The organism is Priestia koreensis (assembly GCF_001274935.1).
Classification (GTDB): Bacteria; Bacillota; Bacilli; order Bacillales; family Bacillaceae_H; genus Bacillus_AG; species Bacillus_AG koreensis.
In genome coordinates this window covers 56,065-169,109 of sequence record NZ_LILC01000013.1, presented here as the reverse complement: position 1 = coordinate 169,109, position 113,045 = coordinate 56,065, and the positions used below count along the sequence as shown (strand labels likewise).

Here is a 113,045-nt window from a genome sequence, read left to right as displayed (position 1 = left end):
AACGAAACGATCAGGTAAATTGCTTGTGAAAAGCAATTTACCTTTTTGTGTTTTCATCTTCATGAAAATGGTAGAAATATGGTACGATACTAGAAAGCGCAACATCTTAGGAGGTGGAGGGAATGGTAGCAAGAAATTGTGTACCTGATACTCAAACAACTCATGCAAAGCCTATACGAAAAGGCGATACTTTGCATGGGGTGAATCTTAACGAATTTATCGCCCAATACATGTAACGTCTCATTTCTACTAGGCTTTGCCCCTTATTTCATTCGCAATACAAAATAAGGAGCTGGCAGAAATGAAACATGTAAAAGCAGCTACGGTGCTGCCTGAGGAGTTAATTTTAGAAATTCAACAATATATTCAAGGTGAGACCATTTATATTCCAAAGCTAGAAAAAGTACGGGAGAAATGGGGGTCTCGTTCAGGTGAACGTCAGCGGATCGACGAACGGAACGAGGCGATTAGAGAAGCCTTTCAAAATGGAGAGAAAATTTCTCGGTTGGCAGATGACTATTTTCTTTCCGTTGAAACCATCAAAAAAATTGTTTATACGAAGACGTAGTCATCGAGGCAGGGAGAAATCTCTGCCTCTTCGTGTTAGGTACTCTTCTTTTATAAAATGTTCTCGGTATATACGAAATAAAACAAGCGGGATAAAATAAAAATGAAAAGAACGTCAGGGAGTGAAGCATATGGACCCATTTATCCGCAGTGATCAATTTCATTTTATAAAAAGACAAGCACAGATCTTAATTAACGGTCACAGTAGCGTGAATGATCGAAACGTATTACAGGCATTGAAGGGGTTATCTAGTGACAAAACGTACGGACAATTCGAAGAGCTTACAGATGAACAGAGAGCGTTATTAGAGCCGATTGCATCAGTACATGACAAGACGAGCGCGGAGCTGTTTTTAGAACATATAAAAGCGTTTGTGATTCCATTTAAAACGGTGACCCAAGATCAGATAAAACGACTTTTTCCCAAGGTGAAAAAACTAAAAGTACCTTCCTTACATGAAACGGATTTAAGAGAATTAACGTATTTGAGCTGGGAAGACAAGGGAACAAATCGAAAATACATCGTAACGGAGCGAAACGGAAAACTAAGCGGCGTTTACGGAACGTTTACACCGATTCACCAAAAGGGAATTTGCGCGATTTGCAACGGCCTTGAAGAAGTAGGAATGTTCCTTTCTGAAACAAAGGGAGCTGTACAGGGAACGTTTACGAAACGAGGCAATTATATATGCCAGGATGCTGATATTTGTAATCAGAACCTCGTGGATTACACAGAACTTCATGATTTTATCGATCATATTCAAAAAAAGTAGTGCTCATTCGAACGGATGAGCTTTTTCTTTTTTCCCCTTCTCTCCTCGCGTGCTAGAATAAAAGCAATAGATAGAGAGGAGATTCACCATGAAGAATGTCTTAATCGTTGATGATGAACCAAAAATTCGAGAAGTCGTTTCATCTTATTTGCAAAAAGAAGGGTTTCAAACGCTAGAAGCAGAAACAGGAAAAGAGGCAATTAGCAAAAGTAATCAAGCAGACTTTATTATTTTAGACCTCATGTTACCTGATCTTTCAGGAGAAAACGTTTGTCAGACGATTCGACGTCAGTCTTCTGTTCCGATTCTCATGCTAACGGCCAAAGTAATGGAAAATGAGCGTATTGAGGGTCTAACGGTCGGAGCGGATGATTATATGATAAAGCCTTTTAGTCCAAGGGAATTGGTAATGCGCGTTAAAACGATTTTACGCCGTTCAACTGAAGGCGATCTTCTAGCAGAAACATTGTCATATGAGGGTGGGCTTACGATACATACAGGGAAAAAAGAAGCGTATATTGAAAAGGAACGAGCAGGGCTTACGCCAAACGAGTATAAGCTCCTTGTATTCATGGCACGAAATCCGGAACGGACATTTTCACGAGATGAATTAATCGAGAGAGTGCTTGGAATAGATTTTGAAGGTGACAGCCGAACGATTGATCAGCACATTAAAAATTTACGTCATAAAATTGAGCAAAATCCAAAAGAGCCCGTATATATTTTAACAACGTATGGAATCGGCTATCGATTTTCTGGAGGGAAGATAGGTTGAGCGGCCTACACCTACGTATGACAAAATATTTTGTCATAAGCGCTTTTTGTATCCTTTTTCTTGCAAGTGCAATTATTGCTACCGAGATTCATTACCACCTTGCTATGTTTCAAAATGAATCCGCTCACAGTCAAGCAACGAATCCTCTTAGCCATCATTTAGAGAGAGCGCTGCTATCATCGCTTCTCTATACGGTCATCGGGGTGTTTCTTCTTGTGATGATCGTCAGCTACTTTGTCGCGAAAAAAATGTCTACTCCTCTCGTTCGAATGAGATATGCGGCTGAGGAGATGGCGAATGGAAATTGGGAAGTTCGAACGGACATGAAGGGACATGACGAAGTCAGTGAGTTAGGGAAATCACTCAACCAACTAGCAGAGCAGCTTCAAGCACAAGAATCGGTAAGGAAACAAATGACGTCTGATATCGCCCATGAACTGCGAACGCCGCTTTCAACTCTTAAAAGTCACATGGAGGCATTTGAAGATGGGGTGTGGGAGCCTACTACTGAAAGACTCCGTTCTTGTACAGAAGAAATCAATCGTTTGATTCATCTGATTGAAGACTTTGACCGGCTGAACGATGTGGAGGCGCCACAATTCACGTTGAAGAAGGAGTACGTTGATATAAGCGGTATTATGATGCAGGCTATAGAAGCCGTTCAGGCTGCTGCTATTCAAAAAAATATCAAGATCCAAACGAAACTACATCCGTGTTTCCTAGCAGCTGATCGCGAACGAATGATTCAAGTGTTATTAAATATCCTTACCAATGCTCTGGCCTATACGCCAAGAGGTGGAGAAATAGAAGTGGCAGTAGAAGAAAAAAGTGGGTATGCTCTGCTTTCCATCCGAGATAACGGAGAAGGCATGAGCAAAGAAGGTGTTCAGCGGGCATTTGAGCGCTTGTATCGCGATGATCCGTCTAGAAACCGGCGCTCAGGTGGAAGTGGACTTGGTCTTTCTATCGTAAAGCGTTTAGTAAAAGCACATAGCGGAGAGGTATGGATTGAAAGCAGGAAGGGTGAAGGAACGGCTGTTTTTATCACTCTCCCCCTCGGTAAATGTTAAAACGGAAAGGAAGAATGCGAAATGGATTCTGTCGAGTTCGTTCATAGCTACAAACACGATCAAGCGCTAAGAGATAGTTTTAATGCATTGGCCACAAAAACGTTTGGACTCAATTTTGAAGCCTACTATCAGCACGGCTACTGGTCTGAACGATACAATCCGTATTCATTGGTCAATGAAAGTGGAGAAATAGTTGCGAATGTTTCAGTGAACATGCTAAGTCTTCTTATACATAATAAAGAAACACAAGCGATTCAAATCGGCACAGTCATGACAGATGAACGATATCGGTACAAAGGCTATTCAACTTGGCTCATGAAAAAAGTGATGGAAGATTTTGCTCATGTGGACGTTATGTATTTGTATGCAAATCAAAGCGTATTAGACTTTTATCCGAAGTTTGGCTTCCTTCCGAAACAAGAAACGCTGTATACGTATCCTGTTGTAAAAAGAGAGGTCGAATCGAGTGCGCCTAAAAAACTAAGCGGTCACAGTACAGCAGATCGGTATTTTATTTACCAAAAAGCGCAAAACCGCTCAGCTATTTCAACATGCTTCAGCACCGTTTATGCAGCTGAACTAGTCATGTTTTATTGTCTCTACGTTTTTCCAGATCACCTCTATTACGTAGAGAAAGAGAACGCCATTGTCATTGCACAGCATGAAGGGGCTGTGTTACATCTGTTTGATGTGATTTCAGAACAGAAAGTTGATCTAGAAACGGTAATTCATAGCCTAGTATTAGAGAATACGACCAAGGTTATTTTGCATTTTACACCAAGTGATGATCTAGCCTGTGAAAAGGAAGTATACGAAGATTCAAACGTTCTATTTGTCCGTCAAGAGGGTGAACTATTTCCCAAGGAATTCAAGCACCCAATGACATCACAGGCCTAACGAATAAATTATTTTATGCCCCTATCCATTTCTTTTAACGAATAGTAAAATAATGGTAAAGGAGTGAGGGGTATGCTTTTTCGTTATTTTATCGGAAGCTCTATTTGCTTTCTCGCATTTGTATTTTTGTTGCAGGTATCGAGTTTGTTTGATTTTACTATTATAGTGATCTATTCTCTACCAATGGTTTATTTGACGACATTTCTTACAGCTTCTATTTACGTTTTGGTCAGGGATTATGTGAAGCAGTGGAACTACGTGTGGCACTGCACTCTTTTTGGTATCGTGTTTTCTGTTCTCTTCGGGCGCTTTTTCTTTGAACATCCACTCAAATATTGGTTTGTCGAGCCGATTGCTTATTATATTATTATGGCGGCGGTGGTTTTCTCACTAGGAAAGTATATACCGTATCGAAAGGCCTTGATCCCCGTTTTGTTTCTACCTTTGGTAATCGGAATAGGGACAGTTCTTTCACAAATGTTTGTAGGATAAAATAGGAGGATGTATGGATACTTTTTACGATGAGTTTGAACATTCAGAATGTAAGAACGTAGATCAATTCAAAAAGCATCACACGAGAGAAGCTGTTCGAGCAGCGATCTTGCACAACGGTCAAATCTTAATGGTTCATTCAACGTTTGGAGATTATAAATTTCCTGGCGGTGGGCGCGATGAAGGGGAAGAGAAGGAAGAGGCACTGCGCAGAGAAATGGAGGAAGAGACGGGATACAATGATTGCCGTATTCAACGCTATGTGGGAACGATCATTGAGCGAAATCCCGATGATTATGCAGTGGATGCGCTATTTGAAATGACCTCTCATTATTATTTGTGTGAATTGTTGACAGAAAAGATGGGGTCTCAACAATTGGATGACTATGAGGCAGAGCAAGGATATACGCCTAAATGGGTCACGTTAGACGAAGCGATTGAGCAAAACGAACGTCTACAGACTCAACATGACTGGATAAAACGAGAAACGTTCGTTTTAAAGAAGCTAAAAGAAGCGTTTCCTCACTATTAAACAAAGAGCCTCGCAGTTATACGAGGCTCTTTGTGTCTGTTTTCTTATGCGACTTCATGTCCTAGTGAACTTGTCCAAATGTCAAACCACTGTTCGCGCGTTAAGTTAATATTTAATGCTTCTACAGCACTCTTCACGCGCTCAATTTTACCTGAGCCAACGATTGGCATAATGTTCGCTGGGTGACGAAGCAACCATGCATACATGACTTGATCGATGCTCGCGGCACCAACTTCACCGGCGATTTTTTCAAGCGTTTGACGAACGCGTGTAGATTTTTCGTCATCACCGCTGAAAATACGACCACCAGCAAGAGGAGACCATGCCATTGGTGCAATGCGTTTTTCTAAGCACTTATCAATTGATCCGTTGTGGAATTCTTCTAAGTGCGTAACCGAAATTTCAATTTGGTTTGTCACAAGCGGCTCATCTAAATAAGAGCTCAGCATATCAAACTGTGAAGGAAGGAAGTTGGACACGCCAAAGTGTTTTACTTTTCCTTCTTGTTTCAGCTGGCGAAACGCTTCTGCTACTTCAGCAGGGTCCATTAATGGATCAGGACGGTGAATTAAAAGAACGTCAATGTTGTCCACACCTAATTTTTTAAGTGAGTTTTCTGCTGACCAAATAATATGTTTTTTACTTGTATCGTAATGTTTAATTCCATGCTCTGGACGTTGATCAGAAAGTAATTTAATATCACATTTCGTCACAAGCTCCATTTTCTCACGAAGCTCTGGTTTAAGCGCTAATGCTTTTCCAAATAGCTCCTCACATGAATAATCACCGTAAATATCTGCATTATCAAACGTCGTAATTCCTAGCTCTAGGCACTGTTCAAGTAGTGCTAGCGTCTCTTGATCAGATTGTTTCCAATCCGCTAGACGCCATAGACCGTGAATAATTCGTGAAAATTGCAAATCCTCTTTTAATTGTACGCGTTCCATTGTTCATTCCTCCTTAGACTTTACAACCGTTTGTGTTCGAATCATAATAGATGTAGTCATTTACTAATGAATCATCATACGAACGTTTCCAACGACTAGTATAGTATAAGTAGATCGCGATGAAAATAACTGAAAATTTTTTAAGCTAGTTACCAAAACGTAACTGGCCCCTATGTAGGAGGAAAAAGCGTGGCTGCTGATCTAAATCATTACCCTATTTTAACCGTAGAAGAGGAGCAGGATATTTCTTGCTCAGTTGAAGAAGTCATCAATGTATTAGGAGGGAAATGGTCCTTTCATGTATTAAAAGAATTATTCGATGGAACGAGACGATTCGGAGAAATTCGCAAATCCATTAAAGGAATTAGCCCGAAAGCGCTCACAGATACGCTTCGCCACTTTGAGGAGAATGGGATTGTTGAAAGAGAAATTCACGCAACGGTTCCTGTAACGGTAGAGTATTCGTTAACGGATAAAGGTGCTTCGCTGAATTTGGTTCTTAGAGAGATGAAAATATGGGGATCAAAATGGAGCGTAAAATAAAAACAAAATTTATGGTTTTAATTCCAAAAAGGCGGGAAAGAAACTACTAGCATACTGAAACACTCCGCACACACTTGACCCCCCTCACTTGTTGCGGATCACCTTCCTGTCGTACCTGGTGCATGATGAGCACCGGGTACTTTTTTTTTGCTTTCACAATTACTTCACAAAACGTTAACAATGATTAAACAGTTTGAAGTTGCAAATGGGTTTTATATCCCTTATATTTATCACAGGTGACCAATCGGTCGATAAATACGACCAACCGATCGGTCGGAAAAATAAAATGTAGGTACAGAGGAGGACAAAATGAATTTTTTAACACGCTTTAGTTTAAAAAATGCGGTGGCCGTGTTTATCATTTCATTTTTACTCATATTAGGTGGTTTATATTCCTTTTCAAAACTGAAGGTGGATTTACTTCCGAATATTGAGTTTCCACAGTTATCTGTAGAAGTGACATATCCTGGTGCTTCTCCAGAAGATATTAATGAACAGGTGACTTCGAAATTAGAGGACAAATTTAAGGGAATTGAAGGCGTTAAGAAAGTCCAGAGCTCATCCTATGAGAGTGTGGCGATTATTAATTTAGAATTCCCATTCAATACAGACATGGATGAGGTTGAACAACAGGTTAATAGCAACATTGATGATTCATCCTTGCCTGATCAAGTAAAGGCGAAAGTAAACCGATTCTCATTTGGTGCGCTGCCTATTTACAACATTTCGCTATTTGCTAAAGGTGATACAGATCTTCAAAAGGTGATTGAAGATGACTTAACACCAGAACTAAATAAAATTGAAGGTATTAATAGCGTTTCAACGGGTGGATTAAAAGAGCAAATGCTTCAAATCACCGTTGATAAAGACAAAGCAGCAAAAGCTGGGCTATCTTTAAACGATATTAAAGATCAGCTAAAAAGCAAAGACTTATCATTCCCAGCGGGGAAAGTTCAAGAAACAGAAACAGAAATTCCAATTCGTGTACAAGAGAAAGTAGACGAAGTGGCGAAGCTCAAGGAATTAACGTTTAAATCAGCTGTTATTCCAAACGCACCGCCAGTGAAACTTTCTGATATTGCTAAAATTGAGGAAGTAAGTGATCAATCACAATTGACTCGCTACAACGAAAAAGATTCCTTCTCAATGGCAATCACGAAAAAACAAGATGCTAACAGTGTGCAAGTAGCAGACGAAGTAGTGAAAGTATTAAACAAGTACGATAACAAACTGGATTACAAAATTGGGTTTGATTCTGCACAGGGGATTAAAGACTCTGTTGAAACATTAGTACGTGAAGGATTGCTTGGTGCAGTCTTCGCATCACTTGCGGTACTACTGTTCTTACGTAACATCCGCGCAACGATTATTGCGATTATTTCGATTCCACTTTCATTGCTTGTGTCATCGATCTTCTTGCAACAGCTTGATATCTCACTAAACATTATGACGCTCGGAGGGATGGCGGTTGCGGTCGGACGCGTTGTAGATGACAGTATCGTAGTAATTGAGAACATCTTTAGACGCGTTCGTCGTGCCGAAACAACCATTAATAATGAGATTGTCCTAGAGTCAACAAAAGAAATTTTGAAGGCCATTACGTCCTCAACGATTACAACCGTTGTTGTATTCTTACCGCTTGGATTCGTTGGTGGAATTACGAGTGAGTTCTTCCTACCGTTTGCCCTAACGATTGTATTCTCGCTTATTACATCGTTACTTGTAGCGGTAACCATTGTTCCAATTTTAGCGAAGTTCTCATTTAAGAAAGTGCCTGCTGAAGAAAAAGAAGGCGCACTACAACGAGGTTATGCCAAAGTAATCAAATGGTCATTAGGTCACAAGTGGATCGTTCTATTAGTCTCTATTCTTCTCCTAGTTGGATCATTTGCGTTTGTTCCAAAGCTTGGATTCACGTTTATTCCAAATGAAGAACAAAAAACGCTTGTGGCATCCGTTGAGCTACCTGGTTCAACACCGCTAGAAAAAACAAACAACGTGTCTCTTAAACTAGAAGAGATGTTTGGAAAAGAAAAAAATATTAAAGAAGTAACAGCAGACGTTGGTGGCCGTAACTTCATGACGGGCTTACAGCGCCAAAATCAAGCAAACTATTTCATTACGTTAAAAGACAACGTCGATACTGGTAAGTACGTGGAACAATTACAGAAGAAAATGGACGACATCGCATCCGCAGAGTCCAAAAAAGCGCTTGTAGGCGTTCAGGAACAATCTTCTGGTGGACCACCTACAAACGATAACGTCGATATTAATCTGTATTCTTCTAACTTAGATTCTCTTCAAAAAGCATCGAAAAAAGTAGAAGATTACATGAATGAAAACAAAGAATTGAAAAATATCTCCAATAACTTCTCAGATAAACAGCGCCAGGTGGTTATTGATATTGATCCACAAAAAGCGGATCAGTACGGCGTATCAGGCATGCAGATTCTTGGTACGATTGCCGATCAAACACAGCCTGCAGATGTAGGGAAATTAACATTAGACGGAAAAGAACGTCAAGTACAGCTTTCATACAGCAAAGACGTAACGTCTGTTGATCAGCTGAAAGATACGCAGCTATTTACAGCAAAAGGTCCAATTCCTATAAGTGAAGTAGCGGATATCCAAGAAAAGGATACGTTTACCGCGATTCAAAAATTAGATGGAAAAGTATTTGCTCAAGTATCTGCTCAAGTAACAACGGATAACGTTCGTCAAACAACCAATGATGTTGTTGAAGGCGTAAAAAAATTAGATCTACCAAAAGATGTATCACTTGAAGGTGGTGGCGGTAGTGAAGAAACCGTTAATACGTTCAAAGACCTTGGTCTTGCGATGATTGTCGCTATTGGTCTTGTATACATCACAATGTTAATTACGTTCGGTAAAGCACGTATACCGTTTATTATCTTATCATCACTCGTTTTCGTACCGATCGGGGCACTGCTATTCCTAGTGATCGTTGGAGAGCCATTATCGATTAGCGTTATGATTGGATTCCTGATGCTAATAGGAATTGTAACAACGAATGCTATTGTATTAGTAGACCGCGTTAGTCAAAACCGTGAAGAAAAAGGCATGACCATTGACGATGCGTTAATTGAAGCTGGTAAAACTCGCTTACGTCCAATTTTAATGACGGCTTTTGCGACGATTACTGCGCTTATTCCATTAGCACTTTCTACGTCATCTGGTACGCTTATTTCCAAAGGATTAGCGATTACGGTTATTGGTGGATTAATATCCTCAACGATTCTAACCTTGATTATTATTCCGGTTATGTACGAAATTTTCTTCCGCAGACAAGTGAAGAAAGAACGTCGTATGTTAAAACGACAATAATGTAAACTATGAACGAGGAGCTGACTTAAAAGGCATACGATCTTTTGGGTTGGCTCCTTTCTCTCTAAAGAATTGAGGTGTAACCATGAGCCGGAAAATCCAAATTTTAGAGGAGGCCATGAAGCTGTTTGCTGAAAAAGGCTATCACGCCGCAAGCATGCAAGAAATTGCGGAACGCAGCGGGATTGCAAAAGCCTCCATCTATAATTATTTTAAATCGAAAGAGGAAATGGCGATTTCCATCTTTCGCTATCACTACGAAGTATTATTTAAGAAAATATCTGAAATTGGCGAAGATGAAGACTTAACGCCTCGTGAGCGTTTCATTCGACAACTAACGGTCCAACTTCAGGAATTTAATCGACACAAGCATTTTGTTCGTATGAGAATGGGAGAACAGGCGCTTCGAGTAAATGAAGAGCTCAGCAAAGTTGTCGCAAATATCCGCTCTGAAACGATGAAGTGGTACTGTAGCCAGCTTTTAGAGATATACGGTGAGTCTCACAAGCAGTACGTGCTGGACTGTGCGACAATGCTGAACGGAATGATGAAGGAATACCTATTTTACATTTTTATGGATGATAAAAAGCTCTCTTTAGAGCGTATTCCATCTTTTATGCTAGACCGGTTAGACTCCGTTATGCATGGATTTAAAGAAGAGGACGAGCCACTTTTAAGCTTTGAGCTAATGAAAAGTTTTTTTGAAGAGGAGCAAAAGCCTCCTACACCGTTTCATCAGATGCTTCAAATAGTCGCAGACTTTGAACAATTTCTCGTCAATCAACCCGACTATAGTGAGGGAATTGAACGAGTGTACGTTTCCCTTCGTGCTCTAAGGGAGGAGCTTCAGAAAAAAGAACCGAAAAAAGTTATTATCGAAGCGCTTGTAAGCTTATTATCTAGCTATGATGTAAAAGGAATCCAAACGTATATACAATTACTTCACAAGCAGATTTCCACCTTATAATCACTGAAAATAGCCGAAAAGGGCTATTTTTTTTACCCTCGCGTTTCTTTTTTAATATTTTTCATACATTCGACTTAATTTTTATTAACTTTCCAAAAAAAATGACGAAAAAAAAGGAGTAAGGTCTATTTTTGTGGAAATAGTTTCTAGGTCTTACGGATAAAAAATGGTAAAAAGGAACAGGGAAAGGAAGTTACATATGAAAAAGAGAACGGCAGGAGTTCTTCCCGTTGTTTTTGCTTTAATGCTTGGAACATTCTCCAATCTAACTGTTAAAGCCGAAACAACGTTTGTGGATGTCCCAAACAACCATCGAGCAGCAAAAGAAGTGAATTTTTTAGCTGAAGGGGGCATTTTGAATACGTCAAGTAACCGTTTGAACCCTGATGAAACCATCACGAGAGCAGAAGCAGTGTCTATTATTGGCAGAGCAACACAGCTTGACGGCACACAGCGTCAAACAAAATTTTCTGACGTGCAGGCAAGTGCAAAGGAAGCAGGTTATATCCAGTCGGCATATGAGAAGCACTATCTGAGCGGCTATGCAGACGGAACGTTTAAGCCGGAGCAGAAGGTATCACGTGGTGAAATGGCGCTGCTCATTTCACGTGCGTTTAATTACGGCGCAACAAATACCGGAAGTGCAAACCAAGCGTTGCTTTCAAAAAAGATCTCCACAGGACTTGGCAACGGCCAGTTTGGTGGAAATGAGCTAATTAAGCGTGCTGACTATGCGGTCTTTATTGCCCGCGCCATTAATTCATCATTCCGATCAGGATACACAAAAGCATTCCCGCAGCAGGGGAAAGTAACGGCAAGTGCCTTAACCGTTCGTACAGGTCCTTCCACTCAGTACGGGAAAATTGCGTCTGTCGGAAACGGAAAAATGCTCAAAATCGATCATTTCGTTGGAACGTGGGCAGAAGTAGTTGATGATAAAAATTCATTTTTTGGTTTCGTGTCATCTTCTTATTTAGCGATCACACCGACAAACGGCGGAGGAGCAACGGATACGAATCAGCCTGATCCGAATCCGACAACGCCTACGACTCCTAGCCCTGTGTTAAATCCACTGGCGAATAAAAAAATCATTATTGATCCAGGTCATGGTGGAAAAGATACGGGAGCAATTGGAAATGGGATGAATGAAAAAGACATCGTGTTAGATGTTGGACTAAAGGTACAGCAAGTGCTTAATCGCATGTCTGTTCCAAGCTATTTAACGAGAAGCACGAATGTGTTTATTGAGCTAAAAGATCGACCGATCATTGCGAAGCAGCAAAAGGGAGATATTTTTGTCAGCATTCACATTAACTCCAGTGCAAAACCCGAGTCAGGAACTGGGATTGAAACGCATTACTATGCAGGGGCAACAAATCCGTATAATGCCCAAAGCAAGCTGCTTGCACAGTGTATTCAAAAGCGCTTAGTAGAAGAGTGGAAATTAGCTGATCGTGGAATACATCCGACGAATTTGTATGTAAATAAATACAATTCAATGCCTGCCGTATTAGCAGAGCTTGGCTTTATTAACAATTCAACGGATGCGGCGAAGCTAAAGTCTGACTACTGGCGTCAAAAAGACGCAGAAGCGATCGTACTTGGCATTCTAGACTACTACAAAGCAAATAAAATTGACGTATCTTCTTTATATCCACTTGTTCGTCAATAACGTAAAAACCTGAGATGATTCCATCTCGGGTTTTTTATTGTGTTAAATAATCAGAAAATAAAAATATTTTTTAATTCATCGTTGACAGGTAGGAATTGTGGGTTTAAGATAGAGAAAAGATAAAACAGAGCGAAAAGGAATATTTTTCAAGGGAGATGAAAGCATGACGACTTACTCAATTATTCAAGGTGCTGAGCCAATTTTTATAAATGGTAATGAAACGGGTGTTTTAGTGATTCATGGATTTATGGGCACACCACAAAGCGTTGAGTTTCTAGCGCAGTCGTTCGGAGAGAAGGGATATACGGTATATGCACCGCGGCTAAGCGGTCACGGGACGCATTACAAAGATTTAGAGACGTATTCGTTCCAAGATTGGATCGGGGATGTTACACAGGCGTATCGTCATTTGAAAAAGCAGTGCGCACGCGTATTTGTCGTCGGGCAATCCATGGGCGGAGCGCTTACGTCTTATTTGGCAAGTAAGTTTTCATCTATTTCAGGAATTATGCTTATTAATCCGGCCATTTCTTCTATTCCATGCATGGAGGGATATACAACGGAGACGTGCGAGCGCTATATACTGGAAGGGGCACCTGATATTAAAAAACCAGACGTTTATGAAATTACGTACGATTATGCGCCTACCGCTTCTATTAAACAATTATTCTCCTTAATGAAGTTTGTGAGGTCTTCATTATCGCAGATTACGTGTCCAGTCATTTCATTTGCATCCCTTGAGGATCACGTTGTTCCTGCGACAAATACGGATTATCTGCTTGAACAAACGCGCGCCGTCCAAAAAACGAAAGTAACGCTTCGCAATTCGTACCACGTGGCATCAATGGACTATGAAAAAGAATTGATTGCTGCGCGATGTATAAGCTTTATTCGTACCATATGTCGAAGTGAAGCGCTTGTCTTCCCAACATCGATCGCCCAGTAATGAATCTTACGAGAGGGCTTACCTCTTAAAAAGGAGTTCCATTCATGGGTAAAATTTTTCAGGAAGCCGTTGAAATGAGCCGGAAATGCCTCATTCAAAAACTTTTATTTTTAGGAGTATACCGACCAGATGATCCACTCATCTACTCCCAAACGCTCAGTGACTTGGAGCGTGATTACAAAATTGCCTTAGAAAAAAAAGGATCTACAAACCAACCTATCTTATAGACAGTTACAGATCAGAAAGAGATTTGAAGACTGCTCATCTAACGTGCAGTCTTTTTTTCTATAAAAACAACTAACATTGGGGGAATTCGAATGAGACGAAGACAGACAAAATGGCTGAAATTTGCTTCTATTATGGCTCTAAGCACGGTGTTACTATCTGCATGTGGAAGCAGTGAGTCCTCGTCAGGTTCTAAAAATGATTCTAAAAAACCTGTGGAGCTATTAAACGTTTCCTATGATCCAACGCGAGAATTATACCAAGACTTCAATAAAGAATTTACTGAATATTGGAAAAATAAAACTGATCAGACCGTAACGGTGAAGCAATCTCACGGTGGGTCAGGAAGTCAGGGGAGAGCTGTAATCGACGGCTTACAGGCAGACGTGGTCACCTTAGCGCTTGCGTATGACATCGATGAAATTGCGAAAACGCGTCACATTCTCCCTGAGAATTGGCAAACGAAATTAAAAGATAATTCGACGCCGTACACATCTACAATTGTTTTTTTAGTACGAAAAGGGAATCCAAAAGGAATTAAAGATTGGGACGATTTAACGAAAAAAGGCGTCTCAGTCATCACACCAAATCCAAAAACGTCAGGGGGAGCTAGATGGAACTATTTAGCTGCTTGGGCGTATGCAGATAAACAAGACGGAGGCAAGGAGAAAGAAACAAAAGCCTTTATGAAAAAGCTCTATCAAAATGTAGAAGTATTGGATTCAGGTGCTCGTGGTGCTACCACTACTTTCGTAGAGCGTGGTATCGGAGATGTATTAATTGCATGGGAGAATGAAGCACTGCTCACTCAACAAGAGCTTGGAAAAGATAAGTTTGATATCGTTGTTCCATCCCTCAGCATTCTAGCGGAACCTCCCGTTGCGGTTGTAGACAAAAATGCCGAGAAAAAAGGAACGAAAAAAGTAGCAAATGCTTATTTAAACTATCTCTATACAGAGAAAGGGCAAGAAATTGCGGCAAAGCATTTTTATCGCCCGCGAAACGAGAAAGTCCTTGCCAAATATAGTGATGTATTCCCGAAAGTTGATCTCGTTACGGTAGATAAAGAATTTGGAGGTTGGAAAAAGGCGCAGGCGAAACATTTTGATGATGGTGGCACGTTCGATGACATTTATCAACCGAAATAAGCTTACACAAAATAGGAGGAAGGGAGAAAGGATGCTTTCTTTCCTTTCTTTTCTACATAACGAGGTGACGATATGAAACAAACGCAGCCAAAGGTTTATAAATTACCGGGATTTGGCCTTTCAATGGGATATACGGTTTTATATATTAGTCTCATTGTCATTTTGCCTCTTACGATGGTGTTTTATCACACTGCCCAAATGGGATGGACGGATTTTTGGCAAGTTGTGAGCAATCCAAGAGTAGTAGCTTCCTATCGATTGAGCTTCGGAACAGCGTTTATTGGTGCCTGTATAAACGCTATATTCGGCGTTCTGATTGCATGGGTTCTCGTACGCTATTCGTTTCCAGGAAAGAAATTAATTGATGGATTAGTTGATTTGCCTTTTGCTCTTCCTACGGCAGTGGCAGGTATTACGCTCACAACCCTTTATTCACCGCACGGCTGGCTAGGACAGCTATTCGGATTTAAAATTGCTTTTACGCCTATCGGAATTGTCATTGCGCTTACCTTTATTGGGCTTCCATTTGTCGTACGTACGGTTCAGCCTATTTTAGAAGGGCTCGAACAAGAAGTAGAAGAAGCATCACAAAGCTTGGGCGCAACCAATTTCCAAACGTTTGCAAGGGTCATATTTCCTCCTCTTATACCAGCCATCTTAACCGGGTTCTCGCTTGCCTTCGCACGCGCAATTGGTGAGTACGGATCCGTTGTTTTTATTGCGGGGAATATGCCGATGAAAACAGAAATTACGCCGCTAATCATTATGACAAAGCTTGAGCAGTATGATTACACAGGGGCTACCGCTATTGCGACCGTTATGCTGCTTATTTCATTTCTGCTTTTATTAGTCATTAATCTTATTCAGCGCTGGACGCACAAACGTTACGGAGGTGCAGCATAGTGGCAGGTCACGTACCTTTATCTCATACGACAAATACAGCAACAATAAAAACAAAGAAAAAAGCAAATCCTGTGCAATGGCTGCTTATTACGATCGCCTTATTATTCTTGGCACTGTTTCTTATTGTGCCACTTGTAGCCATCTTCACAAAAGCACTGGAAAAAGGCTGGGGAGTATATCTAGAAGCGATTACGAACCCTGATGCGCTTTCTGCCATTAAGTTGACACTCCTAGTAGCATTAATTTCAATTCCGCTCAACGCCTTGTTTGGAATTGCAGCAGCATGGGCGATTACAAAATTTCAGTTCAAAGGGAAAAATATCTTACTGACGCTTATTGACCTTCCAGTAGCCATTTCGCCTGTTATTGCGGGATTAATTTTCGTTCTTCTATTCGGTGCACAAGGTCTTTTTGGCGAATACCTCCTAGATCATAACATTCAAATTATATTCGCTGTGCCAGGCATCTTACTTGCGACGTTATTCGTCACATTTCCATTTGTGGCGCGTGAACTAATTCCACTTATGCAAGCACAGGGAACGTCTGAAGAAGAAGCGTCTACCATTTTAGGAGCAAGTGGATGGAGAACGTTTTGGCATGTGACGCTTCCTAATATTAAATGGGGATTGCTGTATGGATTAATTTTAGCAAATGCGCGTGCTATTGGAGAATTTGGGGCCGTATCGGTTGTATCTGGTCATATTCGTGGAGAAACAAACACGATGCCACTTCATATTGAAGTCCTCTACAATGAGTATCAGTTTTCAGCAGCTTTTGCCGTTGCCTCGCTCATGTCGATCATCGCCATCTTGACTCTGATCGCTAAAAATATAATCGAATGGAAAACAAAACGAGTTGTTGCTTATGACGAAGGGGAGAGCGAAAGATGAGTATTCAAATACGAAACATTTCAAAAAACTTCGGATCTTTCAAAGCGTTACAAAATATAGACTTAACGATTAAAAGGGGTGAATTGGTTGCATTATTAGGTCCGTCAGGTTCAGGGAAAACATCGCTTCTTCGAATTATCGCAGGTCTAGAATCAGCAGATGAGGGCACGATTTTATTTGATGACCGCCCAACCCACTCATTAGACGCGAACGAACGGCAAGTGGGGTTTGTATTTCAGCACTATGCCTTGTTCCGTCATATGACTGTATTTGATAATGTCGCGTACGGATTAAAGGTTCGACCACGAAACGTCCGTCCCTCAAAAGCAGAAATAAAAGCAAAAGTTGAAGAGCTCTTATCGCTTGTTAAGCTTGATCATTTGGCTAGCCGCTATCCAGATCAATTATCCGGCGGCCAAAAGCAGCGGGTTGCGCTTGCACGAGCGCTTGCGGTCGAGCCAAAGGTTCTTCTATTGGATGAACCGTTTGGTGCATTGGATGCGAAGGTGCGAAAGGAGCTTCGTAGATGGCTTCGTAAGCTTCATGATGACTTTCATATTACGAGTATTTTTGTGACCCACGATCAAGAGGAAGCATTAGACGTAGCAGATCGAATTGTAGTGATGAATGAGGGGGCGATTGAGCAAATTGGTTCTCCAGAAGAAGTGTATGATCATCCACAAACACCATTCGTCTACAACTTTTTAGGAAACGTAAACCTCTTTCACGGACGTTTGGAAAAGGGACGACTTCATCACGGGTCTATCCAAACCACTCTGTCAGATAATCACCTTGAAACGTCCGGAGATGCGACTGGATATGTGCGACCTCACGATTTAAAAATCACCCGCAATAACGAACATACAGAGCGAATTTTAGCACGTGTCTTTCATGTTCATGCGATTGGTTCAGTCGTGCGAGTGGAGTTAAATCGCCTAGACAATAATGAATTTTTAGAAGCAGAACTAACAAAGAATGAAGCAAGGGAATTGAACCTATCAGTTGGAGAAGAGGTGTATGTTCTTCCAAAACAATTAAAAGTGTTTGTACCAGAAGACTTTTCGATTTAATGATGCGGTCTTCTTCTGCATAAAGGAATCTTTACTAGATTCCTTTTTTTGTATACGAAGGAAGAATGTTAAAAGAAGAAATAGTTGAAATGATCAATACGTGGATTGTACAGTAGAGAAATCGGGAAAAGAATCGTAGGAGGTTTCCCATGAAAAAATTCATTCCGATTCTCGCCTTGATCAGCTTGTGGTCCATCGCTTGGATAACAGCCGATCGATATCATATAACGATAAATGATGTTCAACATTGGATTCGCCATCAGCACGATTACGCATATCTATTGTTCGTCCTCGCGTTCTCATTTCGAATTTTATTATTTATTCCTAGCTCCCTATTTATTATTATGGGAGGAATGCTGTTTTCTCCTGTTGAAACGATTATTATGACCATCATCAGTATGGGCATTACAGAAAGCATCATTTATCTACTTGGCAACCATTACGCAAGAACAGAAGTGTTTGTACGTTTAAAGCGCAAGTACCCCAAGCTTTTTCAAAAACTGAAGGGGAAACATTGGCCGTTATTTTTTATTATGTCGAGCCCGGGAGCGCCGACTGATGCAGCCTGTTTTCTAGCTGCTTCTCTTCAAATGCGATATCCCTCGTACATTTTAATGGTTGGTCTTGCAAGCATACCGATGGCCACCCTGTACTATTACTTTGGTCGCTTGCTGTTAAAGTTTCCGCTCGTTACATTTTCTGCTTCGGCGCTTGTTTTTCTTTTCGTGGTCTTTTTTCTTTGGATCAGACGAAGAGTGGCTCAGCAGCGGACGCTTTTGCATCACTCCAAATAAAATAGCCGAATCCCCATAGGTGAGGGGACTACGGCTATTTAGTATGTATCCACTAGAAAGAATTTCGTTAATTCAAGGCTTTGGCTCTTTTAAAAGGAAGTTGAAATAAGGAAGTAATTTGTGAGCGAGGCTTGGTAAAACCAATTTTGATTCCTTGCTTTTTAAGTTTTTGAACAAATTCCTGTTTGTGAGTTTTGTGTGAGGAAGAAGCCATCTGTATCGCCTCCTATAGGATATTGATATACGCTCATGGCTACGAGGTATGCTTTAATGATAGCGTACTCATTCACAATATACAACATCTAAAAACAAACGTTCGTAAAAACGTCAAAATTAAAAAATGGGCTCAATAAATGTAAAAAAAGAGCATTTCATTTTGCTTTTCAATACCCCTTCACGTATAATAAAAGACACTTAAAAATTCATAATCTAGTTTAGCGGAGGAATATATGACAATATTAGTCATTGGAATCGCGATGGTGTTGCTGGTTATTGCGCTATTTTATCAGCGCTATGTTCCCGTTCAGGGAGTAAGAAAAGTAGACAGCGTGGACTGCGAGCAATCTGGAATTTCGCTCGTAGATGTTCGTCATTTTAACGAAATAACAAAGCAACCTTGTCCTTCTGCCATTCATATACCACTCGCCTATTTAGAACGTCATCACAGTGACATACCTTTACGTGAAGTAGTGGTTATTGTGAACGACCGAATCTCTCGTAATTTGAGCGTGAGACGCTTGAAAAAGTTAGGCTTTGACGTTCGTGGCTACATGTGCACGTGTGAGTAGTAGGTGAAGACAGAAAATCATTTTGAGTAAAAGAAGGGATAGAAAATGAAGTATACCGATCAAACAAAAAATCGTCTAAAACGTGCAGAAGGTCAGGTGCGAGGCGTTCTGCGCATGATGGAAGAACAAAAAGATTGCAAAGATGTTGTAACACAGCTTTCTGCGATCCGAAGTGCCGTTGATCGCACGATTGCTCAAATCGTCGCAACCAACTTAGAGCACTGCATTACAGAAGCTCAAGAAGAGGGCGGAGACACCTCAAAAGTGGTAGAAGAAGCGATTTCCCTATTGATTAAAAGTCGTTAAAAAGCGAGCAGAAACGATCCTGCTCGCTTTTTTTATGCTTTCTGTGCATGAGCAACAAGTTCGATATGTGAAAGGTGATGTCGCCCATGCCAGGAGTATAAGCCAAGATTTGTATACAATGGCTGTGGATCTGCGTATTCCGGATGATTCATTGTGCGGTGAAAGTCCGTTTCATCCATCTCTTTGATTAAGGCATACCAGCGTTCATGAATCCCTTCAACCATTTTCAGAGATGCTTCGATAGGAAGACTACAATCAGAAAGAGTTGCCCATTTTTTCTCATCATATGTTTTAATGAGTGGAAAATCTTCTGTTAGAGCTAGCTTAAAACGAATAAACGCGTTCATATGAGAATCAGCTACGTGATGAACGACTTGACGAACGGTCCATCCGTTTTTACGGTAAGGAGTATCAAGCTGATTGGTAGATAGCTGATGCGTAATCTGTTTTAAAAGGCGCGGAAAGCTTCGGATATCCTCTATCCACTGTTTTACTTCCTCTAAACTATATGAGCTTGGCTTTACGAATGGACCAATCGGATACTGTGCATTCATCTTTTTTCCTCCTTACATAATAAAGAACTAATAATCCTCTTGCTGATCCTGAATAGTTGGATTTAATCTACCGTTTTTTCCGAAAGAAGGTTGTTTCACCGTTTTCCATACATGATAAGCAAGCGCACCAAACATTGCTCCTGCTGTGTTCAATAACACATCTGAACTGTCAGGACTTCTTCTTATGCCTAGCTGCCACACCATATCCACAGCCGTTTCAACTAATTGTATAACTTCAATGACAAAAGAAAGAAAAAAGCCATACATAATCGTTCTCTTTGTGCTATTGACCCATGAAAAATAGCGCATGACAAAGGCAAAGGGAGAAAGCATGAGCAAATTGCCGACAATTTGAAATGTAGCGTTTGGATTATTCCTTACAATGTCGAGAATACCCCTTATCGGATGAACGTTCACCGTTTGTACGATAAAGGAGAGATTCGACCAGTCAGATGAATGAAGATCGGGAAAGGCAACCACTTCCACTGTGATATGAAAAAGAAAACAAAAATAAATTGAAAAACATGTCGCTATCGTCCAGTCCAGCATGGTTGATAAAGTGGTTCGTTTCAGTAGCAACACCATAAACCCTGTCAAAACAGAAATGCTCGCAAAAACTTGGAGACAAAAAAAGAGATCTCCCCAGTAAACCAACAGCTGTCTTCCATAAAAGAAAAAAGGAATGAGTAACAAAAGATATTTCTTCATTATAAACTCCTGCATGTGTTCATTCTTCTCTATCCATTATAGTCAATAGTTCCTGATGAAAGAAATAATTTTTGATTTTTCTCACTATAACAAAAATTTTTAGTTAAACCAAGCACAACGAATAAAAAAGGCTTTAATTGGAGATACTGTATAGAAAAATATAGCGATTAAAGAAAGAGGAGGAAAATTGATGAGGTATCATCGTCCAGATTGTGAAGAGTGTCTTGACCGTGGTTATTATGTCGATTCAAGCAAATCACTGCTTTTTTGTCAGTGTGATGAAGCGTACAAGAAAAAGCACATGCTTACATTTGAAGAGCTAACAGCAGAAGACGATCTTGAGATTTTTCTTGAGTGGTGTGAGCAGCGTTACGGCATGTCGACAGAGGATTTTCGCGCGTTTTATGAAGGGACAGCAGAAGAGGAGTTAGAGCATTTTACGATGCATGCGTGGTATAACCTTTCTTCTTATAAATTAGCATAATTAAATTACTTGTCATCTGAAACATAAAAAAGCGTAGAGGTCATTCCCTCTACGCTTTTTTATGATCAGTCATATACATGAATGAACGGCTCGTCTTCATTCGGATCAAATAAAATGAAACTGCGAATTTTATCAAGCGCCGTAATTTTCACTTCGATAATGGAGTGATTTGGTAGCGCGCCCTCTGTTAGCATATTCGCTACAAATTGACTTAACGAAATGATTTCGGTTTTACTCATAGACGCAACCGGAATTTCGACGGAGAGCTTTTGAAGATTTTTATCTACGAATAGCCCTTTTGCTACAACAGGCATGGTGCGACTTTTTCCGTAGTATTTGTTGAGCTCATCTTGAAATAACCCGATTTGACCCGCTACTTCCTTTTGGTCCTTATCAGCAGCAGTAGAAGGGAAGAGATAATATTTACGATTCAAATCATCCCAGCCGCCTAATTTGTCTCCGCTGCCTTTAATATAGTTGGATGAAACGAATTGTCCTGGTAAAATATCACCCTTATTTGATTCTTGGAACAGCGTAAAGTAGATTGGTAGATCTTTCGTATCCTTCTTTTTACGAAGCTGATCCACGATTTTTTGTGCTACTTTTTTGCCGTATTCCTGTGCTTTTTGTGTACTTAATTTTTTAGAACCATTGTAAATCAGGCCCTGAGAATCGGTTGTTTTAAAATAATACGTTGAGTGAAGAACGAGACCAAGTGACATTCCCGCCACATTTCCGTCCTTGTCTAAGTAATCTTGTTCCAGAACATAGGCCAAATACTTTGGATTATCTTCCTCCGCTTTTAGCTTGTCATCCACACTTGCATCCTTCTTTGTTTTGATCGGTGGATTTAGCCCTTTATCTGTTGTAGATGAACGCTTTAACCAATCATCAAGTTCATCATTGTCAATCAATTGACCTTCTTGATATATGTAGTCATCCGTATCGTATTCGTCCTGTGACAATTCCATTAAGCCTAATTCTACTTCATCAATATCAAGCTTTGAATGAAGATAAGAAGTAATTTGGCCTCTGTTTACGCCCTCTTTAAATGGCGTAGCAGAAGGATAGTACTGAACAGGAGACGAGATTTTTGTAATAGGAGTTGATTTTTGTTCTTTTTTGCCCTTATCGGAGTGATTCGGAAGCAAAGAACAGCCCGCAAGCATAAATGTAATCGACGTCGCGGCTAAAAATTTCGAATATGTTTTCAATCTTTACACCTCAGTTTTTTCTAATGCCAATCAAGCCTTATTATACTATAAACGATTATTAGAACAAGGGGAAGAAGTAGTGAAATTATGCGGTTTCTTCTTACTTATCTAATGTGAACCAGTTTCATTATACAAAAGGTTGAGAAGAAGAACAATTTTAATCCCATTTGAATAGGAAAGAGCAGATAAATGGAAAAAAACACTAAAAAAGAAAGGGATTATCTTGTATAATAGAAAGATAATCCGTTAAAGAGGTGAAAACATGTAGGTCGTGATCAATCTTTCAAGCATATCGACAACTTCATAAGATGAAAGGTGAGATCATGATGAATAAATCGTTTTTTACTCTCGTTTTAGGGCAGTCGTGCGCCAATTTAGCGGATGTTTGGTACGTTGTTGCACTCGTTACGTTTATTTACAATCAAACGGGGAGCGCGACAGCGACAGCGCTTATTCCGTTTCTTGTGAATATCGCCATGTTTGCAGGGGGCATTTTTGCACCTGCTTTGATAGATCGCGTGTCGCTTAAACAAGGACTTGCATGGTCACAGTTAGGGAAGACATTATTATTAGTAGGGTTAATTGGATTTATTCACATCTTTACGGGACCCGTTTGGGTAATTTTACTGCTTATGATGTGCATCTCCTTGCTCGATAGCATTGCAAATCCCATTCGAAATACCTGTGTACCTATTTTGGTAGGTGATGAGCAGCTTCGTAGAGCGAATAGCTTAATTGCAAGTATTGATCAGATGGTTCGTCTTGGCGCTTGGCCTTTGGGCGGCATTTTAATTGCTGCATTTCACTCTACGACGCTTCTTTTCATTTGTCTCTTTTTTTATACGCTGGCAACGGTTTTTATGTTTGTATTAAACGTCGAAACGCCAACACGTTCGCGCCTAGAGGCTCCTCCTATGCTTACGTCCATTCGAGAAGGATGGCAGTTAACCTTTAAAAGTAGTGTTTTAAAGGGCTTAACGTGGGTTTCCTTTTTAGAAGGATTAGCGACAGGGGTCTGGATTGCTGCTATTTTATACGTGTATGTGGAGCAACAGCTTCATCTTTCTCAAGCGTGGTGGGGCTATATTAACGCAGTCTTTTTCGGCGGAATGATCATTGGCTCGCTCCTATCCGCCAAGTATTCATCGAGCTTTCAACCAGCACATTACGGCATGATTATTTTTTACAGCTCTTTGTTTCTCGCGCTCATGACGGTTGGTTTTGGTCATACTACCGTTGGATGGATCGCACTCCTCTTATCAGGTTTGTACGGAGTAGGGGAACAAATGAAAGTGATCATTATTCAAACAACTCTTCAAAAATCAGCATCTCTAGACGCGTTGCCGAAAATTTTTTCCGTTCAAAACGTCATTGCGACCGTTTCTTTCGGGGCATCAACCTTGCTACTAAGCGCTATTACGGACTATTTTGGTGTGATAAGAGCATTTGATGTTTCAGCGCTCTTGTTATGCTGTAGCGCATTCGCGATTTTTAGAGTTCGTCACCATTTTACCTCTAGTGGGGCGACCAAGTACGAAACAACGATTTCATAAGTCAATGAAGCGGCTAGCTTATAGCCGCTTTTCATTTGCAAGAAAGGAGAACAGTATTCATGAACAGAATTGAGCGTATTTCTCTTACTATCTGGCGTATTCAGTCCTTTATCAGTTTTTTGATTGCGATTGCGATCGGAATAGGGGCGTGGGCATTGTTTCATTATCACGTTATCCATTATTGGCATCCGCTCCTAAAGATTAGTTGGTATGGGTATCTTATTGTCATCAGTTTGTACTGGCTACTAAAAAATGCCGTGCTGCTACCGCTTCGTTATCGTCATGCACGCTATGAATTTGATAAATCCACTATTTTACTAGTAAACGGAGGGTGGAGTGTAGAAGAGGTGTTGATTCCAACGATTAACGTTCAGCATGTCAACATTCAACAAGGTGTACTAGCACGTAAAAAACATGTTTGCGCCATTGTCCTTTATACAGCAGGTAGCCTTCATCGATTTGAATATATTTCAAAAGAAAACGCTGAAGAAATAAAGAGAATCGTAATGAACGTCGTGAAGAAAAAGGAAGTGATGCAAGATGAAGATGAGAAACCACTGGATTGAATTCGTCTATCAAAACGTCCAAACGATCCGCAATTTCTTTGTGCCGTTTGTGGGCGTGACGATTTTTAATCCAACCTCCCTACAGTGGCCTGTTATTGTCGGAATCTTTGCCGTTTTAACCGTGCTTTGGTCTTTTGTATCATGGTTCAACCATACGTTTTCACTCACAGAAAATAGCATTGTGATCGAACGAGGTGTGCTATCAAAATCTGTGAATACCATTCCGCTTGAGAGCGTTCGGTCTGTGCATACAAGTGATTCATTAATAAAGCGGTGGCTAAAAATCGAAAACGTTAAGGTTGAGACCATTGGAGGAGATGAGGTTCTGTTCGTATTGAAACATGCGGTGGTACAACGTCTAGAGAAAGAAATTTTCAAGCAACCACTTTCAACAAAACCATCAAACAACACGTGGCGATTAGGAATTAAAAACCTCGTCATCTTATCACTCGATGTCCGTATTCTTCTACCTGCTATCTCATTTGGTTTTTGGCTGTTTGGGAAAGCAACGGATTGGCTTAAAGACGACCTTCCAAAAGGAAGTTTTTTAAAGAGCGATGCAAAAAACGTGTTGCACCTATCGTTCTGGCTAGAACATGGATGGGTAATTTTTCTAAGTGCTGTAGGACTGTTGCTTTTGATTTGGGTGGCTAGCGGCATTCGAACGTTTTTGAAGTATGGTCGTTATGTACTTTCGCGTGAGTCAGAGGAGCTCATCGTTTCATACGGGGTGTTAAATCGAAAAACGTACCGAATTCCCGTTCACTATATTCGGTCGATCGTGCTAGAAGAGCCGCTTCGTTTTCTGATGACGGGATCAGTGCGCGTAAAAGTAGAAAATGTTGGAATAGGATCAGGTGAAGAAGCAACGATTGAGCTTTTTCCTATTGTTCAAAAACAAAGATTACAAACCTATTTAAACGCTTATTTGCCCGAGTTCACGTATGAAAAGCCACGCACAAAGTCACCGACACAAGGCTATATTCTGTATGCACTTCATAACTTATTTAGTGGATTTTCTCTTTTTATTTATGTGCTCCTTGGTTTTCTTATCTATTACACATCACTTTCAATCTACAGCTATGCAGGATGGTTGATCATAGTGTGGCTTCACTCTTATATACAGTGGAAAAACAATGCAGTGGGGTATAAGCAGAAGGGTTTTATAACCGTTCAGCGATGGAGAAGAGGTAAAAGAGAAACAACCGTGTTTCTCTCGCACTATTTGCAGTCAGTAAAGTGCATTCAAACAGGGATTGATAGGGCGTGTCGTGTTCAAACGTATACGCTATACGTCTATTCAGAGGCTTTAATTGAAGAGTACACCATTCGCCATATTGAAATGTCACTGAAGCAAAATTTCTACAAAATTTTACAAAAAAAAGGTTTAAAATTTCACTATTAGGGTTTTATTTTAAGAAATAACTTGCTATAGTGTACATAACAAGCGAAACGGTTAACTACGGTAATCACTTAATGATTGAGTATAAGTGCCGCTGCCCTGACAAAGGGGACAATTTTTTTTGAACAGCGGCAACTTTCGATCTAGCTTCCCAACTCCATTACAAACTTTGCAAATTTCAACGATTTTCAAGATGACACCTCCAGTTTTTTAGACATCACGTATTTACATTTTTTCATTTCTCATTTGTTTTATTCATTTTTACATAGCAGAATTTTTGGCGAGATAAAAATTCTAAATATTCAATCTATTATATTCGTATTCTGTGCTAATGGCCTTTATCTTTTTACATATAGATAAAGAAAATTAACTATGAGGGGGATGTTGGATGAAGTTATCAACAAAGATTATTATTGCCCTGCTTCTAGGGGCAGTAGTAGGGCTTGTTCTAAACATTGCTTCACCAGACGTTTTTGAAAAAGTAAACACTTTTTTATTTACACCGCTAGGAAAAATCTTTTTAGGACTTATTAATATGCTAGTGGTCCCAATTGTGTTTTTCTCCATTACACTTGGAACAGCTGGACTTGGCGATCCTAAGAAGTTAGGACGTATCGGTGCTAAAACCATCTCATACTTTTTGGTCACGACAACAGTAGCCATCGTTATCGGTTTGGTATTAGCTTTTGCTCTGCAACCAGGAAACGTAGGGGAATTTGATAAAACAGGGGCAACATTCGATGCGAAGGAAGCACCTCCAATCAGCGAAACGCTTCTTAACATTATTCCAACGAATCCAATACGAGCAATGGTAGAAGGAAACATGCTTCAAATTATCGTTTTCTCCATCTTCGTTGGTCTTGGTCTTGCGATCTTAAACAATAAAACAAAGGCCGTGTACAATGTGATTGAACAAGGAAACGAACTCATGATGTACCTTGTGAACCTTGTCATGAAATTCGCGCCATACGGGACGTTTGGATTAATCGCAACAGCGGTAGGAAGTCAAGGAATTGATGCAATTAAAGCGATGGGTCTATATATGATTGTCGTGCTAGCAGGCCTTCTAATCCACACGGCGCTTACATATGGATCAACAATTATGCTCCTAGCCAAGCGAAGCCCAATTGAATTCTTTAAAGGATTTGCACCTGCTATGGCAGTCGCTTTTAGTACATCAAGTAGTAACGCGACGCTTCCGGTCTCAATGTCAACGGCACAAAAGAATTTGCGTGTGCCAGAATCCATTAGTAGCTTCGTTCAGCCGTTAGGCGCAACAATTAATATGGATGGGACAGCGATTATGCAAGGGGTAGCAACAATCTTTATCGCCCAAGTATACGATATTAATCTCTCATTTATTCAAATCATCACCGTGGTTCTAACGGCAGTTTTAGCAAGTATTGGGACAGCTGGAGTACCAGGAGTAGGGCTCATTATGCTTGCGATGGTCTTAAACTCTGTTAATCTTCCGGTAGAAGGAATTGCTCTCATTATCGGGATCGATCGCCTTCTTGACATGACGCGTACAGCCGTTAACATTACGGGTGACGCAGCATGTGCGGTCATCGTTGCAGAATCAGAAAAGAAACGCGCAGAAAAATTATCTTCTGCATCATAAAAGGGAAAGAGGATGGGGCCTTTGGCTCCATCCTCTTTTTAAAATCGTCCAGTCATTTGGAAGAATAAAATAAGGCCTCCTAACCCCCACACATACACAGCAAACAGCTTTAAAGAATGATTTTTTAAATACCCAATCATCCATTTTACCGCCACATAGCCAAAAAGAGCAGAGGAAAGGGTACCTACAAACAGTGAAAAAAGAGAAATCGATTCGACTTTACCGCCCATCACATCGCTCAGCTGTAAAATCATCGCGCCAACGATCGCAGGTGTGGAAAGAAGAAAAGAGAAATAGGCCGCCGTTTCACGATCAAGCTTTCTGATAAGCGCTGCCACAATCGTAAGTCCAGAACGTGAAATAGCTGGAAAAATGGCCGCTGCTTGAAACGTTCCAATAACAAACGCATCTGTATAGGTAATGTCATCCATTTTTTTTCGTCCGTTTTTGATGGAATCTGCGAACCATAAAAATAGGCCCGTCACTAAAAACTCCCATCCTATCGTAACCCCCGTCTTCGATATGGTTTCAAAGTAATCTTTAAAAAGTAAGCCTACCACTACTGCAGGGATCGTTCCGACAATAAGGAGAAAGGTTAGTTTGCTAAACGGTTTTTTAATCATATGTACGAATTCGTCTTTGTAAAAAACAAATACGGCTAGTACCGTTCCGATATGAAGCATCGTATCGAGAAATAAGCCTGCCTCGTCTAATCCAAATAAATGCCTACCTAAATAGAGATGACCTGTACTGCTAATCGGTAAAAACTCCGTAAGACCTTGAATAATACCTAAAATAAGTGATTCAAACCACGACATACACACACCCTCCGTTCCGTAGACAACCTCTTTTTAACTATATGAATGCTGTCCCGAAATAGTACGTAATCGTGACATTAGGAGAGATTTTAAGAAAACATCAAAACCGTTGGTAAAATCATCAAAAAAGGGGGAACATATAAGCAAGAAGAGGGGTGGATGATACATGTGGCTCCCACGACCAATTTCAGGGATGATTCGACTGAAATTATGTTTAAATCAGCAGACGTGTGTCAGGAAGGGAGAGCATAATGAGGAAGTTAATTGTATTTGCGCTTATTTTATCTGCGATTCGCTACCTTTATATCAGTACAGCTGGATTAAGGGAAGCAGCGCCTATGATGCTGCTGCGATATGAGTGGAGCAACGAAGCCTACTATGCTGGGTTGACGTTCGGTTTGCTTTTACTTGGCTCTGCGATTGGTTATCTGGTGAACAATCCGTTTTTCAAGCATTTAACGATTGGTCTATTAATTGTAGAAGCGGTTTATTTATTCGTAACGGCTATTATCCTTTTCTTAAATGGTGAACCGGTGATGGGGTTTTCACTGTTGACAAATGGGGTCATCAATATTCTCGTAATCGGATTTATGCGCTATGCCGAGAAAAAATAAAACAGCACTCTGCATTTGTACGGAGTGCTGATTAATACGCGAGGAATGTTTAAAGGTATTCACTCATGAAGGTAATCATATCTAGGCTGGATGAATGGTTTGAGGGAGTTTTGGGAAAGTGGTGTTTTGGAATGAACCAGTGTCCTCCTACTTGAATGCAATCTGCATATGCATGGTGTTCACAAAGCTCCACTACTTCCTGGTGATGCAGGTTTAATAATGCTCCTACTTCCTGTGTGCTATAGTACAGTGCATTTCCTGGCATTTAATCACCCCTTTTGTCGAAAAAATGGATCTTTATTCCACTATATCATGAGATCAGACAAAAGTAGATAGGAGAAAAGCACTTAAATTTGAATAATCAAACTATTGGAACGAATTAGTGATAAAAAAATAGCGAGAATTTCTAGAGAGAACGTGATAAAGTTAGGAGTCGGTGAACATCTTCCTGAATGCTTTTTCACCGCAAACGGAATTTGCAGGAATACGACTAGTAAAATAGAAGGAATTGCACGCTAATTTTTGTAGAATTGGTGTATAAACTTTCTATTATTATACTTATTTTGTATACTAGTGTAGATGAATGTTTAAAAGGGTAGGAGACGTAGTACATGAAAAAGACGAACAAAGCAAAAAAGAAGAAAAAAACACACATTCCTCTTCGAATGAATTTACTGTTTTTTGTCGTATTTTTACTTTTTTCTGTTCTCATTTTGAGACTAGGATTTGTTCAAATTGTAAGTGGTGAAAACTACAAACGTGAAGTCGAAAAAACGGAGGACGTAACGGTAGACAACCCCGTACCACGTGGGAAAATCATTGATCGATACAACCGAGTTGTAGTGGATAATGAGCCGCTCAATTCTGTTACATACACACGTTTGAGCACAACTAAAGCACAAGACAAGCTAGAAGTGGCTGAAAAGTTGTCAAAAATGATCAAATTCAGCGACAAAGATCTTAAAAAAGTGACAGAACGTGACAAAAAAGATTTCTGGATTTTGAAGCATCCAGAAGAAGCTCAAAAGAAAGTATCGGCAGTAGAAATAAAAAAATTATCCAACGCTGAAGTCTATAAGCTGCAGCTTGAGCGCGTGACAGATAAAGAAATTAAAAGCGTCGAAAAAGATCTACCGCTTATTTTAATTTATAGCCGCATGAACGCTGGCTATGCGATGACACAGCAGAGTGTTAAAAACCAAAACGTGTCTAATTCTGAATACGCAGTGGTGAGTGAACACCTTGATGAACTTCCTGGTGTTGAAACGACGACGTATTGGCAACGTAAAAACTTATATGGTCAAACACTACGTTCTATTTTAGGAGACGTGACGAGCCCATCAGAAGGTTTGCCAAGAGAACAGCTTGATTATTTCCTTTCACATGGATATAGCCGGAATGACCAAGTAGGAAAAAGTTATATTGAGCAGCAATATGAAAGCATGTTGATTGGTCAAAAAGCAAAAGTGAAAAACGTTACCGATAAATCTGGACAGGTGAAGGAAACGAAAACCGTCTTTGACGGTGAGCGTGGACATGACATCGTACTAACCGTTGATATCCAACTTCAAAAGGTGTTAGATGATGTTGTAACACAAAAGCTTATCGAATATAAAACAGCCAAAGCAGGAACACAATATCTTGACCGTGCGTTTATCGTCTTAATGGACCCCAATACAGGAGACATTTTAGCGATGGTCGGGAAGAAGTACAATAAGAAAACGGGGAAAATTGATGACTATGCGCTAGGGAATATTAACTCGGCGTACGAGATGGGATCTGCCGTTAAGGGGGCTACGTCCCTTGCAGGATTAGACTCTGGTGCGATTAGCCAGTACACACGTTTCCCAGATACAGCGCTGAAGTTCAGAGGAACGCCGCCTAAAAAATCTTCTCATTCACCGTACTCAGCACCAAATGTACGAGAAGCATTAGAAGTATCGTCAAACGTATTTATGTGGAGAACGGTCATTGCGATCGGAAACGGCCACTACGGATACGATCAGCCGCTTCATATTGATTCAAACATTTTATCGACGATGCGCAATTATTACAGTCAATTCGGTTTAGGGGTTAAAACAGGAATTGATCTGCCAAATGAAACAATCGGTTACCGAGCAAACAAACCACCTCTTGGTAACGTAATTGATATTGGGATTGGTCAGCTTGACACGTATACACCGCTTCAAATGGCACAGTATATTTCGACAATTGCCAACAATGGCTATCGTATGCAGCCGCACATCGTGAAGGAAATTCGCACGCCAAGCGATAATCCTGATGAACAAGGTGAGCTTGTGTACGCAAGTCAACCAACAGTGCTGAACCGTATTGTTATGTCACAGAAAAATATTGACGTAATAAAAGAAGGGATGCGCCGAGTTGTTGTTGGAACACACGGAACATCAGCTAAATATTACACAGGTCAATACAGCCGTTACAGCGGTCTTCGTAACATCGTTGCGGCGAAAACAGGTACAGCTGAGACATTCGTTTATGGAACGGGAAAAGCGAATCCTCCTGAAGTACGTAACTCAACGTACGTAGGATTTGCACCATACAACAACCCGCAAATCGCGTTTGCAGCCGTAGCACCAGCAGCTTATACGCCTGGTTATGACAACGGACTAAGTAAAGAAATTGCCAATGAGGCACTCTATCAATACTTCAAGCTACGCTCAGAAGGTCAGCAAAAGCTTGAGGATGCAAATTCAAATCCAGGCAATGAGCTCGATTCAAAGCCTGACCCAGCTGGCACGACTAGTACGGATACAGCAGGTAATTAATTCAAAAGCATGAAGCCTCTCGCTTCATGCTTTTTTTTTGTAAAAAGTAATCATAAGACCACTCCTGCGCCGATACCCTGTGATAAAGGTGTTTTAAGGGGGAGAACAATGGTTACGTTACGCTATTTTACAAAAAGTGATTTTCAGCAGTTGATCAAATGGGTTTACACTGAAGAGGTATTGTTACAGATTGCCGGTGGAGCGTTTACGTACCCACTTACGCCAAGACAGCTAAAGGCATACATAAAAGGCGCAAACGAAGAAGGGAGCTCCTCTTATATCTTTACCGCACTGGAAAATGGAACGGGACGTGTGATAGGACATATCGCGATCGGAAGAATCGATTATGAAAACGGTTCAGGAAGAATCGCAAAAGTTCTCATCGGAAATCCAGATGGTCGAAAACAAGGCCTCGGTACAAGCATGGTAGAAGAGGTGCTGAAATTTGGCTTTGAACAACTTGGACTTCATCGCATATCACTAGGCGTTTTTCACTCCAACATCACTGCGCTACGCGTGTATGAGAGAATTGGTTTTCGACAAGAAGGGGTGCTACGTGATATAAAGAAAGTAGGAGAGAATTATTGGAGTTTAATTGAAATGAGTATGCTTGAGCATGAATGGCGAGAACGAGCGAATTTAATTGAGACAAAGGGGATAATAAGATGACAATATCAATGGCTCACATGAAGGAATTAAGAACGCAGGAAGAGTTTCTACGCGCGTACCCAATTATGAGACAGCTTCGCACCGAGCTATCAGAAGGTGAGTATCTAGGTCTCTTAAAAAACATGGTAACAGAAGGCTACCAGCTTTTAGCTCTTTGGCTAGAAGACGAGATTGTGGCACTTGCTGGCTGCAAAATTCAAACGAATTTTTACTATGGGAAACATGTATACGTCTTTGATCTAATCACGGATGAAGCAAGTCGTTCCAAAACCTATGGAAAACAGCTTCTTGAGTCAGTAGAGCAATGGGCACGAGCTGAAGGCTGTACAAACATAGCACTTGCATCAGCTACTCACCGCGTAGGGGCGCATCGTTTTTATGAAGAAAAGATGCATTTCACAAAACCAAGCTATGAATTTGTGAAGAAGCTGTAACTTTTAGTATGATAGATAGCATGTATAAAAAGGAGGTGAACGTATGGGAAGTATGTATTTTGCTCTTGCAGTAGTTATTGCCGTTTTAGGGCTTACGTTTATTTATAAAAGAACCTATGAAAAAATCGGGGTCATTGTCCAGGAAAATAGTAAGGATATACATAAAAAGATTTCCAAAGCACAAAACATCATGTTTCTTCAAAGTGCGGTATTTGAGATCATTCCAATTTTATTAATCGTGATTGGATTTATTGATTTACCATCTGAAACTCTTTCGCCCAAAACAGTCGTCACGTTACTTATCTCTATTGGTGGCTGGGTTGTTGGAGTAATGGCAGCTAGACGTATGAAAAAAGTAGCACAGGAGCGTTTACCAAACGGAGTCGGTCAGCTACTATCAGGCCTGCTTTTAATTCAAATCATGACCATGAGCGCTTTTCCAGTCATTTCGATTATCTGTCACCTGCTGATCTTTAATCGCGCATAAAAATGCATCTTTTGTGATTGGAAAATATATGGTATACTAAAAGTAATATTTAAACGAGAGGAATGATGGGTGGACGATGATTAACTAATCTTATTTTTTATCAATTGAAATTAAATATTTCAACTTGTACAAAAGATAGGATTAGTCTGCCCATTTTTCAATGTTCGGTATTTCATATAATGCACGCGCTACGACTCGTAGCTTTTTTCCGCATGCATTGTATAAGACTAGTCCTTCCAATTGACTTTGGGAGGATTTTTTTATTCTCCCTTTAATGGAAAGGGACGTGTTCGTATGAAAGAACTACTAAAACTGCAGCAACTTAGCTATGAAATAAATGATCTTGTCATTTTTGAAAAAGCAAACGCCACCGTTCAGCAGGGAGACGTGATTGGACTGATTGGTAAAAACGGAGCTGGGAAGTCAACATTATTACAGCTTCTGCTTGGGACGATTCGTCCATCCGGTGGGGAAATACACGATTTTCACACAGCATTTACGATGGAAATGATCCAGCAAGAGACAGAGTCACATCCAGAACAGGAAAAAAATGTTCTAGAAGCAAAACTACTAGAGATGTGGAGGGTACCATCTAATCCATTTGAACAACTAAGCGGTGGTGAAAAATTGAAATCACGTCTCGCTAGAGGATTTTCGAAAGAAGCCGATCTTCTGCTGTTAGATGAGCCGACAAATCACCTTGATCAAGAAAGTATGGAAATGCTCGCTGCTTATCTAACATCATACCCGGGAACGATCATCGTTGTTTCTCATGATCGCCTGTTTTTAGATAAAGTCACAACAAAGATTTGGTCCATTGAGCAAAAAAAGCTCATTGAACATAGAGGAAACTACTCGAGCTATATGGAAGCGCGAAAACAAAGGCGACTGAGTCAGCAACGAGAATATGAGAAGCAGCAAAAGATGGTTGAGCGCATTGAGACCCAACTAGATCAGCTCTCATCCTGGTCTGAGAAAGCCCACAGTCAGTCGACGAAAAAAGAAGGTTTTAAGGAATATCATAGGGTAAAGGCGAAACGAACAGACTCTCAAATTAAATCAAAACAGAAGCGACTTCAAAAAGAATTAGATCGAATTGATGCAAAGCCCGTTGAAGAAGAGTATGACGTTCATTTTTCGATGACAGCCAATCAAAAGGTTGGAAAACGCTTTTTAGAAGTGAAAAACTTAACGAAATCGTATGGAGAACGAATCCTATTTCAAGATGCTTATTTTACGATTCAGCACGGCGAAAAAATAGCGCTAACAGGACCCAATGGAGCAGGGAAAACGACCTTATTAAATATACTATTAGGAAGAGAAGAAGCAGTGGGAGACGTATGGATTTCTCCTTCTGCTCAGGTTGGATACTTAACACAGGAAGTATTTGATCTCCCACTTCATCAAACGCCTGAGGAGCTGTTTTACCGAGACAACTTTGCGGACAGAGGGAAAGTTCAAAACTTGATGAAGCATTTAGGCTTCATCCCTTCACAGTGGAAGGAGCCGATTGAGTTGATGAGTATGGGGGAGCGTATTAAATGTAAGTTGATGATGTACATTCTAGAGGAAAGAGACGTACTTGTATTAGACGAACCGACCAACCACTTAGATCTGCCGTCGCGTGAGCAGCTCGAGGAAACGCTCGCTCATTACAAGGGTACGCTCGTAATTGTCTCACATGATGGGTATTTCATTGAAAAAACGACTACGGAGAAGCTTGTCATTGCTGATCAGCGAATCTACAAAGTCACTGACCGGCTTCCAACCGCTCAGCGTGAGGATAAAGAAGAGTTAACACTAAAGCTTGAGACCGAGCGTCAAGAAGTGTTAGGAAAGCTAAGCTTCATTAGCATGAATGATCCGCTATACAAAGATCTTGATCGCAAGTTTAACGAGCTAACAAAAGACATTCAAGAACTTAAAAACCAAAATCGTTTCGCTTAGAAACAAAGCCACGGCATAAGTAAGAGCCGTGGCTTTTCTGTATTATAAACGATCATCTCGCCATTCATTTCGTAAAATGGAATAAAGCTTTAAATCCTGATGCTGCTCTTTCACATAAAGCGCTCTTCGTATCGTACCTTCGTAAGACATTCCTGCCTTCTCCATGACACGTGCAGACGCCACGTTATCAACCATACAGCGCGCTTGAATTCGCTCTAGTTCCATATTGTGAAAACCAAAGTCGATGAGAGCTTCGGCGGCTTCACTTGTGTAGCCCTTGTTCCAAAAACTACGCCCGATGGTATAGCCGATTTCAGCGGTATAGTGCTGTGGCTGCCAGGCAACAAAATCGATGGTACCTATAAAATCATCCGTTTCTTTTACAACCATTCCCCAAGGCGCAATATCATGCTTGCGATACTGTTCAATTACAAATTGAACAAATGCCTGAGTGGCACCGATTGTCGTATGAACAGGCCAGGTCACATACCTTGCGACTTCAGGGTCAGATGCATACGCATAGATCGCTTTTGTATCCTTTGCTTTGACTTTGCGTAGCAGTAGACGTTCTGTTTCAATTGTTGGTAGATCTCGGTATATATCTGCGATTTTCATTATTCCACTCCCCATCTACCTCCTAGTATACCAAAGGGCGAAGGAGAGAAGTTGAAAAATTCTGTTTGTTAGGTCAATTCTTTTCGATACACCATGTACGAATGGACAGTTGGAACAATGACCAGTATGACAATAATAGGAATGATGATCCAATTAAGAAGGGAAGCGGGTAAAAATACAAGTAGAAAAAAGATAACTCCAGATACAAAATAGAGCTTTGAGGTGAAACGGTGAGTCTTACGCCAAACGCTATCATTGCTCAATGCCCACGGTGTACGAATGCCCACGAAAAAGTTCGGTCGTACTTTCGGCATAAAGTTTCCAATGACTAAAAAGATAATTCCCAGAACAATGGGTGCAATACGAGTCATAGGAATATCATAACCCGCATTCCATAGTACGACAAAGATATTTACGCCTGACAGAACGAGCATAATGACACTCGTCATAATCCCATAGCTAGATGAAAAGGCTTTGTAATTATTCTTTTTTGGATCCATTCGCGGGGCAAAAATAAGCAGCACATATAGTAGAACCAAAATGCCATTTAGCATCAGAAAAGTAGAGAGCTTTGAGCTATAACCATTTACTTCTCCAGATCCAATTGACCAATGATTAGCCATTTGAGCCGGCAATGTACTGTAAAAAAATACCCAAACGCCCAAACTTGCGATAATCGCCAACAGCGGTAAGATGTGTTTTTTCATGAGTAAGTCTCCCTTAATCATTTTTTTTCGCGAAGCCAAGAGCCCAGCTCATAATATCTTGAAAAACGGTGGTGTTGAGTGAATACAACACATATTGCCCTTGTTTTTCATCATGAACGAGGTCCGCCTGCTTTAAAATCTTCAAATGCTGAGAAATACTTGGTTTAGACATGTTGAAATGATCGGATATTTCCCCAGCAGTCAAATCCTTTTCTTTTAGAAGGTCAAGAATTTTTCTTCTAGTCGGATCAGAGAGGGCTTTAAAGGTATCATTCACCACATGACCTCCTTAATTAGTTATTTAAGTAATTACTTAATTAATTAAATTATATGTCAAACAGTAAAGGTTGGCAAGTGACGAATGCCTAAAAATGGAACAAAATGCAAATAAGCGAAATTACCCCCTCATCCAAATAGCCAGGTAACTTCGCTTATTGTTAGTAATACGTGCAACTGTTTCTCTTTACTTACTTCCTTTTGCATGATGCGCGCGCTCCACTTTAATCGTAAAGTATGTCACGAGAAAAGCTGTGACAGCAGCGAGCAAAGAGAAAAGGGTTTTTACCTTCTTCAAGGTCAACCCTCCTTTTCATCGTTCATAGTCTATATTTGGAATAAAAACTGTCCTTACTGATCATACCCTATTTCCCTTATTTTTTGAAATACTTTGTAGAGGAAGAAGATGAAGTAACTTTTTTCTGAATAATCGTACAATTTTGTTTTAAAATGTGCTATGCTATTAAACAACTTTATTTTTTTGAGGTGAACATGATGGAAATTACAGTGACTTCATACAATCAAGGGTGGCCGTTACTTTTTCAATCTGAACAAGAGCAACTAGATCAACTTTTAAAAGATGTACATCCCACAATCGAGCATATCGGCAGCACGTCTATTCCCGGACTGTTAGCCAAACCTATTATTGATATGATGATTGGCTTAAAGCGCCCTGAAGAAATGGAGCTTGCAACAGAAGCATTGGTGCAGGCTGGATACATTTACGTTGAATCATTCAATGCTATTATTCCCGAACGACGCTTTTTTATCGCTTTAAAAGACGGGGTGTTTCGTGAGGATTATCCAAACATTATCACAAAAGACCCAGACATCCATATTCCAAGCCATACACACCGATTCGCTCACATTCATTTGACTCTCATGGACTCGCCATTTTGGACGGATCATCTTGCATTCCGAAATTATTTGCGAACGAATGAGGAAGCACGACATGATTACGCTGCTTTGAAGGAAGAGCTCTCAGCAAAACAGTGGAAGAACGGAAATGAATATGCAAAAGCGAAAGGCGCTTTTATTGCAGATATTATTCAAAAAGCCAAAAGTGCCGAAAGCATGACGCCACATGTCAGCTGATTACAATCGCCGTTTAGGCGTATATGCCATTTGTGAAAAGGATGGAAAACTACTGGTCGTTGATAAACGAACAGGACCGTATAGAGGACGAATTGATCTTCCTGGTGGCGGAGTTGAATCATTTGAAACGATTGAAGAAGCGTTAAAGAGAGAAATTCGAGAAGAAACAGGACTGAATGTCATTGAATCTGTGCGACTTGGAATGAGCGATTTCTTACTTCCATTTTCGGCGGAGGAAACGGGTTATCACATGGCCATTATGTACCATCTTTTATCTTGGGAGGGGAGTGTAACACCGGTTGCCAACCAATTTTCTGGTCAGGATGCTGATGGTGCAAGGTGGGTGCACCCTGATGATATCAAAGTAGAAACAGCTTCTCCTCTTGTAATTGAAGCGATGAAGTGGCTTAAAACCGGGTCTCTTACAGATCATACGACCGTTTTTGATCATTGGACAATTCATTCAAAAACAACTCAGCACGATACGTTTTAACGAAAAGCGCAAACGGCTCTTTAACGCCTGAGCACTTTTTTTGTTGGGATTTTATTCGATGAAAAAACTTGTCTCTTGTTGCAGGTACAATGCTTAGCGAATATATAGGTAAGGATTGCATCCAACAGCAACAAATATTCAAACGGGCAATAACGTCTGCTGCACAAATGCTTGTAGGCCTTTCTGAAAAGCTCCAACTTATGCTTATAAAATTCAAATTGTAAACACAACAAAGGACAGCCGACAGGCTGTCCTTCTTATTCTTTCTCCCATTTGTTCAGTATTACGGCGTTTGCCGCATTTCCAACAACGTTCAGCATCGTACGGAATCCTTCTGTAATCCGGTCTACGCCGGCTACTAATGCAATCCCTTCGAGTGGTAAATGAGCGGCTGTTAGGACCGTTGTCATCATGATAATACCAGCACCGGGAACACCTGCTGTACTGAATGAAACCAAAATGGCACTAATAAAGATTGCTCCGATGACTGCAGGTGATAAATCTACATGAAATAGCTGAGCAACGAAGATCGCATTAAATCCTTGTAGGATACCCGCTCCGTCGCGTTTTAGTGCCGTTCCGAATGGAATCGCGAACCCAGCAATGTCTGATTTTAAGCCATATCCTTGCTTGGCATTGTCAAGCGCTACTGGAAGAGCCGCATTTGAGCTTGCTGTTCCGAAAGCGATGCTAAAAGCGGGCCAGAAGCTTTTGAAAAAGCGAGATGGTGATTCCTTGATGAACAAGATGATTAATGCATAAATCAACATCATCACTAAGATCGCAACTAAAAGACCAATAATGTAAAGTGCCAGCTTTTTTACTAAATCAAAACCTTGTGTGGCAATGACAGAACTAATTAATGCAAATACGCCTATTGGCGCCACGCGTAGAATAACACCAATGATTTTTTCTAAAATTGCATGTAAGCTTTCTGAAAAAGCGATGAACGGCTTCGCCTTATCACCGACCAAGCGAATGCCGATGATGATTAGAACGGCTGAAATAATCACCTGTAGCAAATTCGCTTCTGCAAATGCTTGAAACGGGTTAGTCGGTATAATTGATACGAGCCAATCGATTAAATTTTGTCCTTTTTCTGTCTTAGGCGCTTCTAATCCGCCTGCTCCACTTACACCTTGTCCTGGCTTCAAGACAAAAGCAGTAAGTAGGCCGATCGCAAGTGATACGGCACTAGTGACGATGTACAGCAGAAGCAGCTTTGTCGTATAAGAACCAACTTTGCTTGAATCACGTAGCCCTGTAAAACCGATGAGTAATGACGTGAACACAAGAGGTACGACAACAAATTGGATGAGATGTAAAAATGCCTGCCCAATAGGCGTTAAAATATATTTGTCTAAAAACCCAACGTGACCAGGGAGGAAACCGTTCAACAAGGCACCCACAATGATCCCTAAAATAAGCCCTAACGTAATTTTAGTGGAAAGTTTCATCATCTTTCTCCTTTTAATTCATAGTATATCGATAAGAATTGTATTATTACTAACAAGGGTTTATCATACAATAGTATTCAAAAAAAATCCACTATTCTTTTTATGGTTTAGCTTGCCCGATAAAAGGGAAGATAACAGGTGCAGTCAGGATCTTTTTGCCAGTTTTAAAAGGGAATTCGCCTTTTTTTATCGAATACATAGGTGTAGGAATAGAAGCAAAATGACTGTTGTAACAGGGGGATATAAAAGTTTGACAGGGTAAATCAACATGTGTAATATAACGAAGGATAATATGAAAACAATAGCGCTCAATCCGAATAGGAGCGGGGGAACCACGACAAGTACTTCATGTACTAGGGGTGAATTCTAGGCATAGCGAGGCATTTCAGCAGAAATTATCTTCGCCTTTTTCCATGCCGCCATTTTTGCATGTTCATACAAAAATGAAGAAAGGGCGACTCTCACTAGCCCTAACCCGACAGCTAACCTCGTCAGCGTAATGAGAGAATCGGTGAACACGCCATTCATTCATTGCAAACAACCAATCAAAAACCGTTCGTTCAGATGGTTTTTGGATAGACTAAGAAGGATCGAGACAAAAGGAGACTGGGAAACAATGAATGTTGCATTTTTTTTAATTCCAAAAATTGAAGTCGTAACCGTAAACATTCATTCATCAATGCGTCAAGCGCTTGAAAAAATGGAGTATCATCGTTATGCAGCGGTTCCACTTATTGATAATGAGGGGAAATACGTTGGAACATTGACTGAAGGGGACATTTTATGGAAAATCAAATCCCTTGAAAATTTTAATATGTTCGAGCTTGAAGATATTCCAATTTCAGATGTGGCGCGCAGACAAGATAACAAACCTATTTCAATTAATGATGAAATGACAAGTATTATTTCACAGGCAGCAGAACAAAACTTTGTGCCGGTTGTCGATGATAACGGTGTATTTATCGGGATTATCCGTCGACGTGAAATTATCGAACTATACGCAAGTGAGCTATTACAAAAACAAAATGGATAACGAATAGATTGCACAATATTTTCCAATGTGCTATGATCAGAGAAATTACGATCGAACCGCGATGAGGAAGAGGAGTAATCATTTAGTCGAGACTACAGAGAGCTGGTGGGTAGTGTGAACCAGCGTCGAGCGAATGATGAATGGGCTTCTGAGCAGCAAACCGAACCTTTGTAGTAGGCTTTGCCGTGAACGTCCACACGTTACAATGGATACCGTATCATGTCGTACGGGTGATAAGTGATTTTAAAGCGCGCTTTAAAATAATAAGGGTGGTACCACGGTCCATTCGTCCCTTTTCGTAGGGACGGATGGGCTTTTTTGTGTTTTCAAACTAACTCCTCCGTCCAGAAGTAGATCGTAATTATTGACCAAGAGAGAGGAAGAGAAACATGAAAACAGTTTTTTCAGGCATTCAGCCGAGTGGAGTTATTACGATCGGCAATTATTTAGGCGCAATGAAGCAGTTTGTTCCCTTACAGGAAGATCATGAAAGTTATTTTTGTATTGTCAACCAACATGCGATTACCGTTCCACAGCCACCGACGGAGCTACGAACGAATACACGTCGCTTAGCGGCTTTATATTTAGCAGTCGGACTCGACCCGGAAAAGGCGACCATTTTTATTCAATCTGAAGTACCCGAGCACGCAAGACTTGGATGGATTGTCCAATGCTTAGCTCATATGGGAGAACTCGAGCGAATGACTCAATACAAAGAAAAGTCCCAATCACGGACAGAAGCTATTCCAGCAGGACTTCTTGCTTATCCAACGTTGATGGCAGCTGATATTTTATTATACGGAGCAACGGTGATTCCTGTAGGTGACGACCAATCTCAGCACATCGAGCTCACACGTTTGTTAGCACGACGATTTAATCATCTTTACGGAGACTTATTTACCCTTCCAGAAGGATATAACTCTCCGTTTACTGCTCGCATTCGCTCGTTACAAGATCCTGAAAAGAAAATGAGCAAATCCGACCCGAACCCTCAGAGCTATATCTCGGTCTTAGACACGCCGGAAATCATTCGAAAAAAGGTAAAACGAGCCCAAACCGATTCAGAGGGAATGATTCACTTTGATATGGAGAAAAAACCAGGGGTATCAAATCTCCTTAGTTTGTACAGTGCCTTTAAGAGAATTTCTCTTCAGGAGGCAGAGACCCATTTTAATGGCAGGGGATACGGCGCCTTAAAAGAAGAGGTAGCGGATGCCATTATTGAGGACCTTTCACCAATTCAAGAGAGATTTCAGGATATTTATGCGTCCAACGAACTTGACGATATTTTGACTCAGGGGGCGAAAAAGGCTTCAGCGAAAGCTCGTATCGTGCTTGAGGAAGTCGAGAAACGAATTGGCTTTACCCGCTGAATTTAAGTGGTCAGTATGCGAAAGTTCCCTCATATATATAGGACAGGAAGCGCTGCATTTAGTATAAGGGGGAGCGATAGCATGCAAAAATTAAATCTGAAACAAGCGGCGAAAATGGCGGCCAAACGACAGCACGACGTTCCATATGAATTATTTTCAGCTATGTCAAAGCGTGGCATTTCGCTTACAAATAAAGTAGCAGTGGATATGGGATGCGGAAGCGGAGCATTGACGAGAGAGCTCTCAAACCGAGGAGCGCTCGCCATCGGCATTGATTCAGCAAGAAGTGCCCTAGAAGAGGCAAAATCATTTCCATCTTCTGAGCGCATTCAATATATACAAGCGAGCGCAGAGAAAACAGGTCTTCAAACGTCGAGTATCGATGTAATTACGATCATGAGAGCATGGCAGGAGTTCAATCGCTCAAGAGCGATTAAGGAAATCAACCGAATTTTAACTTCACGTGGCTACGTCATCATTATGGACGGTGGGTTTTTGCCGCGTGATCCGCTAATTAAAGAAACGTTTCACCTCATTCAGCCATATATGCCAACGAATCTATTTCGAAAAGAGCTGTCAAAAAACGAATTAAAATCAGCAACCGATTTGCTTCCTATCGAGTGGTACAAAGAGTGGCAGGAGAGTGGTCTTCACGTCATTGATACAAGTCGAATCGAATACAGCGTTTCTTACTCAACGGAAGAGTGGTGCGGTCGGGTATACTCGTTATCATGGCTTCAACACCTGCCTGAAGCGATTCGCGATCAGCTGTTAGAAGAGCTTTATCTTACACTTCATACACAGGACCCACACGCTAATCACCGCGTTCTGCATGGATGTAACATGGTGATTTTGCAAAAAAGTTCGTGATGAAGAGGATTCTAGCAATTAGCAACGAATCATTTCAAAAGTAAATCTGTAGAGATGAGGGACACATGTTGCTAAAATTCTTTGACTATAACTGGCAAGTACGAGACGAGTGGTTTGACTGGTGCAAGCAACTTGATGAAGAAGAATTGTTCAAGAAGCGAAGTGGAGGCGTAGGCAGCATTTTATATACGCTGTTTCATATCGTTGACGTTGAATATAGTTGGATTCGTGGTATTGGGCAAAAAGAAGACGTGTTGCTTGAATTTGAATCACATCGCTCAATTCAGCAGATTAAGCATTTTTCTGATCGCTGTCGAGAGGAAATAACCGAATTTCTTTTGAACTGGGACGGTAATAAAGAAAAAATGGTGACCGTTCCATGGGATGATACTCCTTATATGGTTGAAGATATTATTCAACATGTGATTGCCCACGAAATTCATCATACTGGTCAGCTATCCGTGTGGGCACGAGAATTACATTTGGAACCAGTCAGCGCCAATGTAGTTGGACGTTCATTTCAATCCTTTAAAAAAGAAGGGTCTCGCCGGTGAGACCCTTCTTTTTTATGTTAATTAGGGCTACCAGGTGGAAGGTACGGAGGGGGAATCCGTAACCACCCGCGCTTTTTCATTAAATTTTTTAAAGGAGCCGCAAATTTCATTAAATGTACTTGAATATCAAAAAACATAATACCTACATCGCTCCGCACGGTTTTAGACATAGCCTGGGCACAATAAATAATAGAAGCAGCAACTTTAACAGAAATTAAATTAGCAAGCTCGTCGTCTGTCAGCTTGGCTCCTTCAGGTATACTGTTTGCTCTTGAGACGGGTTTATTTGCATTCACAAGAGGTAACGGAACTCCTTCATGCAACAAAAACTCTTCAATCATCTTTGTATCTTTTCGACTCGTTTCAAGCGCTTGCTCGAGTACATGAATCAAATCTTGATCAGTCGTGCAATTAATTCCGACTTGATAGAGGGAGTGTGCTTCATGAAACGCGGTGTATGATGTCCATAAATCCATCACCTCTCCAACATGCAGAGGTGGCTTCGGTTCTTCATCTATAAAATTTTTTAGAAGTGATGCGAGTGCTTCAATTCCTTTTGTCATTCGTTACCTCACCCTAGCTTTCTGACGTTTTTTCTCATTATCTCCAGTACAAGTAGAAGTATTCAGGGACTTCTTAAGGAGAAGTTTCTTGTTTGAAGAAAGAAGGTGTTGGCAAAGCTTTTAATAGGTTTTGTTTAGATAGGAGGAGTTTGTAAACATGACAGAAGAACCTAAAAATCATCTTGAGCCTTATTGGAGAGCAGAGATTGACCTTCCACGCTACGAAGCGCTAAAAGAAGACATAGCGGTGGACGTATGTATTGTAGGAGGGGGCATAGCAGGGATTACGACAGCCTACTTATTGAGCAAAGAGGGAGTGAAGGTTGCTTTATTAGAAGCTGACCGAATTGTGAACGGAACGACTGGTCATACGACGGCAAAAGTGACCGCCCAGCACGGGTTAATCTATGACGAACTGATTGAGCATATTGGAGAAGAAAAAACAAAGCTTTATTACGAAATCAATAATGAAGCCAAAAACTTTATTGCTTCTGAAAGCAAGAAGCTTGGCCTTGACTGTGATTTTGTAAGTGAAGCTGCCTGTATTTATGCGACAACCGATTCTTATATGAAGAAGATTGAGAACGAATATGAAGCTTACCAACGTTTAAATATCCCAAGCCTTTTTATCGATGATATTCCGCTACCTTTTGATATTAAAGGCGCCGTTGTGATGAAGGATCAAGCGCAATTTCACCCGGTAAAGTACATCACGAAGTTAGCAGAAGAAATTGTGAAAAATGGTGGGCAGCTATTTGAAGGTACGGTAGCTATTGACGTGGAGAATGAGGAACAGACAAAAGTCGTGACGAAGAATGGACCAAAAGTAACGTGTACATATGTCGTAGCGTGCTCTCACTTTCCGTTTTTTGACGGCAATGGGTTTTACTTTACAAGAATGTATGCAGAGCGTTCCTACGTATTAGCAGTAAAACCTAAAATTGTCTATCCCGGCGGCATGTATTATAGCGCCGAGACACCGACACGCTCTCTTCGATATACGCCTTATCAAGGAGATAAGCTCATTTTAGTGAGTGGTGAAGGACATAAAACAGGACAAGGATCTTCAACGAGCGCTCACTATAAAGCGCTTGAGGAATTTAGCCAACAAACGATTGGCGTTGAAAGCATTCCTTTTCGATGGTCAGCACAGGATCTGATTACGTTAGATAAGGTCCCGTACGTAGGACCGATCACAGATGATAAGCGAAACATTTTAGTTGCGACAGGGTTTCGAAAGTGGGGCATGACAAACGGCACAGCCGCGGCATTTTTGCTGAGAGATATCATCCTGAAACGAGATAATCCGTGCAAAGAAGTCTACAACCCATCCCGTTTCTCCATCGATCCAAGCCTTAAAATGTTTTTCAAAAACAATTTAGACGTAGCAGGTCACCTTTTAGCTGGTAAGCTTCAAAGGCCTGATAAAAAAGCAGAGCACTTGAAAAAGGATGAGGGAGCCGTTGTCTCCGTGAATGGAAAACGCTGCGGGGCCTATCGTGACAAAGAGGGGACGCTCCATTTTGTTGATACAACGTGTACACATCTCGGCTGTGAAGTGGAATGGAATGATGGGGATCGTACTTGGGATTGCCCTTGCCACGGTTCGCGTTTCTCTACTAGTGGAGATGTGATCGAAGGACCAGCGAAAAAACCCCTGGGAAAAATCGACTAAAGATGATTTCTGGAAAAAGATGAAACCAAACGTTTTTTTACCCATATAATACAGCATCACATCAAAAGCAATATGTCTAAACCGCATATTGCTTTTTAGTTTACGTAGGGGATAAGGAGAGAGTATATGAACAGGTGTATGAACCTAATTCTATCCGTCACATTCATAGTAGCACTTTGTAGCGGCTGTATGGATTATAAGTCCATCACAACGATTGACAGCGTTAAGGAGTCCTTCCTTCCTTCATATATTGGAACAAATAGTGACGAGATTTCAAACGTAAGCGCACTAATCAAACAGCTGCCTGGAGGGGAAACGTTTAAAAAGATCAATGTACAGGGTGAGTACGTCCGTATTACGTATGGATACAGCCAAGGGGCTATTCCCGATGGGCAAATTGATAACTATTGGTTTGGAAAACCGTCGACATTGTCTGAAACATTTTTATATAATGCCATTTATGAAGCGATTCTCATTCCCAATGCAAAAGCCTATGAGGTTATAGTGGATAATCGTAGGTTTGAGGTGTCCAAAGAAGAGATGCAGGCGTGGCTTCAGCAACATTTCCCAGACTTCCCAGAGAACCTTTACAACGGAAAAGAGGTTAACCACTTTTTAATGAAACATCAGCAAGACATTCAACAGCTCGTTCAAACACCGTCGGTACGAAAAGCGTTCTTTTCTCGCCATCCAATCACAAAATTTTAACAAAAAAACACGCCCTCACTGTTAAATGACAGAAAGCGTGTTTCAACTTATATACAAAACCTTCGGCAATCTATTGTGCTCGCTGTGTTTGCCTTAATGCATATTGAATTCCTTTATTCAAATTGGCAAAGGTTAACACATTTAGCGTTACGCCTAAATTTACGAGGGTTTGTGCGATTTCGGGACGAATGCCAACGATAATGCACGTAGACCCTAGCATATTAGCAGCTTGGGTAGCCTGCATTAAGTAATTTGAAACGTACGTATCAACTACTGGCACACCTGTAATATCAATCAAGACGTATTCACTGCGTGTTGAAATGATGCCGTTAAGCAGATTTTCCTTAATGGTTTCTGCGCGCTCACTATCAATTACGCCAATTAGCGGAAGAACGCAAATTTTTTCAAACACAGGGATAATTGGCGCCGTCAGCTCTTGAACCGTTTGTTTTTGCTCTTCAAAACGTGTCCGCCAGCTTTCTGAACAATCATTAACAAGGTGCATTAAAATAGGATCAAACCAGCCGTCGATTTCTTCATAGAATGTCATAATGTTCTCACGTGGAATGTCCTGTTTTAACATCATATACAGCGCGCTGCGCCTAAATTGTTGAAAAGCAGCCGTCAAATAATTGAGCGACCATTCTTTTGTAAACAGCTTGTTATAAAAAGCGCGTAGCTCAGAAAAATCTTCTGTTTCGTACTCTTTAAGGCTGTTTATGATCAATGAAAATGCTTCTTCATTCAAAGAATGATTGCCTTTAAATTCTTCTATATGAGGATCTGTAATAGAGTTAAGATGCTCCTTCCAATCGCTGTACAGTGAATCTTTATTCGCTTCTAACAAGCTCACAATGGATGCGTTCACATTTGCTGCCTCCTCCCCAAATAATCATTATTAGTGTTCCCTTGCACGTAAGGTTGTAAACAGGCCGACTCTACGTTATTTGTTTAACGAGAAGATAAATGGCTAACTCTAAGGAAATTATCTACCCAAAAAAGCATATAACGCTGCTTAACTTATGGAAGAGGATCTGGCTAATAATTTTATGTATTAATGAGAAGAAGCCCGCTGTGTTGTTGATGAAGTGGGCTTCTTCATTATAATATTAAGAACGACGGGATCTACGAGAACGACCAGATCTGCCACGAGAGCGGCGGGATCTGCGAGAACGACCAGATCTGCCACGAGAACGACGGGATCTGCGAGAACGACGGGATCTGCCTCCAGAACGACGGGATCTACGGGAACGACCAGATCTGCCTCCAGAACGGCGGGATCTACGAGAACGACCAGATCTACCTCCAGAACGGCGGGATCTACGAGAGCGACCAGATCTACCTCTGGACAAAGGACCAGGGCACATAGAAACAGGTTCTTGGTATAAAAATTCTTCCATTCCGTTTTCAATCATTGCTTCTACAGCTAAGGAAAGGTCTTGTTCAGTGTAAGTTTGCATAGTATACATACCTCCTTAAAAGAAAGCTACGCTACATCCTTTCAGATGCAACACTATATTCTATGCATCTAGCAATCTAGTGGGAAGGAAAAATACGCATTTTAGGCGAAAAAAGAGCACACATTTTAAATGAATTCATTCATTTAAGAATATAATGGAAATATATAAAAGAAGGAGGATGAGAGTTAATGTACCAAAGACCAAAAGAAAGTGAGTATAGCCCGTTTTACCATACGTATGTAAAGCACGTTCCAGAAGGAGACATTGTACCTCTCTTGAAAGATCAGCTACAGCACACAATTAAACTAGTAAAAAACCTTACAGACGAGCAAGCGCATTTTCGCTATAGAGAAGATAAGTGGTCAATAAAAGAAGTAATTGGTCATATGATTGATACGGAACGCATTATGAGTTATCGGCTTCTTTGCATCGCACGAGGAGATCAAGCGTCCCTTCCAGGGTTTGATGAACAGAGCTACGCGAAACATGCTAATTTTAATGAACAAGAAATCGGAGTGCTAATCCAACAGTTTGAGCAGCTTCGTCAGTCTACTATTTACTTACTGAAAAGCCTTGCAGATCACGTATGGAAAATGGAAGGAACGGTTAGTGATCATCCAATCACAGTGCAAGCACTAGCTGCTATTATTTCCGGACACGAACTGCACCATCGACATATTCTCATTGAACGCTACGGATTAAACGGATAAAGAATAAGGAAGGAAACGAAAAAGCCGAACGAAGGAAATAGCTCCTTTGTTCGGCTTTTTCATTAAAATCTAGTATTTTTCTAGATTATGAAACGACTTTCTTTTCTTCGTGTACGTGTGTAATGGCAGCAGATTTTGTTACTAAGCTGACGATCACCAGCACAACAATATTAATGACAAGGGCAACAACCCCGACATTTAAATCCTTCACTACTTGTGGAAGGGAAGGGAACATCGTAGCGATGGTCGAGCTAGAAATTGTGACATATGCTACGAATGCAATACCTGCTAAAATACCAGAAGCGGCACCATATACCGTTACAAATGGTTTTTTCGCAAGGCTTAATACAAGAGCAGGGAAGAGCTGCGTCACAATGCTATAGCCCATTAAGAGAAGTGCACCGATCGTATCTCCGCCTTGAAGCGTAAAGAATACAGCAATTAGCGCAACAACTGGAACGGTCGCCTTGGCAGTGAACGTAACCTGTTTATCTGTTACAGACGGGGCAAGCGTTTTGTACATATTTTTTGCGGCAAGCGTTGCGGCACCCATTAAAAGCATTGATCCAGGAACTAACGCTGTTAACAGTCCAGCGCCACCAATGACCCCAATAAACCAAGGATCAAATGTCTGAAGCGCAAGACGGAACAATGATAAATCCGCATCTGCACCTTCAAGACCAGGAACTTTTAAAATGGCAGCGAATCCTGCAAAGAAAACAAACAGTAGAACGAGAGAATATAACGGCATAATCGTCGCATTTTTTCTAAATACCTTTGCATTTTTTGCTGAGAAAGAAGAGGCAAAAGTATGCGGCCACATGTAAAATCCGAGCGCCGTTAACACAATGGTGGAAATAAACCAGGAAATGCTCATGCCCGTTTTCGGAAGGGCGATAAATCCAGGTTTGGCTGCCTCGATTTGCTGAAACATCTCCTTAAAGCTTCCATAGTAATGAATAGGTAAATAAATTCCTAAAAATAGAACGATGCCAAGGATTAATACATCCTTCAGTGCCGCTGTCCAAGCAGATCCGTGAATACCTGAGATCATCACGTACACCGTAATAGTAGCAGCACCAATCCAGACGGAAACCGTTGGAGAAATACGGCCATAAGATGCTTCCGATACAATAATTCCAAGTCCTTTAAGCTGTAGAACGAGATAAGGAATGATTGCGACAATCCCAACGACTGCTACCATGAATCCGAGCGCATTGCTTTTGTATTTGGCAGCAAAGAAGTCTGGCTGTGAAACGAGCGAATGTTCTTTCGCGTACTTCCAAATTGCCGGAAGTAAGAAATAAGAAATGACATAGGCTAGCGCACCGTACGCTAAAATATAGAAGGTAGGGCCACCTTTTCCGTATGCCCAGCCGCTTCCTCCTAAAAACGTAAACGTTGTATAAATTTCACCAGCCATTAAAAGGAATACGAATACCGATCCAAAGCCACGTCCACCAACTGACCACTGCTCAAGATCCATGTCTTTTCCTTTTTGTGCACGAATACCTAAAAATAGTGATAGAAGTAAAAATGCTGCTAAGATGATTAATGCTATCATGAGTCCATTTCCTCCTTATTTTTAGGGTCAAGTACATATAGAACCGTCATGCAGACAGAAGTGAGCAAAACGGCGATTAAAATATAAAACAGTAAAAACGGCATTCCGAGAACATAAGGCTCGACGCTATTAGCGAAAACGGGACCTACTACTAATAACAGAATGGGAATGAGGCCAATTAGGCGAACTTTATTCATGTTAAACAACCTCCTCTTTTAAAAGATCAATAGCGGCTTGTACAAATAAATTCTTTCCGATGGACAGTGCTGCTTCGTCAATAGTGAAGCGAGGGTGGTGATGTGGGTAAGTACTTTCCTCTGTTTCATTACGTACGCCGACAAAGAAGAAGCAACCAGGCGCATGTTCAAGATATGCAGAGAAGTCCTCACCGGCCATAGTTGGCTGTGTACGAACGACGCGCTCTTCACCGAACAATTCTTTTGCCGTATGTTCAATTTTCGCCGTAACCGAATCCGTGTTAACAACAGGACGATAGCCGTATTCAAATTCAAACGAATAGGTCGCTCCGTGTGCACCCGTAATTCCTTTTACAATTTGCTCGATGCGATTAGCCGTATCCTCGCGAAGTTCATGCTGCATGCTGCGGACTGTACCAGCGATTGTGGCGCTATCTGGAATGACGTTGTCAGCTGTACCAGCATGAAACTGTGTAACGGATACGACAAGAGGGCTGAAAGGGTCCGTTGTCCGCGCGACGATATGCTGAAGATTTGCAACAACTTGAGCCCCGATCGCGATGCTATCAACGGTTTCATTTGGCATACCGCCGTGTCCGCCTTTACCTGAAATGGTAATACGGAATACGTCTGGTGAAGCCATCGCACCACCATACACAATGCCGATTTTCCCAACTTCAAGCGGAGACCAAAGGTGAGCACCAATCACATAATCCACGCCTTCCATGACGCCAGCATCAATCATTTCCTGCGCCCCACCTGGGAACACTTCCTCTGCGTGCTGAAAGAAGAAGCGCACTTCGCCTTGAATAGAGTCACGGCGATCTGATAGCTCTTTGGCCGTTCCTAGCAAAATCGCTGTATGACCATCATGTCCACACGCATGCATCACGCCAGGATTCTGAGAGACGAATGAAAACGAATTTTCCTCTTGAATCGCAAGAGCGTCCATATCTGCGCGAATCGCAAGCACTTTACCAGGCTTCGTCCCAACTAATCTAGCCATCACGCTATACTTCGTTGGACGCGTCACATCTAAATTCGGAATTTGTGTAAGCGTGTCGTAAATAAACTGTGACGTTTTTTCCTCATGAAAGGAGAGTTCTGGATTCATATGTAGATGTCGTCTCCATTCTACAAGCTGTTCCTGTGATACAATCTGTTTTTGGGTCGTTTCCATACTTGTCATCCTTTCAATTTGTTTTTCGATCGGCAAAGGTGAGTGTAAGATTTATGTCACTCACCAAAAGAACGCTTGATGCAATATGTACTAAAAACTCATAATTTATGTGAAATTATACAATATTAAGACTATTTAATCAATATCGTTTAGTAGATAAATGTTTTAGTGGAAAAATAGTTTAAACCACAAAAAAGCCCTCCAAGGTGAGAGGGCTTTAAAAACATGCTCGTACTGCAGAAGATGAGGTTGTTCACCTCGATACATGTCTGTTCCGTTTTGGCTAATCTGTTGAAAGGACAGCTTTGTAAGCATTTTTTGTGCGCGTGTATTTGTTGCATTCGTTTCTGCACAAAGACAGCGAATGGCCAGCTGTTCCTTGGCATAGGGAAGGAGGGCCTGTACTGCTTTTACGCCCCAACCGTTCGCCACACAGAATTCCACGTCTTTTCTCCATTTTAAAATAGAAGGAAAATCGTCCATTGTAATGGGTCTCAGCATCAGATTTTCCATGTTAACGGTCCTTGGCGAACAATTCAGGATCTAATTTCTGTAAAGAGGACGGTATATTTTGAAGGAACGGATATTGAGCCGTTGCATCTAATAATAATGCGATAACGCTACTAATCATTACATAACCTTCTCTCGATGTTGTTTACTTCGTGTGATAAAGCTTTAAGAATCGTTCAATGATGGGGCGCTCAGGAGGACTAATCTCTGATGGAAGCTCGTCAAGGGAGAAAAACCTCAAATCCTTTACTTCAACCGGATCAGGATTCAACTCTCCCTCATAGTCCCGGCAAATGTACGTAGAGACTACGTTATACACTTGATCGCCGTTTGGATACTCATAATAAAACTCTTTCCCTGAAAACGTGTGGAAGAGGGTAAGCTCATTCACTACAAGCCCTGTCTCCTCATAAACCTCCCGCTTTGCTGCTTCCTCAAGTGTTTCATCAATTTCCAATGATCCACCTGAGAGTGCCCAGCAGTTATTGTCTGTTCGAAGCTGTAGCAAAAGACGATTCTCTGAATCTAGTAAAATGACGTTCGCCGCAACCATGAGTAGAGGACGACTTCCAACTACCTTTCGAAGATCCATTATGTAGCCGATGTTGATCACCTTTTCTGTATAGAAGTATATAGAATAAACCTCAAGATAAGTTTAACTAATTTGGGAATAAGAGTAAAATATTTTGAGGTTTGTAGCGTTCAAATAACAACAAAAAAGACGCATGCCATCATGCGTCTTTACACTATTAATCTATAAATCCACCGTCTGAATGAATAATTTGTCCGGTAATCCATCTAGCGTCGTCACTCACTAAAAATCCAACAAGTCGGGCTGCATCGTCAGGCGTACCGATTCGGCCCGTTGGAAACTTTGGCTGTAAAAAGTTCTTGATTTCCTGAGTCATCCACCCAGAATCGGTCGGACCTGGGTCAACGGCGTTTACCGTAATATGATAAGGAGCGAGCTCTAGCGCAAGGGTTTTCGTGAAAGCTGAAATGGCTCCTTTTGTTGTCACATATGCGAGATTTCCAAGCTCCGGACTTTTATCCTGACCGGAAACGAAGTTCACAATTCGCCCGAATCCAACCGTCTCAATCCGCTTGGCAAATTCTGCTGAAAGAACGGTAGGACCCGTAATATTCACGGCACAGTGCTTTGCGATAATGTCAGTTGTAAGTTCCTTGTAGCTTACTTCCTCACAATGTGTAGCGTTGTTAATAAGAATGTTCGGCGTGCCGAGCGTATGCTCAACTTCATCTAGAAGAAGAGTAGGGGCATTTGTAGTCGACAAATCAATTTCCATGCTCCCGACACGAATGCCATATTGCGATAGTTCCTTCGTAAAGATCTCGGCCCAGTCATGCTGAACATCTTCATAACCAGTTTGAACATCGTAGTGGGGAAGATACGTAAAGAAAATATGAATTCCCTTTCTTGCAAGTTCCCGGCACAGTGCCGCACCAATTCCGTTCGGCCTGCTGGCCCCCGTAACAATCGCTATTTTAGATAAATGATTCATGAATTTATTCCTCCTTCAATAATGAAGGAACGCTTTTGGCAACAAAAGAGATGTAAAACTAAAAAAAGCCATATACACATCGGTATCGGCTTTGCTTCTCACTTCTATGCGAGACGAAAAAGCACACCATGCGTTCCTTTGAATGAACATGATTAAGACACACGTCTCCCTTGGCCTAGCAGCACAGAAAAAAAGGCGTGTACTGTTTCAACTCATTACAAAGTGATCCACATCGTTTTGCTTCAATCTCCTTTCGGTACATCTCTTTGTGATTATTATAAGAGCGTTCTCATTTTTTGACAAGAGACTTGGAATGAAGAGACAAAAAAATATTGAGTCTTCAAGACTCAATATTTTCCCTAAATAACCTTTCAATCTCTTGTTCAACTCCACCAAGCTTCTCCAACGTTTCACCAACCATCCGCCAATCTTCATAAGAGGCATACGTATAGCACTCACCGAAGATCTCAGCCTGTGCTTTTTTTAGCGAAGAAAAAGTAGGAGAGGATTGTTGAAAAAACTGAGAAAAATCAAGTGCTCGTCGTGCTCCGACAGGGAAGGCGAAGTGTCTGAGGTGCTCTTTTTCAGCCATGGATACGAGGTCTCTCTGCATATCTGTTGCTTTTTGATAAATAATTGCACTACCTGATTGATACTCGTTTTGATGACGACGATATATTTTTTCATAAAAAGATAGAAGGCGCTGAGCGAGCACTCCATCAGACGCATTTTCCATTCGTTTCGGTGACGTCCAATAGCGATAAGCACCGCTGCTCCACTCAATGCTTTTGGCTCTCCACGCATTTTCTAGCTGTGCAATAGGAAACCAAACGTACGGATAGCCGGCAGGATCGTGAAGGAGAAGGCGATCACCTTCTATTTTGATAGCGAGTACATAGTGATCACACCCATGAAGAAAGGGGTGATTGGGCAAATAGGTCAGCATGCCCATATCAAGAGGACCTAAGAGAGCGGGTCCGTTTTTTAATGCTTCAGTTAGTTCGTCAATGGGCATAGACGCATCGTTTCCTTTAACGTTCTCCGTAACTTGAAATCCTAAATGATGAAAAGCATGATTTAACGCTTGATCTGGACTACTCATAGCTTGATCAAAATGAAGAAGGTCATGCCGTACCAAGCTCGCACCAAGTGAGAATCCGCTTGCCACCTCGAGAAGAGAAGGAGATACGGTTTCGCCAATAGAAGCTAAAAGCATAGACCCTCCGTTTGCATAGCAATAAGCGCCGTTTCCTTGATAATTCGTCATTTGACAGGGATCCAAATTTCAGAGTACAGATTAGGACTCGTTGGATCTTCATCCGTATACACTTCAAGTTCTGGTGTACCAGCATGGCGGTAGCTGTTTGATGGGAACCATTCCTGAATAATTTTCTTCCACGTATTTTGCATCGCATCAGGCATTGGTCCACGCACCTCAAAGATGGCCCATTTGGATGCCGGGATTTCGAGAGATTCAAACGAATTTGGTGCTTCGCCCTCATGAGCAGTAGCGATCCAATAATCCATGAGAGGGGAGTCTTCCTTCGTGTCGCAAACGCCAAGTACGCCCTTTACCACCCCATCATTTAACTGAAATAACGTTGCATCCGTTTTATTTCCATTCACTTCATTCCAAAAGGCTGGAATTCCACTTAGGTTTTCTCCATTTTTCACTGAAAACGGACGACGTAATCCAACAACTTGAAAGCTTTCTTTTTCCACGATTTTATAATTCATCGGTTCGGCTCCTTTTATGCTTACTTGAATCGTTAAGCGATTATATGATTTTAAGTTTCTAGCATTTTTTCTTGCTTCACTTGGTTTAATGCCGTGCTGCTTTTTAAAGGCTTTTGAGAACGATTCGGGCGTATCGTACCCATACTTAAGCGCAAGGTCAATGATTTTGATATCGCTTCCTGTTAAGTCCTCTGCGGCAAGGGTTAAGCGTCGCCTTCTCATATATTCTCCAACCGAGATATCGGTAAGAAGAGAAAATGTGCGCTGAAAGTGGAAAGCAGAAGAGTGGGCTTCTCTTGCAATTTCCTCTATCGACACCTCCTCAAGTAAATGGCCTTCCATGTATGCAATTGCTCGTTGTATTCCTTCAACCCATCCCATATTTCTCCACCTCTTAAACGTATCTTAGCAATTTTTTCTATGTATGATCGGTCATTTTCTGCTCTCTTTAGACCGCTTTACGAAAACTTTTCAATTAAAAATTGGATGATCCCAATGACAACAAGAGAAACCGCAATGCATTCAATGATTTTCAATAGCAATTTCATCGTAAATCCTCCTTTAGAAAGTATCTTCTAGCATTATATCAAAAATTTGGAATTATATAGGATAGAAACTGTAAAGACAAAAAAACGCTTGGAATCCTATCCAAGCGTTTTTAAGAGGGTGGCCGCAGTCTTACTGGTCAACGCCGTCTTTAAAGTTTTTGTCCCAATATTTATCACCTTGATGCTCGAAGTCTTGTGTGGTTTTCACAAGAACATCAATAATCGTACGCTTTGTTTCATTCACAAAATCAAGATAGAGCTTTTCCGTTTTTCCGTCCGGATTAATACCTGCTAACGCATTGGAAGCCGTTAGTAAACGATGCTCTTCAACTTTATGATCTAATTCTTCAAAAATGTGCTGTGCAAATTTAGCAATATCCTGATGCTCTTTTTTCACACGACTTTGTAGTTCTTCTAATGTTTTGTTCATCGTCTGTTCTCCTGTTCCTTGTGTCTTAAAAACCCATCCCCATTAGTTTATCATAATGCTGGGTTTTTAAGAAAATATACCCTGTTTTTCATGGTGATGAAACGATGCTTTGACGCCTCTGCTCTAAAAAACGTCATTATCCGATGATATCGACACAAAAAGACATTTTTTCTAATAACGAGAAAAAAAGAAGGGTTTACTTCTGTTTACAGAGAATCAGTTTATCTTACTTAAAAATGGAGGGACCAAAATGATGAGTCATTTTTCAGACTACTACGCAGTGATTTTCACCTCTACTCGCACGCCCATGCAAAAAGGATACGAGGAAATGGCGATTAAAATGGTGGAACTTGCGGAGCAGCAAAAAGGCTTTTTAGGGATTGAAAGTGCACAGGATTCCTCGCTTGGCATTACCATATCCTATTGGGAATCATTAGAAGATATTAATCAATGGAGAAATCATGCAGCTCACAAAGTGGCACAAGAAAAAGGGAAAAGTGAATGGTACGAATCGTTTTCACTACGCGTATGTAAGATAGAGCGTGAACATCATTTTAAGAGAGAGAGGCTAGAGTAGATATGACAACGAAAAGCAAAGGCTTGTTGCTAGAGCATGCTGAGATTGATTGTTTAACATCGCGCCTAACAGTGATGGAACAACTCCCAGGAAACCCGATGAATGTGGAGATAAAGCACTTTGGACGTGCAACTGCTTTTTCTGTTCAAAACATTCCAGGTCCAAGCTTTAATACCGTAAAAGGTTTACAAGACGGGGATGAATCGTATGTAGAAGATATTCTTGCTTTTTATAAAGAAAAGGGGATACCCGTTCGCTTTGAACTAACGCCTGCACATGTCTCGTCTAATTTATTGACCTATTTGGCTAAAAAAGGCTTTTATCAGCATGATTTTCATACCTCTTTTTATAAGCCGCTCATAAAAGAAGAAGCACAAATGAATGCGTCTGTTTCCGTTCGAGAATTAAGAGAAGATGAATTTTCTCTCTTTGGTGAATTGTATACAAAAGGCTTTTCTATGCCGCCTTTTTTAGCAAGTGGGGTAGCTTCAAACAATCAAATCCTATTTGGAAAAGAAGGATGGTCGTTTTATGTTGCGGAGATAAACGGGAAACCAGCTGGAATTGGCGTCTTATTTTTAAAAGATGGAATGGCGACGATGGCTGCTGCTGCAACAATTCCTGAACAGCGTAGAAAAGGCGTGCAAACAGCCTTACTACAAAAGCGATTAGTAGAAGCACTTAATCAAGAGTGTTACTTAGCCGTTAGCCAAGCAAGGTTTGGTTCAGTAAGTCATGCCAATATGGAACGGATCGGTTTTCAGATTGGGTATACGAAAACGATTTGGATTCAAGAGTAATACATAATAAATATGAGTCTACACAAGCGATTTGATCGAGGTTTACCCTGCTCCTAAATGGGCTACATACATAGTAAACACATTTCGAGTAGAAGACACGCATCATGAACAGTCACCGTACTACTCTTAGGAGGAATTCTGATGGAGCAATACAAGCTTGAAATGGTAGACGGAAAAGACGAAGAGATGAAGGTTAAAAACGACCCCGAACACTTAGATAAGAAGCGATTAGTAAACCAGCCCGAGAGTGATCTGACGGTCGATCATATTCCAGAAGAGGAATTGAAGCTTGACATAAAGGGCGAAAGGAACAAAAAAAGCACGCGCGATGAGTCAATCAGTGACTAAGTACGGGAAAGAGTGCTCTCTGGCACTCTTTTTTTCTGTTTACAGTGCGCTTCTTTTTCGCTACAATGATCAAAACATAAGAAGGGATGACAGCAATGAGTATTGTGACAATCAACACAAGTGAACAACTAAAGGATGCCTTCTCCATTCGCAAAGCCGTCTTTATTGACGAACAGCACGTACCAGAAGCGGAAGAGTTTGATGGATTTGATCAGCTTGATGGCTCATGTGACCACATTTTAGTGTACTATGATCGCCAACCGGTAGGAACAGGCCGTGTACGCATGATCGGTGATGTAGGAAAGCTTGAACGTATTTGCATATTAGAGCCTTATCGCAAATTCGGTTTAGGAAAAGGCATTATTGTGGCGTTAGAGGAGCTAGCGAAAAGAAGACAAGCAAACTCTGTGAAACTGCACGGACAAACGCAGGCAGAAGGCTTTTACCACAAGCTTGGCTATGAAACCGTATCAGAGCCGTTCATTGAAGCGGATATTCCACACGTTTGTATGACCAAGAACTTTATTTAATACATAGAAGAAACAAAAAGCTTCAGAATCATTTGAAGCTTTTTGTTTCTTTTTTTGTCACGATTTTTAACCCGTCATGCGATACATTGACCGTAAAAGTTGGTAAAATAGAATCATACTTTCGGTTCGGAAAGAAAGAGGAAAGATGATAGACTCGATGTATTAGGAGCGTGTAATTATGAAACGAATCGTAATTATAGGAGGAGGCATTACAGGCCTTACGACTATGTACGACTTACAACGATTAAAAAATCAGCAAAATCTTGATATAGAAATTGTATTAGTTGAAAAAAATGACCATTTAGGTGGGAAAATTCACACCGTAGAGCAAGACGACTTTTTGATGGAAACCGGGGCAGACTCCATTGTCACACGAAATGAGAGCGTTGCGCCGCTTGTAAACGATCTAGAACTAGAGGACGAAGTCGTCTACAATGCGACAGGGTCTTCTTACCTTTATTCACACGGAGCACTGCACAAAATTCCAGAGGATACGATTTTCGGTATTCCAACGAATGTAGACTCTCTTTTTAGCAGCACGCTCGTTTCGCAGGAAGGAAAGGAGAGAGCGCTGCAAGATTTAGAATCAGAAAACAGTGCGTTCACGGTTGATAGTCCAATTGGCCCATTTTTAAAAACGTTTCTCGGCGATGAGCTTGTTGAAAACCAAATTGCCCCCGTCTTATCAGGCGTGTACTCTGGTGATTTGGATAAGCTAACCCTTGCGACGACGCTTCCTTACTTAGTCGACTATAAAAATCGATATGGCAGCATCATTAAAGGGCTCGGGGCAAACAAAGAGCGCTTTCAAAAGTCTGGAAACAAAAAGTTCCTCTCCTTTCGAAATGGTCTATCAACGATTATTGATCGACTAGAAGAAAAGGTCAGCGAGTCGACAATTTTAAAAGGAACAACGACAACCTCTATTCAAAAGATGGATGAAAAATATATGATTTCATTCGATAATCACGAAGAATTGGAAGCAGATTATGTGGTGCTTGCAACGCCCCATGATGTCGCCCAAGCTATTATAAAGGATAGTACACTTGATCAACATTTCAATCAGATGAAAAACTCGTCGCTGACAAGCGTCTACATTGGCTTTGACGTACCAGATGAGGAACTTCCTGCGAACGGAACGGGTTTTATCGTATCAAATGGGAGCGATCTTTCTTGTAATGCATGTACATGGTCCAGTAGAAAGTGGACGCATACGTCTAAAAAGCGACGCTTGCTTGTGCGCTTGTTTTATAAAAGTACCAATCCTGCCTACGAGCGCTTAATTAAGTTGCCAAAAGAAGCGTTTATTGAAGAAGCGCTGAGCGACGTGAAGAGAAGTCTCGGAATTGAAACAAGTCCAGCTTCAGTTGAAGTGACATATTGGAACAATCTCATGCCGAACTATACGCTTGATCATAAGCAAGCTCTTCAATCGCTGACGGAGGAGATGAAGAAGCGTTTTCCAAATATCCTGTTAGCCGGCTGTTCCTATTACGGCGTAGGAATTGGAGCATGTATTCAAAATGGTCGCGACACGGCAAAAGACATTCATGATTCGTTAACACGTTTATAGAAGAAATTGCCCCGTTCTTTTAAAGAATGGGGGTCTTTTATGTAAAAAAGGCTACGCACCAATGTAGCAGGAAGTAAAATTTTAGTAGCTAAATAATATGAAAAAACATAATTTGTCCCGAACGTAAATAATTTTAAGAAATCAAAACAAAAAACGAAACTTTTCGACTACTTCATTCGTATACATTTTTAACCAGTTTTTTTGATAGGGAGGAGTAGTCATCATGGGGAAATTTTTTCTTGTCATTCTTATTGTCTTATTAAGCGCTACAATTTTATGCTTTGCATTTAATATTCAGCCAGCAGGCTACGTGGTTGGCTTTTTCTTCATAAGTATTGCAATGGGCGTTAGCCGCGTCTATTCAGCCAGTGATGAACGACAGAAGCCGTCTAATCTATAAGTAGAGAAAAACAAGCGGTGCGCACCGCTTGTTTTTTTGTGCGCCATTCCTTCATAAAAATAGATTCTTTACCATCATTTTGAAACCTTCTATAGAACTAAATCGTATTACCTAGTAGTAACCCAAGAAAAGGAGATTTCCATGAAGAAAAAGAAACAAAAGCAAAGCGCCTCCTCAATTTTAATTAGTTTAGTCCTTGGAGGAGTTTTAGGGTTTGTTGGAGTTTTATTGTTAATAAATACAAATGATGAGTGGATAATGAGCTTACCCCTTTGGAGTATACTAGTCTTTTTTGTGCTCTCTTATTATGTTCAAATTTTAATTCATGAGCTAGGTCATTTACTAGCAGGTCTTACTCAGCGCTTCCACTTCCACTCATTAAACGTAGCTGGATTGACCGTTGATCGAGAAGGAGAGCAGTTCAAATTTAGCTGGAATCGTGCACAGGGCTTAGGTGGCTTTTGCATTATGCTTCCGACTGAGAAAAAGTCATCGGAAATGAACTTTGGTATCTTTTTATCTGGAGGAATTGTCATGAATGGGCTTTCGGCACTTCTAGGAGCCTATCTACTTCTCGCTACATCCATTACGCAATCTGCGCCTTATTTTTCTTTATTTCTTTTAATGAACACGATTTTTGGTGCCTTTTCTGCCGTCACGAATTTGCTTCCTTTTCGAGCAGGCGGATTCAAGTCTGATGGTGCAAATCTTTTAAGTCTGATTCGTAAATCGCCAAAAGACAAAGCAGAAATTCAGATTGTAATGATGACGTACGAAGTGAGCGGTGGTGTAAATCCACTAGCGATGGATGAGGAAGTATTTACGGAAAGCGGATATTTTTTGGATCATGACGTGTACGGAATGACGCTGAATAATTACCGCATGTTTCGTGCCTATGTTAATAGTGATCTAGAGCGTGCTGGGAATTACGCAAAGAGAATAGAAGAAAACCTTCACGGCTACCCAAGCGTATTTCGTTATAAAATGGTTTATCAACTTCTTTTTTATTACGCATGCATTGAAAAAAATGAAGAGATGTTTGCGAAGAATTTCCAAGAGGTGGAAAAGCCGTTAAAGCGAGACTCTTCTATTGAAGGGGAACGTGTTCGAATGCTAAATTCCTACATGAAAGGTGATGCGGAAGAGATGAACGCACATTTTCAACGTATGAAGCACTTAGCTCACAGCGCAAAAATAAAAGGGGACGCAAAAATGGAGCTGCAAGTAGCGAAACAATTCCTTTCTAGGGTGGCATAGCAACAATCAGGGAGGGAAAGTCCCTGATTAGCTATATGGTTTAATGATCGAGAACAGAATAAATAGCATAACCGCAAACAAAGCACCTTGGAGCACATAATTCTTTTTATTCGTTTTCATAAAAAAGCGCGATAAAATAGTAAAAAGCACCCCAGCAATGATGGATGCAACGATGGTTTTGACTAGCATAGACGAGCTCCTTTCATTGGTTATCAGACCCCTTCACCCTAACATAACATGTAAAATTCATCAAGGGTTGTTAAGGTTTGGATAACATGTTAGCGTATAGGAGAAGGTGGTGTGCAGTATGAAAAACTCACTTTTTTGGAAGAAGCGAATGATTCCCGTCTATTTTTTAGTCGCCATCCTTGATTTTTGCTTTTACCAATTCTACTTAAAAACAAATGTAATGATGACCCTTAACATAACGCTTCCGCTGATTGTGCTAGGATTTATTTCAATCGGCTACAACTACAGATGGAAAAAAGAACAGGACGAACATGAAAGAAAGCTTAATAGTGGGAATAGGAACAAAAACGGTGCATAAACTTTTAATAGAGGCACAATGACCGACACAAAAGCATGAGCTACGGATACTCATGCTTTTTTCTATTAAAAAGGGGGAGCTTCAAATGGTGGGGTTTGCCGTCGTTTGGTTTATTATTCTACTACTTGTCTGTTTTTTTGTTTTCTCACTACTAAAAGATAAAACAAAAAAAACAAAGCGTGTGATTTGGGGATTAATGACGATGTTTGTAATTGCGCCACTTCTCTCCGGAACAGGTGGCATGATTCTAGCAGCATCTTCAGATAATGGCATCGGTGGAGGAGCGCTGATGATGCTATTATTTCCGCTTCTTTTTTTAATTGGACTTCTATTATTAGGAGTAGGACTTCTCAAAAAATAGGAGTCTAGCGAATAACTATACACTCTTTTAAGGCTTGCTGTAATCGCTCACTGTTTGTGATGCTTAGCTGCCTAAGGTTAATAGAAACTTCATGTTCATTTCTTAGAATTAATACCATCTGCTGATCCATAATGCGGCCTTCCTTCACATCCACCAACTTAATCTTTTGTCTAGGACGAACAGGACCTTTATGAATGGAGATGATTTGATCATCTATTCGTACATAGTCCGTTTGCTGAACGCGAAAGCTAAAAAAAGCGGCCATTAAACACAAAATCATCGTTACAACAGAAAAAAGGGGCAAGATCCAGGTGAAATTCGTCGCACTGTCACCAAATGAGACATACATGACGCCCAAATCAGCTAGTAACACAAACAACCAGATGCCACCCGCTACTTTCCAGAGAGGGTGGTTTTTATATTTTAATTCCATATTATTTCTCCTTTTGTTTTATTGTAACATAGTTTGAAAGATTGGTTTGAAAAGGATCGTCTTCCATTTATAATCATTGTATCAATACGTACAAGCGAACAGCGACGAACTTATTATACAAGTAGAAAGAACTAAGAGAAGCACGAGAAGGTAAACGTAATTAAAATCCGTTCCTCCTTTCAAACCGTACAAAACGAAGGACGACATATTGTTCGCTGTATAACGTCTCCTTTCAACAAAACGTCTATTGCCTATCATACAAAGTTAGGTTTTGGGGTTGAAGAAGGTAACATGACTATAGACGGGGTATCTGTGCATCAGAATTACGATGGGGAAGGAAAAGAACGTGTCCTGTTTGTGAAGAATTTGAAAGCGTAACAATAAAAATGTATGAGTATACACACCCCATTCCAACAGAAAAAATTTCCAAAATTTCACGAAAATGAAGTATGATAGTGATAGAAAAAGATAACGCATGAAATTGGGGATTAGACATGAATTTATATATATTTGATTATGTGGTAATCATCTGTATATCAGGGGTTATTACGTTTTTGCTTGGAATATTAGCGTACGTAAAGCGAAGCACGTTTTCGGGAAGTACGACATTTATTCTCATTTGCATCACCTCTTGCATCTATATTTTTGGTCATGCACTGGAGTTGACTGGAAGTACGTTTACAGAAATTGATGGAATGATTAAGCTGCAGTATTTAGGCTTACCATTTATTCCACCTCTAAATGTAGTGCTTGCGATGCAATTTTTAGGATTTGACCGCTACTTAACAAAACGAAATTTGGTTTTGTTATTTGTTGTTCCGCTCATCAGCGTCACAGCTGTCTTAACCAATAATTCACACCACTTATTTTACAAAGCGATTATTTTAAAAAACGTTGGGTCATGGGTGCTAGCTGATCTTGAAATTGGGCCTTTTTATGTCATCCACGGAAGCTATACGTTCGGCTCACTGTTTGCGTGTATTTGCATTCTGTTTGCATACGGAAAGAAGGTCAAGTCTTCTTATCGTCTACAGCTCGGGGCGATGATTGTCGCCTCACTGCTTCCGATGATCGCTTCGTTTCTTTATTTAATGGGACAAGCTCCTTATAACATGGACCCTGTTCCCGCTGTTATGTGCATCACATCTACGCTGTATGTCATTGCCATTTTATCTTCAGACATGCTTGTCATCGCACCAATCGCGAAAGAATATGTGTTTGAACATATGCGAGACGGTGTTCTTGTGCTCGATCCCTCTAACCATATTGTTGATTACAACGAAGTAGCGAGCTGTATGCTAGGAGGATTAAACCGCTTTTCAATCGGACAGCATATAGAGCATGTATGGCAAACACAAATGGCTGAGACGGATCTTCCAAACTGGCAGCTAAACAAAGATGAAGAGATTAAAAGAGAACTAGAATGGATCACAGCAAATGGAAGGGAATTTGTCCTCTTTCATGTTTACCCTCTCTATAAAAAGAACGGCGTGCTAGCAGGTAGAACAATTCTGCTTAGTAACATTACAAGTGAACGGTTGCTGCGAGAAGATTTGGAAACACGGGCGTATAAGGATGGACTTACAAATAGCTTTAACCGATCATATTTAGTAGAAAAAGGTGAGGCGTATATACGTAGTTATCGCGAGGATCAGCGAGCGCTATCGCTCATTATCTTTGATATTGATTACTTTAAATCGATTAACGACACCTATGGTCATGAAGCGGGTGATGAGACGATTAAATACGTGGTGAATAAAGCTCAATCGCTACTTGACGAGCATGTCATTCTAGCTCGATACGGAGGAGAGGAGTTCGTTATACTGCTCCCTGACGTCATGCTACATGAAGCTGTACATGTTGCAGAAGACATTCGCAAGAAACTTGAACAGCGTCCCATTCAATATGAAACAAACTCTATTGCAGTTACAGCAAGCTTCGGTGTCGCGCAGTTCTATGATCATGAAAATCTTAATGAACTGATTAAAGAGGCAGATAAAGCGTTGTATTACGCCAAAAATAATGGACGAAATCGAGTAGAGACCTTTGGTGATCTATCATAGGGTGAAGTCGTTAGTTAGTAGGACAAGAATAAATATTTCAAAAGGGGGAGTCATATGAGAGCCATTCGGTGGATGCTTCTTGGCATCAGCATGATTTTAATGGGGGGATTTATTCTGGCAGATTCAGCGACGAGTCTAGCAGGTATTGAACTATTGGTCATGATTATTGGCTTTTGCCTTGTTTTATATGGATTTACGATTAAAGAAGAAAACAAAAAGTAGGTGGACGTTTCTAACTTTATTACTTATCGAAGAAAAAAGAGAGATGATTATGATGAGAGAGTACGCGTTTCATTTACGTAAAAACTGGCTAGACGAGGATTTTTTCGAAGCAACCCTCTCACTGCAAAGTCATGACGCAGCAGTTAATCTTGATATCTACACTGATACCGAAGAGCTAGATGACTTGGCACGGCAGTTAGAGAAGATGATTAGTGGCGAAGCGATAGAAGCTCTTGGACTATAAAACGAAGAAAAACGCAGCAGGCGGAACGACGAGAACTTCTATAATGACGAACTCATCATACCACCCTGAAGTAAATGTACAATTGATACAGTGCAGGAGCTAATAGCGCCGCACCGATACATGTAACAGCAGCAAGCTTAAGCTGTTTGGTCACCCGCACGTCTTCCTCTTTTAACGCTTGAAGAAAGCTGAGCGTAAAATAAAACCCAATGACCAAAAGAACCGCGGACGCGACATTAATCCAGCTGTTTACTCCTAACAAGGAAACCGAAGACATATTTTCACCACCTAAAATGAACCAGTTATCGTCTATGTATATTGTTAGAGAATTCGACAGCGAATGGGCTAGTTCCTGTTTATTGGAATGTAAATTGAAACGAAACATCAAGAGAAATAGCGATCCTTCTTTTTACTAAACGTGAGTTTTATTTTAGCTGGTGTGGGCTATAAAGTTGCTTATTGATAAGGTCATGGATGTATACATACCCAATAAAAAGGAGAGACGCTGAGTCTCTCCTTTTCTTATGCACGCTGTTTTTCCTTGTACATGTGCTCCTTAATTAACGCTAAAAAGCGGAACGTCTCAAGCGCTAGCAGGCCACCGCTTACAAGCACGGCACTAAATAAGTAGCTAATGGCTATATCGCTTGGTAAGAAGCGGAATAAATAAATGCCGCTGATCGCATATAGGCCGAGAACGACGATGTATAAAACAAAAGACGTGACACCAAGGGCTACGTTACCGTGATGACGGGCAACCATTAGAAAGAAAAAGCTGAACACCGATAAAAATAGCATCGTACGAACGTCTGGAACCGTAGGACTAATCATGCTTCCATCAATGAAGTAATGAAGAAGCCAATGAATACCCGTTGATGATAGGAAAGTCAGCAGAACCGTCGCAGCAAAGAAGATCATCTCCATCCAGCGGTGCTTTCGATTGAAGAAAATAAGCACAAGCGTAATGAACGATGCAATTCCTAGCACCCACCAAGACGAGAGATTCGACATAACTTGCATCAACGTGACATATTTCCCTCCAAATACTGATAAAATAATAGCTCCTATAATCGCATCAAAGTTACCAAATTCATTGCTAATCAAGTTCTCAAGTGCGATGACCATTAAGGTAATAAACGCAATAAACAAAAGCAGAAAACTCAGAACGATGAACTTAATCTTCAACAAGCTATGGTAGCGTTGGAAAATATACTCAAATAACAGAACCGCTGATTCTTTAATAAAGGATAAGTTCGTTTTAATGACGAAATACAGAATCCCTACAATTGCCACAATAATACTTGCGACAACAAGCCATTTTTTGATTTCGCCTTCGTATTCATGCCATTTTGGACCCAAAATATTTCCGAGCACCATGAACGTGCTGACCCAAATAAAAACGCCTATGTAAGCAAAGATCGAAAAAATTCGAAAGGGAAGATGAATGACACCGGAAAAAATGCTCGCCACGTGTCTCACACCTGGAATGAAATACGAAAACATCACCAACACACGCCCATATTTTTCATACCATTTTTCCATTTTTTCAAGTTTATCTGGTCCCATATGCACATAATGACCGTATTTACGAAAGAACGGCGCGCCAAGCTTATAGCCAATCCAATAAGATACGCTCACCCCGGCAACTCCACCAAGTCCTGCGGACAAAATGGATAAATAAATGTTCATATCCCCCTGATAACAAAGAACACCGACATAACTCATTAGCGCTTCGTTTGGAATTGGGACAATAATTAGCTCAAGCATTAACGAAATAAACAACACGATGTACCCGTATTGATTTAATAAATGTACAATTTCGTTCATCGCTTCACCTCCTGAAGACAAAATCATATGTAAGAAGCGGGTGCTTGTACAAACTCGCTATACTAATTTTACCATCTTTCAAGCATTTTACCCAGTTCAAATGCCGTCTAGAACGATATTCTTCAGGATACGGGTGAACGATTAAAAATGGATTAAAAAAGGGGGAAAGCATCCTTTACGAATGCTTTCGTGTGCTCATACCTCTTCAGCAAATCGTTTAATAAGCTCATCGATGCTCGCGATGCCCATATTTCCTTCTTTATGCTTGCGAAGGGCGACACTTCCTTTCACTATTTCTTGATCGCCAATGACCGCCATGTACGGCACCTTTTGCATTTCAGCTTCGCGAATTTTTAAGCCGACTTTCTCGCGTCTCTCATCAACTTCCACGCGGTATCCGTAAGCTAAGAGCTTCTTCTTCACTTCGTAGGCGTAAGCTACGTGTGCATCTGCAATAGGCAAGAGCTTTAGCTGTACAGGAGCAAGCCATAGCGGAAATTCACCTGCATAATGCTCAATTAAGATCGCCATAAAGCGTTCAACGGCGCCGTAAATCGCACGGTGAATCATAACGGGGTGGTGAGGCTGATTGTCTTCTCCAATATATGTGCACCCGAATTTCTCTGGCATTTGAAAATCAAGCTGTACAGTTCCGCATTGCCAGCTGCGTCCTAGAGAATCTAGAAGGTGAAAGTCAATTTTAGGTCCGTAAAACGCGCCATCGCCTTCGTTAACTTGATAATCTAAGCCCTTTTCATCAAGCACCGATTGTAGCGCGGCCTCGGCTTTATCCCATATTTCCACAGCTCCCATAAAGTTTTCTGGACGAGTGGAAAGCTCAACTTTGTATTTGAAACCAAAATGCGCATAAAATTGATCGATCATTGACAATACGCTGCTAATTTCCTCTTTTACTTGGTGCATCTGTGCAAAGATGTGGGCATCATCTTGTGTAAAAGAGCGTACGCGTAGTAATCCGTTTAACGATCCAGACAGTTCATGACGATGGACAAGGCCAAGTTCTGCATAGCGGACAGGAAGCTCGCGATAGCTTCTTCGCTTATGGTTAAATACTAAAATGGCGCCGGGACAGTTCATGGGTTTAATGGCATAATTTTGTTCATCTACGTTTGAGAAGTACATATTTTCATGATAGTGATCCCAGTGACCTGACTGCTCCCAAAGCTCCTGTTTCATCATAATTGGCGTCTTAATTTCCTGGTAGCCTTCTTTTTGGTGCTGCTGTTTCCAATAATTTTCGAGTTCGTTGCGAAGAATCATTCCGTTTGGTAAAAAGAAAGGCATTCCCGGTGCTTCTTCCATTGATGTAAAAAGCTCTAACTCCTGACCTAATTTTCTGTGATTGCCTTTTTCTGCTTCTACGTGATTTGACATGTTCATTCCTCCTAAAATTTTAAAATGTGCAAATAAAAAACCGCACTCATCTCTATGACAGGGACGAGTGCGGTCGTGGTACCACCCTAAAGTTCCGCAGGCAAAAAGCACCTGCGCTCTAGAACGATAACGGATTTCCCGGTTGAAGTTAATCTGCATGACGCATTTCCCCTCAACAGCTCAAAGGTGGTAAATGACGCTGCTTTCTTCAGGGCTCTCAGCCAATGACCCCGTTCTCTGGAAAGAAAGGAAAGCGTAATTCGTGTCCTTCTCAATGCTACTATTCAAATGTTGACTACAAAAATGCAAAAAACCGCACTCGTCTCTATGATAGGGACGAGTGCGGTCGTGGTACCACCCTGAATTCCGCAGGCGAAAAATGCCTGCGCTCTAAAAAGATAACGGATTTCCCGGTTGAAGTTAATCTGCATGACGCATTTCCCCTCAACAGCTCAAAGGTGGTAAATCATTTTCCTTTCTTCAGGGCTCTCAGCCAGTGACCCTGTTCTCTGAGAAGAAAGACCAAAAATGATTCGTGTCCTTTTCAACGCCAGCCGTGCTTTTGTAGTTGATAGTTGCGATTATAGTGTATATTTTTTACAAATGTCAAGGGGTATTTTGGAAAAAATCGTATCCTTATGTTTCTCCCAAGATGGTTGTTATAGATGTTATTTGTTATTTTTTAATAATTATTCCTAGCCAATCAAAAAGATCATTTACTCTCTATATAACGGTTATGGATTTTACGACTCATTGTAGCCACTGGGATAAAATGAGCCATTTATTATGTGTGAATGAGACGAGGAAGGATTTATATTTAAAGATGAGACAACACCGTTTTTATGTAAGGAGCTAATAGCTTATAGTGATTCATGATCTGCCTCTCTGTATGAGACTCAGCAACTGAACTCATCGACAGCTGGGCGGTGGAAATAACTTTATTAGGATAATTTTTAGTTAATTCTTGCATGGCATTAAAAATTGTTCTCTCATAGTCAGATTTTTTTCCATCCATGAGCAGTTCAAAGGCGTTTGGAATGAGGTAGGGCTGTACATCGATCGTTTGTTGATGTTTCTTTGCATAATTCTCTAATCCTTTTATCGTTCCATCAACCGTACTTGGATTTGTGAACAAGAGCAAATATGAGTGATGATTGTTACTAATCCATTGAAACAACGGCTCGTCTATTTTGATAATCGGAACAGGATACGCCCACTGGTCGTCCAAGTGGGCTGTAAAAAACGTGCACGTGATTAAAATAGCATCCACGTGCACGGAAGCAATCCAGTCGAGCGTTGCATTAACTCGAGACTGAACAACGTCTACCGTTGTGTGAGGATCATTTTTGATCCGATCAAGACCTGGATCAACGAAATGAATCAGTTCTACTTCTAGGTCCGTTAATGCATTGTCAATTACCGCTATATTCGAATGATGTGCGTGAAAACATCCTAGTCTTTTTATCATTTCAGCAGCTCCTTATAGGTGGATAGAACGTGATTGACATGTAGCTGTTTTTTAGTAAACCACGTGGAACATAATGTAGAAAGGAATCGTACGAGTAGTCCCAAAAAACAGTGTTCTCTTGACTAAACTCTATTATTTTTCCTACCTTCGACAATATTCTAGCTGTTTCCTCTTTTATCAAGGATTTTAGGACCCGCTAAGCGAATTAAGAGAGAATCATTTGAAAAGAGGGTGACCATTATAAAAGAATCGATCTTACAATCTATTGTTAACTGCATGGCAGTTAGTCACACACACCGAGAGATTCAGCTCATTCAAACCAATCATCGACTGAAGCTAGCGGGGACGTGGGGAATTAAAAAAGGTGACCGGTTACTAGAAGTAGGATGTGGTCAAGGAGATACGACCGCTGTACTAGCGCATTTAGTAGGTGGTGAGGGGCTTGTGCACGGTGTCGATATCGCATCTCCTGACTATGGCAGCCCCATTACAGTGGGTGATTCCATGGCACATTTAAAAAATTCTCCGCTTGGAAAGCAAATTCGGGTTTCATTTGAAACAGATATTTTATCTGAGTCGGTGGATTTTGCAGAAAACGAATTTGATGCTGTGGTCTTATCACATTGCTTGTGGTACTTTCAGTCTCCTGATCAATTACTGCGCGTCCTTCAAAAAGTCCGAACGTGGGGGAAGAAGTTATACATAGCGGAATGGGATATACGAACAACAAGTACAGAACAGCTCGCTCATTTTTTAGCCGTGCACGTTCAGGCACAGTACGAGGCGTTTAAAGACAATAGCTTTTCAAATGTACGAACGCTCTTCACCAGAGCAGATATAGAAGAAACGATGAAAAAAGCTGGATGGACAGTGTACGGTTCAGAAACCATTTCGTCTCCTGATTTACAAGACGGGGAATGGGAAGTTCATTACGTTTTGTCAGAATACGACTTGGAGCTAAACGCCCTTTCACATTTACCAGCTAAATTTATGGAGCTTTTACGATCTCAGGTGTACGTACTTAGAGAAGCCGTAAACATGCATGGGGTGAAGCCGCTCAATACGTTTACAGTAGTGGGGGAGAAACAAGCTGAGTGGAAGTAGTAGGAATGGGGTTACTTTAGAGATGTAGACCAATAGAATACCGTAGAGAAGGACTTAAATATACACGAAAAAAGGCGGGAGTTTAAGCTTCTCTTGGGAATAAAAAGTGGCTAAAATTACAAGCATGGTCTGTAGTACGACGCATGCTTGTGATTTTTTATGTCTAACGTATGCCACAAACAAAATAAGACTATCATTGCACATTATTTTGTTAACGTAACCTCTTCTTCAAGTCGATTCAGCCATTCATGAACAAGTGCGTTAATCACATTTATTTGCTCATACTGTAGATTATGCCCTGCTATATCAAGCACAGTAAAAGTAGCTCTTGGGTATTCCTCAATTAGTTGCCATGTGTCTTGATAACCAACGATATTATCCTGACGACCTGTAATGATGAGGGCGGGATGATGGAGAGTAGTGGATATATCAAAACTAAAACCGTACCCATTTTCCTGAATATGAGTCAAAAACGCCTCATCTGCTTGTTTTGCAGGAATTAAAACGTCATGTTGAAATCTTTCCCATTCATGTTCTCCTTGTGAAACTCCCATTGAGCCGAATTCTGTGGCTTCTTCCGGTGATAAACGGGCTAATAGATTTTTATCACGTCTTAACACGGCATGGTCAGGTAAAATACGCTCATTAAAAGCTGGAACGACCACTGGGGCTAAAAGAAATGCACCGTGAACTTGATTCGGGCGAGCGTGAATAATTCCTCTAGCCATATATCCTCCATACGAATATCCACAAACAATAAAAGGTTCGTTAGGTATGATCTGATCTAAAAGGTTCAATACAGCTTCTAGCATTTGGTCTGAATTTTGAATGGAAGGTGAGGATGCTGATTGTCCCATTCCAGGTAAATCAATATAGATACGCTTCCACCCGACACGGTTCTCAAATAAAGGCTCTAGCGTATGTAGCATGATATGATGATCAAGGCTCCATCCGTGTAACATGACAACGGGATAGCCTTCTCCGATTACTTTATAGTAAATTGACATAGAAAAATCCTCCTTCATTTTTAATCTATTACTCTCTTACACCAGTACCTCTAGGTAATAGCTCATCACAACAAGCTCTCCCTTTTTCCCCATCGTGCGAACCCCTTCGTCAAGAAAACAACATGATTTGTAGAGATGCTGAGCAGCCGTGTTTCGAACATTAACGGCTAGTACAATTTCATTTATATGAGGAAAGTGCTCTCGAACAAAGGAAGGAAGCAAGATCAGGCTTTGCTTGGCAAATCCCTTTCCTTGGTGGTGATAGTCTGTTGAAAAAGCGCGTACTAGTAGCGCATGAGGATTTTGTGAATAAGGTTTTGGACCGTCTTGTTCGTGAAGGACAAAAAAGGTGACAAGCCGGTTGTCTTCAATTGCTAAAATAGAGTGTCGATCACGATCTGTAGCAGACAACTGAATGGCATCTCTCGGCGTTCCGGTGAACTGAAGCTGTTGTTCGGATAACGTGTACGTATCAATAAATGGTTCGAGTTTTACATCATATTTTGCTAAATACATTTGACCATCCCCTGGAATTTTTTTCTTACTCCCTATTATAGAACAATTGTTCTCTTTTTTCAATAAAAATAGAGATTGTCTCCATATTGAAAAAAATGTAAAATTTCATTACAAAGATTGTTTATGAAAAAGGAGTGAAAGAAATGTTTACTGAACTGGTAGGAAAACGAGCTCGGATTATTCCGATGGAGCGTGAACATATACAAGGATTGTATGAGGCAGGTAACGATCCACAGGTGTGGAGTCATTTATCAAAAGACATACATACGGTAGAGGAAATGGCGACATTGGTTGAGGAGGCGCTTTTGAAGAAAGCAAATCGTGAGGAAATGCCTTTTGTTATTTTGGACCGTGACACGAATAAAGTAGTTGGCTCAACGAGGTTTTTAGCACTTTCTGAGGCGACTAAAAGTCTAGAAATCGGCTGGACATGGTACAACCCATCTGTATGGGGAACAGATTTTAATACCGAATGTAAATACCTTCTCTTACGCTACTGTTTTGAGACGCTGGGCCTCATCCGAGTACAGTTTAAAACAGATAACCAAAACATTCGGTCACAAAAAGCGATTGAGAAAATTGGCGGGATTAAAGAAGGCGTCTTACGCAATCATATGATTCGTAAAGATGGTACGTATCGTGACTCTGTATTTTTTAGCATTATTGATCGTGACTGGGAAGGCGTAAAGGAAAAGTTAGAGGCGCGATTAACGAGTGGTCAAGACAGCTCACAGTAAAGAAAATGCATGAAAAGGGAAACGCCTTTGATACAGGCGTTTCCCTAAATGGCTATGCTTGCTATTACGCTGCGATCCTTTTTAAATATATAGCACTGTTAAAAATCATAAAAATGGCTTGAGACAGTGTTCTTTCTCAGCTAACACCCATTATGACAAATAAAATTGATCGTTCCAACGATAGGCGGGTTCATTCAATAGTGAGAAGGAAAAGTATGAATTTAAAAGAACTATTCTACATAGAGGACGAATTAAAAGGAGAGAAGGCGATGAGTAAATCATTTATTGAGCACGTACATTATATTCGAATTCCTGTAAAAGATTTAGAGCGGTCTGCACGATGGTATACAGATGTATTGGGGCTTCAGTTAGTAAATCATACAGAGGAAATGGCCATTTTAAAAGTAAATGAAGGTCCCTTTCTACTGATCTTAGTTCCGACCGAAGATGAAACATTTTCCCATTTTACAATCAATCATCAACCAGAATTCAGCATTGGCTTTGCTATTCCGGAATTATCAAAATTTCATCAACACTTACTTAACAATGAAGTCAAGGCTGAGAGGATAAAAGAAGACAATGGCCATGCCTTTTTTCACTTTTATGATCCAAATGGTAATAAGCTTCAGGCACACTGGTAAGCAGCTGCAAGGGGACGAATAGAAAATAGGGGGAACGTCTAAATTGAACGCTGCCCTATTTTTGACCAAAAACTAACTGGATGTTTGTTTATTAAATCGTACTAGCTACCATACGTGATGAGAATGCCAAGACCCTTGAAGTTTTCTTAACACGATAATCTGTCCAACGTGATAAGCGTTGTGTGTCGTTACATTTCCTATTATCTGCCACCAGTGGACATCCTCTGAAAACCCTTGAACGCTATCTTGAAGCTGCGACTCTGTCAAAAGTTCTTGCCAATTTAGAAGAGTAGAAAGCAAGGTAGCCTTCATTTCCTTAAAGGGCAGGGCATCTCCTAGCTCAAAGCTTTTGTTGTTGTCTCCAATAGACGGCACAGCATGAATATCGTTCGCTATGTATCTCATTTGCCATGTCTTATTCCAATACAGCAAATGCTGCACAATTTCGGCAATGCTGTTTACTTCATGAGTTGGTTTCCAGTGAGCTTGTTCTTCTGAAAGCTGTGCAACGACCACAGAAAAGGGCTCATACCAACTCCGATCGTTCGCGTTTGCTAAAAGCTGATCTGACAATAGATCTTTCACGTAGGTCACGCTCCTTTTACTAATACATTCGATATCTTTTTTTGGATTCCTTTTGTAAAAATCTGTGATCAACAATTCGGATGGTAGTTGAATGAAAATGAACGGTTGTTCTGTGATCTAACAAAAAGAACGAAAGCGTGTTGCTACAACTCATATTGAAGAAGAGTTCAAAAGTTAGGCATAACCGACTTGTAAATCTTAATTTCTATCAGCATAGGGGAGGGATGTTTTGTGGGGAAAGAAACCATTTATAAAAGTGAAGGGAAAAGACTTATTACGCACCATTACGATAATTATCTCAAGTCGTTTGATTTTGATATCGAGCAAATCTATGTTGATACAAGCTATGGTAAAACACATATTCTTGTAGCAGGACCACCAGAAGGAAAACCCATTTTTATCTTTCAGGGTGGTAATTGTATAAATCCAATGACGCTGTCTTGGTTTTTGCCACTTGTAGATCAATATAGAGTTTATGCACCAGATACAATTGGTCACCCAGGATACAGTGATGAAAATAGAATGTCGGCGAAGGACGATAGTTTTGCGCAGTGGATAAAGGAACTAATGGATTACTTTAATATAAACAGTAGTGCATTTGTTGGTCCTTCCTATGGTGCAGGTATTATTTTAAGATTAGCTACATTTATGCCCGACAAAATTGACTGTTCTGTATTAGTATCACCAGCAGGAATAAGATTAGGATCTAAGATGAGAATGATAAAAGATATCTTACTTCCCTTAGTCTTATTTAAAGCTACTTCATCACCGAAATATCTTCATAAAATAACGGCTACGATGTCAGATAATAGTATGGGGAAAATGGATAAAAAAATTATTGGAGATGTATTTCAATATGTTCGACTTGAACAAGAAATGCCTAAATTGACTACGAAGGAAGAATTATCACATTATAGTTCACCCACTTTAATCATGGCAGGAAGAAAAGATATCTTTTTTCCTGAAAGTAAATTAAATAAAGTTGCTAGAGAAATCATTCCAAATTTAATCGCATTTAAGACTTATGATATGGGACATTTCCCATCTGAAGAACATTTGATTAAAATTAACGGTGATATTGTAGAGTTTTTAACGGATCATTACTAACTCGTACTTTTTAAAAATTTATGAATATTTAATTCAACGATGGAGCTTCAAACTAATATGAGGTTCTTAATAAGGGTTAGAGATCCACTCTATTTATTAACTCAGGGGACACGGCATAAAAAAACCGCTTGGATCGCCTCCAAGCGGGGTTTTTTTATCTTATAAAAACATTCCGATCAATGAGTACACAATAACCGTTGAGAAAAGCGCGGTCATGTGAATGAGTGAGAAAATAAATAATGTTTTTGCCCATTTTTTTGTATCGGCTTTATTGTAAATACGTAAGCTTAGTATCAACCAAATAACACCTAAGATCAGGGCAACAATTGTTAATCCCCAGCTTAGTGGAGCCATTAAGAAGCTTGATGCAATGAGTAGTACAAGATAAATATTTGTTTGCAGGTATGTTCGCTTCATGCCTTTAACAACTGGTAGCATTGGTACGTTTGCTGCTTTGTACTCATCATATTTACGTAGTGCAATAGCATAGAAGTGAGGCATTTGCCAAATGAGCATAATGAAGAATAATCCCCAAATTGCCGGATGGCTAAGGTCTGGTTTAATAGCTGTCCAACCAATTAGTGTTGGAATAGCTCCAGAGATACTGCCGACTTCTGTGTTGTAGATCGTGCGACGCTTTGTCCACATTGTGTATGGGACCACATAGAAAAACATTCCTAAAAAGCCCATTAATGAGGACAGAGGAGATGCAAAATAAAGCGCTCCTAGTCCAACGATCGTCATAATAATGGCCAGCCACATAACCGTTGCTGGCTTAATCGAACCTGTTACGGTAGGGCGATTTTTCGTACGTTCCATAACGGCATCAATGTCGCGGTCATATAGATTGTTGTATGCACATGCTGCACCAATAACGAGTGCCGAACCGATAAATGCTAGAATGATGTTCGGAAGTTTTGGGAGCAAGCTGTAATGATACGTATATAAGGCCAGTGTGAGACCTGCGAGCATTGGAATTAAATTTGATTTAATGATTCCAACCTTCACGGTTTGAGAAAGAATACTGAGCCAGCTTTCTTTTTCCGCTGTAGGCGAATCCTCTACGTTTGTATAAATGTTTGCATTACTTTGCATTAGTACGATATTCCTTTCTCTACTTACAAGATTATCAAACCTTACTATCAGTATACCGAAAATGGGCCGATAATAACACATTCCCTGCTTAAAACTACGTAAGGCATGAAACACTAATTAATTTGCCTATCTAAATAATAACAATTTTAAACGTCATTGCTCACCCATTGAAGCTTATGTTCACAAAAAATACATTTTTGAAGAAAAATTTTCTAGTAAAAAGGGAGTTATTAGGACAATGAACACTTATAATTGCGAGCTTGTTGATTGTAACATAGGAAAAAGTCATCGTCAGTGCAATTTTGAAGAAAAATGTGACGAATTATCATAGGAAAGAGTTTCGTATGTATAAGAGAAAATGCTTGAACAGCTTGAAGAAGCTGTTCAAGCAAGGACAACCTCCTGTTATTTGTTACTTATAAAATCTCCAAAAAGAATGAGAAATAATCACGTGTAGGTGACTCATACAGCGCTTTTTACTTGCAAGTTCTATCTTTTTGGACAAGTAATGAAGGTAGGGAAACAAATTTAGATAAACTTTATTTTTGAAAGGGTTTAGAAGTGTCGTCTTTTTGCTCTTCATAACTCGGTTAATACCATGCGCAACGCATGATTGATGCTTGAATATATGCAACCTAGCATCTTTTTACTAAGTAAAAAGAATCATTCTTCACGTAAACAAAAATAGGAGGATATTCACCGTTTTTAACATATTGGCTTTACATCTGTAACAAGCGTGTAAAATTTATCCTCGTTTTTTTGGTGTACATATTCCTTAAAAAACACCTTCATAACAAGGATTGTTTCCGTTTTCGGTTTTTAAAATGAAAGCGTTATATGACTTTTTTGAAAATCGGGGACTTTGAGCGCAGGAAAGGAACACTGTTGGGGGACTTTTCAAACAGATCTAGTTCATTTGATTGAATTGACGTTCTTGTGTCGAACAAGTAATGTTATGGTGTGTTAAGCGGATTACCCCCGTCACAATATCGGGACAAGCCGTTTGGATGCTACACGTACCATTTGTGTTTCCGTCTTTTTATCCTCTTTTTTTGAGGCGAAATAGAACCGGTTCCAAAAAGAGCGTGAAGACCGATCGGTAAGGTTTTCTCTACACATACTTACTATATTGTTTGAAAAGGAGAACAAGATCAGATGAAAGCAAACTCAACGAAAGCAACACCATGGAACGTTCTAAGAAAAGCTACGGCTGTAACCTTTACAACGGCATTATTAGTAGGTGGAGGTCTTCAAGCTTCTGCTGCAGGAGCAGGGCATGATGCGAAAGATCACAATGATAGCTACGGCGTTTCACATATTACGCGTTATGATATGAAAAAAATTCCTCAGCAACAGCAAAGCGATCAATTTAAGGTGCCTCAGTTTGATGAGTCAAAGATTAAAAACATCGCTTCTGCACAAGGAAAAGATAAAGACGGAAACACAATTGACTTAGACGTATGGGACAGCTGGCCGTTGCAAAATGCAGACGGAACAGTGGCTGAATACAAAGGATATGAAATTGTATTCGCACTAGCTGGAGATCCAAAAGATGCGGATGATACGTCTGTTTATATGTTCTATAAGAAAAAAGGCGACAACAACATCGATAATTGGAAAAACGCAGGCCGCGTGTTCAAAGATAGCGATAAATTCGCAAATCCGAAGGACCCATTCTTAAAAGATCAAACACAAGAATGGTCTGGTTCGGCAACATTAACGAATGACGGGAAAGTACGTTTATTCTACACAGACTATTCTGGTAAAAACTACGGAAAACAAACGCTCACAACAGCACAAGTGAACGTTACACAGCCTGATAACAGCACGCTAAAAATTACGGGTGTTGATGATCATAAATCCATCTTTGACGGTGACGGGAAGATCTATCAAAACGTTCAGCAGTATATTGACCAAGGCGCGTATGATTCTGGTGATAACCACACGCTGCGTGACCCACACTATGTAGAAGATAACGGCCACAAATACCTTGTATTTGAAGCCAACACTGGAACAGAAGACGGGTACCAAGGAGAAGAATCACTGTACAACCGTGCATATTACGGTGGAAACAATCCATTCTTCCAATCAGAGAAGAAAAGCCTATTAGAAGGTCCTAACAAGGCAAAAGCGGAAAAAGCAAACGGTGCACTAGGAATTATCGAGCTTAATGATGATTACTCACTGAAAAAAGTCATGAAGCCGCTTATTACGTCAAATACGGTGACAGATGAAATTGAACGTGCAAACATCTTCAAAAAAGACGGAAAATGGTATTTATTCACGGATTCTCGTGGAGCAAAAATGACGATTGACGGCGTTGATGAAAAAGACGTATATATGCTTGGATATGTATCAAATTCATTAACTGGTAAGTATAAGCCGTTAAACGGAACAGGTCTTGTATTAAACATGAACCTAGATCCAAACGACAAAACGTTCACATATTCACACTTTGCGATTCCACAAGCAAATAGTGACAACTTAGTCGTAACAAGCTACATGACAAACCGTGGGTTCTTTAAAGACAACAAATCAACATTTGCACCAAGTTTCTTAGTGAAACTTGATGGTGACAAAACGTCTGTTGTGAAAAACAGCATTCTTGAACAAGGTCAGTTAACGGAAGATAAGTAAGAGTTTCAAACAGAGAAAATGGTGAAGAAGTTCACCATTTTCTTTTTATCTAGAGCTAGAAAGAGGTGAACAAAATGACGAAGAAAGTGCTGATTACGCTTCTTATTGTCGTCGCGATCATCGCTGTTGTAACGATTTCCATTGCGAATAAGGGAGAAAAATCACACTCTAAACCAGCAGATCACCCGAAACAGTTTAAAGAGGAAATATCATCAAGCTTTCGACCAAACTATCATTTCAGTACGCCGAAAGAATGGAAGAATGATCCGCAAAAGCCGATTTATTTTGACGGTAAATATCATTATTACTATTTATATAATGGTGACTACTCGAAAAAGGGTGGAGGAACGGAATGGCGACACGCGACATCTGAAGATTTAGTCACATGGAAAGATGAAGGCGTGGCGATTCCGAAGTTCACGAATGATAACGGTGATATTTGGTCAGGTTCGGTTGTGGAGGATAAGGAAAATACGGCTGGGTTTGGTAAAGGCACCATTATTGCGCTTGTTACGCAACCGTCAGCAGACAGCGGGAAGCAGGAGCAATACTTATGGTACAGCACAGACCGCGGAAAAACGTTTAAAGCCTATGAGAAGCCCGTGCTTCCGAACCCAGGCGTTGAGGACTTCCGTGATCCGAAGGTTGTCTGGGACGACCAGCATAATAAATGGGTGATGCTCATGTCAGAAGGAGCCAAAATTGGCTTTTATGAGTCCGACAACTTAAAGTACTGGACATATACAGGTGGATTCCAAACGAACGATATTGGGATTACAGAATGTCCGGATCTGTTCCGCATGCGCGGTGATGATGGTACGGAAAAATGGGTACTCGGTGCGAGCGCGAACGGAAAGGAATCCGGTCAGCCAAATACGTACGCTTACTGGACAGGAGATTTCGATGGGAAGGAATTTACGCCTGATAACGATGATCCGAAATGGCTTGATCATGGTCTTGACTGGTATGGCGGAGTCACATTTGATGACGGTGAACAAGACGATAAGCTTGAGAAACGCTATGCCCTTGCGTGGATGAATAATTGGGACTATCCAGATAACACGCCGACCGTAAAAGAAGGCTTTAACGGCGTTGATTCCATTGTTCGGGAACTTCGTCTTAAAAAGCAGGATGACCAATACGTGATCACATCGAGTCCGATTGAAAAGCTGCAGGATTTTGTGTCATCGAAAAACGACATAGGAGATGTAGAGGTAGACGGCTCCAAAACGCTCGATGTAAAAGGAGACTCCTATCAAATCCAAGCGGACATTTCATTTGAGGAAGCGAAAAACGTTGGACTGTGCCTACGAGAATCAGATGATCAAAAACGTCATCTGGATGTGGGCGTTTCAAAAGAAGGCAACTATTCCTACGTGAACCGTGGTCAAACCGACCAGCCTGATGATGCGAAAAAGTATGTAGAAAGTCAGGCTCCGTTCCCAAAAGATAAAAAAGACGTTCATCTCAACATCTTTGTCGATAAAACGAGCGTCGAAGTGTTTGTCGATGACGGTAAGATCGTTCATTCACAGGAAGTATTTCCACCTCTAAACGATCAAAACATTACCTTGTTTTCAGACGGTGGTGCAGCAACGTTTAAAAACGTAACCATTCATCATTTTAAAAACGTAAATGACGAAAAGACAGGGAAAGGTGAGTGATCATCTTTCCCTGTCTTACGTCCAAAGACGGATAAAAATTCCAACTGTAAGCTGAGGTTGTTCGTGCAAAAATCCCGTATTCTAGAAATAGAAAAGGGGATGAGGAAATGATTAAAGGAATATACGAAGCACATTTACCAATAAAGGATTTAACGAGATCGATGGCATTTTATGAAAAGCTCGGACTAAAATTTGCTTGGAGAGATGATGAGACGGCATTCTTCTGGATTGAAGAAGGCAAGAGCTGGTTAGGACTATGGGAGGGCGAAGAACATAAAATTTCGTACCACCCATCACTACAGCACATCGCATTTCAAGTCGATTATGAAGACATGAAAAACTCACTAAACTGGCTCGAAAGCCTTGATATTGAAGCCGTTCCTTTTGGAAGCAGAACGTCTGTTGAACCATTTGTACGCCCTCATCAAGGAAATGCGTCCATCTACTTCAAAGACCCAGATGGCAACAGCTTAGAGCTCATGAGCTTTGTGGATGTGCCGGAGAAATGGAAAAGCGTATCCGATAAAAAATCCATTGAAGAATGGGATGAAATCATAGCTAATCAATACCCGTAATTTTATAAACGAACTAGTAGAGGCCGTCATTCACAGAGAATGACGGCCTCTTTTTGTCTCATAAATGATTTTATGGATTTACGATACGAGTTCCGACATAAGCATATACAGTACAAGAGTGTAGAGTGCTAAAAAAGTGTAAGGGTGAACGTATCATTAGAGAAGGAGGGGAATGAAAATCAGTTTTCTCTCTGTAGCTTCAATCATTGTGACCGTCATCTTTGTATCGATCGCGTGTTTTCACGTATTACTTTCGTTTGGTTGCCCCTTTGGTGAGTTTGCAATGGGTGGTTCTTATAAGATTTTACCTAAAAATCGACGTGTTTTAAGTGTTGGTAATGCTTTGATTCTCTTGTTCATGAGCGTTGTTTTTTTACAACACGCTTATGTTATAAAAGGTTTGAGCTTCTTACCAACCAACCCATTGGTATGGGTAATTACCATCTTCCTCGGTTTAAATACGATTGCAAATTTGCTATCTCGGAGTAAAAAAGAAAGATATACCATGACGCCTATATCGGGTATTGCGTTTATATTATGTTTGTTTATCGCTTTATTATAAGTGTCGTTTCTTTCAATAATAGACCATTTTCTTTTCGTGGGTACATGTAAGAACTACGAGCGCTCGATTTTAATGTAAACAAGTTGAGTTGGCGATTAATTAAGCTATAGAAGGAGCACCAAAACTCTCGGGGCCATTGTGCTTCGAGATTTGTAAAGCATTACTTTGTTGAACGTTAACATCCGCAAGTTAAGTACTCTATTATTCATTATTCGTACCTGCTTCCTGCGTACAATATTTTTGCAAAAGTACTCCATGTAGCTTCTTCCGTTAGTAAGTCCGTATCATTTGTCCAAGCTTCCATCCCATCTAGGAATGTATCTATACTTGTATTTTCCCACTCCTGTTCATTTTCTAAATAGTTCACCTTTAATAATTTTATGAATTGTAATAAATCTTCTTTAGAATGGACTTTCGCTTCAATTTCATCAAATTTCACCTTTAAATAACCTCATTTCATTTCAATCTTTCATATATAAACATACAGTAGGTTTTTACGCTTGAAAACAATATCCATTCGCTTTTTTCTGAACGCTTGTGTTTGTGCTACACTACTGCATATATTGCTGTGGTGACTCGTTAATCGAACCAAATCATATTCCATGTGGTTTTATATAAAGATTTATTTTCCCTCTTATCATCACGTATAATGAAAGATAAATAAACAAAAAGGAGGGGGTTTTACGTGAGCAAAAAAGCAAACGTACGTTACCGAGAAATTCAGCGTCCTAGAACGCTTTTATTATGGGTGCCGATGCTCGCGGTTGCCTTGTTGATGTGGTATGCCTTTATTCAGCAAGTCTTTTTTGGAAATAAAGTTGGCACAAATCCCGCTTCTAATGGCACGTTGATCGTCCTGTGGGTTGTTTTTGGAATTATCTTTCCCGTTGTTTTTCTTGGCCTGTTGAAGTTGGTCACTGAAGTTCGTGATGATGGTCTTTATATACGATACGTTCCGTTTCACATTCATTATAAAGTTTTTCTCTTTTCAGAGATCACGTCCTATAAGCCCATTACATACAGCCCGTTAAAACGATTTGGTGGATGGGGCATTCGATTTAATCTTCAGAACGAAATAGCCTATAATATGAGCGGGAACAGCGGAATGGAAATACAATTTCAGCAACATACGATCGTGATCGGCACAAGGCGTCCAGACGAGCTGAAAAAAGCGATTGACGCTGCATATCAGGAAAAGTAGCCTCGAGGCTGGAGAAAAGTCAGCTACAATGAAGAAGAAAAGCGCATGAATGTGTTAAAGAGATTTGAAATGAGGGATATAGTTATCCATGATTACATCTAGAGAGCGCTTAGAAAATAATCAAATTTGGGTTTACGGTGTTGCACTAATTATTGGAGCCATTATGGGACTCTCCAGCAAGCCATTCGGTGAAAGCCTGCATTGGACGATTTCACCGCTCATTGCCACTTTAATGTACGGCATGTTTGCGCAAATACCGTTTTTAAAACTGCGTGAGGCAATGTCAAACGTAAAATTTATTGTGGCTTTGCTCATTGGAAACTTCATATTTGTTCCAATTGTCGTGTGGGTGTTAACAAGCATCTTCCCGCAATCTACGCCTGTTTTATTGGGCATATGCCTCGTGCTACTCACTCCGTGTATTGACTACGTCATCGTCTTTACTCAGCTTGGAAAAGGAAATGAGAAATTAATGCTTGCCTCAACGCCTATTTTATTTGTTGTTCAAATGCTTTTATTGCCCGTTTATTTATGGTTGTTTATTGGCGAGAAAATGGTCGGCATTGTTCATGTGGCACCCTTTGTGGAAGCATTTCTTGTTTTAATTGTGCTCCCGCTTGCGGTAGCCGTTCTTACGCAGCTATGGGCGAAAAAGGCGACCGCAGGGAATAAGTTTTTAGACTTTACTGCATGGCTCCCGGTACCATTTATGGCACTCGTATTAATCGCCGTTGTGGCTTCACAAATTCATAAAGTATATAGTGACTTTCACATCATCGTTCACGTCATACCCATTTATGTGTTGTTTTTAGTAATCATGCCTTTTTTATCGCGATTTCTTGTGTGGATATTCAAATTAGACGTAGGTGAAGGTCGGGCATTAATTTTTAGTACCGCAACGAGAAACTCACTTGTTGTACTACCGCTCGCACTAGCACTACCAGACAAATGGTCGACAATAGCTGGAGCAGTCATCGTGACGCAAACGATCGTCGAGCTTGTCGGTGAACTCGTCTACATTGGGATTGTTCCTAGATTTGTGATGAAAGATCGCCGTTGAATGAAAAGAGGATAAAGATGAGAGAAAAGAAAATGCGGGGCATAAACCGCAAAACAACTAGACTGCTAGAGAGAATTAAGGCGTATACAGAGGTATTTCCGACAGATTTTTATCATGGGTATTGGCACTTACACCTTCCTGTTTCACAAGGATTTATTGATTCTCCTAAAACCCCCCAAAAAGCAAAGAGAGCGTGCATACAAGGGCTAGTAGATCAAGCGGAGCACTTGGTTGGACTGAAGCCATCAGATGATTACCGAGTGGTGGCACTGATTACAAGTCCTGAATTATGGGGTTCGCAAATCATTGTTTTTAAAGGTCAGGATTATTTTACGCGGTTTTTTGACCGAAACAGCGACGATCAAAAATGGGTGCCTCTACCTAAAAGCAGAAACCTTCAAACAGAGAAAAACCTACTCATCCCGAGCCATTTTAACGTATCGGGCGTGACGGAAATGATAATAGATGAGGACGGCACAGAGGAAAATGAAATTTGGTTTGTCGGAGAATTAGAGTAAGAAAGAAACAGATTCCTTTTGATAAGGAGTCTGTTTTTTTATTTTCATCTAAAATGCTATACTATCAATATGGTAAAAAATTCAATTTGAAAGAGGCGTTAAATAGATGAAGCGAATTATGTTAATTGGATCAGGTGGTTCTGGAAAGTCTACGCTCGCGAGGGAGCTTGGAGAAAAATTAAACAATCCCGTTTATCATCTCGACGTGCTCTTTTGGAAGCCGAATTGGGTTGGAGTGGAGAAGGACGAGCAGCAAAAAGTGCAGAAATCATTAGTGCAAAAGTCAGCATGGATTATTGATGGAAATTATAGCGGAACGATGGACATTCGCCTTGAGGCTGCGGATACAATTATTTTCCTAGACATTCCGCCCACGGTTTGTACATATCGTGCGCTAAAACGAATGATTACCTATCGTAACCGAAGGAGACCTGATATGGGTGAAGGGTGCGAAGAACACTTTGATATAGGATTTTTAAAATGGGTATGGTCGTATCCAAAAGAAAAACGTCCCGGTATTTTGAAGAAGCTTCAGCAACTTCAGCACAAGCAGATCATCCAGTTACGATCTCCAAAACAGGTGAAAACATTTTTAGAAACGATGTAGGGATGATGGGGAAAATCTATTATTATCTAGCCGATTTTCTGCAAGTGGAAGAGAACAAATAAGAGCGATCCGGTGCTTTTTTGCCTAAAATATGAAATTACGTGACCATTCCGGTGCAAAATAATGTGAAATATCGTACAATATAGAAAAATAACAACGGAGGGGTAGTATGATTATTAGACCTTTAACAGCAGAAGAACCATCACCTATGAATTTACTTTTACTAGCTGATCCTTCTGAAAAGATCGTTCGAGAATACTTGGAGCTTGGAAAATGCTTTGTTGGGGAATACGAGGGAGAAGTAGTAGGAGTGTACGTACTACTACCAACAAGACCTGAAACGGTTGAACTTGTGAATGTCGCCGTTGCGCGCGATCATCAAAGCAAAGGATTTGGCGCACAGCTTGTGAAGCATGCGATTGAAACGGCAAAAGTAGATAACTATAAACGAATGGAAATTGGCACAGGCAACTCTAGTATCGGTCAGCTTGCGCTTTATCAAAAATGCGGCTTCCGTATAACAGGGATTGATCGGGATTTTTATTTACGTCATTACGACCAAGAAATTTTCGAAGATGGCATTCAGTGCTGTGATATGATCCGCTTATCGCAAAACTTGTAAGCGCTCTATCTAGTAGTCTTGTAGCCATGCAAATTATACATATGAACTGAGCGATCGATCAGAAATGGTGTAGCGGTTGGTTTCTCATACACAACAGAAATAAGAACACGGGCATATTCGTTTAGGAGTATGTCCGTATTTTTCTATGTGCTTGTTAAAGAAAAAGTTTTACCTAAAGAGAGAGGAATGAGCGAATGGATAATTGGATTCCCTTCACTGAACAGGAGCAGGATGTCGTTTGGGAAGTCATTGATAAAATGCTGAAATTTAGTCCTAGTATACGTCGATTTCCAGGCTTGAAGGTACCCCGTCCTTTTATAACATATGATGTTTCAGGCTATTTTGAAGGAACGATGGGGGAAGGAGCTTATGAAGATTTAGAAGAGAAATCACTAAGCGTCTTTCAGAAGCTAACAGATCCTGACGAATATATATATGCCTTAGATTGGCAGCATGAGTGCTATTGGTTAAATTCCCATCTACCCCTTGAACGAGATGAATGGGGAGAGTGGATAGTTCCCATCTTTCCGAACGGCGACTATTATTTCTTCATCGAAAAAGATTTTAAGTGGGGATTTTTAGGTCATCCGTGGGAACGAAGTATTACCATATTTGGTGAAGAGGTTTTGCGTTGTTTTGAAAAGAACAAGCCGATCATGTTCCAAAAAATTTTGCGCCAGTCTCCTAGTAAAGTCAATAAGAAAAAGAGGTGAGTCAATATGAACTGGTTTTTAGACAATGCACGAGAAGCAAATAAAAAAGCACCGTATACCTTTTACATTCCGAGTGAAGAGGTAATTCGACAACTCAGCGTAGGAGATCTTGTGAAATTAATTTTCGTTGCCAAAGAACCAAGCGAAGATGGGATGCGAGCAGAACGGATGTGGGTTGAAATTACATCAATCGAAGGAACCCATTTTATTGGTAGGCTTGATAACGAACCATATCATGTAGACATCGCACCGAATACTGTTATTACGTTTAACCGAGAGCATATTTGCAGCACAGAGCACGATGACCCCGCAAATGAAAAATGGGACTTTTATTTTGATACGCTTGTCACGGTAAGTAACGACGTACTAGATCGAAGAGAAGTAAACTTTATGCTTCGGGATGAGCCTCACGAAGAAGGGGATTCAGGATGGTCTCTTTTAAGCGGCTATGAGGAGGATGATTACCTAGCTGATCATACTAATTTCCAAATCGTCTCACTCGGGGTTGTACTCAATATGGATGATACCATATTGGATTTTTTTCATGATCCGCCGCTTTGCGCCTATGAACGGGATGAGCAAGGCAACTTTTATAAAATAAAGGACTATGACTGGGATCAGTACTTAAATAACTAGCAAAAACCACGCCTTCGTAAGCGTGGTTTTTGCATATTTTAGACGTTTTCTTTATTTTTGAACTTCATAATGCAACTCAACAAATTGGTTGAAGTTTCTCATGGTCTTTAACGAGAGGTTTAATTGATAATCTCCCTCTTTGAATAATGGAATACCTTTTCCGAGTATAGCTGGAGCAACTGTAATAATAAGTTCGTCCACTAAGTTTTCTTTTAGAAAGAAATGAAGTAATTCTCCTCCGCCAACAATCCATATATTTTCCCCATCTTGCCTTTTTAGTTTGTCTGTAAAAATAGTAAGATCTTCATTTACAAACGTTACATTTTTGGTATTTTCCGTAGAAGACCTTGTAAACACATAACATGCTTTGTTTTCGTATGGAAACTCCTTGAAGTCTTGATTCATGATCCAGTCATACGTTTTTTTACCCATTACAACCGTATCTACGGTACTATAAAATTCTGAATAGCCGTTATCTCCCTCTCCTTCGACATCATAAAGCCAGTCTAGAGACTCATCTTTTGTCGCAATATACCCGTCTAAACTCGAAGCAATAAATAATACCACATTTCGTTTTTTACTCATATCGTCACATTCTCCTCAATCGAATAAATGTTCTACTAGTTTATTTTTATCATAATTGAAGGTAAACCCCAAAAAAATATGGACTAAAATCCTTCCCACATTATCCATGCCATCCTTATTGTCTATTAAACATTGATGATCCCACAAAATTTTTCTAGAAAATGCAATAATAACTCCTTTGAAACGGGTAACCTGTATATAGAAACAACTAGTCATTATTCTAATTCAGTACAGTCGAAAGGGGAATGCAACGATGAGCAATAGAGAATTAACAGATATGTTAAATGACGCCTACCATAATCCGATTAAAGAGGACGACGGCTTTGACATCTATAAAGAGCTTGAAAAAGTACTAGCGGATGTCGGGTTATCTCCAGAGGATGCTGGAGGAAACATTTCCTTTTACGGAAAAGATCCGATTGCACCTAGTACGCTTCGCCTTGCGTCAGCAGCAGGAATTGCCTTAGTGGCCAAATCCGTTGCGGTGGCTAAGCTGTGGAGAGGAAAAGGTGGAAAGGGACAAGACATTCATATGGACCTACGTAAAGCGCTTCGACGCCTATCACCTTTCTATGATAAGAAGTGGGAGAGGTTGAATGGCTATGCGCCAGGAAAAGCGAATGATCCATATAATCCGCTAAACTTTACCTTCTATAAAACGCGGGACGGAAAGTGGGTTATGCCACTAAATCCATATCCTCGATCTAAAAACGGAGCGTTAAAACTGTTAAACTGCACGGAGGATAAATCAGCCGTGGCTCATGCTATTATGCAATGGGACTCAGCTGAACTTGAAAAAGCAGCTTCCGAGCGCGGAGTTATTATGCCTGTGGTTCGCACATTAGAAGAATTTATGAAAGAGCCTGTGTATGACGTCATTTCAAAACTTCCGCTCATTCAGATTGAAAAAATTGGAGAAAGCGATCCTGAGCCGATTCCAGATGGTGCAGAATCTCCGCTTGATGGAATCCGTGCTTTAGGTCTTGGACATGTTATTGCAGGCGCTGGAATGGGTCGAGCGCTTGCGTTGCACGGTGCAGATGTATTGAACGTATGGAGACCGACCGATTGGGAGCATGACATGGTATATTACACGTCGAATGTCGGAATGCGCTCAACAACTCTCGATCTTAATAACGGTGAAGGAAAGCAAAAAATGAACGATTTGCTTGCTGATGCAGACATTTTCTTTGCCAATCGACGCTACGGTTTTCTGGAACAATACAGCCTAACAGCTGAGGACGCGGCGCAAATTCGACCAGGCATCATTCACTGTACGGTTAATCTCCACGGAACAGAAGGGCCGTGGGCAAATCGAAATGGATTTGATCAAACGGCAGGGTGTGTGACAGGGGTGATGGCATTAGAAGGTTCTTCCGATAATCCGAAGTTACCACCAATCTCTATCGTGAATGATTATGCGATTTCGTGGTTGCTCGAAGTAGGCGCACTCGTTGCGCTTGAGCGACGTGCTCGAGAAGGTGGAAGCTATCGTGTGAGCATCTCATTGGATCGAGTTTCATTATGGATTATGTCGATGGGGATTTTTGATAAACAGTATGTAGCACAAACATCAGGTAAAACAGAAGAGCATGAATTTGTTGCGCCAGATCTGTTTACAGCTGAAACCCCGTGTGGCATTTACCGAGGGGTAACAGACCAAGTTCAAATGTCTGAAACACCTGGTGAATATAAAACGGTTCTTGTTCCAAGAGGGTCGTGTCGTCCAGAATGGCTGTCTTAAGCAAAGGAGTGGCTTATTATGACGAGCGAGGATCGCTTCTAAAACGATCCTCGCTCGTTTTATGTCAATTTTGGTTTTAAATAAACTAACTGAAGGGATGGTAGCTGTACGATCTTCGTAACGTCTTTTAATCATACGATCTCCTCCAAACTATGTATAAAATAACGCCCTTCGTTTTACCATATAATTCAAGTTTAATTGAACGGGTTTTTCGTCGATAGTATAATAGAAGAACGTGGATTAGAAGGGGGAGTAACGGATATGAGTGCTACTACGGAAGAACTCGAGCGGCTAAGACAAACGTTTCAAACATTGGCAGATGCAGAGTGTGAAGGATCAAGTGCACTTTATCAAACGCCTTCTCTTGAAATTGCCAAAGACGATGATTTACTACAGCTTGCCTCCTACTGTAGGTCAGGACAGCCCATCCCGAACCTTTTTCTGGGCGCTGTACATTACTTGCTGTTGCGGGGAATCGATCATCCGCTAAAAGCAATGTATCCAAGTCTTATACACGACGTTGCTAACACACGAGAAGCGTTTTCATTATTTAAGAGCTTTTGTAAGTGTTATGAGACAGATATTACATACATTCTCCAAACAGAAGGTCATGGGCGGTGGTTTGAGTGGAAATTATGAACAGGTGGGATACAATGAAAATAACCATTCAACCGACAGAAGACGTGTTACAATCGTGGATAAAAAACTATGTACCGACGGTCGATTTGTTTTTTATTTATCAAGATGACTTAACCTTATTTCAAGACTACTTGCGGTCTGTGCTTGTATTACCGAAAAAGGAATTTCAGCAGCACTCTTCCTATCAAAATATCCAATTAGTGAACAGCTATGAGTATTGGAGCATTAAAGATGACTATGAGTATGTCATTGTTGCCCAACCAGAGTGGGTCACTAAGCTGACGAATCAAAAGAAAAAGCAGCTGTTTGCAAGGCAATACGAATTGCAGCGTGGGCTAATTTTTCCCCTCGCTAGTTTTCCAAATAAAGAGGAGGTACCCATTCATTATCTAGCAGGGATTGAATCAAAGGTTGTCGTCGTTCAAGCCTATATGTGGCAAGAACTATCAACAGAAACAAGAAAAGAAGTACTGCGTTTATATGCAAAAGAATGGGAGAGCGACAGCAGTCAGCTAGCTCCTGACACTATTCATCCATCTCTAGGAAAATACGTGAATACATTCCCAGCAGACAGTGGGAGTAACTGCTTATCAACCGTTCTATTTGCCGTTACCAAGCAAGAATGGATCTTAACGGAGTGGGTTCATCAAGAAACGTTACGATGCGGCCTACAGATGGCAGGCTACGAACAAATACATACAGAAACGTTTCAAGAAGGAGACATCATTACTTTTTTAGATGATCATGGAACGATTCAGCATGCTTCTTATTGCTTGGGAAATCAGTTGTTTTTTAACAAAAATGGCCAAACAATTTTTAATCCCTGGAAAGTCGTTCATTTGGACGAGCTATCTAAAGACTGGGGACGATATAAAATGGTCATTTATCGTGTAACGGAGGAGAGTTTTAATGCTAAAAACGAGGCAGGACATTACGAATCTTATTAAAGAGGACGAGTGGATGATGGAGATTCTACGGGGAGCTGCGGCATTAAATCTTCCTGACTGGTGGGTGTGCGCTGGTTTCATCCGCTCCAAAGTGTGGGATACGTTGCATGATTACGAGGAGCGAACACCCATGCCAGACGTTGATGTCGTGTATTTTGACCCAGAAGAAATTGACGAAGCATTTGAAAAAGAGCTCGAACAGCGTTTGCGAGAAATCAATCCCTCTATACCATGGTCTGTGAAAAACGAAGCACGAATGCATACGGTGAATGGTCTTGCGCCTTACACATCGACTGTAGATGCCATTTCAAAATTTCCTGAAACCGCTACGGCTTTTGGCGTAACGTTAGATGAGGCAGGGGAGATTAAGCTTGCGGCACCGTGTGGAGTGGAAGACCTTTTGACGATGACGCTTGCACCTACTTCTTACTTTAAAAAAGATAAAAACAGGCTACAGCTTTATGAAAACCGAGTTAAACAGAAGAATTGGCAGGAAATTTGGCCGAAAGTAACCATTTTAGCTGGGCTGTGAGGAATTCCTCAGGATAACCGCAGATCAGAAGGTATTTAAAATGACAATGAAGGAAAAAGGCTATTGACGGTTAACATCAGAAGCCTTTTTTTCTTTACATGCTTTCTATAAATCTACTTAATCATTCCTTCAAAAAACGTCGCATCTAGATCATGTCCGTCTACCCATTCGCGGAACGAAAAGGATGTCACTTCTCCACGTGCAAGTGCTGTGATGATTTGCTGATCACGGAATGAATAACCAAATGTATGCATCGTACCAAATAATTGCTCATAATCTGTGTAAAACAAAGGTGAATCATCATCGCTAAATGCGTGAAATAATTCTTTAAACGATTGGTTATTTCCTAAACTATGAATATAGTCGTTTCGTTTTGTTGATCCTTGCGTAGCTTGACGATTTTTACTGCTCATCTCTTCTTGCTGAAAGTGATTTACACAGGAAAGAAGCGGTACTCCTTCGCGCGCCATGACGAGGGAAGGGCTTGCCTCAACGGCAGCCGTATGCCCATTTTGATCCCCGACAGAAAAATTGTAGCACGTGGCATGAGGTATTTCTTTTAGTAGCGTAATAGCCTCATCTGTTGAACGGCATTGTTCTAGGACCATTCTTACACTCGTCCACGCCGCTATTCCTTGCTGTGTTTCCTTATTGTTTACGAAATGAAGACCAATGGCTAATCCGTGTTCGTTTACTCCTTCATGTCGACCAATCAGCTGAAGGTTATAGCCACATGATGCGTAACCTTGGTCTGGTTGGATCAGGGAAAAAATTCCGTCGTATATTTGGGGTGAAAAATCGTAATTTCGCATATAATAGAGGCTGTTTACGAATGCAGAGCAGCCCATTTCAGGAAGAGTCGGAACGTCATAACCACTAAAAAGCGAGGCCGCTTTCTCATATGGGATCTCGAGGCCGTCCGCTATTCCTTTTAGCTCATCAATGAGTTGAGGAGAGAAGCTTTTAAAGACGGATTCCATTTCTGATAGAGTAACAGCAGATTTTGTGACGGAGGCAAACGTCGCAAGAAGCGGTGAATTTTTAATGGTTTTCCCAAGCGTGACGCCTATCTCATAAGAACTTGCTCGTTGTTGAACGACATTTACGATAAATTTTGACATTGTCTGTACACCTTTCATTCCAAAATAAAAAGCCAACTTATGGTTAATTTTAACACAAGTTGGCTTTCATCTTTGGTCGTAGACGTATTAAAAATCAGGGTTTTTCGATAAAAAGTTGTTCCACGCCGTTTTCATTCCTTGTTCTGTCTCGTCTTTTGAAGCATGAAGACGTTCTTCCGTTCCGCCGTAGCCTATTTCTAGTTTCTGTGCTTCGAGCCCTGCAAAAATTCCTTTTGTAAAATCATCGAGCGGGGCTCCGAACGTATGAAGACCAACACCACCCAAGTCCGTGTTTACGGCAGGGGGAAGGACTTCAATCACTTCCACACTCGTTTCTGCCAACTGCTCACGAAGTGTTAGAGAGAAGGAGTGTATCGCTGCTTTTGTGGCGCTATAGATAGGTACCCAAACGCCTGGTTGAATCGCTAAACCTGACGTGACGTTCATAATTACTGCATGTTCTTTTTCTTTAAAATAAGGCACGCAAAGCATGGACAAATGCATCGGTCCTTCAATATTAATAGCTAGTTCTTTTTGATAGTAGGACCAATCGTTTTTAGCACGTAGAAGATTTACGCGCTGTTGAATACCTGCATTGTTCACAAGGACATTAAGACCTGGAAATTCCTCTGTCACAGAGCGGATTAGTTCTATTCGCTCTGCCTCTTTGGAAACATCGGCAACACGTGTGTGAAGAGAAGGTAATTTCTCTTTCGCTTCTGCCAGTTTTTCTGCACGTCTTCCGACGATAATAACCGTATTGTCACGTGTTAGAAACTGCTCTGCGAATGCAAGGCCAATCCCTGAGGCACCGCCCGTAATTAAAATCGTATTTCCTGATAACTTCATGTTTACACAACCTTTCACTTTTACTTCCATAGCGTACACCATTCATCATCTTGCCATGTACAAATACGATGCTATTTTCCCTTTTTCATCCATTCATGAAACTTCTATCCTGTCTATTCGTATAAACTAGAGGAGAGATCATTCAGTTTTTTTTTAACGGAGGGCCTTAACGATGGATATTAAGCTAAAATCAATTACGAGACAAAATTGGGAAGACGCAATTGCACTTCAAGTAGAGAAGGGGCAGCAACACTTCGTTCCTAGCGTCGCCGTCTCTCTTGCAAAAACATATGTAAAGCCTGACGGTGATCACATCACTTACGTTCCATTTGCGATTTACAATAAAGAGAAAATGGTAGGGTTTGTGATGCATGCCTATGAACTAGGTAGTACAAACATGTATTGGATTAACGGGTTTTTGATTGACTCCGCTTACCAAGGAAAAGGATACGGAAAGGCAGCTATCTTAGCGCTTATCGAATGGATACGAACTAGCTTTCCACTGTGCGAAGAAATTCGTTTAACGGTGTATGATGAGAATCAAAAAGCGACGCGTCTTTATAAATCCATCGGCTTTCAAGAAACAGAGCACTATTACGTTGATGAACGGGTATGGTTTTATAGAGTTACTTAAATAAGGAGTGGGAAAATATGCAAAAATGCACGTGCTGTGGACAATCATTTTCGTGGAAAGAAGTATGGAAAGCTAACGCATTTTTATATTCACCCTTAACGTGTAAAAATTGTGGAACTGAACATACGGTTACATTTTGGACTCGATTAATAATGGGGGTATTCATTGCTACACTCCTCACAATGATCAATGTTTTCCTTAATCGCTATCACCTCGCAGTTCGCTACCAGATTATTTTTGTTTGTGTTTATCTTGTACTTATGATTGTGCTCTTTCCGTATCTTGCTCGCTATAAACGCTCTAAAAATAATACGAACGAACATTCGTGAATAAAGAGGATTTATCAAACATCTCCCGAAATAGTTGTTATATACGAATGAAGGAGACAACGAAATGAACGATAACTTAATTAATACGTATGAAGAGGCAAAGCAAGTAGTAAGCGAACTCGGTTTCTTACCGCTTGCTCCACTTTTTCCAGAGTTTCCGTCCTTACAAAGCATAACAAATCGAGAGTGTTGGTACACGGATGAACCAAATGATCCGTGGACGTGGAGAACGAAATTTGCAGCAGACGGGGTTGCCGCCTACGGAAAGTTTGTGAAAAAGAAATCCATTCTTATTTCAAAAGAGCTATTTCCACTCGTTCAAGTCCTTCTTGGAAGCGAAGATTCACTAAAAGAGCGTTATGAGAATGGAAATCTCTCAAAAGAAGCACTTCAGCTTTTTGACATTATTGAAGCTAATGAAGGCATTGACACAAGGTTGCTTCGCACACAAGCGGAAATGAGAGAAAAAGAGAAGAAGAAACGGTTTGATCAAGCTTTAGTGGAACTTCAAGGAAACATGGATATTGTCGTTTCAGGTATTAAAGAAAAACACAATGAGTTAGGGGAAAAGAAGAGCTGGAGTAGCACGTCATTTGAAACAATGACACACTGGGTGCAAAAAAACAGAGTAGAAACGTTTCGTGGTACAAAAAAAGAAGCAAAAGAGCTTTTATATAAACACTTTTCAGCTGTCACTACACCGCCAGCCTTTGCAAAATTTAAAAAGCTTTTTGCTTTATAAAAAATAATTATCTGAGTATTTAGACATATTTTTTATATTGGTTCACATGCCTTATGACACATAAATTCCTCTTCCTTCCAATTTATTAATAGGTCTTCTATCGAATATATTTCGACTATCGAATCGCTTACAATAAAAATAGGAAGATTACTAGAATAGAAGATTCCGTTAAGGAAGAGGGGGATTTTGTTATGAAGCGTTCTACTGTTATTTCATCAGCTTTATCATTATCACTGCTATTTTCAGGTGCGGTAACCGTGTCAGCATCAGGTACATCGGTTGTCGCATCGAAAGATCATCATCCAAACCATGGTAAGCAAGTGAGGTATCCCACTTTGAAAAAGACAAATCATCCTGAAGACGTTGGGTTTTCATCCGAAAAACTAAAAAAAGTTGATCAGCTTATTGAGGAAGACGTAAAAAATGGGTTTCCTGGTGCTGTTCTTCTTATTGTAAAAGACGGCAAAATCGTCAAAAACACCGCCTATGGCTACGCCAAAAAATATGACGGCTTAACACCGCTGAAGCACCCTCAAAAAATGAAAACCGATACGATGTTTGACCTTGCGTCCAATACGAAAATGTATGCGGTCAATTTTGCCCTTCAAAAGCTTGTAAGTGAGAAAAAGATTAATCTAAATGCTCGTGTACAAGACTACATTCCGGAATTTCATGACCAGCCTGGTGACCAAATTAAAGGAAAAGATACGCTTCGTATTATTGATATCCTTCATCACAGCGCAGGTTTCCCACCAGATCCTCAATATTTTAAACCAACTGCAGGTGGAGGGGCACTTTATTCCCAGGAACGTGCCAAAACGCTTCAACTGATCTCCAAAACACCGCTTCAATATGAACCTGGAACGAAAAACATCTATAGTGACGTCGATTATATGCTGCTTGGCTATATTATTGAGAACATTACGGGTGAACAGCTTGATCGGTACGTAGAAAATCATATCTATAAGCCGCTAGGGCTGAAGCATACGATGTTTAACCCTCTTCAAAAGGGATTTAAGCCTCGTGACTTTGCCGCAACGGAATTAATGGGGAATACCCGTGATGGAGTCATTAACTTTCCGAACGTTCGTACATATACTCTACAAGGAGAAGTTCATGATGAAAAAGCCTTTTACTCGATGGGCGGGGTGTCTGGTCACGCAGGATTATTTTCAAATACAAACGACTTAGCCGTTCTCCTGCAAGTTATGCTGAATAACGGTGGATATGGAAACGTAAAGCTGTTTGACAAAGCGACAATTGATGAATTTGTTCAGCCATCAGAACTAAATCCTACGTACGGATTAGGCTGGAGACGAAATGGAGACGCGAGCATGGAGTGGATGTTTGGTCCATATGCGAGTGAGAACGTCGTTGGTCATACAGGCTGGGTTGGAACGCTGACCGTTATCGACCGCGAGGAAAATCTCGGGATTGTGCTACTTACCAATAAAAAGCATTCTCCACTTGTTGATCCGAAGGTGGATTCGAACAAATTTGCCGGAGATGCGTTTGGAACCGGGAAATATGGTAGCGTCGTGACGGCTGTTTATGAGGCGCTGCAAAAATAAGTTCTACGGAGATAGAGGACATTTCCTCTATCTTTTTCTTTTGAAGAAAAATTGGTGTTAATTTTTTTGGTTTTTTACGGAGAGGAGTTTGGTATGATGACGATAATAGAAGATTAGAAAAAAGTGTAGGAGGACCACCGTATGATTCGTGACCAAAAAGAAGTGGATACGTTTTATCAAATGCTTATCGAGCGCAATTCAAGCTACGAGGGAACATTTTTTGTCGGTGTGAGGACAACCGGCATCTTTTGCCGACCAACATGTCCTGCGAAAAAGCCGAAACAAGAAAACTGCGAATTTTTCCGAACAGCGAAGGAGGCGGCTCTTGCCTCTTACAGACCTTGTAAGAGATGTCAGCCGCTGAATACACCGAGCACCTTATCATCTGAAGTGAAAAAACTAGTAGAGGCCATTGAAGAAAACCCGCAGCGAAAATGGAGCGATAAGGACTTTGATGATCTAGCTATTAGCGCTAATACAGCGAGACGCCAATTTAAAAAGCAATTTGGCATGACGTTTATTGAGTATGCAAGAGCAAGGCGTCTCGGCACAGCCTTTCAGCACATCCGAAACGGTAAGCCGCTTATCTATACGCAAATGGACAGTGGCTTTGAATCAAGCAACGGATTTCGCGATGCTTTTACGCGAATTATGGGCGATGTCCCGAAAAAAAACAAAAACATTACGCTGTTAACAGCCAAATGGATGGAAACAACGTTAGGTTCAATGCTTGCGATTGGGGATGAGCATGAGCTTTATTTATTGGAATTTGTGGATCGAAGAGGACTTGAAAAAGAAATTGAACGAATGCGTGTCAAATTGTCTGTCGCAATCGTTCCAGGTACAAATGAACTTCTTGAAGATCTTGAACAGCAGCTTGGGGAATATTTTGAAGGGGACCGCTCTTCCTTTGACATTCCGCTTACTGATAAAATTGGATCAAGCTTTCAGAAAAACGTTTGGCGACTACTAGGCGAAATTCCCCCTGGCAAAACGATTAGCTACAAGGAACTGGCCATTCAAGCGGGTAATCCAAAAGCATACCGTGCCGTAGCACGCGCAAACGGAGCGAATCAAATTGCTATTCTCATTCCTTGTCATAGAGTCATTACTTCAAACGGTGAACTTGGTGGATATGCAGGGGGTCTGCAGCGAAAAGCGTGGCTACTCGAACTTGAAAAAATGAAGGCAGGTTGTCACGAAAACTTAACCGTATACTAGGTGCAAAAGGTGCTTTAAAAGCACCTTTTTGTGATAGTCTCTATGTCAACCGATAGGTGATCCAAGTCGGACTTGGCGCAAATGGGAAATGCTTTAATACGTTCATTGCATAGGTGCTTGTCGTATCAAACTCTCCCGTAATTAACTCTATTCCATTGTTGAGCGAATCTAAAATTTGTTGCTGTATGATTGGGAGAATGAGAGCCTCGTTATCTGACGCACCAAACCACCCTAATTCCACGAAGTTTTCCTGCGAGCCTTCATGGAGAAACGAATACGCCGCGATATGATGTTCGTTTTGATCGACTAGAACATAACTTCCGTTTTTAATCACATCGTCAGCAAAAATTATGTCTTTCCATTCACTTACTGAAAAGTGAGCAACCGGATTGTCAAGGTGTGTCTCTTCATAATTGCGCTTCACAAGACCCGCTAATTCATCTGTTAAATGCTTATTTGCTGCTAGATCAGCAAGGGTTTTTAGCTCAACATTTTCAGGACGACCAAAAGGATGTTCCACTACATGAGCGACCTTTAACGTCGTCATGTACGTTCGTCTAATTTCTTTGAATCCTTTTTTCGTATACAGCTCTTTCAAGTTAACAGACGTTTCCCAAATCGACGTCTGAAGGGGAAGTGAGTCTTTTCGATTGTCTAGAGCCTTCTCTACTAATTTCTCCTCTACCTGTAAATGTCGATAACAGGGGTGACATAACATTCGTATGTATGTGCAAAATGGGTGAAAGCTATTTGACCATGAGAATACAATTCCGGCGAGCTCTGTACCGACCATAGCTGCGTACACATCATGCGCACGATTCATCAGACCACGTACACTTTTTTCCTCAAAGCATGCCTGTAGCAATTCCATCAACTGATCTTCGTTTCTCCCATGATATTTTTTAATTTTTACAACCATATGTATTTCCTCCAATGACACTATCCACTATGTTTTTTACTAATTTTACCACAGGAGGAACGGATGTTTAGAAAAATAGTACAAACTTGTACACGAACAAGTTTGTATTAACAAATAATGGATCTTATGGTAAGTTGGGTGAAAGTAGTGATGGAAGTGAATTTCTTCTACACGTAGTGGAGGGCAACAAAAATGGCAAACATTCATTTTAAATCAATTGATGACACAAACAAATCCCTTGTTCGAAACATAAAAATTAAGCGCGAGCAGGAACCCTTTATCGAAACGGTCGATCAGTGTCTGCAAGAAGCCAATACATACTCTGAGTGGAAACCGGTCGCTATTTATAATGATGACATCATCATTGGATTTGCTATGTACGGTTCCTTTGGTGATTCTTGTGACACGTGGATTGATCGCATTATGATTGATGAAAAATACCAGGGAAAAGGATACGGGAAGACAGCCATGAAACAACTCATTGACCATGTGTCAAAAGAGTACGGGGTTAACGTTGTTTACTTAAGCATTATTGAAGAAAATAGACAGGCCTATCACTTGTACACCAAGATCGGTTTTACGTTTATCAACGAACGTGATCCAAACGGTGAGCTCATATTTAAATACACCATTGCTTAGCTACTAAAAAGAGGAGGTTTTGCAATGCTACAATTTATTGATGATTTGGCAGGGGCAATTCGTGATTGGTTTTTCTTTATTATTCGGTCGCTTAGCTATTTAATAGCAGGGGGGCTCATCGTCGCTGTGCCAATGTATGCGATTGTTTGGATTGTTGAGTGGTTGAATTAACGCATATGTAAAAGACCTTACTATAGAACTAGTTAATTTGCTATTTATGGCTCATTCCATTTGTGGTGAGCACTGATATACTAGTAGATGGCTATAAATTGAAAGTTCATCATACCAATTACATAAGCGAGGTTCTCATCATGAAGAAAATGTTATTATCAACAGCAATGAGCGTAGCTCTATTAGTCGGTGGTGTTTCTGCTACTGGTCTTGCAACTCCAAGTAAAGCAGAAGCAGCAGGTTTTGAAGTTCAATTAACTCGAAGTGGATATTTCACGAACTATGTAACATCTAAAGCTTATGGAGATAAGTATGATTCTAGAGTCAAAACATTTAGCTTAACAAACGGTTACATTAAGTCAAATAGTTCTGTGAGCGGCTCTTATAAAGTTTACATTCAAACTCGTAAAAACAGCAAATACAGCTGGAAAACGGTCAAAACTGTAACGGCTACAAAAAATGGAACAACTCATTTTACGTCACCAAAAATTCCGAATGGCTACTCGTATCGATTTTATACGGTGAATACAGGCACGAAGAAAAAAGTGAATTTCTATATGTCATGGATTCCATTTGCAAACTAATCACAAACAGCGAACGTCACTCTTCATAGGGGAGTGACGTTCGTTTTTTATCGATATAAAAATCAGTTGACTGATCATTGAATAGCTAATAGAGCTTTTCGTCAGCTATTTTTTGGTTATACCACTATTTCCGAAATCGCCCATGGATATTATTATGCTTGTACGTGCCTGCTTCACTGAATTCGATCAGCTCTAACGAGAGGGCTAAATAGCGTCGTTCGTACATTTCAGCAAAATGCTCCTTTATGACGGCAAACAGCTCCTCACATACGTTTTTTTTATCAGCTTCTGAACGCCCCGCGCCAATTTTTAACGTTGCATGAACGAACGCATCGTCTTCCTTTCCATCAGCAACGCGATAGTCGTGAAGTTCAATTGCCCGCGAGCGAATGCCACCGACAGGGAAAAGGGGAGACTTTGAAATTAGTAGATCATTCACCTTTTCTAAAAGTAGTGATATGCGCGCTTCCTGCTTAATATTATCGGTATATTCCAAAGTGAAATGAGGCATGGCTATTCCTCCTATTCGCTAACAATCCAATTCGTTAGTCGACCAATTCCTTCGATTTCAACCGTTACTTCATCTCCAATCTTCGTGTCCACTAAACCTTCCGGAGTGCCTGTTAAAATAATATCGTGCTCGTTTAGGGTCATGAAGCTGCTTAAATATTCGATGAGCGTTGGGATATCAAAAATCATGTCTCGGGTGTTGCCTTCCTGCGTCACGTTTCCATTTACAACCGTACGCAAGCTTAAATTCATCGGATCTCCTACGTCTGATGCATCAACAAGCCACGGGCCGATCGGAGTACACGTATCACGGTTTTTTACTTTTAGGTTCGGGCGATAGTAATTTTCAAGGTAATCTCGAACAGCATAGTCATTTGCAACGGTATAGCCCGCAACATAATCATAGGCCTCTTCTTTTTTAATATGTTTTCCTGATCGACCGATGACGACCGCAAGCTCACATTCATAGTGCATATTCGTCGCATCAAGAGGACGAACCGTTTTCGATCTGTGCCCAACAAATGTGTTTGGTCCTTTTAAAAACACAAGCGGCTCGGTCGGCGCATTAAAGGACAGCTCCTTCGCATGATCTGCGTAGTTTAATCCGAGCGCAAACACGGTTTTAGGTTGAACAGGAGGAAGGAAAATGACGTCATTTTCTTCGACGATTTGGCCGCTTGGAAGCTGCAATCCTTCTTCTACTCCAACAGCGTTATGAATCGTTCCATTATAAGCAACGCGCGCTTTTTTCATCCTTTTACCTCCTCAAGCTGAACGACGTTTTCTAAATACCCAATGCCCTCTAGTTCAATGCGCACAACATCACCGTTTTGAACAAGCGGTTTATTCTCTGGAACCCCGATCAGTAAAACATCGCCTTTGTAAAAGGTCATAAATGATGAGACATCAGAAATAAGCTTGGAAACAGAGCGAATAAGATTTGCGGTTGTGTTTTCCTGCTTTAATTCGCCGTTTACGAAAACTCGAACTGTAAGATGATCTGGGTCTTTGACATGCTCTTTCAGGATAATGTAAGGACCGATGGGGCAAAATCCGTCTCGTGCTTTTTGCTTAATCGCCGGACGGAAATACATATCGTGCGGAATACTCACATCATTAGCGATCGTATAACCTAACACGTAATCTAGCGCTTTTTGCTCCGTAACGTTTGATGCAGTTTCGTTAAAAACGACAGCCAAAGCTGCCCCAACAGAAAGATGAGTGGCATCAGCAGGTAGTGGAATAGAGTGATGCATACCAGATAAGGTATTCACAGGCTTAATGTATAAAACCGGTGCCACAGGTGGCTTTTGATACGGCGCATTATGTACCTGATCACCTAATGCTTCAAGCTCTCCCTTATAATTTAAAAGCGTGCCGTATACCGTTCCATGAACGGGCGGATCGCAGATGAGATTTTCGAGCTGAATGGTCTGTGTTGAAAGGGTAATGGAATGGAAATCTTGGTGAATAGAAGCTTCTTTTAGAGTGGGTGAACCAGTAAGTTTAATTCGTATATTCTTCATCGACTTCACTCCTAAACGCTCTATAAAAAAGAGGTGAGATATTGAAAGGGTTTTCGTTAACAGCATATATGAAGACTCGTAAACTTTCAAACAATTATTTTATGACGTCTTGTTGAAACAATTCTAAAAAGTGCTGAGCGCTCTTTGACAAATAGCGATCCTTCAGCCAAATAACGGCTGACTCTGAGACAATTTCGGAATCCTCAATCGAAAGCGCGACCGTATTTAGCTGGGGAATAGCGGAAAGCGTCGACTTTGGAACGATTGTTGCCCCAACTTCTGACTCGACGAGCGATAAAATCATGGACGCATCTGGGCATTCCAAAATCACGTTCGGCTTAAACCCGTGACGCTTGCATTCATTCACAATCATCTCAAACTGCCCCTTGCCATTAATACGATGAAGCAACAAAAGCGGAAAATCTTGTATCTCCTTCATCTGAACAGACGTCTTCTTTGAAACCAACTGCCACCACGATTGCGGAATCACGAACACATAGGACTCCTTTGGAAGAGGAATCATAGAAAACTCATGGTCGCTGCTTTCAAGAGGGAGCCTCGTTACGGCAAGATCAATCGCACGCGTCTTTAACAGCTCGCTAATATGAAACGTATCACCCTCACGGAGCTGAAATGTTACAAGCGGATACGTTTCACGAAACGCTTTAATACGCGCTGGCAAATACGAAAAACAAGACTTGCTCGCTCCAACGGCAACAACACCCTTTAACCCTTCATCCGTACTCTTTACCTCCACAACCGTCTCATCCAAATCAGCTAAAATCTTTTTTGCCTTTGTATACAACACAAGCCCACACTCCGTCACTTCCATAAGACGACCGTTTCGCTCAAAAAGCGTCACCTCAAGTTCGGACTCAAGCTGCTTCAACTGCTGACTCAAAGGCGGCTGCGCCATATGAAGCTTTTTCGCAGCTCGCGTAATCTGCTTCTCCTCCACGATCGTACAAAAATAACGAAGCTGCTTAATATCCATTTCACAAGCCTCCTAAATAAAATCGCCTCTAATGCCAAAAAGGACACAAACCCACCCGCAGCGCAGGGTGATAGCCAACACTAGTAATCCCAGCAGAACCAAAATAACCTCTCCGCCAAGCCAAAAAGGACACACACTCATCCGCAACGCAGGGTGATAGCCAACACTAGTAATCCCAGCAGAACCAAAATAACCTCTCCGCCAAGCCAAAAAGGACACACACTCACCCGCAACGCAGGGTGATACGCTCTACTATTGATCTAGCAGAACCAAACATAATTAGGGACTATCACTACACAACATAAAATCCACCAAACCAACCGCCATACCAGACTCCCCGAACCAACCCACAAAGATCTACCATGAGCGGATGACGTTAACCCGCAAGGGAGGACGGCATCCGCTTATGCTCCGCCACTGAGCCCTAACAGCCCCTCCGTTAGGGCTCAGTGGCGGAGTGAATCAAACATGCATATTTTTTTCGTATGGAAAACCAACTTTATCAATATTTCTCATATAACATACCACATGTTAAGGTATTTTATGAAAGGGTTTTCATTTATTTTTTAGATTCCAAGATCCATAAGGAGTGATAAATAGATGTCTAGATACGCAGAAGCAAAGAAAAAACTAAGAGGGTCGATTGCCCCCGTCATTACCCCATTTAACGACGACTATTCCATTGATTTTCCGTCCTTTGAAAAACTCATTAACTGGCATATTGAAAAAGGAACGCACGCTATTTCAGTAACGGGCACGACAGGTGAACCAAGCTCTCTAACGGTAGAAGAGCGTGTCCAAGTGATGCAAGCCGCCTCAAAAGCCATTAATGGACGAGTCCCATTTGTTCCAGGTACAGGCTCAACGAACCATGATGAAACGCTGTACTTAACAAAAAAAGCAGAAGAAATGGGTGCTGATGCAGCGCTTGTCATCGTTCCTTATTACAACAAACCTTCACAGCACGCTTTATACAAACACTTTAAGGCCGTTGCTGATTCTGTTTCCATCCCCATCATCGTCTATAACATCCCAGGAAGAACCGCAACAAACCTTCAGCCAGAGACGCTCGCAAAGCTTAGCCAAGACTGTCCAAACATTATCGGCGTGAAAGAATCCAATAAAGATTTTGAACACGTGAATCGCGTGTTGCTTCACTGTGGTCGTGACTTTTTACTGTATTCAGGCATTGAACTGCTTTGTTATCCGATGCTTGCAATTGGTGGAGCAGGGCACATTAGCGCAACGGCCAACATTTTGCCTAATAAGGTCGCAGAAATTTATGACGCCTGGAATGAAGGCGATGTTAAACGCGCGCAAGACCTGCATTTTGATTTAATGGAGCTTAATGATGTGCTCTTTAAAGACACGAATCCTGCTCCGCTAAAAGCCGCAATGGGCATGATGGGAAGCATTAAACCAGTCCTACGTCTCCCAATGGATTTGCCGACACAGGCTCTTCAAGACGAAATTCGTCACGTGCTATCGAAGTACGTCACGTTACCAGATCATATCTCAACGAACTAAAATGAGGTGAAAATATGACACATAAAACGACGGATCAAAGTTCAACAGAAGCAAAAAAATTTGTTCATGATGTTCAGCTCTATATTAACGGAGAATTTCTTCATGCAAAGGGAAATGGTACCTTTCAAAATAAAAGTCCGTTTACAAACGAAGTGCTAAATGAGGTTGCCGAAGGCCGAAAAGAAGATATTAAAGAAGCGGTCGAAGCAGCGAAACATGCCTTTGAGAACACGTGGAGCAAGCTGAAGCTAGCTGAGCGAATGACGTATATAAACAAAATTGCCGATGTGATTGATGAAGAAGTTGAAGAGATTGCGATTTTAGAAGCGATTGATACAGGGCTACCGATTAGTCAAACGAGAAAAATGGTTTCGCGTGCTGCAACGAACTTCCGCTTTTACGCCAAAATGGTAGAAGCAAAGCTGTACGGTGAAGCGTATCAGCAGGACGACGAATTTATGAATTACACCATCTACAAGCCGCTTGGCGTAGTCGGTCTCATTACCCCGTGGAACGCGCCGTTTATGCTTGAAACATGGAAGGTTGCACCAGCTCTTGCAACTGGTAACACGGTTGTACTAAAACCAGCGGAGCTTTCACCTCTTACGGCTAACAAGCTAGCAGAAGTGATCCATAAAGCAGGGGTTCCAAAAGGTGTTTTTAACGTTGTTCATGGCTTTGGTGAAACAGCAGGAGCGGCGCTTGTCGAGCATCCCGACGTAAAAGCGATTTCCTTTACGGGCGAAACCGTGACGGGAAGCACGATTATTCGAAACGCGGCCGACACGTTAAAGAAAACCTCCATGGAGCTTGGCGGGAAGTCACCGCTTATCGTCTTTGAAGATGCCGATTTAGAGCGAGCTCTTGATGCAGCGGTATGGGGCATCTTCTCTTTTAACGGGGAGCGCTGTACGGCAAATTCCCGCGTCTTTTTGCACAAATCAATCAAAGACTCATTCGTAGAAGCGCTGAAAGAACGCGTCTTCAATATTAAAATGGGTGACCCGATGGACCCAAGCACACAGCTTGGACCACTTATTGAAACAGAACATTATAACAAGGTCAATCACTACATTCAGCTTGCAAAAGAAGAGGGGTGTGACGTCATTCAAGGGAAAATTCCTGAAGAGCTAAAGGCAGGAAATTTTGTCCCCGCAACGCTCCTTTTAAACGCGACAAACGATATGAGCGTGTGTCAGGAGGAAATTTTCGGTCCTGTTATGGCGGTGATTGAATTCCAATCCGAAGAAGAGGTAATTGCCGCTGCAAACGATGTTAAGTATGGTCTGGCTGGCTATGTATGGACAAATGATATTAAACGAGGTCATCGCGTCGCACAGGCGGTTGAGGCGGGCATGATTTGGATTAATTCACAAAATACGCGTGACCTCCGCATTCCATTTGGAGGCACAAAAGCAAGTGGAATTGGACGCGAAGGGGGCCATTACGCGATGTTTGAATTTTATACAGAGCCGAAGGTCATCCACGTTGCGCTAGGGGATCATCACATTCCGCAGTTCGGTAAAAAGAAATAGAGGGGGGACAAAATCATGGGAGCAAAGACAGGGAAGGACTATATCGAGCGGTTAAAAAAAGCGAACAATAATGTGTACATTCACGGTGAGCGTGTCAAAGACGTAACGGAACACCCCGCGCTAAAAGGAGTCATTCATTCAATGGCACACCTGTATGACCTTCAGTTCGATCAGCCGAAAAAGATGCTGTATACGTCACCAACGACGGGTCATCAAGTCGGGATGACGTTTCTTCAGCCGACGACCGTTGAAGATCTAATCAAACGACGTGAAGCGATTCAGGAATGGGCGTTAACATCTGGGGGAATGATGGGGCGATCCCCTGATTACTTAAACGCAGAAGTAATGGCGATGGGCGTTTCAAATGAGCTGTTTGCAGAGGCTGATCCGATGTTTGCCGAAAATGCTCGGAAGTACTACGAATATGCGCGTGAAAATGATATTAGCTTAACTCACACGCTCATTCATCCACAGGTCAATCGCGCAAAAGCACAGTACGAGCAAAAAGACGCCAACGTTGCGCTTCATTTAGTGGAGAAAAATGAAGCTGGAATTATCGTTGACGGGATTCGTCTTCTTGCTACACAAGGTGGGATTACGGATGAAATTCTCGTGTTCCCGTCTACGGTGAAAAAAGCAGGAGAGCTTGACGATCCGTACTCATTGGCTTTTGCGATTCCAAACAACACGCCAGGACTTAAGTTTATTAGCCGCGAGTCATTCGATTATGGAAAAAACGCGTATGATCACCCGCTTTCTTCACGCTTTGAAGAAGGAGATGCGATCGTGTCATTTGATCACGTCTTTGTTCCGTGGGAGCGCGTCTTTGTTTGTGGAAATTCATCTATCTGTAACCGAACGTTCCGGGAAACAAATGCGGTCGTTCATATGGCGCACCAGGTTGTAGCCAAAAACGTCATTAAGACGGAATTTGTCCTCGGCGTTGCGCTATCCGTTATGGATGCGATTGGGATTGACCAATTTCAGCATGTAAAAGACAAAGGAACGGAAATCATGCTTACGATTGAAGCGATGAAGTCACATCTTTATCGTGCCGAGCACAATGCAAAGCTTGATAAATGGGGAACGATGACGCCAGATTACGAAGCGCTAGACGCTGCGCGCAACTGGTTTCCACGTATTTATCCGCGTCTTGTGGAAATTCTTCGCGTTCTTGGTGCATCAGGTCTTATGGGTATTCCAACACACGCTGATTTTCATAACGAAGAAATTGGCTCGATTATCAACCGAGGGCTTCAAGGAAAAAATCTTGAGGGATACGAGCGCGTTCAGCTATTCCGCTTGGCATGGGATTTGACGATGAGCGCATTCGGAAGCAGGCAAATGCACTACGAGTACTATTTCTTCGGTGATCCGGTTCGGATGGGCATGACGTACTTTGATAACTACGGTGCAAAAGAGGAGCTAAAAGAACGCGTCTCACAGTTTCTTAGCAAAGGAACGGATGCAAAAGCTAGCTTTCTGAACGTGTAAAAAGGGGGGAAGAACATGACATTTGATATTATCCGATCGGCAAGAGCGATTCTTCACGTCACAGATTTAGAGAAATCACGTGATTTTTATATTCGCGGTCTTGGATTTATTGAAACGGAGGAGAAGGACGGGGCGCTCTATTTACGTGGACTTGAAGAGCACGTCCATCATAGCCTCGTCCTGAAAAAAGCAGAAGCGCCAGTTGTTGAAGTAATGAGCTACAAAGTGCGTTCGAACGAAGATTTAGACTCATTGGCTGGTTTTTACGAGCAAAATGGCTACAGAGTGAAGTGGCTTGAAGAGGGAAGTCAGCATGCGGTAGGACGCGCTTTTCGTGTTCAGGACGTGGCAGGACTCCCACTTGAGTACTTTGCGAAAATGGAGACGGTAGAGCGGATGCTGCAGCGCTATGATTTGTATCAAGGCGCAAAAGTCCAGCGCATCGATCACTTTAACAATATGGTGTCAGATGTTGAGAAAACACATGATTTCTATATGAAGGAACTTGGTTTTTCGTGTTCCGAATATACGGCGTCAGAAGAAGAAAAAGTATGGGCATCATGGCTTCACCGCAAGCCTAGCGTTCATGACGTTGCATTCATGAACGGAATCGGCCCTCGTCTTCATCATATTGGCTTTTGGCTAAGTGATCCGATGAGTCTTATTCATGGCTGTGATGTTTTAGCAGCACTCGGTTATTCAAGCAGCATTGAACGTGGTCCTGCACGACATGGGTTATCAAATGCGTTTTTCTTGTATGTGAGAGATCCAGACGGTCACCGCATTGAACTGTATAACGGGGACTACTTAACGAGTGATCCTGATTTCAAGCCGATTCGCTGGGATTTAAACGATAAGCGCAGACAAACGTTTTGGGGAGCCGAAGCACCGGACTGCTGGTTTAACGAAGCGTCTACCGTGCTTGATGTTCATACGAACAAACCTGTCCCAACAGCACCGGCAAAATTAAAACAGCATAAGCCCACATTTGTGATCTAAAAAAACGCGTCGTTTTCGAAACGACGCGCTTTTTTTATGAGGTGATTGGTTTGGAGAAAAAACCAACCCTAATTACAATTATAAAAACGATTCATTCATCGTAGTTTACTCATACTTATTCGCCGTTGCGCCTAGTACTGCTCCCCGAACGGCTGAAGTTTTCATGTATGCTTTAAGCTCACTTGGCTTTCCTGTTACCACAACGCCAATAATTTTTAGCGAGTCAGGGGTTAGCTTTCTTTTCTTGTTAGTTGTTAAATCATTATAAAGATTCGAAGCTTCTCTTTCGTATTTCCCGTCCTTCTTCAACATGTTTAATGTAGAAATGAACGGAAGGGACGGATCAGTATCCGGACGAGGACTGTTTGGGAAGCCGTATACATCGAACCCATTAATAATAGCGGTCTCTTCCATGTTTTTATCCCTTGCTTGGTTACTCATTTCTTTTACATCTTTCTTCGTAAATGTATCGACCCAATACCACGCGACATGATCTGGAAATAATTTTTGAACCTCTTGAATGGAATATGCTTGATCAAAAGAGAATGCCATCTCCGCAACGGTCGTCTCGTTCATTTTACTTAGCGTGGATCGATCATCATAAACCTTTACGTATTGAACGTCAGGATGATAAAATTCCATCACGCGCTGCCCTTCATAGTAGAAAGGAAGTCGCTCATCATCAATACTGCCCATTTTAGATGGACCGCTCATAGACAAGCTTTCACGCTTTGATGTACCAAACATCGTGTAAACGTCATGACGCTCTCCCCACGGTATTAATACTCCCTCAACGTTCTTCACAAATTCCGTCGTTCCTGTTGCTGAAAACGGAGTATAGTTGAACTGTGTTCCCATACTTTCAACATTGGCCCCTTGCAGAGAGCTCCAGCCCATCTCAGCATTTGTTTCTTTTTCGATCGTTTGCTGCAGGACATAGCTTCCGAGAAGATATAATCCGCCAAGTACGACTACACTGCTAATAACGGAGATGATAATCATTTTAAGCAACGTTTTTCGGCGCGCTTTTTTTACTAATCCCTCAAACTCGTAGTCTCTTGGTAAAAATTCATTTTCATCGCTCATCGTTAGACCTCCTGTACACATCAATAAATTGTTTTCGTGCGCGGTGAAGAATCGTTTTAATTGATCCTTCTTTCATCCCATAGAGCTGGGCAATTTCTGTGATTTTTAACCCGGTGCTATATTTCAAAAGAAGCAATTCCCGGTACTGCGTTTTCAACTGACCTAATAACATATGAATATCCTGCTGCAACTCCTTATGTAAAACCGCTTGCTCCGGCGTATCCTCGTCTAGTAGTTCGTTAAAATCAAACGCCAGCAAAATATCTTTCCGGCGCGTTCGCTTACGTGTTAAGTCATAATAGCCGTTAATGGCTACCCGAAATAGCCAACTTTGAATTTGACTTGGTCCAATCGAATCCATGTAGCGTAAAAATTTGTAGGCCGTATCTTGAATAATGTCTTCTGCGTCTTCCTTTTTCGCGCCCATCTTCACTAAATATGCGAAGACAAACTGCAGCTTTTCATGTAACTTTTCGCCTAATAAAGCATCTTTCATGTCCAACCTCCCGCCTCTAAAACGTTTCACGAAGAAAAAGGTTAACAAATTTTTCTTTAAAGTAGAAATTCATCCAGTCTATGAGAGTTTTCGCTTCCCGAGAATATATTGACCAATGACAAACAGCACTCCTGCGATCAGCGTATTTTTGATCGCTAGCGTCTTTAAAAGGGGTGAAGCCTGTAAATCAACCGAGAACGACATAATGTTATAAAGGGGAAAAATCATGCTTCCTTTCGTAAAAAATTTAATGGCCACATATGACCCAATGATGGACAGGGGGAAAGCAGGGTGACGTGATCCGATCATAAGTACAAAGCCGAGCGCACTGTACACAAGCGCCTGTGGGATCATTAAAAGCAGTAATTGAAAAAGGGAGACCTCCTTTAACGTCACAGACAGCAGTCCTATCGAAATCCCTAGCGCTGTTGCATACAAAATGAAAAAGGCGCAGACTCTTAGTAAGCCGTGTGCCATCATCGGAAGGGGATAGGTAAATAAAAGCTCCGCTGCTTCGTCCTCGTAATAACTTATAAATAGATACACAGACCACATGGAAGCACATGGACATACGAGAAATTCCAGCAGATGAGCCACGTTCATGATATGGTCTGGACCTGAACTTGCATATGTATATGTAACGGTTAAAGTCATGAGGAGAAAAGGAATATAAAAAGAAATCCCCATTAACCGACTATCAAAAGGGAGGTGAAGTCTCTTGACAATATTCATCCGTTCTCACCGTTTCGTGTGAGAAATAAGTAGGCGTCTTGAATGGTTGGCGTGACCGTATGTATTCCATGTTCATCGAGGTAACGAACGAGATAATACTCACCTTGTTCTGTGATAGAGATGATCCGATCCCTCATCGCGTCTACTTCTTCGTAGGAAGCAACTTTCTCTGTCACTTTTCCTTTTACAATGTCCTTTAGTTCGTCCTTGCTTCCTGTAAACAGCATGACCCCATCCTTTAAAATACCAATATGATCACACGTCTCTTCAACATCCTCCACGATATGAGTAGAAATAAGCACAATTCGGTTTTTTCCTACTTGTCGTAAAAGCTGCCGAAAACGCACGCGCTCATCAATATCTAACCCCACGGTTGGCTCATCGACAATGAGAATAGGAGGGTCCCCAAGCAAGGCTTGTGCAATGCCGATGCGGCGAAGCATACCGCCTGATAGATGCTTCATTTTCGTTTTTTCTTGCCCGACTAGATTTACGTCATGCA

131 protein-coding genes, 1 pseudogene, 1 riboswitch and 2 other annotated features (2 of these 135 only partly in view) are annotated in these 113,045 nt (G+C 41.0%); of the genes and pseudogenes, 86 read left to right on the top strand and 46 right to left on the bottom strand.

Annotation, left to right across the window (positions count from 1 at the left end):
* From AMD01_RS09950 to AMD01_RS09915, 8 genes are all read left to right on the top strand, one after another.
* On the top strand, positions 1–18 hold the 3' portion of the coding sequence (locus AMD01_RS09950; RefSeq protein ID WP_157052691.1) for a hypothetical protein. It extends 462 nt beyond the left edge of the window; only the last 18 of its 480 coding nucleotides appear in the window; its start codon lies off the left edge, out of view; the stop codon is at positions 16–18.
* A gap of 283 nt (positions 19–301) precedes the next feature.
* Positions 302–568 (top strand): CD3324 family protein, encoded by a 267-nt coding sequence (locus AMD01_RS09945; RefSeq protein ID WP_053401251.1) that lies wholly within the window; start codon positions 302–304, stop codon positions 566–568.
* 130 nt (positions 569–698) lie between these two features.
* Complete coding sequence (locus tag AMD01_RS09940; RefSeq protein ID WP_053401250.1) at positions 699–1,340, top strand: FusB/FusC family EF-G-binding protein; 642 nt, start codon at positions 699–701, stop codon at positions 1,338–1,340.
* Between the two features lie 88 nt (positions 1,341–1,428).
* Positions 1,429–2,115: a response regulator transcription factor gene (locus AMD01_RS09935; protein ID WP_053401249.1), complete on the top strand. Its 687-nt coding sequence runs from the start codon at positions 1,429–1,431 to the stop codon at positions 2,113–2,115.
* A gap of 17 nt (positions 2,116–2,132) precedes the next feature.
* Positions 2,133–3,185: a sensor histidine kinase gene (locus AMD01_RS09930; protein ID WP_157052690.1), complete on the top strand. Its 1,053-nt coding sequence runs from the start codon at positions 2,133–2,135 to the stop codon at positions 3,183–3,185.
* Between the two features lie 21 nt (positions 3,186–3,206).
* Positions 3,207–4,082, top strand: coding sequence for a GNAT family N-acetyltransferase (locus AMD01_RS09925; RefSeq protein ID WP_053401247.1), 876 nt, complete (start codon positions 3,207–3,209; stop codon positions 4,080–4,082).
* A gap of 72 nt (positions 4,083–4,154) precedes the next feature.
* The gene (locus tag AMD01_RS09920; protein ID WP_053401246.1) at positions 4,155–4,574 is read left to right on the top strand and encodes a hypothetical protein; all 420 of its coding nucleotides are present in this window, start codon (positions 4,155–4,157) and stop codon (positions 4,572–4,574) included.
* 13 nt (positions 4,575–4,587) lie between these two features.
* Positions 4,588–5,106 (top strand): NUDIX hydrolase, encoded by a 519-nt coding sequence (locus AMD01_RS09915; protein WP_053401245.1) that lies wholly within the window; start codon positions 4,588–4,590, stop codon positions 5,104–5,106.
* Positions 5,107–5,150: 44 nt separating this feature from the next.
* On the opposite strand, the gene AMD01_RS09910 is transcribed toward AMD01_RS09915, so the two are convergent.
* On the bottom strand, positions 5,151–6,053 hold the full coding sequence (locus AMD01_RS09910; RefSeq protein ID WP_053401244.1) for an aldo/keto reductase: 903 nt from the start codon (positions 6,051–6,053) through the stop codon (positions 5,151–5,153).
* 189 nt (positions 6,054–6,242) lie between these two features.
* Here AMD01_RS09910 and AMD01_RS09905 point away from each other — a divergent pair, with 189 nt between their 5' ends.
* The 11 genes from AMD01_RS09905 (at position 6,243) to AMD01_RS09855 (ending at position 18,556) form a co-directional block, all read left to right on the top strand.
* A complete protein-coding gene (locus AMD01_RS09905; RefSeq protein ID WP_053401243.1) occupies positions 6,243–6,596 on the top strand; it encodes a winged helix-turn-helix transcriptional regulator in 354 nt (117 codons plus the stop codon).
* Between the two features lie 309 nt (positions 6,597–6,905).
* On the top strand, positions 6,906–9,941 hold the full coding sequence (locus tag AMD01_RS09900; RefSeq protein ID WP_053401242.1) for an efflux RND transporter permease subunit: 3,036 nt from the start codon (positions 6,906–6,908) through the stop codon (positions 9,939–9,941).
* Positions 9,942–10,026: 85 nt separating this feature from the next.
* Complete coding sequence (locus tag AMD01_RS09895) at positions 10,027–10,908, top strand: TetR/AcrR family transcriptional regulator (protein ID WP_083446503.1); 882 nt, start codon at positions 10,027–10,029, stop codon at positions 10,906–10,908.
* A 199-nt stretch (positions 10,909–11,107) separates the two neighbouring features.
* The gene (locus AMD01_RS09890; RefSeq protein ID WP_053401240.1) at positions 11,108–12,580 is read left to right on the top strand and encodes an N-acetylmuramoyl-L-alanine amidase; all 1,473 of its coding nucleotides are present in this window, start codon (positions 11,108–11,110) and stop codon (positions 12,578–12,580) included.
* A gap of 163 nt (positions 12,581–12,743) precedes the next feature.
* Positions 12,744–13,526, top strand: a complete 783-nt coding sequence (locus AMD01_RS09885; RefSeq protein WP_053401239.1) for an alpha/beta hydrolase — start codon at positions 12,744–12,746, stop codon at positions 13,524–13,526.
* A gap of 44 nt (positions 13,527–13,570) precedes the next feature.
* Positions 13,571–13,753: a Fur-regulated basic protein FbpA gene (locus tag AMD01_RS09880; protein ID WP_053401238.1), complete on the top strand. Its 183-nt coding sequence runs from the start codon at positions 13,571–13,573 to the stop codon at positions 13,751–13,753.
* Positions 13,754–13,843: 90 nt separating this feature from the next.
* Positions 13,844–14,899, top strand: coding sequence for a sulfate ABC transporter substrate-binding protein (locus AMD01_RS09875; RefSeq protein WP_053401237.1), 1,056 nt, complete (start codon positions 13,844–13,846; stop codon positions 14,897–14,899).
* Positions 14,900–14,971: 72 nt separating this feature from the next.
* The gene (gene cysT / locus AMD01_RS09870) at positions 14,972–15,802 is read left to right on the top strand and encodes a sulfate ABC transporter permease subunit CysT (RefSeq protein WP_053401236.1); all 831 of its coding nucleotides are present in this window, start codon (positions 14,972–14,974) and stop codon (positions 15,800–15,802) included.
* The gene (gene cysW / locus AMD01_RS09865; RefSeq protein WP_053401235.1) at positions 15,802–16,692 is read left to right on the top strand and encodes a sulfate ABC transporter permease subunit CysW; all 891 of its coding nucleotides are present in this window, start codon (positions 15,802–15,804) and stop codon (positions 16,690–16,692) included. Before cysT ends, cysW begins: the two co-directional genes overlap by 1 nt.
* A complete protein-coding gene (locus tag AMD01_RS09860; protein ID WP_053401234.1) occupies positions 16,689–17,762 on the top strand; it encodes a sulfate/molybdate ABC transporter ATP-binding protein in 1,074 nt (357 codons plus the stop codon). Before cysW ends, AMD01_RS09860 begins: the two co-directional genes overlap by 4 nt.
* Before the next feature lie 149 nt (positions 17,763–17,911).
* A complete protein-coding gene (locus tag AMD01_RS09855) occupies positions 17,912–18,556 on the top strand; it encodes a TVP38/TMEM64 family protein (RefSeq protein ID WP_053401233.1) in 645 nt (214 codons plus the stop codon).
* A 67-nt stretch (positions 18,557–18,623) separates the two neighbouring features.
* Here the strand turns inward: AMD01_RS09855 and AMD01_RS24040 are convergent, their stop codons facing one another.
* Positions 18,624–18,770 carry a hypothetical protein gene (locus tag AMD01_RS24040; protein WP_157052689.1) on the bottom strand — a complete coding sequence of 49 codons (147 nt, stop codon included), beginning with the start codon at positions 18,768–18,770 and terminating at the stop codon, positions 18,624–18,626.
* Between the two features lie 235 nt (positions 18,771–19,005).
* On the opposite strand from AMD01_RS24040, the gene AMD01_RS09850 reads away from it, so the two are divergent.
* Complete coding sequence (locus tag AMD01_RS09850) at positions 19,006–19,344, top strand: rhodanese-like domain-containing protein (protein ID WP_053401232.1); 339 nt, start codon at positions 19,006–19,008, stop codon at positions 19,342–19,344.
* Positions 19,345–19,389: 45 nt separating this feature from the next.
* On the top strand, positions 19,390–19,650 hold the full coding sequence (locus AMD01_RS09845; RefSeq protein WP_053401231.1) for a metal-sensitive transcriptional regulator: 261 nt from the start codon (positions 19,390–19,392) through the stop codon (positions 19,648–19,650).
* A gap of 32 nt (positions 19,651–19,682) precedes the next feature.
* Here AMD01_RS09845 and AMD01_RS09840 read toward each other — a convergent pair whose 3' ends face one another.
* The gene (locus AMD01_RS09840) at positions 19,683–20,204 is read right to left on the bottom strand and encodes a YfiT family bacillithiol transferase (protein ID WP_053401230.1); all 522 of its coding nucleotides are present in this window, start codon (positions 20,202–20,204) and stop codon (positions 19,683–19,685) included.
* Positions 20,205–20,231: 27 nt separating this feature from the next.
* Positions 20,232–20,912 (bottom strand): VanZ family protein, encoded by a 681-nt coding sequence (locus AMD01_RS09835; protein WP_053401229.1) that lies wholly within the window; start codon positions 20,910–20,912, stop codon positions 20,232–20,234.
* 190 nt (positions 20,913–21,102) lie between these two features.
* Between AMD01_RS09835 and AMD01_RS09830 the strand changes: the two genes are divergently transcribed.
* Positions 21,103–21,396, top strand: a complete 294-nt coding sequence (locus AMD01_RS09830; protein ID WP_053401228.1) for a hypothetical protein — start codon at positions 21,103–21,105, stop codon at positions 21,394–21,396.
* A 65-nt stretch (positions 21,397–21,461) separates the two neighbouring features.
* Here the strand turns inward: AMD01_RS09830 and AMD01_RS09825 are convergent, their stop codons facing one another.
* Positions 21,462–22,610 carry a CamS family sex pheromone protein gene (locus tag AMD01_RS09825; RefSeq protein ID WP_053401227.1) on the bottom strand — a complete coding sequence of 383 codons (1,149 nt, stop codon included), beginning with the start codon at positions 22,608–22,610 and terminating at the stop codon, positions 21,462–21,464.
* A gap of 323 nt (positions 22,611–22,933) precedes the next feature.
* Between AMD01_RS09825 and AMD01_RS09820 the strand changes: the two genes are divergently transcribed.
* The 4 genes from AMD01_RS09820 to AMD01_RS09805 all read left to right on the top strand — a co-directional run bounded on the left by AMD01_RS09820 (position 22,934) and on the right by AMD01_RS09805 (position 27,752).
* Positions 22,934–24,163: an MFS transporter gene (locus AMD01_RS09820; RefSeq protein ID WP_053401226.1), complete on the top strand. Its 1,230-nt coding sequence runs from the start codon at positions 22,934–22,936 to the stop codon at positions 24,161–24,163.
* A 59-nt stretch (positions 24,164–24,222) separates the two neighbouring features.
* Entirely contained in the window at positions 24,223–24,729 is a 507-nt protein-coding gene (locus tag AMD01_RS09815) for a PH domain-containing protein (RefSeq protein WP_053401225.1), read from the top strand.
* Complete coding sequence (locus AMD01_RS09810) at positions 24,704–26,134, top strand: PH domain-containing protein (protein WP_053401224.1); 1,431 nt, start codon at positions 24,704–24,706, stop codon at positions 26,132–26,134. Before AMD01_RS09815 ends, AMD01_RS09810 begins: the two co-directional genes overlap by 26 nt.
* Positions 26,135–26,519: 385 nt before the next feature.
* Entirely contained in the window at positions 26,520–27,752 is a 1,233-nt protein-coding gene (locus AMD01_RS09805) for a dicarboxylate/amino acid:cation symporter (protein WP_053401223.1), read from the top strand.
* 38 nt (positions 27,753–27,790) lie between these two features.
* Here the strand turns inward: AMD01_RS09805 and AMD01_RS09800 are convergent, their stop codons facing one another.
* Positions 27,791–28,570: an undecaprenyl-diphosphate phosphatase gene (locus AMD01_RS09800; protein ID WP_053401222.1), complete on the bottom strand. Its 780-nt coding sequence runs from the start codon at positions 28,568–28,570 to the stop codon at positions 27,791–27,793.
* A 251-nt stretch (positions 28,571–28,821) separates the two neighbouring features.
* Between AMD01_RS09800 and AMD01_RS09795 the strand changes: the two genes are divergently transcribed.
* On the top strand, positions 28,822–29,184 hold the full coding sequence (locus AMD01_RS09795) for a hypothetical protein (RefSeq protein WP_053401221.1): 363 nt from the start codon (positions 28,822–28,824) through the stop codon (positions 29,182–29,184).
* Positions 29,185–29,233: 49 nt separating this feature from the next.
* Here AMD01_RS09795 and AMD01_RS09790 read toward each other — a convergent pair whose 3' ends face one another.
* On the bottom strand, positions 29,234–29,449 hold the full coding sequence (locus AMD01_RS09790) for a hypothetical protein (protein WP_053401220.1): 216 nt from the start codon (positions 29,447–29,449) through the stop codon (positions 29,234–29,236).
* Between the two features lie 104 nt (positions 29,450–29,553).
* Here AMD01_RS09790 and AMD01_RS24465 point away from each other — a divergent pair, with 104 nt between their 5' ends.
* The 6 genes from AMD01_RS24465 (at position 29,554) to abc-f (ending at position 35,507) form a co-directional block, all read left to right on the top strand.
* Positions 29,554–29,703 carry a hypothetical protein gene (locus AMD01_RS24465; RefSeq protein WP_169775950.1) on the top strand — a complete coding sequence of 50 codons (150 nt, stop codon included), beginning with the start codon at positions 29,554–29,556 and terminating at the stop codon, positions 29,701–29,703.
* Positions 29,704–29,795: 92 nt separating this feature from the next.
* Positions 29,796–31,970, top strand: a complete 2,175-nt coding sequence (locus AMD01_RS09785; protein WP_053401219.1) for a peptidoglycan D,D-transpeptidase FtsI family protein — start codon at positions 29,796–29,798, stop codon at positions 31,968–31,970.
* A gap of 108 nt (positions 31,971–32,078) precedes the next feature.
* On the top strand, positions 32,079–32,639 hold the full coding sequence (locus AMD01_RS09780) for a GNAT family N-acetyltransferase (RefSeq protein ID WP_053401218.1): 561 nt from the start codon (positions 32,079–32,081) through the stop codon (positions 32,637–32,639).
* Positions 32,636–33,073: a GNAT family N-acetyltransferase gene (locus AMD01_RS09775; protein WP_053401217.1), complete on the top strand. Its 438-nt coding sequence runs from the start codon at positions 32,636–32,638 to the stop codon at positions 33,071–33,073. Before AMD01_RS09780 ends, AMD01_RS09775 begins: the two co-directional genes overlap by 4 nt.
* A 43-nt stretch (positions 33,074–33,116) precedes the next feature.
* The gene (locus AMD01_RS09770) at positions 33,117–33,560 is read left to right on the top strand and encodes a hypothetical protein (protein WP_053401216.1); all 444 of its coding nucleotides are present in this window, start codon (positions 33,117–33,119) and stop codon (positions 33,558–33,560) included.
* A 294-nt stretch (positions 33,561–33,854) separates the two neighbouring features.
* A complete protein-coding gene (gene abc-f / locus AMD01_RS09765; RefSeq protein WP_053401215.1) occupies positions 33,855–35,507 on the top strand; it encodes a ribosomal protection-like ABC-F family protein in 1,653 nt (550 codons plus the stop codon).
* 42 nt (positions 35,508–35,549) lie between these two features.
* On the opposite strand, the gene AMD01_RS09760 is transcribed toward abc-f, so the two are convergent.
* From AMD01_RS09760 to AMD01_RS09750, 3 genes are all read right to left on the bottom strand, one after another.
* The gene (locus tag AMD01_RS09760; RefSeq protein ID WP_053401752.1) at positions 35,550–36,122 is read right to left on the bottom strand and encodes a GNAT family N-acetyltransferase; all 573 of its coding nucleotides are present in this window, start codon (positions 36,120–36,122) and stop codon (positions 35,550–35,552) included.
* 68 nt (positions 36,123–36,190) lie between these two features.
* Positions 36,191–36,829 (bottom strand): SdpI family protein, encoded by a 639-nt coding sequence (locus tag AMD01_RS09755; protein ID WP_053401214.1) that lies wholly within the window; start codon positions 36,827–36,829, stop codon positions 36,191–36,193.
* A gap of 13 nt (positions 36,830–36,842) precedes the next feature.
* The gene (locus AMD01_RS09750; protein ID WP_053401213.1) at positions 36,843–37,106 is read right to left on the bottom strand and encodes an autorepressor SdpR family transcription factor; all 264 of its coding nucleotides are present in this window, start codon (positions 37,104–37,106) and stop codon (positions 36,843–36,845) included.
* 491 nt (positions 37,107–37,597) lie between these two features.
* On the opposite strand from AMD01_RS09750, the gene AMD01_RS09745 reads away from it, so the two are divergent.
* Positions 37,598–38,200 (top strand): GrpB family protein, encoded by a 603-nt coding sequence (locus tag AMD01_RS09745; RefSeq protein WP_169775949.1) that lies wholly within the window; start codon positions 37,598–37,600, stop codon positions 38,198–38,200.
* Positions 38,190–38,693 (top strand): NUDIX hydrolase, encoded by a 504-nt coding sequence (locus AMD01_RS09740; protein WP_053401211.1) that lies wholly within the window; start codon positions 38,190–38,192, stop codon positions 38,691–38,693. The genes AMD01_RS09745 and AMD01_RS09740 overlap by 11 nt, the downstream gene beginning before the upstream one ends.
* 257 nt (positions 38,694–38,950) lie before the next feature.
* Here AMD01_RS09740 and AMD01_RS09735 read toward each other — a convergent pair whose 3' ends face one another.
* Positions 38,951–40,153: a dicarboxylate/amino acid:cation symporter gene (locus AMD01_RS09735; RefSeq protein WP_211263392.1), complete on the bottom strand. Its 1,203-nt coding sequence runs from the start codon at positions 40,151–40,153 to the stop codon at positions 38,951–38,953.
* A gap of 292 nt (positions 40,154–40,445) precedes the next feature.
* A riboswitch (cyclic di-AMP (ydaO/yuaA leader) is annotated at positions 40,446–40,661 on the top strand.
* A gap of 105 nt (positions 40,662–40,766) precedes the next feature.
* Between AMD01_RS09735 and AMD01_RS09730 the strand changes: the two genes are divergently transcribed.
* From AMD01_RS09730 to AMD01_RS09715, 4 genes are all read left to right on the top strand, one after another.
* Complete coding sequence (locus tag AMD01_RS09730; protein WP_053401209.1) at positions 40,767–41,183, top strand: CBS domain-containing protein; 417 nt, start codon at positions 40,767–40,769, stop codon at positions 41,181–41,183.
* A 52-nt stretch (positions 41,184–41,235) separates the two neighbouring features.
* Positions 41,236–41,480, top strand: a binding site (T-box leader).
* A gap of 92 nt (positions 41,481–41,572) precedes the next feature.
* Positions 41,573–42,556: a tryptophan--tRNA ligase gene (trpS, locus tag AMD01_RS09725; RefSeq protein WP_053401208.1), complete on the top strand. Its 984-nt coding sequence runs from the start codon at positions 41,573–41,575 to the stop codon at positions 42,554–42,556.
* An 81-nt stretch (positions 42,557–42,637) separates the two neighbouring features.
* Complete coding sequence (locus AMD01_RS09720; protein WP_053401207.1) at positions 42,638–43,426, top strand: class I SAM-dependent methyltransferase; 789 nt, start codon at positions 42,638–42,640, stop codon at positions 43,424–43,426.
* 68 nt (positions 43,427–43,494) lie between these two features.
* Positions 43,495–43,980, top strand: coding sequence for a DinB family protein (locus AMD01_RS09715; RefSeq protein WP_053401751.1), 486 nt, complete (start codon positions 43,495–43,497; stop codon positions 43,978–43,980).
* Positions 43,981–43,997: 17 nt separating this feature from the next.
* Here the strand turns inward: AMD01_RS09715 and AMD01_RS09710 are convergent, their stop codons facing one another.
* Positions 43,998–44,543 (bottom strand): DUF3231 family protein, encoded by a 546-nt coding sequence (locus AMD01_RS09710; RefSeq protein WP_053401206.1) that lies wholly within the window; start codon positions 44,541–44,543, stop codon positions 43,998–44,000.
* A 157-nt stretch (positions 44,544–44,700) separates the two neighbouring features.
* On the opposite strand from AMD01_RS09710, the gene AMD01_RS09705 reads away from it, so the two are divergent.
* On the top strand, positions 44,701–46,218 hold the full coding sequence (locus AMD01_RS09705; protein ID WP_053401205.1) for an FAD-dependent oxidoreductase: 1,518 nt from the start codon (positions 44,701–44,703) through the stop codon (positions 46,216–46,218).
* Positions 46,219–46,344: 126 nt separating this feature from the next.
* Complete coding sequence (locus tag AMD01_RS09700) at positions 46,345–46,926, top strand: DUF4825 domain-containing protein (protein ID WP_053401204.1); 582 nt, start codon at positions 46,345–46,347, stop codon at positions 46,924–46,926.
* A 70-nt stretch (positions 46,927–46,996) separates the two neighbouring features.
* Here the strand turns inward: AMD01_RS09700 and AMD01_RS09695 are convergent, their stop codons facing one another.
* Positions 46,997–47,794: an STAS domain-containing protein gene (locus tag AMD01_RS09695; RefSeq protein WP_053401203.1), complete on the bottom strand. Its 798-nt coding sequence runs from the start codon at positions 47,792–47,794 to the stop codon at positions 46,997–46,999.
* Positions 47,795–47,980: 186 nt separating this feature from the next.
* Complete coding sequence (locus tag AMD01_RS09690; RefSeq protein ID WP_053401202.1) at positions 47,981–48,337, bottom strand: hypothetical protein; 357 nt, start codon at positions 48,335–48,337, stop codon at positions 47,981–47,983.
* A 237-nt stretch (positions 48,338–48,574) separates the two neighbouring features.
* On the opposite strand from AMD01_RS09690, the gene AMD01_RS09685 reads away from it, so the two are divergent.
* Complete coding sequence (locus AMD01_RS09685; protein ID WP_053401201.1) at positions 48,575–49,096, top strand: DinB family protein; 522 nt, start codon at positions 48,575–48,577, stop codon at positions 49,094–49,096.
* Positions 49,097–49,181: 85 nt separating this feature from the next.
* On the opposite strand, the gene AMD01_RS09680 is transcribed toward AMD01_RS09685, so the two are convergent.
* The 9 genes from AMD01_RS09680 to AMD01_RS09640 form a co-directional block, all read right to left on the bottom strand.
* The gene (locus AMD01_RS09680) at positions 49,182–50,660 is read right to left on the bottom strand and encodes a sodium:solute symporter family protein (RefSeq protein WP_053401200.1); all 1,479 of its coding nucleotides are present in this window, start codon (positions 50,658–50,660) and stop codon (positions 49,182–49,184) included.
* Positions 50,657–50,857, bottom strand: coding sequence for a DUF3311 domain-containing protein (locus AMD01_RS09675; RefSeq protein WP_053401199.1), 201 nt, complete (start codon positions 50,855–50,857; stop codon positions 50,657–50,659). Before AMD01_RS09675 ends, AMD01_RS09680 begins: the two co-directional genes overlap by 4 nt.
* Before the next feature lies 1 nt (position 50,858).
* On the bottom strand, positions 50,859–52,037 hold the full coding sequence (locus AMD01_RS09670) for an amidohydrolase (protein WP_053401198.1): 1,179 nt from the start codon (positions 52,035–52,037) through the stop codon (positions 50,859–50,861).
* A gap of 165 nt (positions 52,038–52,202) precedes the next feature.
* On the bottom strand, positions 52,203–52,550 hold the full coding sequence (locus AMD01_RS09665) for a GNAT family N-acetyltransferase (protein ID WP_053401197.1): 348 nt from the start codon (positions 52,548–52,550) through the stop codon (positions 52,203–52,205).
* 142 nt (positions 52,551–52,692) lie between these two features.
* Positions 52,693–53,151 carry an NUDIX hydrolase gene (locus AMD01_RS09660; RefSeq protein ID WP_053401750.1) on the bottom strand — a complete coding sequence of 153 codons (459 nt, stop codon included), beginning with the start codon at positions 53,149–53,151 and terminating at the stop codon, positions 52,693–52,695.
* A 145-nt stretch (positions 53,152–53,296) separates the two neighbouring features.
* Positions 53,297–54,070: an SDR family oxidoreductase gene (locus AMD01_RS09655; RefSeq protein WP_053401196.1), complete on the bottom strand. Its 774-nt coding sequence runs from the start codon at positions 54,068–54,070 to the stop codon at positions 53,297–53,299.
* 340 nt (positions 54,071–54,410) lie between these two features.
* A complete protein-coding gene (locus AMD01_RS09650) occupies positions 54,411–55,337 on the bottom strand; it encodes a hypothetical protein (RefSeq protein WP_053401195.1) in 927 nt (308 codons plus the stop codon).
* Positions 55,334–56,188, bottom strand: coding sequence for an AraC family transcriptional regulator (locus AMD01_RS09645; protein WP_053401194.1), 855 nt, complete (start codon positions 56,186–56,188; stop codon positions 55,334–55,336). Before AMD01_RS09645 ends, AMD01_RS09650 begins: the two co-directional genes overlap by 4 nt.
* A gap of 297 nt (positions 56,189–56,485) precedes the next feature.
* On the bottom strand, positions 56,486–56,785 hold the full coding sequence (locus AMD01_RS09640; protein ID WP_053401193.1) for a hypothetical protein: 300 nt from the start codon (positions 56,783–56,785) through the stop codon (positions 56,486–56,488).
* 253 nt (positions 56,786–57,038) lie between these two features.
* On the opposite strand from AMD01_RS09640, the gene AMD01_RS09635 reads away from it, so the two are divergent.
* The 7 genes from AMD01_RS09635 (at position 57,039) to AMD01_RS09610 (ending at position 62,270) form a co-directional block, all read left to right on the top strand.
* A complete protein-coding gene (locus tag AMD01_RS09635; protein WP_053401749.1) occupies positions 57,039–57,362 on the top strand; it encodes an antibiotic biosynthesis monooxygenase family protein in 324 nt (107 codons plus the stop codon).
* Positions 57,363–57,364: 2 nt separating this feature from the next.
* The gene (locus AMD01_RS09630) at positions 57,365–58,162 is read left to right on the top strand and encodes a GNAT family N-acetyltransferase (protein ID WP_053401192.1); all 798 of its coding nucleotides are present in this window, start codon (positions 57,365–57,367) and stop codon (positions 58,160–58,162) included.
* Positions 58,163–58,303: 141 nt separating this feature from the next.
* Positions 58,304–58,510 carry a hypothetical protein gene (locus AMD01_RS09625; protein ID WP_053401191.1) on the top strand — a complete coding sequence of 69 codons (207 nt, stop codon included), beginning with the start codon at positions 58,304–58,306 and terminating at the stop codon, positions 58,508–58,510.
* Between the two features lie 95 nt (positions 58,511–58,605).
* On the top strand, positions 58,606–59,040 hold the full coding sequence (locus AMD01_RS09620) for a GNAT family N-acetyltransferase (protein WP_053401190.1): 435 nt from the start codon (positions 58,606–58,608) through the stop codon (positions 59,038–59,040).
* 178 nt (positions 59,041–59,218) lie between these two features.
* Entirely contained in the window at positions 59,219–60,613 is a 1,395-nt protein-coding gene (locus AMD01_RS09615; protein ID WP_053401189.1) for a protoporphyrinogen oxidase, read from the top strand.
* 223 nt (positions 60,614–60,836) lie between these two features.
* On the top strand, positions 60,837–61,013 hold the full coding sequence (locus tag AMD01_RS24030; RefSeq protein WP_157052686.1) for a hypothetical protein: 177 nt from the start codon (positions 60,837–60,839) through the stop codon (positions 61,011–61,013).
* 141 nt (positions 61,014–61,154) lie between these two features.
* A complete protein-coding gene (locus AMD01_RS09610) occupies positions 61,155–62,270 on the top strand; it encodes a hypothetical protein (RefSeq protein ID WP_053401188.1) in 1,116 nt (371 codons plus the stop codon).
* Between the two features lie 27 nt (positions 62,271–62,297).
* Here AMD01_RS09610 and AMD01_RS24025 read toward each other — a convergent pair whose 3' ends face one another.
* Positions 62,298–62,459, bottom strand: a complete 162-nt coding sequence (locus AMD01_RS24025) for a hypothetical protein (RefSeq protein WP_157052685.1) — start codon at positions 62,457–62,459, stop codon at positions 62,298–62,300.
* Positions 62,460–62,577: 118 nt separating this feature from the next.
* On the opposite strand from AMD01_RS24025, the gene AMD01_RS09605 reads away from it, so the two are divergent.
* Both AMD01_RS09605 and AMD01_RS09600 read left to right on the top strand, forming a co-directional pair.
* Positions 62,578–62,817, top strand: a complete 240-nt coding sequence (locus tag AMD01_RS09605) for a hypothetical protein (RefSeq protein WP_053401187.1) — start codon at positions 62,578–62,580, stop codon at positions 62,815–62,817.
* An 85-nt stretch (positions 62,818–62,902) separates the two neighbouring features.
* Positions 62,903–63,178, top strand: a complete 276-nt coding sequence (locus AMD01_RS09600; protein ID WP_053401186.1) for a hypothetical protein — start codon at positions 62,903–62,905, stop codon at positions 63,176–63,178.
* Positions 63,179–63,182: 4 nt separating this feature from the next.
* Here the strand turns inward: AMD01_RS09600 and AMD01_RS09595 are convergent, their stop codons facing one another.
* Positions 63,183–63,611, bottom strand: coding sequence for a hypothetical protein (locus tag AMD01_RS09595; protein WP_053401185.1), 429 nt, complete (start codon positions 63,609–63,611; stop codon positions 63,183–63,185).
* A 180-nt stretch (positions 63,612–63,791) separates the two neighbouring features.
* Between AMD01_RS09595 and AMD01_RS25025 the strand changes: the two are divergent.
* From AMD01_RS25025 to AMD01_RS09585, 4 genes and pseudogenes are all read left to right on the top strand, one after another.
* A pseudogene (locus tag AMD01_RS25025) lies at positions 63,792–63,989 on the top strand (GNAT family N-acetyltransferase); the annotation flags it as partial.
* 116 nt (positions 63,990–64,105) lie between these two features.
* A complete protein-coding gene (locus tag AMD01_RS09590; RefSeq protein WP_053401184.1) occupies positions 64,106–65,674 on the top strand; it encodes a histidine kinase N-terminal 7TM domain-containing diguanylate cyclase in 1,569 nt (522 codons plus the stop codon).
* A 54-nt stretch (positions 65,675–65,728) separates the two neighbouring features.
* On the top strand, positions 65,729–65,896 hold the full coding sequence (locus tag AMD01_RS24020; protein WP_157052684.1) for a hypothetical protein: 168 nt from the start codon (positions 65,729–65,731) through the stop codon (positions 65,894–65,896).
* 43 nt (positions 65,897–65,939) lie between these two features.
* Positions 65,940–66,140 carry a hypothetical protein gene (locus tag AMD01_RS09585; protein WP_157052683.1) on the top strand — a complete coding sequence of 67 codons (201 nt, stop codon included), beginning with the start codon at positions 65,940–65,942 and terminating at the stop codon, positions 66,138–66,140.
* 55 nt (positions 66,141–66,195) lie between these two features.
* On the opposite strand, the gene AMD01_RS09580 is transcribed toward AMD01_RS09585, so the two are convergent.
* From AMD01_RS09580 to AMD01_RS09565, 4 genes are all read right to left on the bottom strand, one after another.
* Positions 66,196–66,417: a hypothetical protein gene (locus tag AMD01_RS09580; protein ID WP_053401182.1), complete on the bottom strand. Its 222-nt coding sequence runs from the start codon at positions 66,415–66,417 to the stop codon at positions 66,196–66,198.
* 245 nt (positions 66,418–66,662) lie between these two features.
* Complete coding sequence (locus AMD01_RS09575) at positions 66,663–67,967, bottom strand: DedA family protein (protein WP_053401181.1); 1,305 nt, start codon at positions 67,965–67,967, stop codon at positions 66,663–66,665.
* A 195-nt stretch (positions 67,968–68,162) separates the two neighbouring features.
* On the bottom strand, positions 68,163–69,362 hold the full coding sequence (thrS, locus tag AMD01_RS09570) for a threonine--tRNA ligase (protein WP_053401180.1): 1,200 nt from the start codon (positions 69,360–69,362) through the stop codon (positions 68,163–68,165).
* Positions 69,363–69,691: 329 nt separating this feature from the next.
* Positions 69,692–69,919 (bottom strand) — a binding site (T-box leader).
* A gap of 260 nt (positions 69,920–70,179) precedes the next feature.
* Entirely contained in the window at positions 70,180–70,830 is a 651-nt protein-coding gene (locus AMD01_RS09565) for a hypothetical protein (RefSeq protein WP_053401179.1), read from the bottom strand.
* Between the two features lie 276 nt (positions 70,831–71,106).
* On the opposite strand from AMD01_RS09565, the gene AMD01_RS09560 reads away from it, so the two are divergent.
* A complete protein-coding gene (locus AMD01_RS09560; RefSeq protein ID WP_053401748.1) occupies positions 71,107–71,934 on the top strand; it encodes a class I SAM-dependent methyltransferase in 828 nt (275 codons plus the stop codon).
* Between the two features lie 203 nt (positions 71,935–72,137).
* On the opposite strand, the gene AMD01_RS09555 is transcribed toward AMD01_RS09560, so the two are convergent.
* Together AMD01_RS09555 and AMD01_RS09550 are read right to left on the bottom strand one after the other, a co-directional pair.
* Positions 72,138–72,941 carry an alpha/beta fold hydrolase gene (locus tag AMD01_RS09555; RefSeq protein ID WP_053401178.1) on the bottom strand — a complete coding sequence of 268 codons (804 nt, stop codon included), beginning with the start codon at positions 72,939–72,941 and terminating at the stop codon, positions 72,138–72,140.
* Positions 72,942–72,977: 36 nt separating this feature from the next.
* Positions 72,978–73,457 (bottom strand): GNAT family N-acetyltransferase, encoded by a 480-nt coding sequence (locus AMD01_RS09550; protein ID WP_053401177.1) that lies wholly within the window; start codon positions 73,455–73,457, stop codon positions 72,978–72,980.
* A 143-nt stretch (positions 73,458–73,600) separates the two neighbouring features.
* On the opposite strand from AMD01_RS09550, the gene AMD01_RS09545 reads away from it, so the two are divergent.
* Entirely contained in the window at positions 73,601–74,194 is a 594-nt protein-coding gene (locus tag AMD01_RS09545) for a GNAT family N-acetyltransferase (RefSeq protein ID WP_053401176.1), read from the top strand.
* A gap of 269 nt (positions 74,195–74,463) precedes the next feature.
* Positions 74,464–74,835 (top strand): VOC family protein, encoded by a 372-nt coding sequence (locus tag AMD01_RS09540; protein ID WP_053401747.1) that lies wholly within the window; start codon positions 74,464–74,466, stop codon positions 74,833–74,835.
* A 105-nt stretch (positions 74,836–74,940) separates the two neighbouring features.
* Here AMD01_RS09540 and AMD01_RS09535 read toward each other — a convergent pair whose 3' ends face one another.
* Positions 74,941–75,429, bottom strand: coding sequence for a DinB family protein (locus tag AMD01_RS09535; RefSeq protein WP_053401175.1), 489 nt, complete (start codon positions 75,427–75,429; stop codon positions 74,941–74,943).
* A 222-nt stretch (positions 75,430–75,651) separates the two neighbouring features.
* On the opposite strand from AMD01_RS09535, the gene AMD01_RS09530 reads away from it, so the two are divergent.
* Complete coding sequence (locus AMD01_RS09530; protein WP_053401174.1) at positions 75,652–76,527, top strand: alpha/beta fold hydrolase; 876 nt, start codon at positions 75,652–75,654, stop codon at positions 76,525–76,527.
* Between the two features lie 159 nt (positions 76,528–76,686).
* Here the strand turns inward: AMD01_RS09530 and cyoE are convergent, their stop codons facing one another.
* Positions 76,687–77,622, bottom strand: coding sequence for a heme o synthase (gene cyoE / locus AMD01_RS09525; RefSeq protein ID WP_083446496.1), 936 nt, complete (start codon positions 77,620–77,622; stop codon positions 76,687–76,689).
* Positions 77,623–78,777: 1,155 nt separating this feature from the next.
* On the opposite strand from cyoE, the gene AMD01_RS09520 reads away from it, so the two are divergent.
* The 4 genes from AMD01_RS09520 to AMD01_RS09505 all read left to right on the top strand — a co-directional run bounded on the left by AMD01_RS09520 (position 78,778) and on the right by AMD01_RS09505 (position 83,060).
* A complete protein-coding gene (locus tag AMD01_RS09520; protein WP_053401173.1) occupies positions 78,778–80,259 on the top strand; it encodes a glycoside hydrolase family 68 protein in 1,482 nt (493 codons plus the stop codon).
* A 74-nt stretch (positions 80,260–80,333) separates the two neighbouring features.
* A complete protein-coding gene (locus AMD01_RS09515; RefSeq protein WP_053401172.1) occupies positions 80,334–81,923 on the top strand; it encodes a glycoside hydrolase family 32 protein in 1,590 nt (529 codons plus the stop codon).
* 107 nt (positions 81,924–82,030) lie between these two features.
* Positions 82,031–82,498, top strand: coding sequence for a VOC family protein (locus AMD01_RS09510; RefSeq protein ID WP_053401171.1), 468 nt, complete (start codon positions 82,031–82,033; stop codon positions 82,496–82,498).
* Positions 82,499–82,670: 172 nt separating this feature from the next.
* Entirely contained in the window at positions 82,671–83,060 is a 390-nt protein-coding gene (locus AMD01_RS09505) for a hypothetical protein (RefSeq protein ID WP_053401170.1), read from the top strand.
* Positions 83,061–83,268: 208 nt separating this feature from the next.
* On the opposite strand, the gene AMD01_RS09500 is transcribed toward AMD01_RS09505, so the two are convergent.
* Complete coding sequence (locus AMD01_RS09500; protein ID WP_053401169.1) at positions 83,269–83,499, bottom strand: DUF7660 family protein; 231 nt, start codon at positions 83,497–83,499, stop codon at positions 83,269–83,271.
* A 246-nt stretch (positions 83,500–83,745) separates the two neighbouring features.
* Here AMD01_RS09500 and AMD01_RS09495 point away from each other — a divergent pair, with 246 nt between their 5' ends.
* The 7 genes from AMD01_RS09495 to AMD01_RS09465 all read left to right on the top strand — a co-directional run bounded on the left by AMD01_RS09495 (position 83,746) and on the right by AMD01_RS09465 (position 88,417).
* Positions 83,746–84,261: a DUF6141 family protein gene (locus AMD01_RS09495; RefSeq protein ID WP_053401168.1), complete on the top strand. Its 516-nt coding sequence runs from the start codon at positions 83,746–83,748 to the stop codon at positions 84,259–84,261.
* Positions 84,262–84,349: 88 nt separating this feature from the next.
* Positions 84,350–85,321 carry an arsenic resistance protein gene (locus tag AMD01_RS09490; RefSeq protein ID WP_053401167.1) on the top strand — a complete coding sequence of 324 codons (972 nt, stop codon included), beginning with the start codon at positions 84,350–84,352 and terminating at the stop codon, positions 85,319–85,321.
* 17 nt (positions 85,322–85,338) lie between these two features.
* Positions 85,339–85,839, top strand: a complete 501-nt coding sequence (locus tag AMD01_RS09485) for a DUF3916 domain-containing protein (RefSeq protein ID WP_053401166.1) — start codon at positions 85,339–85,341, stop codon at positions 85,837–85,839.
* Between the two features lie 106 nt (positions 85,840–85,945).
* Entirely contained in the window at positions 85,946–86,446 is a 501-nt protein-coding gene (locus tag AMD01_RS09480) for a DNA topology modulation protein (RefSeq protein WP_053401165.1), read from the top strand.
* A 169-nt stretch (positions 86,447–86,615) separates the two neighbouring features.
* Positions 86,616–87,068, top strand: coding sequence for a GNAT family N-acetyltransferase (locus tag AMD01_RS09475; RefSeq protein ID WP_053401164.1), 453 nt, complete (start codon positions 86,616–86,618; stop codon positions 87,066–87,068).
* A gap of 194 nt (positions 87,069–87,262) precedes the next feature.
* Positions 87,263–87,781 (top strand): DUF2716 domain-containing protein, encoded by a 519-nt coding sequence (locus tag AMD01_RS09470; RefSeq protein WP_053401163.1) that lies wholly within the window; start codon positions 87,263–87,265, stop codon positions 87,779–87,781.
* Positions 87,782–87,787: 6 nt separating this feature from the next.
* Complete coding sequence (locus AMD01_RS09465; protein WP_053401162.1) at positions 87,788–88,417, top strand: immunity protein Imm33 domain-containing protein; 630 nt, start codon at positions 87,788–87,790, stop codon at positions 88,415–88,417.
* 51 nt (positions 88,418–88,468) lie between these two features.
* Here AMD01_RS09465 and AMD01_RS09460 read toward each other — a convergent pair whose 3' ends face one another.
* A complete protein-coding gene (locus AMD01_RS09460; protein ID WP_053401161.1) occupies positions 88,469–89,002 on the bottom strand; it encodes a dihydrofolate reductase family protein in 534 nt (177 codons plus the stop codon).
* Between the two features lie 253 nt (positions 89,003–89,255).
* Here AMD01_RS09460 and AMD01_RS09455 point away from each other — a divergent pair, with 253 nt between their 5' ends.
* The 4 genes from AMD01_RS09455 (at position 89,256) to AMD01_RS09440 (ending at position 92,864) form a co-directional block, all read left to right on the top strand.
* Positions 89,256–90,746, top strand: a complete 1,491-nt coding sequence (locus tag AMD01_RS09455; protein WP_053401160.1) for a CoA transferase — start codon at positions 89,256–89,258, stop codon at positions 90,744–90,746.
* A gap of 261 nt (positions 90,747–91,007) precedes the next feature.
* Complete coding sequence (locus AMD01_RS09450) at positions 91,008–91,385, top strand: DUF2332 family protein (RefSeq protein ID WP_053401159.1); 378 nt, start codon at positions 91,008–91,010, stop codon at positions 91,383–91,385.
* A gap of 14 nt (positions 91,386–91,399) precedes the next feature.
* Positions 91,400–92,332 carry a hypothetical protein gene (locus AMD01_RS09445; RefSeq protein WP_053401158.1) on the top strand — a complete coding sequence of 311 codons (933 nt, stop codon included), beginning with the start codon at positions 91,400–91,402 and terminating at the stop codon, positions 92,330–92,332.
* Positions 92,295–92,864: a nucleotidyltransferase family protein gene (locus tag AMD01_RS09440; RefSeq protein ID WP_053401157.1), complete on the top strand. Its 570-nt coding sequence runs from the start codon at positions 92,295–92,297 to the stop codon at positions 92,862–92,864. The genes AMD01_RS09445 and AMD01_RS09440 overlap by 38 nt, the downstream gene beginning before the upstream one ends.
* Before the next feature lie 113 nt (positions 92,865–92,977).
* On the opposite strand, the gene AMD01_RS09435 is transcribed toward AMD01_RS09440, so the two are convergent.
* Both AMD01_RS09435 and AMD01_RS09430 read right to left on the bottom strand, forming a co-directional pair.
* Entirely contained in the window at positions 92,978–93,985 is a 1,008-nt protein-coding gene (locus AMD01_RS09435; protein WP_053401156.1) for a C45 family autoproteolytic acyltransferase/hydrolase, read from the bottom strand.
* An 87-nt stretch (positions 93,986–94,072) separates the two neighbouring features.
* Complete coding sequence (locus tag AMD01_RS09430; protein WP_053401745.1) at positions 94,073–94,834, bottom strand: SDR family oxidoreductase; 762 nt, start codon at positions 94,832–94,834, stop codon at positions 94,073–94,075.
* Between the two features lie 172 nt (positions 94,835–95,006).
* On the opposite strand from AMD01_RS09430, the gene AMD01_RS09425 reads away from it, so the two are divergent.
* The 5 genes from AMD01_RS09425 (at position 95,007) to AMD01_RS09405 (ending at position 99,331) form a co-directional block, all read left to right on the top strand.
* Positions 95,007–95,468, top strand: coding sequence for a GNAT family N-acetyltransferase (locus AMD01_RS09425; protein WP_053401155.1), 462 nt, complete (start codon positions 95,007–95,009; stop codon positions 95,466–95,468).
* A gap of 17 nt (positions 95,469–95,485) precedes the next feature.
* Complete coding sequence (locus AMD01_RS25065) at positions 95,486–95,797, top strand: TIGR04104 family putative zinc finger protein (RefSeq protein ID WP_053401154.1); 312 nt, start codon at positions 95,486–95,488, stop codon at positions 95,795–95,797.
* 64 nt (positions 95,798–95,861) lie between these two features.
* Entirely contained in the window at positions 95,862–96,539 is a 678-nt protein-coding gene (locus AMD01_RS09415; RefSeq protein WP_053401153.1) for an AlkZ-related protein, read from the top strand.
* A gap of 191 nt (positions 96,540–96,730) precedes the next feature.
* Complete coding sequence (gene pbp4b / locus AMD01_RS09410) at positions 96,731–98,110, top strand: penicillin binding protein PBP4B (protein ID WP_053401152.1); 1,380 nt, start codon at positions 96,731–96,733, stop codon at positions 98,108–98,110.
* 141 nt (positions 98,111–98,251) lie between these two features.
* Positions 98,252–99,331, top strand: a complete 1,080-nt coding sequence (locus AMD01_RS09405) for a bifunctional transcriptional activator/DNA repair enzyme AdaA (protein ID WP_053401151.1) — start codon at positions 98,252–98,254, stop codon at positions 99,329–99,331.
* 40 nt (positions 99,332–99,371) lie between these two features.
* On the opposite strand, the gene AMD01_RS09400 is transcribed toward AMD01_RS09405, so the two are convergent.
* Positions 99,372–100,250, bottom strand: coding sequence for a GNAT family N-acetyltransferase (locus tag AMD01_RS09400; protein WP_053401150.1), 879 nt, complete (start codon positions 100,248–100,250; stop codon positions 99,372–99,374).
* 192 nt (positions 100,251–100,442) lie between these two features.
* Here AMD01_RS09400 and AMD01_RS09395 point away from each other — a divergent pair, with 192 nt between their 5' ends.
* From AMD01_RS09395 to AMD01_RS09390, 3 genes are all read left to right on the top strand, one after another.
* Positions 100,443–100,889 (top strand): GNAT family N-acetyltransferase, encoded by a 447-nt coding sequence (locus tag AMD01_RS09395; protein WP_053401149.1) that lies wholly within the window; start codon positions 100,443–100,445, stop codon positions 100,887–100,889.
* Positions 100,890–100,913: 24 nt separating this feature from the next.
* Positions 100,914–101,060 carry a hypothetical protein gene (locus AMD01_RS24460; protein WP_169775948.1) on the top strand — a complete coding sequence of 49 codons (147 nt, stop codon included), beginning with the start codon at positions 100,914–100,916 and terminating at the stop codon, positions 101,058–101,060.
* A gap of 140 nt (positions 101,061–101,200) precedes the next feature.
* On the top strand, positions 101,201–101,644 hold the full coding sequence (locus tag AMD01_RS09390) for a hypothetical protein (protein WP_053401148.1): 444 nt from the start codon (positions 101,201–101,203) through the stop codon (positions 101,642–101,644).
* 124 nt (positions 101,645–101,768) lie between these two features.
* Here AMD01_RS09390 and AMD01_RS09385 read toward each other — a convergent pair whose 3' ends face one another.
* From AMD01_RS09385 to AMD01_RS09370, 4 genes are all read right to left on the bottom strand, one after another.
* A complete protein-coding gene (locus tag AMD01_RS09385) occupies positions 101,769–102,155 on the bottom strand; it encodes a 5-carboxymethyl-2-hydroxymuconate Delta-isomerase (RefSeq protein ID WP_053401147.1) in 387 nt (128 codons plus the stop codon).
* An 11-nt stretch (positions 102,156–102,166) separates the two neighbouring features.
* A complete protein-coding gene (locus AMD01_RS09380) occupies positions 102,167–102,907 on the bottom strand; it encodes a fumarylacetoacetate hydrolase family protein (RefSeq protein WP_053401146.1) in 741 nt (246 codons plus the stop codon).
* Complete coding sequence (locus AMD01_RS09375) at positions 102,904–103,680, bottom strand: fumarylacetoacetate hydrolase family protein (protein ID WP_053401145.1); 777 nt, start codon at positions 103,678–103,680, stop codon at positions 102,904–102,906. Before AMD01_RS09375 ends, AMD01_RS09380 begins: the two co-directional genes overlap by 4 nt.
* A 94-nt stretch (positions 103,681–103,774) precedes the next feature.
* Complete coding sequence (locus tag AMD01_RS09370; RefSeq protein ID WP_053401144.1) at positions 103,775–104,674, bottom strand: LysR family transcriptional regulator; 900 nt, start codon at positions 104,672–104,674, stop codon at positions 103,775–103,777.
* Between the two features lie 600 nt (positions 104,675–105,274).
* Between AMD01_RS09370 and hpaI the strand changes: the two genes are divergently transcribed.
* The 4 genes from hpaI to hpaD are packed head-to-tail and all read left to right on the top strand — an operon-like array spanning position 105,275 to position 110,229.
* The gene (hpaI, locus tag AMD01_RS09365; RefSeq protein ID WP_053401143.1) at positions 105,275–106,201 is read left to right on the top strand and encodes a 2,4-dihydroxyhept-2-ene-1,7-dioic acid aldolase; all 927 of its coding nucleotides are present in this window, start codon (positions 105,275–105,277) and stop codon (positions 106,199–106,201) included.
* A gap of 14 nt (positions 106,202–106,215) precedes the next feature.
* Positions 106,216–107,736, top strand: a complete 1,521-nt coding sequence (hpaE, locus tag AMD01_RS09360; protein WP_053401142.1) for a 5-carboxymethyl-2-hydroxymuconate semialdehyde dehydrogenase — start codon at positions 106,216–106,218, stop codon at positions 107,734–107,736.
* Between the two features lie 15 nt (positions 107,737–107,751).
* Entirely contained in the window at positions 107,752–109,230 is a 1,479-nt protein-coding gene (gene hpaB / locus AMD01_RS09355; RefSeq protein ID WP_053401141.1) for a 4-hydroxyphenylacetate 3-monooxygenase, oxygenase component, read from the top strand.
* Between the two features lie 15 nt (positions 109,231–109,245).
* A complete protein-coding gene (hpaD, locus tag AMD01_RS09350; protein WP_053401140.1) occupies positions 109,246–110,229 on the top strand; it encodes a 3,4-dihydroxyphenylacetate 2,3-dioxygenase in 984 nt (327 codons plus the stop codon).
* A 105-nt stretch (positions 110,230–110,334) separates the two neighbouring features.
* Here the strand turns inward: hpaD and AMD01_RS09345 are convergent, their stop codons facing one another.
* The 4 genes from AMD01_RS09345 to AMD01_RS09330 all read right to left on the bottom strand — a co-directional run.
* A complete protein-coding gene (locus tag AMD01_RS09345; RefSeq protein WP_053401139.1) occupies positions 110,335–111,315 on the bottom strand; it encodes an anti sigma factor C-terminal domain-containing protein in 981 nt (326 codons plus the stop codon).
* Complete coding sequence (locus AMD01_RS09340) at positions 111,305–111,811, bottom strand: RNA polymerase sigma factor (protein WP_053401138.1); 507 nt, start codon at positions 111,809–111,811, stop codon at positions 111,305–111,307. Before AMD01_RS09340 ends, AMD01_RS09345 begins: the two co-directional genes overlap by 11 nt.
* Before the next feature lie 78 nt (positions 111,812–111,889).
* Positions 111,890–112,543: a hypothetical protein gene (locus tag AMD01_RS09335; protein ID WP_157052682.1), complete on the bottom strand. Its 654-nt coding sequence runs from the start codon at positions 112,541–112,543 to the stop codon at positions 111,890–111,892.
* Positions 112,540–113,045: the 3' portion of an ABC transporter ATP-binding protein gene (locus tag AMD01_RS09330; RefSeq protein WP_053401136.1), read on the bottom strand. Its footprint extends 349 nt past the window's final position; the window shows 506 of its 855 coding nt (coding positions 350–855); its start codon lies beyond the right edge, outside the window — the gene reads right to left on this strand; it ends in the stop codon at positions 112,540–112,542. Before AMD01_RS09330 ends, AMD01_RS09335 begins: the two co-directional genes overlap by 4 nt.

Coding starts and splice junctions, on each gene's coding strand:
- AMD01_RS09335 (WP_157052682.1), bottom strand. CDS start 112,543: ATGAATATTGTCAAGAGACTTCACCTCCCTTTTGATAGTCGGTTAATG.
- AMD01_RS09435 (WP_053401156.1), bottom strand. CDS start 93,985: ATGTCAAAATTTATCGTAAATGTCGTTCAACAACGAGCAAGTTCTTAT.
- AMD01_RS09930 (WP_157052690.1), top strand. CDS start 2,133: ATGACAAAATATTTTGTCATAAGCGCTTTTTGTATCCTTTTTCTTGCA.
- AMD01_RS09940 (WP_053401250.1), top strand. CDS start 699: ATGGACCCATTTATCCGCAGTGATCAATTTCATTTTATAAAAAGACAA.
- AMD01_RS09710 (WP_053401206.1), bottom strand. CDS start 44,543: ATGACAAAAGGAATTGAAGCACTCGCATCACTTCTAAAAAATTTTATA.
- AMD01_RS09705 (WP_053401205.1), top strand. CDS start 44,701: ATGACAGAAGAACCTAAAAATCATCTTGAGCCTTATTGGAGAGCAGAG.
- AMD01_RS09585 (WP_157052683.1), top strand. CDS start 65,940: ATGATTATGATGAGAGAGTACGCGTTTCATTTACGTAAAAACTGGCTA.
- AMD01_RS24460 (WP_169775948.1), top strand. CDS start 100,914: ATGCTACAATTTATTGATGATTTGGCAGGGGCAATTCGTGATTGGTTT.
- hpaB (WP_053401141.1), top strand. CDS start 107,752: ATGGGAGCAAAGACAGGGAAGGACTATATCGAGCGGTTAAAAAAAGCG.
- AMD01_RS09860 (WP_053401234.1), top strand. CDS start 16,689: ATGAGTATTCAAATACGAAACATTTCAAAAAACTTCGGATCTTTCAAA.
- AMD01_RS09580 (WP_053401182.1), bottom strand. CDS start 66,417: ATGTCTTCGGTTTCCTTGTTAGGAGTAAACAGCTGGATTAATGTCGCG.
- AMD01_RS09895 (WP_083446503.1), top strand. CDS start 10,027: ATGAGCCGGAAAATCCAAATTTTAGAGGAGGCCATGAAGCTGTTTGCT.
- AMD01_RS09625 (WP_053401191.1), top strand. CDS start 58,304: ATGGAGCAATACAAGCTTGAAATGGTAGACGGAAAAGACGAAGAGATG.
- AMD01_RS09790 (WP_053401220.1), bottom strand. CDS start 29,449: ATGCCAGGAAATGCACTGTACTATAGCACACAGGAAGTAGGAGCATTA.
- AMD01_RS09440 (WP_053401157.1), top strand. CDS start 92,295: ATGCTAAAAACGAGGCAGGACATTACGAATCTTATTAAAGAGGACGAG.
- AMD01_RS09775 (WP_053401217.1), top strand. CDS start 32,636: ATGACAATATCAATGGCTCACATGAAGGAATTAAGAACGCAGGAAGAG.
- AMD01_RS09800 (WP_053401222.1), bottom strand. CDS start 28,570: ATGTCGTGGTTTGAATCACTTATTTTAGGTATTATTCAAGGTCTTACG.
- AMD01_RS09835 (WP_053401229.1), bottom strand. CDS start 20,912: ATGAAGAAATATCTTTTGTTACTCATTCCTTTTTTCTTTTATGGAAGA.
- AMD01_RS09770 (WP_053401216.1), top strand. CDS start 33,117: ATGGGAAGTATGTATTTTGCTCTTGCAGTAGTTATTGCCGTTTTAGGG.
- AMD01_RS09475 (WP_053401164.1), top strand. CDS start 86,616: ATGATTATTAGACCTTTAACAGCAGAAGAACCATCACCTATGAATTTA.
- AMD01_RS09675 (WP_053401199.1), bottom strand. CDS start 50,857: ATGAATAAAGTTCGCCTAATTGGCCTCATTCCCATTCTGTTATTAGTA.
- AMD01_RS09640 (WP_053401193.1), bottom strand. CDS start 56,785: ATGAACAAAACATTAGAAGAACTACAAAGTCGTGTGAAAAAAGAGCAT.
- AMD01_RS09680 (WP_053401200.1), bottom strand. CDS start 50,660: ATGATAGCATTAATCATCTTAGCAGCATTTTTACTTCTATCACTATTT.
- AMD01_RS09850 (WP_053401232.1), top strand. CDS start 19,006: ATGACAATATTAGTCATTGGAATCGCGATGGTGTTGCTGGTTATTGCG.
- AMD01_RS09655 (WP_053401196.1), bottom strand. CDS start 54,070: ATGAATCATTTATCTAAAATAGCGATTGTTACGGGGGCCAGCAGGCCG.
- AMD01_RS09735 (WP_211263392.1), bottom strand. CDS start 40,153: ATGATGAAACTTTCCACTAAAATTACGTTAGGGCTTATTTTAGGGATC.
- AMD01_RS09445 (WP_053401158.1), top strand. CDS start 91,400: ATGAAAATAACCATTCAACCGACAGAAGACGTGTTACAATCGTGGATA.
- AMD01_RS09925 (WP_053401247.1), top strand. CDS start 3,207: ATGGATTCTGTCGAGTTCGTTCATAGCTACAAACACGATCAAGCGCTA.
- AMD01_RS24025 (WP_157052685.1), bottom strand. CDS start 62,459: ATGCTAGTCAAAACCATCGTTGCATCCATCATTGCTGGGGTGCTTTTT.
- AMD01_RS09385 (WP_053401147.1), bottom strand. CDS start 102,155: ATGCCTCATTTCACTTTGGAATATACCGATAATATTAAGCAGGAAGCG.
- AMD01_RS09510 (WP_053401171.1), top strand. CDS start 82,031: ATGATTAAAGGAATATACGAAGCACATTTACCAATAAAGGATTTAACG.
- cysT (WP_053401236.1), top strand. CDS start 14,972: ATGAAACAAACGCAGCCAAAGGTTTATAAATTACCGGGATTTGGCCTT.
- AMD01_RS09620 (WP_053401190.1), top strand. CDS start 58,606: ATGAGTATTGTGACAATCAACACAAGTGAACAACTAAAGGATGCCTTC.
- AMD01_RS09730 (WP_053401209.1), top strand. CDS start 40,767: ATGAATGTTGCATTTTTTTTAATTCCAAAAATTGAAGTCGTAACCGTA.
- AMD01_RS09375 (WP_053401145.1), bottom strand. CDS start 103,680: ATGAAGAATATACGAATTAAACTTACTGGTTCACCCACTCTAAAAGAA.
- AMD01_RS09845 (WP_053401231.1), top strand. CDS start 19,390: ATGAAGTATACCGATCAAACAAAAAATCGTCTAAAACGTGCAGAAGGT.
- AMD01_RS09900 (WP_053401242.1), top strand. CDS start 6,906: ATGAATTTTTTAACACGCTTTAGTTTAAAAAATGCGGTGGCCGTGTTT.
- AMD01_RS09515 (WP_053401172.1), top strand. CDS start 80,334: ATGACGAAGAAAGTGCTGATTACGCTTCTTATTGTCGTCGCGATCATC.
- AMD01_RS09545 (WP_053401176.1), top strand. CDS start 73,601: ATGTTTACTGAACTGGTAGGAAAACGAGCTCGGATTATTCCGATGGAG.
- AMD01_RS09460 (WP_053401161.1), bottom strand. CDS start 89,002: ATGAGTAAAAAACGAAATGTGGTATTATTTATTGCTTCGAGTTTAGAC.
- AMD01_RS09920 (WP_053401246.1), top strand. CDS start 4,155: ATGCTTTTTCGTTATTTTATCGGAAGCTCTATTTGCTTTCTCGCATTT.
- AMD01_RS09340 (WP_053401138.1), bottom strand. CDS start 111,811: ATGAAAGATGCTTTATTAGGCGAAAAGTTACATGAAAAGCTGCAGTTT.
- AMD01_RS09670 (WP_053401198.1), bottom strand. CDS start 52,037: ATGGAAACGACCCAAAAACAGATTGTATCACAGGAACAGCTTGTAGAA.
- AMD01_RS09430 (WP_053401745.1), bottom strand. CDS start 94,834: ATGAAGTTATCAGGAAATACGATTTTAATTACGGGCGGTGCCTCAGGG.
- trpS (WP_053401208.1), top strand. CDS start 41,573: ATGAAAACAGTTTTTTCAGGCATTCAGCCGAGTGGAGTTATTACGATC.
- AMD01_RS09880 (WP_053401238.1), top strand. CDS start 13,571: ATGGGTAAAATTTTTCAGGAAGCCGTTGAAATGAGCCGGAAATGCCTC.
- AMD01_RS09405 (WP_053401151.1), top strand. CDS start 98,252: ATGATTCGTGACCAAAAAGAAGTGGATACGTTTTATCAAATGCTTATC.
- AMD01_RS09485 (WP_053401166.1), top strand. CDS start 85,339: ATGAGAGAAAAGAAAATGCGGGGCATAAACCGCAAAACAACTAGACTG.
- AMD01_RS24030 (WP_157052686.1), top strand. CDS start 60,837: ATGGGGAAATTTTTTCTTGTCATTCTTATTGTCTTATTAAGCGCTACA.
- AMD01_RS09755 (WP_053401214.1), bottom strand. CDS start 36,829: ATGAAAAAACACATCTTACCGCTGTTGGCGATTATCGCAAGTTTGGGC.
- AMD01_RS09380 (WP_053401146.1), bottom strand. CDS start 102,907: ATGAAAAAAGCGCGCGTTGCTTATAATGGAACGATTCATAACGCTGTT.
- AMD01_RS09820 (WP_053401226.1), top strand. CDS start 22,934: ATGATGAATAAATCGTTTTTTACTCTCGTTTTAGGGCAGTCGTGCGCC.
- AMD01_RS09855 (WP_053401233.1), top strand. CDS start 17,912: ATGAAAAAATTCATTCCGATTCTCGCCTTGATCAGCTTGTGGTCCATC.
- AMD01_RS09830 (WP_053401228.1), top strand. CDS start 21,103: ATGAGGTATCATCGTCCAGATTGTGAAGAGTGTCTTGACCGTGGTTAT.
- AMD01_RS09840 (WP_053401230.1), bottom strand. CDS start 20,204: ATGAATGCACAGTATCCGATTGGTCCATTCGTAAAGCCAAGCTCATAT.
- AMD01_RS09370 (WP_053401144.1), bottom strand. CDS start 104,674: ATGGATATTAAGCAGCTTCGTTATTTTTGTACGATCGTGGAGGAGAAG.
- abc-f (WP_053401215.1), top strand. CDS start 33,855: ATGAAAGAACTACTAAAACTGCAGCAACTTAGCTATGAAATAAATGAT.
- pbp4b (WP_053401152.1), top strand. CDS start 96,731: ATGAAGCGTTCTACTGTTATTTCATCAGCTTTATCATTATCACTGCTA.
- AMD01_RS09540 (WP_053401747.1), top strand. CDS start 74,464: ATGAGTAAATCATTTATTGAGCACGTACATTATATTCGAATTCCTGTA.
- AMD01_RS25065 (WP_053401154.1), top strand. CDS start 95,486: ATGCAAAAATGCACGTGCTGTGGACAATCATTTTCGTGGAAAGAAGTA.
- AMD01_RS09795 (WP_053401221.1), top strand. CDS start 28,822: ATGAGGAAGTTAATTGTATTTGCGCTTATTTTATCTGCGATTCGCTAC.
- AMD01_RS09465 (WP_053401162.1), top strand. CDS start 87,788: ATGAACTGGTTTTTAGACAATGCACGAGAAGCAAATAAAAAAGCACCG.
- AMD01_RS09395 (WP_053401149.1), top strand. CDS start 100,443: ATGGCAAACATTCATTTTAAATCAATTGATGACACAAACAAATCCCTT.
- AMD01_RS09550 (WP_053401177.1), bottom strand. CDS start 73,457: ATGTATTTAGCAAAATATGATGTAAAACTCGAACCATTTATTGATACG.
- AMD01_RS09415 (WP_053401153.1), top strand. CDS start 95,862: ATGAACGATAACTTAATTAATACGTATGAAGAGGCAAAGCAAGTAGTA.
- AMD01_RS09885 (WP_053401239.1), top strand. CDS start 12,744: ATGACGACTTACTCAATTATTCAAGGTGCTGAGCCAATTTTTATAAAT.
- AMD01_RS09650 (WP_053401195.1), bottom strand. CDS start 55,337: ATGACGAATTATCAAGGAAACGGCGCTTATTGCTATGCAAACGGAGGG.
- AMD01_RS09590 (WP_053401184.1), top strand. CDS start 64,106: ATGAATTTATATATATTTGATTATGTGGTAATCATCTGTATATCAGGG.
- AMD01_RS09560 (WP_053401748.1), top strand. CDS start 71,107: ATGGCAGTTAGTCACACACACCGAGAGATTCAGCTCATTCAAACCAAT.
- hpaD (WP_053401140.1), top strand. CDS start 109,246: ATGACATTTGATATTATCCGATCGGCAAGAGCGATTCTTCACGTCACA.
- AMD01_RS09470 (WP_053401163.1), top strand. CDS start 87,263: ATGGATAATTGGATTCCCTTCACTGAACAGGAGCAGGATGTCGTTTGG.
- AMD01_RS09630 (WP_053401192.1), top strand. CDS start 57,365: ATGACAACGAAAAGCAAAGGCTTGTTGCTAGAGCATGCTGAGATTGAT.
- AMD01_RS09400 (WP_053401150.1), bottom strand. CDS start 100,250: ATGGTTGTAAAAATTAAAAAATATCATGGGAGAAACGAAGATCAGTTG.
- AMD01_RS09780 (WP_053401218.1), top strand. CDS start 32,079: ATGGTTACGTTACGCTATTTTACAAAAAGTGATTTTCAGCAGTTGATC.
- AMD01_RS24040 (WP_157052689.1), bottom strand. CDS start 18,770: ATGGCTTCTTCCTCACACAAAACTCACAAACAGGAATTTGTTCAAAAA.
- AMD01_RS09600 (WP_053401186.1), top strand. CDS start 62,903: ATGGTGGGGTTTGCCGTCGTTTGGTTTATTATTCTACTACTTGTCTGT.
- AMD01_RS09910 (WP_053401244.1), bottom strand. CDS start 6,053: ATGGAACGCGTACAATTAAAAGAGGATTTGCAATTTTCACGAATTATT.
- AMD01_RS09490 (WP_053401167.1), top strand. CDS start 84,350: ATGATTACATCTAGAGAGCGCTTAGAAAATAATCAAATTTGGGTTTAC.
- hpaE (WP_053401142.1), top strand. CDS start 106,216: ATGACACATAAAACGACGGATCAAAGTTCAACAGAAGCAAAAAAATTT.
- AMD01_RS09805 (WP_053401223.1), top strand. CDS start 26,520: ATGAAGTTATCAACAAAGATTATTATTGCCCTGCTTCTAGGGGCAGTA.
- AMD01_RS09450 (WP_053401159.1), top strand. CDS start 91,008: ATGAGTGCTACTACGGAAGAACTCGAGCGGCTAAGACAAACGTTTCAA.
- AMD01_RS09915 (WP_053401245.1), top strand. CDS start 4,588: ATGGATACTTTTTACGATGAGTTTGAACATTCAGAATGTAAGAACGTA.
- AMD01_RS09740 (WP_053401211.1), top strand. CDS start 38,190: ATGTCAGCTGATTACAATCGCCGTTTAGGCGTATATGCCATTTGTGAA.
- AMD01_RS09890 (WP_053401240.1), top strand. CDS start 11,108: ATGAAAAAGAGAACGGCAGGAGTTCTTCCCGTTGTTTTTGCTTTAATG.
- AMD01_RS09390 (WP_053401148.1), top strand. CDS start 101,201: ATGAAGAAAATGTTATTATCAACAGCAATGAGCGTAGCTCTATTAGTC.
- AMD01_RS09810 (WP_053401224.1), top strand. CDS start 24,704: ATGAAGATGAGAAACCACTGGATTGAATTCGTCTATCAAAACGTCCAA.
- AMD01_RS09520 (WP_053401173.1), top strand. CDS start 78,778: ATGAAAGCAAACTCAACGAAAGCAACACCATGGAACGTTCTAAGAAAA.
- AMD01_RS09745 (WP_169775949.1), top strand. CDS start 37,598: ATGATGGAAATTACAGTGACTTCATACAATCAAGGGTGGCCGTTACTT.
- AMD01_RS09605 (WP_053401187.1), top strand. CDS start 62,578: ATGAAAAACTCACTTTTTTGGAAGAAGCGAATGATTCCCGTCTATTTT.
- AMD01_RS09785 (WP_053401219.1), top strand. CDS start 29,796: ATGAAAAAGACGAACAAAGCAAAAAAGAAGAAAAAAACACACATTCCT.
- AMD01_RS09575 (WP_053401181.1), bottom strand. CDS start 67,967: ATGAACGAAATTGTACATTTATTAAATCAATACGGGTACATCGTGTTG.
- AMD01_RS24020 (WP_157052684.1), top strand. CDS start 65,729: ATGAGAGCCATTCGGTGGATGCTTCTTGGCATCAGCATGATTTTAATG.
- AMD01_RS09665 (WP_053401197.1), bottom strand. CDS start 52,550: ATGGAAAATCTGATGCTGAGACCCATTACAATGGACGATTTTCCTTCT.
- AMD01_RS09425 (WP_053401155.1), top strand. CDS start 95,007: ATGGATATTAAGCTAAAATCAATTACGAGACAAAATTGGGAAGACGCA.
- AMD01_RS09815 (WP_053401225.1), top strand. CDS start 24,223: ATGAACAGAATTGAGCGTATTTCTCTTACTATCTGGCGTATTCAGTCC.
- AMD01_RS09935 (WP_053401249.1), top strand. CDS start 1,429: ATGAAGAATGTCTTAATCGTTGATGATGAACCAAAAATTCGAGAAGTC.
- AMD01_RS09700 (WP_053401204.1), top strand. CDS start 46,345: ATGAACAGGTGTATGAACCTAATTCTATCCGTCACATTCATAGTAGCA.
- AMD01_RS09720 (WP_053401207.1), top strand. CDS start 42,638: ATGCAAAAATTAAATCTGAAACAAGCGGCGAAAATGGCGGCCAAACGA.
- AMD01_RS09505 (WP_053401170.1), top strand. CDS start 82,671: ATGAAAATCAGTTTTCTCTCTGTAGCTTCAATCATTGTGACCGTCATC.
- hpaI (WP_053401143.1), top strand. CDS start 105,275: ATGTCTAGATACGCAGAAGCAAAGAAAAAACTAAGAGGGTCGATTGCC.
- AMD01_RS09645 (WP_053401194.1), bottom strand. CDS start 56,188: ATGGGATGGGTTGAAGGAATACAACGAGCAATTGCATACATGGAAGGC.
- AMD01_RS09595 (WP_053401185.1), bottom strand. CDS start 63,611: ATGGAATTAAAATATAAAAACCACCCTCTCTGGAAAGTAGCGGGTGGC.
- thrS (WP_053401180.1), bottom strand. CDS start 69,362: ATGTCAAATCACGTAGAAGCAGAAAAAGGCAATCACAGAAAATTAGGT.
- AMD01_RS09555 (WP_053401178.1), bottom strand. CDS start 72,941: ATGTCAATTTACTATAAAGTAATCGGAGAAGGCTATCCCGTTGTCATG.
- AMD01_RS09685 (WP_053401201.1), top strand. CDS start 48,575: ATGTACCAAAGACCAAAAGAAAGTGAGTATAGCCCGTTTTACCATACG.
- AMD01_RS09875 (WP_053401237.1), top strand. CDS start 13,844: ATGAGACGAAGACAGACAAAATGGCTGAAATTTGCTTCTATTATGGCT.
- AMD01_RS09345 (WP_053401139.1), bottom strand. CDS start 111,315: ATGAGCGATGAAAATGAATTTTTACCAAGAGACTACGAGTTTGAGGGA.
- AMD01_RS09480 (WP_053401165.1), top strand. CDS start 85,946: ATGAAGCGAATTATGTTAATTGGATCAGGTGGTTCTGGAAAGTCTACG.
- AMD01_RS09455 (WP_053401160.1), top strand. CDS start 89,256: ATGAGCAATAGAGAATTAACAGATATGTTAAATGACGCCTACCATAAT.
- AMD01_RS09760 (WP_053401752.1), bottom strand. CDS start 36,122: ATGAAAATCGCAGATATATACCGAGATCTACCAACAATTGAAACAGAA.
- AMD01_RS09945 (WP_053401251.1), top strand. CDS start 302: ATGAAACATGTAAAAGCAGCTACGGTGCTGCCTGAGGAGTTAATTTTA.
- cyoE (WP_083446496.1), bottom strand. CDS start 77,622: ATGCAAAGTAATGCAAACATTTATACAAACGTAGAGGATTCGCCTACA.
- AMD01_RS09610 (WP_053401188.1), top strand. CDS start 61,155: ATGAAGAAAAAGAAACAAAAGCAAAGCGCCTCCTCAATTTTAATTAGT.
- AMD01_RS09615 (WP_053401189.1), top strand. CDS start 59,219: ATGAAACGAATCGTAATTATAGGAGGAGGCATTACAGGCCTTACGACT.
- AMD01_RS09635 (WP_053401749.1), top strand. CDS start 57,039: ATGAGTCATTTTTCAGACTACTACGCAGTGATTTTCACCTCTACTCGC.
- AMD01_RS09565 (WP_053401179.1), bottom strand. CDS start 70,830: ATGATAAAAAGACTAGGATGTTTTCACGCACATCATTCGAATATAGCG.